The following is a 90573-nucleotide window of genomic DNA, read 5'->3' on the forward strand; positions in this document are numbered from 1 at the left end:
TCGCTCAGCGCCAGCACGCCGCCGATGCCGGCGGAGCCCAGGGACGTTCGCCCGCTACCCGTGAGAACTCCGTCCAGCCAGGTCTGCCACATCAGGAAGATGTTGGCATAGCCGGAATCGACGGCGAACTCGATGCCGTTCAGGGCGGCCCCCGCGCTGCGAATGGACAGGTAAGCATTCATGCCCGTGGCGGCGAAGTAGTTGCCGCTGAAGGACTGGCTGTAGCTCTCGCCTGCGCCCAGGTCCACGCAGAACTCGCCGGCATAGCCGCAGCCGCCGTTGTCATTGGACAGGCCCGTGTGACTGAACAGCAGGCCGCCTTCGGACCAGGGGCTGACGAGGTCGATGTTGGCCTCGAAGTCGGCGGCGTAGCTCAGGTGGTTGCCGGTGGGTGTGGCGCTGCCAGTGCCGGTGGTCTGCACGACAGCGGCTGCAGCGGGCAGAGTGAACAAGGTCGCGAGAAGGGGAGCGATGATTTTCATGATGATGGTCTCGGTTGTGTTTTGGGCCGAGCGCCGGGGCGCTCCCACGCCGGCCCGCGCTGGCGATGCTTGTGGCTGCAGTGCCTGAGGCGTCGACGTCCCCATCGGGGACCGATCCGTCCGGCCAGCGTCCAGCGTGGCCGGCTGGGGCGTCGGGCGTCAGTTCGCGGCCACCAGGTCGATGGCGTCGAAGGACAAGGCCGGGCTCAGGAAGCTGGCACCTGCGGTGCCGCTGACGGTGTTGATGGTCAGCACGTTGGTGCCGACGACCAACTGGGCGGCCGGGATGTCGAAGGTGTAGGTGCGGTTGAAGCCGCGATAGGTGCCTACCGTGAGGTTGCGCGAGACCTTGGGCGGCGCGGCGGGGATGCCCGACGTCCAGCTGTTGATCGTGACCTGCGGGCGGGCGCTGTTGTAGTCGGCCGTGGTGCCGATGCGCAGCCGCAGCGGCGCCGCGTTCTGGCCCCGCTTGAGCGTGAAGCGTATCTGCAGGCCGTTGTTGACGTCCTTCCACTGATAGGCCGGCCACTGCGTGGCGGCGTCGGATTGGCCGACGACGAAGGGGCTGACCAGCCACGAGGCCATGCGCACGTCGGATGGATGCATGAAGGTCAGCTTGTCGCCGTTGATGAACTCCTGCGGCGTGCCGTCCCAGTGACCGATGCGCCAGAGCGCCGGCGTGGTCTCCGGGTCGCCGGTGATGGCCACCGGGTTCAGCGCGTAACTGGCGTTGGCGGTGACCGTCACTGTGCCTGTCTGCACGGCGAGCTCACCCTTGTAGACGGTCATCGTGTAGACGCCGGGCAGCATGCCGGTGGCTGTGAAATGGCCGTCGGCAGGGTCAGCGTCAGCCCAGTACTGCGCCTGCGCATTGGCGAAACCCACGGTGTAGGGCAGGCCGGCGATGCGACCCGTCAGGCCGGCGCCGCTGACCGAGCCGCGGCCCAACGGCGGCACATAGCCAAGCATGCCGACCTTGCCGTACCAGCTGGTGTCAGGCCGCGCCGAGGGGGGCGTGCCGTCGTTGAAGATCATCGTGTACGTGTTCAGCACGCCCATGCGGAAGGCTTCCGTCTGGGCCTCGCCGTAGTTGACGATGTAGGTCAGCTCGTTGGTCGTGTCGGTGATCTGCTGCAGCAGGCTGCGGTAGAACGGCCCGCCGGAGCCGCCCTCGTTGTTGTCGCGCCAGAACCAGACGCCCACGCCGGGGCCGGTGCCGCCGACGAACTCCCAGTCCTTCAGACGGCGATTGGCATAGTGCTTGGAGCGCGACTGGCCGTAGCGCGGGTCGGTGGCGGCGAAGCCGAACACGTCGCTGGCCTCGATGGCGCCGCTGGTGCCGCGCAGGTCTTCGGCCCAGTAGCTCTGGCCGCCGTAGCTGACGAGGCCGCCAGCCGCGTGGGGCGGGCCGCCATTGGGCAGCCTGGCGATGGGGATGCGTGCGATGAAGCGCACCAGGCCGTGTACGTCGGGTTCCTCGGTGAAGTGCGTGCCCATGTGGATGTTGGACTCGCCCTTCTTGACGACGTAGTAGTGCGTCAGCGTGCCGCCCTTGGTGCTGTTCACGGTCAGCGTCACGCGGATGTATGCGTCACCTACAACCACGCCGTTGTTCGCCGCGGAGGCCGGCACGACGGTGCCGTTGGCGTTGACCAGCTCGGCTGTCACGGCCACCGCGCTGACGCCGGTGTAGAGCCAGTCCGCGCCGGAGTTCAGCTGCGTGCCGCGTGATGCGTCTGCGTACTCGACGCCCTTGTAGACCATGCTGGACAGGTCGCCTGAGGACGTGGTGCTGGAACCGTTGTCCCAGGCGCGTACCTTGAACACCAGACCGGCGTCGGTGTCGATGATGTACTGCGGACGCGCCGCGTTGTTGTTGTCGTGGACAGTGGTGATGCTGAAGGCCGCCATGGCGGCCGGCGCCGCCGCGGCGAGCAACCCTGCGGCCAGCCAGCGGGCCAGGCGCTGGCGGGTGCTTGTCTTGTGCATGAAGTCTCCTGCTTTTGTGTCGTTATTCACGGTTTGCGGCGTTGGCCGCGACCGGGAGCGGACTCTAGGCAGGGGGCTCTATCACGTGTGCTCAAGCGCTTGAGCGTTTGGCAAGCACTCAAGGGCGTGAGCGATCGCAGGCCGTTGCGATAGCGGAAAGGAATCGCTCGGCGGTTTCCTCGCGATGAATCGCGATGGCGATCGTGTGTGGGGGGGCGCGCCTTCCGGCGCGGGGTCTGTAGTGCCTAGTTGATGAGGGCCTGGTAGGTCAGGGTGCGCACGCGCAAGTGCAGCGTAGAGCTGCCCGCGGGCCGGAGCTGCGTCATCAGCAGGATGATGAGGCGCTCCTTGGGGTCCACCGTGTATTGCGGGAAGTAGGCGCTGCCCCAGCCGAATGCACCCTCGCTGCCCAGCTCCTTGAAGCCGCCGCGCCTGACGTTGACCCAGAAACCAAGGCCGAAGCCGTCAGCGTCACCACGGGACTTGTCGGCGAGGTGGTCTGACGTCATCAGCGCCACGGTCATGGGTGCGAGGATGCGTACACCGTCCAGTTCGCCCTTGTTGAGCAGCATCTGCAGAAAGCGCGTGTAGTCGCCGGCGGTGCTCAGCATGCCGGCACCGCCGGACATCAGCTTGTGCGGTCCGTTGACGAAGTCGCTCTTGTCGGACGTCTCCATCAGCTTGAGCTGGCCGCCCTCCAGGCCATAGACGTTGGCCAGTCGTGCCACCTTCTCGGGCGGCACGGCGAAGCCGGTGTCGGGCATGCGCAGCGGGTCAGTGATGCGCGCCTTGATGAACTGGTCCAGCGACTGGCCAGACACCACCTCAACGAGGCGGCCCAGCACGTCGGTTGCGTAGCCGTAGATGAACTGATCGCCCGGTTGGCTTTGCAGTGGCAGAGCGGCAAAACGGTCGGTCCATGCGCTGAGCGTCTCGTCGTTGCCGACGAGGTACCAGTCCTTCATGCCGGCAGCGTCGTAGGCCGCCTTGGCCGGGCCAGGGCCGTAGCTCATGCCCGCGGTGTGGGTCAGCAGATCGTGGATGGTCAGCGCGCGGCGCGGCTTCTCGGTGCCGCCGCCCGGCAGGGCCACTTGCAGGTTGGCGAAGGCTGGCAGGTAGCGCGCCACGGGATCCTTCAGCAGGAAGCGGCCTTCCTCGTAAAGGATCATGGCCGCCACGGTCGTGAGCGCCTTGCTCATGGACGCGATGCGGAAGATGGTGTCCGTGCGCATAGGCCGGGCGTTCTCGACGTCACGCTGGCCGTACGCCTTGAAGACAACCGGCTTGCCGTCGCGCATGACGACCATGACGCCACCGGCCAGTTGCTTGCCCGCGATCTGTTCGTCAATGGCCGCGTCCAGGCGCTTGAGCCGCTCGGGCGAGAAGCCTTGCGCCGTGACAATCTCGGTGGCTTCGGTCGGCGTGGCCGCCGTGACGGGCGCATTGATGAGCGCGGCGCAGGCCAGCGCCACGGCGAGGACGGGGAATTTCATCGGCTCAGTCGCCCAGTGGGCGTTGTTGTGTGAACCCCGGGCTCACCGCGACGTGGAACTGCTCCGGCGCCTGCGGCTTGGCGGGGTCTATGGGGCCAAGATCATCGCGCAGCTCCGCGGCGACGGGCACGCGGGCTTCCCTCAGGCCCAGTGCCACCAAACGCGCCAATTGCATGGCGCCGTAGTTGTTGTGATGGGTGTTGTCCAGCTTGCCGCCGTTGAGCGGATGCGCAGCCTGCGAGCGCTCAGGGCCGAGGGCGGCGTACATCTGCTGGCTCATGCCATTGAGGTCGATGAAGGCGAGCTTCATCTCCATGGCGACCCTGCGGGCCGCGTCAGCGTATTCCAGCAGGCTGGGCCTGATGCGCCCCTGGGCATCGAAGTTGCGGCGCTCCATGGACGACACCACCACCGGAACGCCACCGCGCGCCAGGATGCGCTCGGCATGTGTGCGCAGCTCTGCCTGGTAGGTCTGGGCGTTGCCGCTGCCGTCCTTCTGCTGCTTCTGGTCGTTATGGCCGAATTGAAGCAGTACCGTGTCACCGGGCTGCAGCGTGGACAGGATCTTGTCGATACGCCGCCGCGCGAGCGAGTCGCGGAAGGTTTCGCCGGATTCAGCGTGATTGGAGACGGCGACACTGTTTTTGAAGAGGGCCGGCAGCATCTGGCCCCAACTGGCGTAGGGTTCGCCGGACTGGTCCGCCACCGTCGAGTCGCCCAGCAGGTAGATCGTGGGCAGCTTGACCGGCTCGATCGTCAGGTGTGTCAGCGCCGGCCGGGTTCCGTTGATCTCTAACGTCAGCCGGCGATCCCAGGCCCAGGCCTCGCTGGCGATCTCGCGCTCCTTCAGCTTCACGCGCCCGGCCTCCACGCCCGGTACTGCGGCGATATTGGCGGTGCGCACGTTGACGATGAAGCTGCGCCTCTCGCTGCGGCCAGCGGGCAACTGGACGGCGTCCAGCAGCAGGCGCCGCAGCTCGGCCTTGATCGTCGTGTCGCTGGCATCCTTGCCGCCCAGCGTGGCGGTCACGCGGTAGTTGCCCTCGGGCAGGTCAACCGAGAAGAAGAAGGGGAGCCCGACTGCGTTGCGCGGGGAATCGGCTTCGAAGCCATGGCCGCGTTCGCGGCTGTAGACAGTGTCGGCCGACACCGTCACCTCGCCGTCGGTGGGCTTGCCATCGAAGGCGAAGCGCAGGGTGCCGTCCGCCCAGGCGGGCGCGGCCAGCAGGCCGGCGACAAGCAGCAGATGCTTCATGTCAGTCTTTCAGATGCTCGCCCACCAGGGCGAGGTTCTGGATGGCCGCGAGGCCCCATTGCGCGGTGTCGTTGGTGCTGATCCAGGCAGCCTCGTCCACCGGGTTCAGCACCAGTGGGCCGGCGATGCGCGTGGTCGTCAGTGGTTTGGCTCCGAAGCGCTCGTCGGCCAAGAACTCCTTCCACGCCCGCTGCGCCAGCACCGCGTCCCGGCGTTGCGCCGCGGCATAGGCGGTCAGGCGCGAGTGGCCCACCGTGAGCACCGCGCTGCCACCATGCGGTGCGCCCAGTGACTTGACCTGCTGGTCGCGCGGCGCGTTGTACAGGTCGCAGTACTGCACCCAGGCCTGCTTGAACGCCGGCACGTCGATCAGCTCCACCAGCTCCGTCATCATTTCCATGCCACCGAACACGGCGCTCAGGTGGCTGGCGCTGATCTTGTCGCCGCTGACGTTGTGCAGCGCGCCTTCGTTGGGTCCCGTGGGCTCGTAGCCGCCGCTGCCGGTGAAGAAGCCGTGCGGCATGGCTGCAATGCCCTGCATGCCGCGCAGCAGCTTGTTGCGCCAGCGGACGTCGCCGGTGCGTTCCCACTCGGTCATGAAGTTTGCGACCAGCGAGCCCCAATCGGTGCCGAAGCCGATACGCGCGGGCCAGGGGCCCTTGTCCACGCGGCCCGCGATCTTGCGCACCGGGTCCACCTCGTCCAGCTTCTGGTCGACGTCCAGCACTTCGCGCATGACATCGCCGATGCGCTCATCGGCGGTCAGGTAATAGTAGAAGCGTCGGTTGGCCGACGTGGAGATGCGCGCCTGCTTGGCACTGCAGCCCCAGTGCTGCACGTTGTGTCGTGTGCCCAGGCCCTTGAAGCGGCCGGCGTGGTAGATATCCACCTCGGCGGTATGGCGCACCATGGCCTCGGCGAAGCGGAAGATGTCAGCCCGGCCGCTGCGCAGGTAGGCGTACCAGAGCCACAGGTCGGGCGACAGCTCCGAGTTGTCCCATGCGTAGCCGCCCACGTCGTAGCGCCACTCGTGGCGGTCGGCGTCGTAGGTGTGGCGGATGTCGCCGTAGTCCCAGAAGCCGTACCAGTGGCGCTGCTCGACCTCCCGGGCATAGAAGCCGAACAGGAAATCCAGCCGGTCCTCGATCTTGCGGCGTGCGGGCGTGGAGCGGTCGGGCAGGCTCCACAGCCTGCCGAACACGCCGGCCTGCAGATAGCGGGCCGGTGAAGCAGCCAGCTGCGGCGGCGTCTGCACGGCTGTTGCCATCTGTACCAGACGTTCGCGGGATGGCGTGGCGGCCAGCGCCCACAGCGTGATTTCGCTGCTGCGCGCAATGCCCACCGGCGTGCCGAAGCCCTTCTCGTAGTCCTCGTAGGTGACTTCCAGGCCCTCAAGCTCCTGCTCGTGGGTCTCCATGCCCAAGCCGTCGTGATAGAAGCGCAGGTCCATAGCCGGCGCCTCGGGCGAGTGCATCCACAGCGTTACCTGGGCGGTGTCGGTATGGGCGTCGCGGATGTCCAGCTGCGTCGGGTGGCGCTGCCAGAAGTCCCGCAGGCCGAAGGCCACGCCGCCGGTCGCGCCGCCGATGTAGCCGCTACCCGGGGCGCGTCTGCCGAAGGCAGCCGGGATCCAGCCGTGGCCGGGCTTGGTGCGTTTCCTGATTTGGAAGCCGTCGGCGCTGAGCTGACTGAGCGTGTAGTCACCCCAGGCAGGTATGCGGTGCTGCAGCTGGCGCACCTGAGCGCCCCATTGCGCCAGAGGCGGCGTAGCGCGGCCGGCCAGTTGGGCCTCACGCACGGCCGTACCTGGCTCGCGGCGCAGGCCGGTGAGGTTGCGCACGCCCTCGGCCCACAAACCACCCGCCTCGCCGGCGAAACGCACGTGGCGGTCGTACAGCGCGTCGCGCAACGGCACATCGACGCGCAGTCCGATGCCGCGCAGGTAGTCGCGGTTCTCGTCGCCGTCGAAAACAAAGCTGTGCATCACCCGCAGCGTTTCGGCGCCGGCATAGAAGTAGAAACGCACGGAAAACGGCAGCCACTCGCGGCCGGACGCGCTGCGATGTTGACCGTCGACCTTGATGACGGCGCGCACCGGGCCGCTCTGCTCGACGCTGAGCTTGGAGATACGGCTCTGGAATTCGGTCTGCGTGACTGGGCCTTGCCCGGCATCAGGCTTGTCGTCGGTCTGCGCGATCAGTGTGCAGCCGCCCATGACCACACGCCCGTCGCGCTCGATGCTCTGGATCAACTGGTTGCCCTGGCGTGGCAGCCGACAGCGGATGATGCCGGTGTCCACCTCGACGAAGTCCGGCTGCTCCTTGACGCCGACCGTGGTGCCAGCGGCCGTCACGCCCTTGCCGGGGCGGATGCTCGGCGCAGCACCGGCGGAGATGCCGGCGGGTAGCGCGTGGGCGGTCCACTTCAGCGAGCCATCGGGCCAGTAGGCCAGCGGCCAAGTCTGCAGAGGCAGCGGCTTGCCGGCTGAGTCCATGGCATGGAAGACCTGGCCCTTGGCTTGTTGGCCGCGAGGCCAGGGCAGGCCCAGCGTGCCGCCCAGCATCAGCTCAGGCGCGGCGCCGTCCAGCCAGCGCAGTGTGTGCGAGTCAGTGGCTGCAGGCATGGCCGGTGCGGGGCCTGGCGCGGCGGCTGAGGTCGTGCCGGCCAGCGCCGCGGTTCCCGCGAGGGGCAGCGCGGCGGTCTTGAAGAAGTGGCGGCGGCTGAAGTCGGTCATGTGCGCGCGTGCTGCTGGACAGGGGAAGCTTCGGACGAGGCAGCGCTGCCGTTGCCGCGGCCCCAGAGGCGGTCATAGGACCAGCCGGTCAGGTCCTCGACGACTTGGCGGTTGGCCTCGTTCTGGGCCTCGGTGGCGCCATTGCGCAGGCGTTCCACTTCGTGCACCAGCACTGCATGCGTGCCAGCGTTCAGGCGGAAGCTCCATGAGGCCACCAGGCCCAGCAGCATCATCAGCAACGGCCCGCCGACCATCAGCGCGGTGATGGTCTGGATGGCCTCCGGCGTCTGCACAATCAGTTCGCCCGGGCGGGTCTTGGGCGATACGTAGCCGCCCAGGTCGATGATCCAGCCGCTGGCGATGATGGCGGCGCTCTGCGCCACCTTGCGCACCAGCGTCATCACGCCGGCGAAGATGCCCTCGCGGCGCTGACCGGTGACTGCCTCATCGATGTCGGGCAGGTAGTTGTAGACCGACCAGGGTACGAAGTTCAACGTACCGCGACCCAGGCCGGCGAGCACGATGGGTGCGAAGAGCCAGAACACCAGCGCTGATGAGAACTCGGTGCGCGTGGGATCCAGCGCGCCGAACAGATTGGCGCCCAGGGCCTGGAAGCCGGCCTCGAAGCCCTCGGGCCGAGCCAGGTAGAAGCCCAGGTACAGCAGCAGCGCCGCGCCGAACAGGCCGATAGCGATGCGGTAGGCCAGTACCGGGCCGGTGCGGATGACGATCTGGATGGCCACCATCACGGAGATCAACTGGGCCACGTACATGACTGTCATCAACTGCGAGATGACGAGGGTGGCACCCATCAGCACCGTCGCCACGAAGATGGGGAACGCGGTGTTAAAGATGTCCTGCGACAGGTAGCCGCCCAGGTAGATGGACAGGTGCTGGCGGAAGGCGCGGATCTTCAGCGTGGAGAAGAGGTCTCGGAACATCTTCACCGGCAGGCTCAGCGCAGCCTTGAGGCTGACGCCGCCATAGGTCTGCGACAGCACGGCCTGCTCGCGCGGGCCGTAGGGGCGCTCCCAGCTCGTCAGCACGACGATGAGCACGACCACCGAGAAGATGACGCCGAAGATGGCCGCCATCCAGAAGAACGTGTCGGGCGAGTCCTTGCCGCCGAACTGGCTGATCAGCAGCGTGGGCAGGTAGGAGGCCAGGATGGCCGAACTCTGAGCCACGATCATGCGCGCACCGGCGAACTTGGCCTTGGCCTTGTAGTCCTTGGTCATCTCGGCCGCCAGCGTTTCCCATGGAATGAGAAACATCGTGTACAGCAGCTCGAAGAAGATGAATGCGAACAGGTAGTAGTAGAAGGTGTGGCCGGTGCGGAAGATCAGGGCGAAGCTGGGCAGCAGCGGGATGGTGATCAGCAGGAAGATCTTGCGCCGGCCGATCTTGCGGCCCACCCAGGTGTGGCGCAGGTTGTCGGACACGTAGCCGATCAGCGGGCAGGTGATGGCTTCCAGCAGGCGTGGCAGGCCAAGGATCAGCCCGGCCTCGACGGCGCTGAGGCCGCAGAAGGTCGTGAAGAAATAGAACAGCCAGCCGGTGATGACCGCCTGGGCGCCTGCGCCCAGCATGTCGCCGCTGCCCCAGCCCCAGTAGTTGATCCAGTTCGGCTCTCGGGCCGCGGGGTGCAGGTTCTTTTGCTGCATGTCGGCCTCAGATGAAACGGACGAGCAGTTCGCCCATGGCCAGCAGCGCCATCGCCTGGCCGAACGGCATGGACGTCAGCGGGATGTCCTTGTATTCCTGCAGCGTGTTGAACACCGGCGTGCCGAAGCTGACCTGCGTCAGCTCGCCCGCTTCGTTGATGTGCTTTCGCACGGCCAGCGCAGCCTTCACGCCGAAGGCTTCATAGTCTTTGGAGATGTAGCCCTTGCGGACGGCTTTCAGGATGCCGTAGGCGAAACCGGCCGAGGCTGCAGCTTCGTCGTACGAGGTCGGGTCGTCCAGCAAGGTGGGCCACAGACCTGACGGCGACTGGAACTGGGCCAGCGCCTTGACCTGTGCTTCCAGCGTCGTGACCAAGAACTGGCGGAAGGCATCGCCCTCGGGCAGGTTCAGCAGCTCGATGAACTCCGGGATGACGATGGTGACCCAGGAGTTCCCGCGTGCCCACAAGGCGTTGGCGAAGTTGTGGCGGCCTTCGAAGGTCCAGCCATGGAACCACAGGCCGGTCTTGCGGTCAGCCAGGTACTTGATGTGGACGAGGAACTGGCGCTTGGCCTCTTCGATGTAGTGCGGGCGGTTCAGCAGCAGGCCGAACTTGGCCAGCGGCAGCACCGACATCATCAGCGTGTCGTCCCACAGCTGCTGGTGATTCACGCTGTTGTAGACGATGTGCTGGAAGCCACCTTCCTCGGTGCGTGGCAGCTCGTTGTAGACCCATTCAGCCCAGCGGTCGATGTAGGGCAGGAAGCGGCGGTCGCCGGTCCGGTCGAATAGGTAGGCCAACGTCAGAAAGGGCGCCACCGGGTTGATGTTGCGGCTGGGCATGCCTTCTTTGAAGCGCGCCTCGAACCAACTGATCATGATGTCCCAGGCCTTGGGGTCACCGGTCAGCTCCCAGACCTTGTAGACGCCGTACAGGCCCACGCCGTGCGTCCACTCGAAGCCGTTCCAGCCCTTGGTGTCCAGCACGCGACCGTCGTCCAGGCGCAGCAGGAACTTGCCGTCGGTGTCCTCGATGTTGATCAGGTTGTGGATCAGGCGGTCGATGGCGCCTCGGATGTCATCGCGATCCGCGCCCAGGTGAGCCGTGTGATGGGCCAGCAGCGGGTGGATCTTGGAGGAATCGACGGGCTTGAGGATCTGCTTGGACATGGTCTTGTCTCTCTGTGTACTGCTTAGAGGTCCAGCTCAGCCGGCATGAGGCCGGGGGCGCTGACGCGCAGGCGCGCGGGTTGGGTCTTGTCGGTGCGGCGCAGGATGGCGAGGCCGCGGCCTTCGTAGGCCGCATGCTCGGCATCACGCGGATCATCCACGTCCGCAAGGTTGCCATTGCCGATGCCGAGGATTTCCAGCGGGCCGGCGGGATCGAAGCGCAGGCGCTGGGCGGCGTCGGGTACGCGCCGGCCCTGGGCGTCGACGACGAAGAAGGCAATCTGCTCGATGCCGTCCTTGGTCGGGGCGACCCGCTGCAGCTCGATGCGCGCGGCCGCGCCGGCGGTCTGCAGCTTGACCTCAGCGGCGGCCTTGCCGTCCTTGAGCCCCACGGCCTTCAGCTCGCCGGCTTCGAAGGGCATCGTCCAGCTCAGGATGCCTTCGACGGCATCCATGGCCTTTTGCGTGCCCACCAGCTTGCCGTTCAGCCACAACTGCACCTCGGGCGTGTTGGCATAGGCGGACACAACCATGGACTCTCCCGCCGGCCAGTTCCAGTGCTCCGCCACCTTGGCGCGCTTTTGCTGGTCCAGCAACGGCGTTCCCTGGCCGGATTGCGATGCGACCAGCGTGGCCGAGGCGGTGGCGGCCGCCAGATAGACGACGGGTTGCTCGCTCCACAGGCTGGCACGGAAGGCGCCGCGCGGCTTCATGAAGCCGGCCAGGTCGAAGAGGCCGAAATCCGCTGCGCGTAGCGGCCAACGGCCGGCTTCGCCGAGGTAGTCGAAGCCGGTCCACAGGAACTGAGCGCTGATGTAAGGCGTGTCGCGCACGATGGCCCAGGCCCGGTAGTCGTGGCGGTTCTCGCTACCGTAGATGACGCGTTTCGGGAACTTCGCGTGGTCGGCCGAGTAGCGGGCCTCCTGGTAGTTGTAGCCGGCCACGTCGAAAAGACCGCCAAAGCCGACGGCATCGCTCATTTCCACCGAAGCCATGGCGACAGTGACGGGGCGCGTCGGGTCCATGCGGCGCACGGCGTCCACCAGCGGTCGGCCCCAAAGCACCAGGTCGCTGGCCGGCGGCGCTGCGGGGCGGTACTTGGCGCCTAGCACCGGATGGGAGAACGGATCGTTGGGGTAGTCGACCTCGTTGCCGACGCTCCACATGACGATGCTGGGATGATTGCGGTCGCGCCTCACCATGTCCTCGATGTCGCGCACGCCCCAGGCCGCGAACTCCTCGCCATAGCCCTGGCGGCCGGGAACGCCGACGTTCCAGCCCTCGATCCACTTGTTCTTGGTAGGCGTGAACTCGTCGAAGGCCTCAGCCTGCACCAGGAAGCCCATGCGATCCGCCAGATCCAGCAGTTCGGGCGCTGCTGGGTTGTGGCTCGTGCGGATGGCGTTGACGCCGATGTCCTTGAGCTGCTGCAGCCGGCGCTCCAGTACCGCCACCGGCACGGCAGCACCCAGGCTGCCGGCATCGTGGTGCAGACAGACGCCCTTGATCTTGAGTGGCTGGCCGTTCAGGAAGAACCCCTGGGCGGCGTCGAAGCGGAAGTTGCGGATGCCGAAGGGCGTCGTGGTCTGGTCGACGGGCCTGCCGTCCACCAGCACTGTCTGGCGCAGCGTGTAGAGCCGCGGCGCCTCCGGCGACCAGCGCTGCGGTTCGTTGACGACGAGTTTCTGGCTCAGTGTGCGGCGCTTGCCAGCCGCGAGGCTGGCCCGGGCCTCGCGCGTGGTGACGACGCGGCCGTCCGGCGCGATCAGCTCGGCGCGCAGCGTGAACTGGCGCTCGCTCGCCGCAGCGTTGATCAGCTCGGCCTCGGCCTTCACGTCTGCCCGGGCCGCGCTGACCTGGGGCGTCGTCACGTAGCTGCCCCAGGGCGCGATATGAAGTGCGTCCGTGAAGCTCAGTCGTGCGTCGCGGTAAATGCCGGAGCCGGTGAAGTAGCGCGAATCCGTCTGCCGCGAGTGGTCCACGCGGACAGCCAGCACGTTCGGGCTGCCGTCGAACTTCAAGTACGGCGTCAGCTCGAACTGGAAGCTGCTGTAGCCATTGGGGCGGCCGCCCACGTACTGGCCGTTGATCCAGACCTGGGCATGGTCGTAGACACCGTCGAAGGTGATGCGCGCGACTCGGCCCTTCTGCTCGGTCCCCAAGGCGAAGCTGCGGCGGTACCAGCCAATGCCGCCGGCCGCGTAGCCGTTGCCGCTGCCGTATTCGGCACGGAAGGGCTCGTGCTGGCTCCAGTCGTGCGGCACGCGCACGGCCTGCCAGCCGCTGTCGTCGAAGGCCGGCTGCATGGCAGCGCCGGGGTCGCTCTTCTGGAAGCGCCAGCCGCTGACCAGCGTCTGCTCCTGGCGCTGGGCGATGGCGGCGCCGGCAAGCGCCAGCAGAGCGATGGCGAGGCGGGTGCGGCGCATGTTTAACGCTGCAGGCTGCGTGGCTGCGCCACGGCTTCCAGCGGCACGCCGCCGCGGGACACGGCCAGCGGCACCAGGCGCACGGCCTCCAGCGCATTGGCCGCGTCACCGTCGGTGGTGACGGCCAGCGTCAGCGTGTTGTCGCCGTTGGAGTTCAGGATGCCTGGCGGCATCACGAAGACGCGCTGCGGGCCGATGTGGGCAATGAACTGACCCAGGTTCCAGCCGTTTACGAAGATCAGTGCGCGGTTTTCGCGCTCCGAGCGCGGCTTGCTGGTGTCGCCGAAGGCCAGTCCCAGTTGCACGTCATGGCCTTGTGGCAAGTCCAACTTGAAGTTGGTGCGCAGCCAGTACGTGCCGGCGGCGGGCGGGGCGGCGCCTGGCGTCGTCGCGTCCCAGCCGGCCTGCGACTTGGCGGGGTCGACCGGGAGGTGCCAGCCCATGCGTTCCCCCTGAAGGCCACCATTGTTGAGTGGGCCGCGGACGAGGTCGGCAATGTCCTCGCCGCCTTTGTTGCCCTGGATCTTCCAGGCGATGGTGGTGCCAAAGCGCTGGCCGCCCTTGGGCGCCAGCGACGCGGAGATCAGGCCGCGGGCCTCCTTGTGCACGTCGTCAGCGAACAGGTCCCAGTTGTGCGAGTTGTTGCGTACGACGACGGCGATGACGTGCTCGCCAGCCGGCAGGTCCTTCAGCAGATGTCTGAAGGTGTCGGTTGTCTCGGGGAAGGGGCGGCCGGTGTCGTGGTCCTGTTGGCCGACGAACTTGCCATCCACCCAGACTTGGATCATGCCGGCGCCGCCGCCGCCGAAGAACAGCTCCAGCTGCAGCGGTTTGGTGTCGCTTGTCGTGAAGCGGCCGCGGTACCAGACGTCGCCGTGGTGGAAGCCGTAGTCGCTCATCGCCAGCACCGGTTGGCCCCGGTCGGGCGCGGTGTAGACGTTGGCGGCAGACACGGCAGCGTCGGCCTTGCGCCAGCCGCTGTCGTCAAACTTGGGGTCTGCTTCCAGCGAGTCGAAGCGGCGTGTCCACGCGGTCTGAGTGAGGTCGGGCAGTTGGATGGCGGCCGGACCTGCCAACGTGACGCGGGCAACCAGGCTGTGGTCTTGCGCAGCCGCGGCGACAGTCTGGCCGTTGAAACTCAGTGCATTGATGCCTTCGGGCACCCAGGCGCGCAGCGTGCTTGCCTGCGTCGTGTCGCCGGTCAGTTGCAGGGTCCTGCCGCTGAAGGCGGCCGTGCGCACCAGTGCCGGGCTACGCACCAGCACAGCCTGGTCACCCGCCTTCAGGCGCCAGAACTCCCAGCCGGTCTTCTCGTCGGCCAGCAGCAGCAGCAGCGGTGCGCGGCCGCCGCCGCTGATCAGTAGCTCGGTCAGTTCGCTGTGGCGGTAGTTCAGCCGCAGGTCTCCGCGCTGGGCATCCCAAAGCGTCTGGGCCTGGCCGCGCAGCACCTGCACCTTGGGTTGGCTGGTGTAGCGAAGGACGGTCTCGCCGTCGTCGCCATTGCGGCCGTAGAGCAGTGCCACGTCGCGGGCACCCTGCTGCAGCTGCGCCTGCAGCTCGCTAGTGCTGTAGACCAGGTGCTGGCGCTCAAGCGCGTAGCTGGCCAGCAGCATCTTGGCGTCTTGGCCGGTCAGCGTCAGCTTGCCGGCCTGCGGCACCTGGTAGTTGCCGTCACGTGTCTGCAACTTGAAGCCGAAGGCCTCGCTGCCGGTCAGGTGGTTGTGCTGGGCCAGCAGCACGTGGCTGCCGAGCGCCTTGTTGACGTTGTGATAGAGCCTGATCTTGGCGTTGCCGGGGTCCAGCACCTCACCCTTGTCCATCGCCGCAAGCACGGGCGTGGCAGCCTGCACGAAGCCGCCCATCTGCTTGAGTACCAGCGCCTTGTCGCGCATCACGCGCGACTCGTTGATGGGCGAGCCGTAGTCGTAGCTGGTGTAGACCACCGGTCCGCCCAGCCAGCCCCAGCTGGTTCCGCCGTAGGCCATGTAGATGGAGTGGATGGTCAGCGAGTTGATCAGGCTGCCGCCGTAGACCACGCGCTGGTAGCCCGGCCCCTGGCGCTTGGCCGTGCACTCGTACGTGCCGTTGCTGCCCCAGTAGTCGAACCAGCCCGCGCCGATCTCGGCGACGAAGCCCGGCGTGTTGGGCGAGGCGAGCGAGCCGACCTTGGGGAAGTTTCGACCGTAGATGCCCCAGTCCTGCACCGGCGCTGGTGCGCCGGGCGTGCCGTGCACGTCGCAGATGCCGCCGGGGTAGCCGTCGAAGGCGTAGAGGTCCGTCGGGCCGGGGTTGGCGAACGGGGCGGTGGAGTTCTTGGGCGTCCAGTCCGGCAGCCGCGATGCGGCGTTGTGGAACAGCGGCACGGTGATGCCGTCGGCGCGCGCCTTATCCGCCAGGTGTTGCATGTGCCGGATGTTCTTGGGGTTCACCGCGAACAGCTCGTTCTCCAGCTGGTAGGCGATGACGTTGCCCGTGCCATTGGTGATCTGGTGGCGGGCCAGAATGGCGTTGATCTGCGTCATCCACTCGTCGGTGGCGGCCTGGTACTCGGCTGCGTCGGTGCGTGCCTCGACACGCTGGCGCAGCAGCCAGCCGGGGAAGCCGCCGGCCGTCAGCTCCGCATTCACATACGGCCCCATGCGGGCGATGACGTAGAGGCCCTCTTCCTCGGCCATCTGGATGGCGCGCTCAATGTTGCGGATGCCTGTGAAGTCGTAGTGGCCCGGCTTGGCCGAGTGGTAGCCCCAGCTGAAGTAGAAGGCCACGGCATTCAGGCCGGACGCCTTCATCTTCTGCAGCACGTCGCGCCACAGGCTGGGCGAGGGCAGACGGAAGGGATGGAACTCGCCGCCGAAGATCATCTCGCGCTTTCCGTCGATGATCAGCGAGTGGCGGTCCCAAGTGATGGTCTTGGGCTTGGCCTTGGGTGCCGTCGCGCGGTCCAGCTGCGCGGTGTCCTCGGAGATGACGGTGAAGTGGCGCACGCTGCCTGACACTCCGCCCAGCTCTTTCTTGGGCGTCCAGGTCTGGAGACCGTCGAAGCTGTCGGAATACCAGTAGCGCTTCGTCATGTAGTCATCGAAGTAGATGCGCCAGCCCGGCTTGCCATCCGCGCCCTTGATGGGCACCAGTGCCTGGCCTTCCGACGGGCCACCCCAGCCGGCCCAGTCGCCGGTCTTTTGCATGGTCCAGGGGCCGTCCAGGGACGGGGCGGTCGCAAGCTCGATGAACTTGGTCGTTTCGTTCTTCGCGAACGCGACGTAGCGCCCTTCGTGCGGGATGACGAAGGTGTCGATGTAGTTGTTCTCCAGCCCCCGCATGGGCACCGGGTCGCCGAACTTCGTGAAGCTGGCATCCAGCGCCTTCACGGAGTAGGCCGCGAACGGGCCCTGCGTGCCGGCCTTGGACAGGCTCACGATCAGCTTCAGGCTGCCGTCGGATTCGCGGAACCACTCGGGTGCCCAGACGTTGCTTACGCCCGGCAGCCTGACTGGCACGTCGGCCACGTGTGTCCAGCTCTTCAGGTCCACCGATTTGGCGATGCCGAAGGTGGAGCCCGACCAGTTGGTCGTGTAGGCGATGTAGTAGAGGCCGTCGGCCGCGCGGATGATCGACGGATCGCGCAGCAGGTCCTTGGGCGGTTGATAGACCTCCGAACCCAGCGAAGTGAAGGTGACGCCGTCCGCTGACGAGAACAGGCTCAGCTTGTTCTGCGAGGTGGCCATGAAGGCCGACATCAGGAAGGTCTTCTCGCCCTTGGTGGCTGCCAGCGGTGCCTTGGCCTGCGTTGCGCCGAGGGTGGTGGGCGCCTGGCCCGGCAGATCCTGCGCGCCGGCCGCGGCACACATCAACAGCGAGGCGAACCAGATAGCGGTGCGGTTCGGCAGGGCGGGCGGCAGGACAGCAGGCATGGGCAGACCGGGAGTGCGTGGATCCGAGGCCAGTGTCCCCGCGTTTGTCCGTGCGAATCGATCAAACGCTTGCGAGAAAGGCCGCTTCCGAGGTCGCTGCGGGGCTTTGCCCAGACCCGGCGAAAATGCTGCCCATGTTCAGTTTCTTTAAGAAGTCGGCTCCGGCCCCTGCGCCCGCCCAAGGGCCCGAGCTGTTGCCCGAGGGGTGGGCCGTCAAACCGGCCCGCACGCCCGCCTCCGCGCCCGTGGCGCCCTCCCTCGCACCCGTTGCCGCGCCGGCGATGCCGATCGCGCCGCCCGCAGAAATGGCGCCGATTGCTGCGCCCGTGGCGGCTCCGGTGGTTGACGTACCTCCGCCGCCCGCGGTGGTGCAGGCGCCCGCCGCGCCGCCGCGCCAGAGCTGGATGGAGCGTCTGCGCGCCGGTCTGCGCAAGACCGGAGGCAGCATCGCCGGCGTGTTCAGCGGTGCCAAGATCGATGAGCAGCTCTATGAGGAGCTGGAGGAGGCGCTGCTGCTGGCCGACACCGGCGTGAAGGCCACGCAATTTCTGCTGGACGACCTGAAGCGCCGCGTGAAGGAGGCCCGGGTCACTGAACCACAAGCCGTGCGTGGCCTGCTGGTGGATGCTCTGGCGGAACTGCTGGCGCCGCTGGAGAAGGGGCTGGAAGTTGGCCGCCACACGCCCACCGTGATGATGGTGGTGGGCGTCAACGGCGCCGGCAAAACCACGAGCATCGGCAAGCTGACTCGCCACCTTGCCGAGGCCGACCAGCGTGTGCTGCTGGCCGCCGCCGACACCTTCCGCGCCGCCGCGCGCGAGCAGTTGGGCGTGTGGGCCGACCGTGCCAAGGTCGAGATCATCAGTCAGGAGGGCGGCGACCCGGCGGCCGTGTCCTTCGACGCGGTGAACGCCGGCCGCGCGCGCGGCGCCGATGTGGTCATCGCCGACACGGCGGGCCGCCTGCCGACGCAGCTGCACCTGATGGAGGAGCTGAAGAAGATCCGCCGCGTCATCGCCAAGGCTCAGGAGGGTGCACCGCACGAGGTGCTGTTGGTGGTGGATGGCAACACCGGCCAAAACGCGCTGAACCAGGTCAAGGCCTTCGACGAGGCTCTGGGCCTGACCGGGCTGATCGTCACCAAGCTGGATGGCACGGCCAAGGGCGGTGTGCTGGCAGCCATCGCGCGCGAGCGGCCGGTGCCGGTCTATTTCATCGGCGTCGGCGAGAAACTGGAAGACCTCGAGACCTTCAGCGCCCGCGAGTTTGCGCGGGCCTTGCTGGAGTGAGGCGCGGTCCCGGGGTCTTGATCCGCGGCATCTTGTTGGTCGCCGCCGTGTTGGCCGGCGCTTTCAGCGGGCCGATGGCGCTGGCCTCGGCGGCTGCCAGCCAGCCGCCCATGACCTGGAGCGAGCTCGCGTTCATGGCCATCGGTGCCCTGGTGGGCCTGCCCCTGGTGTTGGGGCTGCAAGCCATGCAGGGCAACTTCAACGCATTGCGGCTCGGCTGGGCGCTGTTCCTTTACGTGGCCGTCTATTGCGCGGCCGCCGGACTGGCTGCGCTGGTCGTCGCGCTACGCGGCCCGGGCGTGGAGCCGCATGCGTTCATGTTCCTGGTGTTGGGCACCGCGATGCTGGGCGGCCTGGCCCTGGTGCGCCTTGTCTTCAGGCACCGCTTCGCGGTTCGCTAGCCGCCACCGCGGGGTCACATCCCCGGCAGGCCCTTCATGCCGCCCATGCGCTTCATCATCTTCATCAGGCCGCCACCCTTCATCTTCTTCATCATCCCCTGCATCTGGTCGAACTGATTCAGCAGGCGGTTAACGTCCTGGATCTGCACGCCGGCACCGGCAGCGATGCGACGCTTGCGGCTGGCCTTGCTCTTGCCGTCCATCAGCAGTGCCGGATGGGCACGCTCCTTGGCGGTCATCGCGCGCAGGATGCCTTCCATGCGCTTCATGTCGCGCTCGGCGCGATCCATATCGGCCTGGCCGGGCTGCTTGTTGCCCATCATGTTTTGCGGCAGCTTGTCCATCAGGCCACCGAGGCCGCCCATCTTCTTCATCTGAGCGATCTGCTGCAGGAAGTCGTTCAGGTCGAAGCCGCTGCCGCTCTTGAGTTTCTCGGCCATGGCCTGGGCCGAGGCCATGTCCACGCTCTGCGTGACCTGCTCGACCAGGGCCACGATGTCGCCCATGCCCAGTACGCGGCCGGCGTGGCGCTCGGCGTCGAACACCTCTAGGCCGTCGATCTTCTCGGACACGCCGGCAAACTTGATGGGCGCGCCGGTGACCTGGCGCACTGAAAGCGCCGCGCCGCCGCGCGAGTCGCCGTCCAGCTTGGTAAGGACCACGCCCGTCAGCGGCAGCGCTTCCTTGAAAGCCTTGGCGGTGTTGACCGCATCCTGGCCCTGCATGGCGTCGACGACGAACAGCGTCTCGACCGGATTCAGCGTCGCGTGCAGCTCCTTGATCTCGGCCATCAGCGCTTCGTCGATGGCCAGTCGGCCAGCCGTGTCGACCAGCAGTACGTCGACGTAGTGGCGCTTGGCGTAGTCGAGAGCTGCCAGCGCGATGTCACGCGGCTTCTGGTCGGGTGTGGACTCGAACCACTCGGCACCGGCCTGGCGCGTGACCGTCTTCAACTGCTCGATGGCCGCCGGTCGGTAGACGTCGGCGGAGACCGTCAGCACCTTCTTCTTGCGCTTCTCGATCAAGTGCTTGGCGAGCTTGGCCGTCGTGGTCGTCTTGCCGGCGCCCTGCAGGCCGGCCATCAGGATGACGGCGGGCGGCTGCGCAGCGAGGTTGATATCGGCCACACCCTCACCCATGGTCGCGGCGAGTTCCTTGTGCACGACCGAGACCAGCACCTGGCCCGGGTTCAGTGAGCCCACCACCTCCTGCCCCAGCGCCTTTTCCTTGACTCGCGCGATGAAGTCGCGAACGACGGGCAGGGCCACGTCGGCCTCTAGCAGGGCCATGCGCACTTCGCGCAACATGTCCTGCACGTTGCTCTCGGTGATGCGGGCCTGGCCGCGCATCGTCTTCACGAGGCGACTCAGGCGGTCGGTGAGGTTGGAAGCCATGGGATGGAGAAGGGCCGGTCCCGCAGAATGGCGGAGGCCAAAAGTACACTGCAGCCATGAGTTTATCGCCCGCCCTTCTCGCTGATGCTGGAGGCGCCGCCTCCGGTGCCCATGCCGTCGGACCGGGTGTGGCGCTTGCGGTGGCCAGCGCACTGGCATTGCTGGGCTACGTCTGGGTGGGGTTGCTGCGTGCCCGCGCCTCCGAGGGCGAGGCCGTCGTGCGGCGCCCGCTGCGCTCGGTGCCGCCCATGGCCCTGGCCTGGACGGCGCAGTTCGTCGCCCTTTTCATCGACATCAGCGGCTACGGCTTGGAGACGCGCGGCGCGCGCTTCGGCTTCGCGCCGGCGCTGTCGATGACGATCTGGCTGGTGCTGACGGTCTACCTGATCGAGAGCCGCTTCCTGCCCCTACACAGCGTGCGCCGCGTGCTCGCCTGGATTGCCGCGGCTGCAGTGCTGCTGGCCTGGAGTTTCCCCGGTGAGAGTCGGCCGCTGGCGGCGTCGCCCTGGGCTCCGCTGCACTGGGTTCTGGGCTTGGCGTCCTACGGGCTCTTCGGCGTGGCCGTGCTGCATGCGGCGCTGATGAACCGGGCCGAGGCGCAGTTACGCCAGAAGCATGCTTCGTCCGGCGGTCTGCCGTTACTGCAGTTGGAGCGGCTGACCTTCCAGTTCGTGGCCGCTGGAGTCGGCGTGCTGTCGCTGGCCATCTTTCTGGGCTGGTGGTTCACACCGGCCTGGCATTGGGACCACAAGAACCTGCTCGCGGTGTTGGGCTGGTCGGTGCTGACCGGTCTGCTCGCCGGGCGGCGAATCTACGGGTGGCGTGGCCGGCGCGCCACGCGCTGGCTCTACGCCGGCGCGGCGTTGCTGTTGCTGTCCTATGCCGGCTCGCGATTCGTGCTGGAGGTCATCCTGCAGCGCGGCATCAACGGGGGGGGCGCATGAAGTACCTGCTGCTACTTCTGCTGCTGGGTGTCCTGTTCTTCGTGCTGGGAGCCCGGCGTCCTCGTCCGCGCGAGCCCGAATCGCGCACGCCATCATCGCCGCCGCCCGCCACGCCGAAGGCCATGCTGCGTTGCGCCGAATGCGGCATGCATCTGCCCGCCGACGAAGCGCTGCCGGGCAAGGGCGGCGTGTTTTGCAGTGCCGCGCACCGGGCCAGTTTCGAAGCCCGGGACCAGGCTTGAGCGTGGGCGCCCTGGACGGCGAGGGCGGCTGGTTCGTCGAGTCCGCGCCGGCCGAGCCTGCCGAGAGCAGCGCCAGTTTCAGGCGCCTGTACCGCGCCTTCGTCGCCGCGCGCGCCGCGCTGGGCCTGGCACTGATCGCGGCCCAGCTGATTGCAGCGGCCCTGGGCACGTCGCCGGCCGCCTCGACGCTGGCGCTCAGCGCTTCCTACGCCGCGGCTGCGGTCGCGCTGTGGCTGCTGCCGCAATTGCGTCGCGGCGCGACGGCGCGCAGCCTATCCCGGATCAGCAGCCCGCACTGGTGGAGCGCCATCGGCATCGATCTGATCCTGTTCGGCGCGTTGCATGCGCTGGACTCCAGCGGCGTGAACTACGGTGTCCTCTTTGTCATGCCGGTGCTGATGGCGGCCGTGCTGAGCCCGCGTCTGCTGGCTCTAGCGACAGCCGCGATGGCGACGCTGGGGCTGCTGGGGGCGGCGGCATGGTCGGTGCTGTCGGGCGTTGACGTTGGCCTGAAGACGACGCAGGCGGGGCTGGTGGGTAGTGGCCTGTTCGCCGTCAGTCTGTTGGCCGGCGAGCTCAGTGCGCGCCTGGCTCGTGAGGAGAAGGCGGCGCGCGGTAGCCTGGCTCTGGCGCGTCAGCAGGAGTTGCTGAACCGCTTGGTCATCGACGAGATGCAGGAGGGTGTGCTGGTTGTCGACCGTCGCGGCCGCGTGCGGGCGATGAACCCGGCTTCGCGTGCGCTCCTGGGTGCGGCCAGCGGCGAGCTGAGCTGGCAATTGCGCGGTCGTGCCGACTGGCAGCCGCTGGTGCAGGCACTGGAGCACGCCTACGCAGGCGGCACGGGCGGAGCAGGGACGGAGCTCGACGTGGCACTGCCGCTGGATGGCGGCGCCAGCCGCAGCTTGCGCCTGCGCCTGCGCTTCACGCGCCAGCGCGAGGGCAGCGAGGAACTGTGCGTGCTGTTCGTGGAGGACAACCGCGAGCTGCTGGCTCGCACCCGTCAGGAGAAGCTGGCCGCCATGGGCCGCGTGTCGGCCGGCATCGCGCACGAGATCCGCAACCCGCTGGCGGCCATCGCGCAGGCCAATGCGCTGCTGGCCGAGGATGCGAGTGGCGCGCGTGCCGAGCAGCTGACGCGTATGGTGGCCTCCAACGTGCAGCGTCTCAAGCGTCTCGTCGACGACGTTGGCGAGCTCGCACCCAGTATGCAACCGGCCACGACGAGCCTGGACGTCAGTGCGCTGGTGCAGGAAACCTGCGAGGACTGGGCCCAGGTCAACGGCGTGGCGTCTGGCGGGCAGGCCCGCTTCGTGTTGCAGATCGGGGCGCCTGGGTTGAAGGGATTGTTCGACGCTGAACACCTGCGCCGCGTCCTCGTGAACTTGCTGGACAACGCGCACCGCCATGCCGACTCGGTCCCGAGGGCGATCGGCGTCACACTGGCGCGTCGGGGCGAAGGGCTGGAGCTCGTGGTGCGCAGCGCTGGCGCGCCGGTGCCGATGGAAATTGAGCGCCACCTCTTCGAGCCCTTCTTCTCGACGCGCAGCCGCGGTTCGGGTCTGGGCCTCTATATTTGCCGTGAGCTTTGCGAGCGCCACGGTGCCCGCATCGAGTACCGCCGAGCTGTTGAGGCGGCCGCCAACGAGTTCAGCGTCCTAATGCGCACATGACTACTGCCACGCTCCCGCGCCTGCTGGTCGTCGACGACGAGCCCGACTTGCGCACGCTCTACGAGCTGACGCTGCTGCGCGAAGGCTATGAGATCGATAGCGCCGGCACGGTCGCCGAGGCGCTGGCGCACTTGCAGGGCGCCACCTACAGCGCCGTGATCACCGACATGAAGCTGCCCGACGGGTCGGGCCTGGAGCTGCTGCGTTGGCTGGACCAAGCGGGCCGGCCTGAGAAGGCCATCGTCATCACCGCCTTCGGTTCGGCTGAGAACGCGGTGGAGGCACTCAAGGCTGGCGCCTATGACTACCTGACCAAACCCGTCGATCTGCGTCAGTTCCGCCTGGTCGTCGGCTCGGCACTGGGACGGGTGGCGCCCGCCCCGGCACCGGCGGCGGAGGAAAAGCCGGCATTGGCGACGGCCTCGGCGCAGCGCTTGGTGGGCGAGTCGCCGGCCATGCGTGCGGTGCGGTCGCTGATAGACAAGGTCGGGCGCAGCATGGCGCCGGTACTGGTGCAGGGCGAATCGGGCACGGGCAAGGAGCTGGTTGCGCGCGCCATCCACGACCACGGTGCGCGCGCCGGCCAGCGCTTCGTCGCGGTCAACTGCGGTGCCATCCCCGAGAACCTGCTCGAGGCTGAGTTCTTTGGCTACCGTAAGGGCGCCTTCACCGGCGCCAACGAGGACCGAGAGGGGTTCTTCCAGGCCGCCGACGGCGGCACGCTGTTCCTGGATGAGATCGGCGACCTGCCGCTGGCCATGCAAAGCAAGCTGCTGCGCGTTATCCAGGAGCGCTCCGTGCGGCCTGTGGGTGCGACAGCGGAGAGTCCGGTGAACGTGCGCATTCTGAGCGCGACGCACAAGGATCTGGCGGCCGAGGTGGCGGCCGGCCGCTTCCGTCAGGACTTGTTCTACCGCCTCAACGTCATCCAGATTCGCGTGCCACCGCTGCGCGAGCGGCTGGAGGATCTTGGCCTGATCGGGGCGCGTGTGCTCGCGCGCATCGCGCAGGATGCAGGCGTGTCGCCCACGCCGCGCCTGACGGTCGCAGCGCTGCAGACGCTCTCACGCTACGCATTCCCAGGCAACGTCCGCGAGCTGGAGAACTTGCTGCATCGCGCGCTGGCTCTGGCTGGCGGCGAGTGGATCGACACCGACGACCTCGGCCTGCCCGAGACGTTGCTGGACGAGGACCGCAGTGAGTCGCAGTTCGCCGCGCTGGAGGTTCCGCTTGCCGTCGAGCCGGGGAGCGAAGGGCTGGCATTGCAGGAAGAGCTGCCGAGTGATCTGGCGCGTTATCTCGACGAGGTCGAACGCAGCATCCTGCTGCGCGCGCTGGAGCTGCACCGCTTCAACCGGACCGCGGCGGCGGCCAGCCTCGGACTGTCGTTGCGCCAGATCCGCTATCGCATGGCGCGGCTGGCGATTTCGGCGGGCGACAGCTGAGACGCTTCGCCAAAGCGGTTTGTTGGCCGCCGTTGCCCATCAAGGCCTGAAAGACCGAAGGGGCGCTCACGATTCGACACACAACAAGCCTCGGGATTTGCCCTGCTTGATTCCATCGCATGCGGCGTCGCGATGGCTGGCGACATCTCGCAAACCCAGCACTGGCGCGGGCTCGCGACCCGCGGCGGCCCGCCAGCCCAGCGCTGATGCGGGTTGCGCACTTTGACCCCCGATCTCATCGGGCCAAGGCGGGCGCCTTGCGATTTTTCCCGACGGATTGTGGCCAGGGTTTGACACTAGGGGTAGTGCTTGAGAGGGGTGGAAGCCATAGATATAGTGTCCCCTCGTGATATCCTGCTGACCCAGTCGATCCCATGACCATCCCCTTGGATTCGCTGTCCGCCGTGGCCTGGCCGCGGCGGCATTGCGCCCAAGGCACCAGCCGGAATGCCGGCCTGGCAATGGAGCGGCAGGGACGAAACACCCCACTGAAGCAACGCACGATGCGCCGGCCCACCCCCGGGTTGTTGCCGCGCATTTGCCCGTCATTTCTCGATAAAGGATCTCCTTATGCTGCATGAAGCCGCCACGAGTCAGGCCGCCCCCGCCGCCTCGCTCTCTCCGGTGTCCCCCGTCGCGTTTGGATCCGACGCGCAAACTCCTGGCGCTCCCGCGCTGACGACCTACCACGCCTACCAGATCATTCGCCGCAACGGCGCCGTGGTCTCGTTCGAGCCGAGCAAGATCGCCGTCGCCCTGATGAAGGCGTTCCTGGCTGTCCACGGCACCAGCGGCGCAGCCTCGGCCAGCGTGCGCGAGACGGTGGAGCAACTGACGCAGAACGTCGTGCGCGCGTTGCTGCGCTCGCGCCCGAGCGGTGGCACCTTCCATATTGAAGATGTGCAGGACCAAGTCGAGCTGGGCCTGATGCGCAGCGGCCACCATGAGGTGGCCCGTGCCTACGTGCTGTACCGCGAGCGCCGCGCACAGGAACGTGCCGCCCAGGGGGAAGCCGCCCGCGCCGCCGAGCCGTCTCTGATGGTGGTGGACGGCGGCGAGCGCCGTCCGCTGGACCTGGGCGCGTTGAAGTCGCTGATCGCCTCCGCCTGTGAGAACCTCGGCGCCGACGTGCGCCCCGAACCGGTGCTGGCCGAGACTCAGCGCAACCTGTACGACGGCGTTGCCATCGACGAGGTCTACAAGGCCGCCATCCTGGCCGCCCGCACTCTGATCGAGAAAGACCCCGGTTACAGCCGTGCCACCGCCCGCCTCCTGTTGCACACCATTCGCCGCGAGATCATTGGTGGCGAGGTGACGCAGGCCGAGATGCAGGCCCGCTATGCCGACTACTTCCCCGGCTATATCAAGAAGGGAATCCAGGCCGAGCTGCTTGACGAGAAGTTGGCCCAGTACGACCTGGCCAAGCTGGGCGCGGCGCTGAAGGCCGATCGCGACCTGCAGTTCGACTACCTGGGCCTGCAGACCCTGTACGACCGCTACTTCCTGCACGTGGAGGAAGTGCGCATCGAAATGCCCCAGGCCTTCTTCATGCGCGTGGCCATGGGCCTGGCGCTGAACGAGATCGACCGCGAGGCCCGCGCCATCGAGTTCTATGAAGTGCTGTCGAGCTTCGACTTCATGTCGAGCACGCCGACGCTGTTCAACAGCGGCACTCGCCGCTCGCAGCTGTCCAGCTGCTACTTGACCACCGTCAGCGACGACCTCGACGGCATCTACGAGGCCCTGAAGGAGAACGCGCTGCTGAGCAAGTTCGCCGGAGGTCTGGGCAATGACTGGACACCGGTGCGCGCGCTGGGCTCGCACATCAAGGGTACCAACGGCAAGAGCCAGGGCGTCGTGCCCTTCCTGAAGGTCGTGAATGACACGGCTGTGGCCGTGAATCAGGGCGGCAAGCGCAAGGGGGCCGTCTGCGCGTACCTGGAGACCTGGCACCTGGACATCGAGGAGTTCCTGGACCTGCGCAAGAACACCGGCGACGACCGCCGCCGCACCCATGACATGAACACGGCGAACTGGATTCCCGACCTGTTCATGCGTCGCGTCATCGAGGGCGGCGACTGGACGCTGTTCAGCCCTTCCACCTGCCCGGACCTGCACGACAAATTCGGCAAGGCGTTCGAGGAGGCCTACGTCGGCTACGAGAACAAGGTCGACCGCGGCGAGCTGAAGCTCTTCAAGCGCATGCCGGCCAAGGACCTGTGGCGCAAGATGCTGTCCATGCTGTTCGAGACGGGCCACCCCTGGATCACGTTCAAGGACGCCTGCAACGTGCGCAGCCCGCAGCAGCACGTCGGCGTCGTGCACTCGTCCAACCTGTGCACTGAGATCACGCTGAACACCAACGACAGCGAGATCGCCGTCTGCAACCTTGGTTCCGTCAACCTGGCCCAGCATCTGAAGGACGGTGCCATCGACCAGGCCAAGCTGAAGAAGACCGTGCGCACGGCCATGCGCATGCTCGACAACGTCATCGACATCAACTACTACGCGGTCAAGAAGGCCCGCGACTCCAACCTGCGCCACCGTCCGGTGGGCCTGGGCATCATGGGCTTCCAGGACGCGCTGTACGCGCTGCGCACGCCCTACGCGTCGCAGGCTGCCGTGGAGTTCGCCGACCGTTCGATGGAGGCCGTCTGCTATCACGCCTACTGGGCGTCGACCGAGCTGGCCGAGGAGCGTGGCCGCTACAGCAGCTACAAGGGCTCGCTGTGGGATCGCGGCATCCTGCCGATCGACTCGCTGGACCTGCTGGCTGACGCCCGCGGCGGCTATGTCGACGTGGACCGCTCGACCTCGATGGACTGGGACGCGCTGCGCGGCCGCATCGCCACCTTCGGCATGCGCAACAGCAACTGCGTGGCCATCGCGCCGACGGCCACCATCTCCAACATCATCGGCGTGGACGCGTCCATTGAGCCCTGCTTCGGCAACTTGTCGGTGAAGTCCAACCTGTCCGGCGAGTTCACCGTCATCAATGAATCGCTGGTGCGTGACTTGAAGGCGTTGGGCCTGTGGGACGACGTGATGGTCATGGACCTCAAGCACTTTGACGGTTCGCTGCGCCGCATCGACCGCGTGCCCGAAGACATCAAGGCGCTGTACGCCACGGCGTTCGAAGTCGACACGGTGTGGCTGATCGAGGCCGGTGCACGTCGCCAGAAATGGATTGACCAGGCGCAGAGCCTGAACATCTACATGGCCGGCGCGTCGGGCAAGAAGCTGGACGAAACCTACAAGCTGGCGTGGCAACGCGGCCTGAAGACGACCTACTACCTGCGCACCATCAGCGCGACGCAGGCCGAGAAGAGCACGGTCACACGCTCGGGTCAGCTCAATGCGGTGTCCTCGGGTGCCGCGCCGGTGATCGCTGCGCCGGCCTCGCCGGTCGCCGTCGTTGAGTCCGAACTGCCGGCGACCGACATGAAGTTCTGCGCCATCGACGACCCCGGTTGCGAGGCCTGCCAGTAATCGAAGCAGCGGCACGAACTTGTATAGACAAGTTCGTGCTGCATGTTTTCGATGTCCTCGCGCAACAAAGATTGCGCGAATGATGCAAATAGCAGTTGCTGGTTCTTGTTGATTTGCTCCAGCACTGCCGATAATTCGAAGCGATAGGAAGCACACCATGCTGGATTGGGACGAAGACCTGAAGTCCACCGACACCTCTACCGCGAAGCCTCTCGCGGCCATGCCTTCGGCGACGCACGCATCGGCGTCTCCGCGCGAAGCTGCCAGCGTCTCGATCCCTGCTCCCCAACTGTCTGGCGAAGCCACCACCGCGCGTCGCGTGAAGGCCGCCGACAAGCGCATCATCAACGGCCAGACCGACGTCAACCAGTTGGTGCCGTTCAAGTACAAGTGGGCCTGGGAGAAGTACCTCGCCACCTGCGCCAATCACTGGATGCCGCAGGAAGTGAACATGAGCCGCGACATCGCGCTCTGGAAGGACCCCAACGGCTTGACCGAAGACGAGCGCCGCATCATCAAGCGCAACCTCGGCTTCTTCGTCACGGCCGACTCGCTGGCTGCCAACAACATCGTGCTGGGCACCTATCGCCACATCACGGCGCCCGAGTGCCGCCAGTTCCTGTTGCGTCAGGCATTTGAAGAAGCCATTCACACGCACGCGTACCAGTACATCGTGGAGTCGCTGGGTCTCGATGAGAGCGAGATCTTCAATGCGTACAACGAAGTCCAATCCATCCGCGACAAGGACGAGTTCCTGATCCCGTTCATCGACGCGATCATGAATCCGACCTTCAATACCGGCACGCCTGAGAACGACCAGACGCTGCTGAAGTCGCTGATCGTGTTCGCCTGCCTGATGGAAGGCCTGTTCTTCTACGTCGGCTTCACGCAGATCCTCGCGATGGGTCGCCAGAACAAGATGACCGGCGCCGCCGAGCAGTATCAGTACATCCTTCGCGACGAGTCGATGCACTGCAACTTCGGTATCGACCTCATCAACCAGATCAAGCTTGAGAACCCGCACCTGTGGACGGCTGAGTTCAAGGCCGAGATCAAGGCGTTGTTCCTGAAGGCCGTCGAGCTGGAGTACCGCTACGCCGAGGACACCATGCCGCGTGGCGTGCTGGGTCTCAACGCCTCGATGTTCAAGGGCTACCTGCGCTTCATTGCGAATCGTCGCGCGGTGCAGATCGGCCTCGAAGCGCTGTTCCCCAACGAAGAAAACCCCTTCCCGTGGATGAGCGAGATGATCGACTTGAAGAAGGAACGCAACTTCTTCGAGACCCGCGTCATCGAGTATCAATCGGGCGGGGCCCTGAGCTGGGATTGATCTCCCAGCCTTAACAAGATCAAGACCTGGCCAATGCAGTCACCGAGCGAAACCCGCATCAACACGCAAGACGTGGCGGGGCTGCATGGCGATCCCATTCACCGTACCGAGGCGTTCCTCCTGAGCGACTCTCGGACGGTGAATAGCCGTATCCACGCGGACCGGTCCGTGTGGGACGGTGACTTTTCCACTTGATCAAGGAGAAAACCATGGCAACTGCAAAGACCCCGGCTAAGGCCGCACCGAAGAAGGCCGCCGCCAAGAAGGCCACGCCGGCCAAGAAGGCTGCACCCGCGAAGAAGGCCGCTCCGGCCAAGAAGGCGGCTCCGGCAAAGAAGGCCACTCCGGCGAAGAAGGCCGCTCCGGCGAAGAAGGCTGCGCCCGCCAAGAAGGCCACTCCGGCCAAGAAGGCTGCGCCCGCCAAGAAGGCCACCCCGGCCAAGAAGGCTGCACCCGCCAAGAAGGCCGCTCCGGCCAAGAAGGCTGCTGCGCCCAAGAAGGCTGCTGCCAAGCCTGCCGCTAAGAAGGCCGCTGCACCCAAGAAGGCCGCTGCCAAGCCTGCTGCGAAAAAGCCTGCTGCCAAGAAGGCTGCTGCGCCCAAGAAGGCTGCTGCTAAGCCCGCCGCTGCCGCCAAGCCTGCCGCTGCTGCCAAGCCCGCTGCTGCTGCTCCGGCTGCCAAGACGGCGCTGAGCCCGCAAGCTGCTTGGCCCTTCCCGACCGGCAACAAGCCCTAATCAGGCGATCAGCTGACACACTGACCGGGCGGTTGACCGCCCGGCCCGTCAAATCAGCCAACCCGGCCCGAGTCTCTCGGTGCCGGGTTTTTTTCGTGGCGCGTCCGACATCTGCCTACTCTGGTAGGTGCAAGTCCTCCTCAGCGCGTCACGACGAACGAAGCGCAGCGCCATCGCATGCGCGTATGACCGGGCACGCAGAGCGAGCGTGAAAGAGGCAACGAGGCGATGAGCAAGCACCGGATGGAAGCGATGCCGACCAGGGCGGTCATGAACCGCGAAGCTCTCGTGATCCAAGCGCTCAGGGCAACGAGCCACGCACACGTCGCAGCTCGGGTCGGCTCTGGGCAGCGTTCGCCAAGCCTGGAAGACGTGAGCCGACCGCGCGAGCTCGCGGCGCCTCAGGGGTAGAAGATGTTGACGCTGTAGCCGCTGACACGTTGGCCGCCGGTGCTGAAGACGAGGCTTAGAGCCTGCTCTGACTCGGCGTTGATCTGCGTGAGCGCCGGGCTCATGGCTTCAGGGCCCATGACGCGGCGTGCGAGCGGGGCACCGTTGGCGTCGGTCAGGCTCAGCTCGATGGAAGGGGCCGCGACATCCACGCCGGTCTTGTTGCGCAGCGCCAGATTGAGCTTGTAGCCGCCGCTGCCGATGGGATTCAGCGAGGTGGCGTCGATGCTCAGGGCTTCGATGCGTTTCCAGGGCTTGATCTCACAACCCGCAATCCCGCACAGGGCATTGAGCGGCTCGCGCAACGGTGGATGCAGCGCGGCGAGGGCGTGGCGGAAGTGCAGCGCGACCTGCAGGGCCAGCAGAACGACCAGCAGCAGCGACAGGCCTGCCAAGGCCAGGCGGACACCGGGCCGGTTCCAGCGTGCGCTGCTCTCGGCCCGGCGCATGAACTCCGGCATGACAGGCGCCGCAGTCGCCGCGAGTGCGGGTTCGGCCGCCATGCTGGGCGTGGGTTCGGGCGTGTGGACGGGCGGCATCTGCGCCGCGGCATGATCCTCGTCGACCCAGCGTGGTTCGTGCCGGGCGATATCCGGCGAAGGCCAGCCCGTGGGCAAGGCCTCCGGGTGCGGCTCGGGCTCGGGTGGCGGCATCCAGGGCTGCTGCGGCTCGAAGGCCGGGGCCGGGGCCGGAGGAGGTGGCGGCGAAGGCTCAGGTTCCGCGGCCTGCGTGAACTGGGTGGGCCAGGGCGGGGGCGCGTCGCGCTCGATGTCGAACAAGAGCTCTCGGGCGTCAAAGATCTCGGCGCATCGACCGCAGCGCACCCAGCCGTCGGAGACGCGCAGCTGGTCCTCGACGATCCTGAAGATCGTTCCGCAGGCGGTGCAGCGCGTCGCGAGGCTCATGTGTGACGTCGGGCTGTCATCAGGATCCAGCCATCTTCTTCGTCGCTGACGTCGAGCTTCAGCCACGGCGCATAGGCGGCCTTCAGTTCGTCGGCCTGGCGGCTGAGAATGCCGGCGAGGATCAGGTCACCACCCGGCGCGACGTGGGCGCAGAGCAGCGGTGCGAGCAGCTTCAGCGGAGTGGCCAGGATGTTGGCGATGACCAGCGGGTACTCGCCCCGGGCCAGCTCGGGCAGGCCCGGATTCAGCGTGACGCCGTTGGCCGTCGCGTTGTCGCGTGAGGAATTGATGGCCGCCGGGTCGATGTCCACCGCGTCGATGTCGTGCGCGCCGTGCAATGCCGCGCCGATGGCGAGGATGCCGGAACCGCAGCCGTAGTCGAGCACGCGAGGCCATCGCTGCGCATGCGTCGCAATCCAGCGCAGGCACATCCGAGTTGTTGGATGCGTGCCCGTGCCGAACGCCAAGCCCGGGTCCAGCCGCATGACGCGCTGAGCCTGTGGCGGTGCTTGATGCCAACTCGGCACGATCCAGAATTCCGGCGTGATCTCGACCGGCGCGAACTGGCTTTGCGTCAGGCGCACCCAGTCCTGCTCAGGCACAGCCTGGATGGCCTGGACATGCACGTCGGCCGCCCAGTCCTGGGCGAGGATCAGCGTCGCGGCTTCGGTTGCCTCGGGTTCGGTGGGGAAGAGCGCCTTGACGACCGAGCGCTCCCATCCAGCCTTGGGCGCCGGCATGCCGGGCTCGCCGAACAAGGCCTGCTCGGCGTCGGTGTCTGCGTCGGCATCCTCCACCGACACCGCCAGGGCGTCGATCTCCATCAGCGCATCGCTGACGATCTCGACGTCCGCCTCGCGGCAGACGAGGGCAAGCTCAAACAGGTTGCTCATCAGCGTTTGTGGGCGGCCATCCAGCCTTCGAGGTAGTGGATGGAGGTGCCACCTTCGATGAACTTGGCGTCGGCCATCAGCTCGCGATGCAGCGGGATGTTGGTCTGAATGCCCTCCACCACTGTCTCGCTCAGCGCGATGCGCATGCGGGCCAGAGCCTGCTCACGCGTGTCGCCGTGGACGATGATCTTGCCGATCATGGAGTCGTAGTTGGGCGGCACGAAGTAGTTTGTGTAGGCGTGCGAGTCCACGCGCACGCCGGGACCACCGGGGGCGTGCCACATCGTGATGCGGCCGGGCGAGGGTGTGAACTTGACCGGGTCCTCCGCGTTGATGCGGCACTCGATGGAGTGGCCCTTGAGCTCGATCTGGCGCTGCGTGAACGGCAGCTTCTCGCCGGCGGCGATCTTGATCTGCTGCTGCACGATGTCGATGCCGGTAACCAGCTCCGTGACCGGATGCTCCACCTGCACGCGGGTGTTCATCTCGATGAAGTAGAACTCACCGTTCTCGTACAGGAACTCGAAGGTGCCAGCGCCGCGATAGCCCATCTTCTTGCAGGCAGCGGCGCAGCGGTCGCCCACCTTCTCGATGGTGCGGCGGGGGATGCCGGGAGCCGGCGCTTCCTCGATGATCTTCTGGTGGCGGCGCTGCATGGAGCAGTCTCGCTCACCCAGCCACACGGCGTTCTTGAAGGTGTCGGCGAGGACCTGGATCTCCACGTGGCGTGGGTTCTCCAGGAACTTCTCCATGTAGACCTCGGGGTTGCCGAAGGCCGCACCTGCTTCGGCGCGCGTCGTTTGCACGGCATGCACCAGGGCCGCCTCGGTGTGCACCACCCGCATGCCGCGGCCACCGCCACCGCCGGCGGCCTTGATGATGACCGGGTAACCCACCGAGCGGGCGATCTTGATGATTTCCTTCGGGTCCTCGGGCAGGGCGCCCTCGGATCCGGGCACGCAGGGCACGCCGGCCCGGATCATGGCCTGCTTGGCCGAGACCTTGTCGCCCATCATGCGAATGGACTCGGGCGTCGGGCCGATGAAGGTGAAGCCGCTGCGCTCTACGCGCTCGGCGAAGTCGGCGTTCTCGCTGAGGAAGCCGTACCCGGGGTGGATGGCCTCGGCGTCGGTCACCTCCGCCGTGGCGATGATGGCCGGCATGCTGAGGTAGCTCTGGGCCGAAGGCGCGGGGCCGATGCAGACCGCCTCGTCGGCGAGGCGCACGTACTTGGCGTCGCGGTCAGCCTCGGAATAGACGACGACAGACTTGATGCCGAGCTCGCGACAGGCGCGCTGGATACGCAACGCGATCTCGCCGCGGTTGGCGATAAGAACCTTCTTGAACATCAGAAGTCCTTACTCAATCACGAACAGCGGCTGACCGAACTCGACCGCCTGGCCGTTCTCGCACAGGATCTTGGTGATCGTGCCGCTCTTGTCGGCCTCGATCTCGTTCATGATCTTCATCGCCTCGATGATGCAGATGGCTTCGCCTTCCTTGACCTGCTGCCCAATGTCGGCGAAGGGCTTGGCGTTGGGGCTGGAGGCGCGATAGAAGGTGCCGACCATGGGCGACTTGACGATGTGGCCGGTCTCGACCGGTGCGGCGGCTGAAGGCGCAGCGGCGGCCATCGGTGCGGCGACGGGCGCGGCAGCGGTGACGACCGGCGTGGCCGGTGCCGTGGCATAGACCGGCTGCACGGCGATGGCGGCCGGGTCGGACTTGACGATGCGGACCTTGCCGTCGGCCTCGGTGATTTCCAGTTCAGAGATATTGGATTCCGAGACGAGGTCGATGAGGGTTTTGAGCTTGCGCAGGTCCATCGTGGCTCCAGGCTGTGTTGTTGTTGTGGGGGGAAAGAAAAAAGCGGCGCGAACGCAGTGTCAGGCGCCGGCTTCCAACGATTCGAGGGCGTGGCGCAGCGCGAGGCGGTAGCCGTTCGCGCCGAGGCCGCAGATCACACCTACCGCCAGCTCGCTCACGTAGCTGTGATGGCGGAAAGCCTCGCGGCGGTGGATGTTGGACAAATGAACTTCGATGAAGGGCAGCGCCACCGCCGCCAGCGCGTCGCGGATGGCGACGCTGGTATGCGTGTAGGCAGCCGGGTTGATGATGATGAAACGCGTGCCGTCGGTGCGCGCAGCCTGGATGCGGTCGACCAGAGCCCCTTCGTGGTTGCTTTGGAAGCTGCTCAGCTTGGCGCCGGCATTCGTTGCGATCGCGCCGAGTTCGGCGTCGATCTGCGTGAGTGTCTGCGCGCCGTAGACCTCGGGCTCGCGGGTGCCGAGCAGGTTGAGGTTGGGGCCATGCAGGACGAGAACTTGCATCAAACACGTAGCGGCTCGTCTGCCCTGAGGTCTAGAGAGCCGCCACTAAATTGAGGAAGGGCGAACTTTACGCGTTTTGGCGCCGATTTCCCGCCGGATAGGGAAATTCTCAGTTTTCAGTCAGTAGCCTCAGATCTGCGAGGTGACTGACCCCCAAACGGCGCCAACGGATCTCACCCGTCTCGTCGAAGGCGACTGAAAAGGGCAGGCCGCCGGCCGGATTGCCCAGTTCGCGCACCAGCCCCAGACCTTCCGGGCCGGCCAAGGCGATCGCGAAATCCAGTGGCGACTTCTGCAGAAAGGCCTTGACCGGCTCGGCTTGGTCCACCGCCAGGCCCAGCACCTGCCAGCCCTTGCTTTTGGCCTCGTTGTAGAACTGATTGATCTCCGGCAGCTCCTTCACGCAGGGCGGACACCAAGTCGCCCAGAAGTTGACGAGCAGCGGCCGGCCGCGCCAGCGGGTGACGTCTACGTCGGTGCCGTCCAGGCTGGGAAAGCGTCGCGCCCAGAAGGCCTGCGCGGCGGCGGACGCCTCCGGCGGGTGGAATCGGTGCCAGGCGAAGCCCGCGCCGAGGGCGGCGGCGCCGAGACCGGCGCCGGTCAGGAGGAGACGGCGGTTGATGAGGCTCATTCGGAGGTGTCCAGCAAAGTCTGCAGGGCGGCCAGGTCGCCGCGCTCGGTCTGGCCGCGTGAATCGGGTTTGAGGGCTCCGCGCAGGTCGTCGAAGTCCAGGATGGTCAGGCACAGCGTCACCCGCTCGCCTAGGGCGGGGCAGGGCGCATCCAGGATGAGCATATCCACCGGCCGGCCTCGGCTGGCCGTGGCCTCGGCGACGTCGAAGCTCAGTCCGCGATTGAGCAGCTCGATCTCGGCGGCCTTGCTGTCATCGCAGTAGAGCTGCAGATGGACATTGGACAGGCGCGTGGCAGTGCCGCGCCAGACGGCGCCAGCAAGGTGGGGGCGGAACTCGGCCAGGCGCGCCATCCACTGCGCGGCCAGCTCGCGCAGCGCGCGCAGCTCCGCCGGCTGGGTGTCGCCGTGGAAGATGGCAATGTGCTCGCGCACGGCGCCCTCCACCTCATCGTTGCCGGGCAGGGCGGCGCGCGGCGCCCCCAGATCGCGGGCGGCGCGCTGTTTGGCGGGGCCCCAGTCCATGCCCTCGTCGACGATGAGGCGGGCCGCCATTGCGGCGATCTCGGCAGTGATATCGGTGCCGTCGCTCATGGCAACTGGGCGCTATTCATGCGGCCGGTGATGATGCTGGCGCGGCCCATCACGTAGGGCGATGTCGGTTGGCGCTCGAAGCGCTTGGGCGCGGGCAGCATCACGGCCAGACGCGCGGCCTCGAAGGCGCCGAGGCGGGCCGCGTCGACGTGGAAATAGTGGCGCGCCGCGGCCTGGGCGCCGAACAGGCCTTCGCCCCATTCGACGTTGTTCAGGTAGATCTCGAGGATGCGGCGCTTGTCGAGCAGGCCTTCGAGCATCAGCGTCAAGACCAGCTCCTGGCTCTTGCGCAGCAGGGTGCGCTCACCGGAGAGGAACAGGTTCTTGGCGAGTTGCTGCGTGATTGTCGAGCCACCGATGACCTTGGCAGAGGTCCTGCCCCGCGCCTCGGCGCGGGCCTGCGCCTTTTCGTTCTTCTTCCATGCGCCCTTCAGGGCGTCCCAGTCGACACCGCCATGCTCGGCGAAGGAGTCGTCCTCGCTGGCGATGACTGCGCGCTTGAGCGTCGCCGGCAACTGGGCGTCATCCACCCATTGCTGGGCCCAGGCGACCTGGTGCTTCTCACCGAGCAGGCGAAGGGCCTCGCTGCGCTGGAAGCTGGTTGACTGCGGCGCAACGAAACGCATCAGTGCAATGCGGCCAGCAAACCAGACCTGCAGGCACAGCACGGCCAGCAGCATCACGGCCAGCAGTCGGCCGAGGTGGCGAATCATGGCGTGGCCCCGAGTTCGGACCGGATGGCAGCCAGCACCGGCGCCGTGTCTGGGCGCACGCCGCGCCAGAAATAGAAGGCCTCGGCCGCCTGCTCGACCAGCATTCCCAGGCCGTCGCGCGGCTCGGCGCCGTGGGCGGCCGCCCAGTTCAGGAAGCCCTGCGCCTTGGGGCCGTACATCATGTCCAGCGCGAGGGCGCCCGGTTTGAGCACGCGGGAATCCACGGGCGAGTCGGCTCCCGCCAGGCTGGTGCTGGTCGCGTTGACGACGACGTCCTGCGCGGCGGGTGCGTCGGCCAGCGTCGTTGCAGTCAGCGGCACGCCCAGGTGGGCATGGCTGGCGACCAGCGCCTGGGCTTTGTCCGGCGTGCGGTTGACGATGCAGATGTTCGCCGGGCCCGCGGCGATCAGGCTGCCCAGCACGCCGGCCGCAGCGCCACCGGCACCGACGAGCAGCAACTGCAGGCCCGCCAGCGGGCGGCCCGCGTTGCGCTGGAGATCGTTGACGAGCCCGGCGCCGTCGGTGTTGTCACCCACCCAGCCATCGGCGTCGAAGCGCAGTGTGTTGACGGCGCCGCCAAGCTGTGCGCGCTCGGTGCGCCTGGCGGCCATCGCGAAGGCGTCGAACTTGAAGGGCACGGTGATGTTGCAACCCTTGGCGCCGGAGGCCGCGAAGGCGCGCAGCGTGGGGACGAAGCCGTCCAGCGGCGCCAGCAGGCGTTCGTACGTCAGCCACTGCCCGGTCTGCGCGGCAAACATCGCGTGGATGGCCGGGGAGCGGCTGTGCGCGACGGGGTTGCCGACCACCGCATATCTATCGGTCATGGGTTCTGTCCGGTCAAGGTTGCTTCCAGCCCTTCGTCGCGGGTGAACTTGAAGCGCGAGGTGATGACCAGCACCTCGGCGCCGCGCAGCATCTCGGCGCTGAAATTGCCGAAGGGCGAGGCGGCCTGCACGATGGCGATGGCGCGGCGGTCCAGCGTCGCATTGCCGCTGGAGGCCACGATCTCGGTCTCGATGACTCGGCCCTTGTGGTCGATGTGGATGTTCATCGTCAGCTCGCCGTAGAGCTTCTTGCCGCGTGACTCGGGAAAGTCGCGCGTGCCGCGCTCCTCGATGCGGCGCCGCAGGCCATCGTAGTACTGGGCGTAGACGACCTCGCGCGTGGCCGGGCTGACGTAGCGCTTCTTCGGCCGGGCGTTCTCCGCGTTGACGCGCTTCTCGATCTCGGCGAGCAGATCAACCAGCTGGCGGCGCTTCTCGGCCAGGGCGCGCTCGGCGGCGTCGCTCTTCTCGCGTCTGGGGTCAGGAGGGGGCAGCAAGGCCAGTTCGCGCCTCACCTGCGTCAGCAGCAGCTGCTGCTGGCGCTGCAGCTGGGCGATCTGCGAACTCTGCGCCTCTGCCGAGTCACCCATCTCGTTGTGGCGTGCAGGCGGCAGTGGCGACGTGGCGCGGCCGGTCTCGACGCTGCCGCCGCCGGCGAGGCTGGCCTGGGCCAGGGCGGCCGCCTTGGTCGGTGCCTCGTTGGAGCGCGTGTTGACGAGGATGACCTCCAGCGGCGTGTCCTGGAAGATGCGGTTGAAGGCCTCGGGAGCGGCGATGCGCAGGCTCAGCAGCGCCCCGTGGACGCCGAGCGAAAACGCGAGCGCGATCTGCAGCGTGCTCGGCCGGCGCATCTCAGCCCTGGGCGGCAGCCGGCTCGGACTCACCGGCGCCGTCGTTCAGGTCGATGGCCAGCGCGATCGGGGCCGCAGCAGCTTCGAGTTCATCCTCATCGCCCTCGGGCTCATCGGTGGCTGCGGCCTCGTCCAAGCGCTCGATCAGCGTCGCATGCACGTCCAGCGTCATCTCGTCCAGGCCGGTGATGCGCACCTTCACATGGCTGCCGCGCGGCAGGCTCTCGCAGCCCAACGCCTTGAAGACCAGCGGCAGGTCATCGGCGCGCACCAGGCCTTCCTTCATGACGGCGGCGGTCAGTTCGTTCGTGCCATTCTGCTGTAGCCAGCGCAGCGTCCAGAAGCGCTCGATGCTGTTCTGGAATCCGTTGTACGCCATGTAGGCGGACTCGAAGCCCGAGATGATGGAGAACAGCTGCGCGTCCTTGGGCTTGAAGGGCGCGACGAGCGCTGCCGTCTTGCCGTGACGGGCGCAGGCAATGATCTGCCATTGATTCACCAGGTCGACGTAGCGGCGCAGCGGCGACGTGGCCCACGTGTACTGCGCCACGCCCATGCCGGCATGCGGCAGGGGCTTGACGCCCATGCGCACCTTGATGCCAGGCGCCAGGCTGGCCTGGCTGCGGTAGATGCCCGGCAGGCCCAGCTCGGCCAGCCAGCCGCCCCAGGCGGAGTTGGCCATGATCATGGCCTCGGCCACGATCAGGTCCAGCGAACTGCCGCGCGCTCGCACGCCGATCTCGATGGACTCGGTACCGTTGGGCGCTTCCATGCGCTCGCCGGCGAGGCGGAAGTTGTAGTCCGGCCGGTTGAAGGTCTCGGGCTTGCCGCGGACGATCTCACGCTGGGCCTTGAGATGCTTGGCCAGGCGCCAGGCAAAGGCCAGCTCGGGCGCGAAGGCGTAGTCGGCCGGCGCCTCGCCGGCGAGCGTGGCGTCCGTGACGATGCCGTCCAGCTTGTCGTGGCGCAGGTTGGCGGCGATGGGCACGCGCTCCAGCTTGGTTTCGCGCGACCTGACCTCGAACGACGCCTCGTCCAAGGTGAAATAAATGGACACGGCCGGGCAGTCACGGCCTTCGATCAGCGTGTAGGCCTGTACGACGTCGTCAGGCAGCATGGTGATCTTCCAGCCCGGCATGTAGACGGTGGACAGGCGCTCGCGGGCCACCTTGTCGACGGCCGAGTCCGGCGTGATGGCCAGGCCCGGCGCCGCGATGTGCACCCCGAAGACCACGGTGCCGGTGCCCAGACCCTGCACCGAGAGCGCATCGTCAATCTCGGTGGTCTGCGAATCATCGACGGAGAAGGCGCGCACTGGCGCGAGGGGAAGTTCTTCCTTGATCTCGGGCGCGGCCAGGGCCGGGAAGCCCGTGCCTTTGGGAAAGTTCTCAAACAGGAAGCGCTTCCAGTGGAACTGGTAGGCGCTAGTGATGGCGCCCGCGGCCTGCAGCAGGTCCAGCGGCGCCTTGTGCGAGCGCTTGCTGGCCTCGACGACGGCCTTGTACTCCGGTCCGTTCTTGTCGGGTTTGAAGAGGATCTTGTAGATCTGGTCCTGGATGGGTTGGGGGCACGCGGCCTTAATCAATTCCTCGGCCCAGGCCTCGATCTGCAGTTGCTGCTGACGCTTGCGCTCGATGCCCAGCAGCGCAGCCTTGACTGTTTCCTCGGGCGCTTTCTTGAACTGGCCCTTGCCAGCTCGGCGGAAATAGTGCGGCGCGTCATATAGGCGAAAGAGAGCGGCGGCCTGCGGCACGACGCCAGCCTTGGCATCGAAGTAGTCGCGGGCGAGGTCGGCGAAGCCAAACTCGCCCTCGGGCGCGAACTCCCAGGCGAGATCGAGGTCGATCTCGTCAGCCAGCTTGCGGGCCTCGGCTAACAACATGGCGGGCGCCGGTTGCTCGAACTTCAGCAGCGCGTTGGCGGACTTCACCTTCACCCGCTTGCCGGAGTCCAGTTCCACCTGCAGCGAGGCGTCGGCCTCAGACATCACCCGGCCGGCGAGGAATTTGCCGGCATCATCAAACAGCACAAACATAGGCGGGCGATTGTCCCTTACGCCAGCAGGTGCCTGACGACGCCGGGCAGGTGGACGTCGAAGTCCGTCAGACCATGGTCGCCGCCTTCCAGCACCTCGCCGTCACAGCCGGCGTAGCGGGCCAGCATCTCATGCCAGTCCAGCAGCTCGTCACCCTTGGCGATCAGGGCGTAATACCGTGCCGGGGCCGTCAGCCGCGCGGGCGGCGTCAGCGCAGCGAGCTCGGCCACATGCTGTGCAGTGAAGTTGAACTGCAGCTCGGGATCGTGCCAGGCGGTCAGCGTGCCGATGTGGCGGGACAGGTCGCGTGCAGGAGCCACGGCCGGATTCAGCACCGCCACGCGCCAAGCGCGGTGGGCAGGCTGTTCGGCCAGTGCGGTCGCGTAGAAGCCACCCAGCGAACTCCCGACGACAGCGGCGCCTTGCGTCGGCCAGTCGGCCACGAGGCGGGACACAAGGTCCATGGCGGCCAGGGGGGAGGGCGGTAGTTGCGGGCAGACGAAGACCAGACCCGGTCGCCCGGCGGCCCACGCCGCCATGCGGCGCGCCTTGGCCGATGCCGGCGAAGAGCGGAAACCGTGCAAATAGAGCAGATGTGTGAGATCCATGACGGAAGTTTTGAGCGGAGCTTTGTGCAGCCTGCGACGCAAGCGGAATTCATTTGACTCGAGTGTCGCTGCCCGCCACAGTCCCTGCCTTTTCCCATCCTCGGACCCGTTACCCATGATTCCGACGCCTCGAACCGCCCTGGCCACCGCCATCCTGTTCGCGCTTGCCGCGGTTGCACAAGCCCAGACCCCGCCCAACGGTGCCGCCTCGGTGCCACCGGCAGCGGCAGCCGCTGCCGCCGCCGCCGCTGCTGCAGCACCCAAGCCCTTTGCTGACGTGATCAAGGGTGCAAAGGAGCAGCCCGGCCTGTTCCCGATCTGGCGCAAGGACGAGAAGGTCTGGATCGAGATCCCCAAGGAAGCCTTCAACAAGCCTTTCCTGTTCAGCGTCAACGTGGCCAACTCGATCGGCGAGCGCGGCTTCTACGCCAGCCAGATGCTGGGCGATGAATTGGCCGAATGGCGCCGCATCGGCAATCAGGTCCAGCTGATCGCGCTGAACACCAAGTTCCGCTCCGACAGCGCCTCCAGCAAGCAGGCCCTCGAGCAGGCTTTCTCGCCCAGCCTGATTGCCGGCACGCCGGTGGCCAGCGCCGAGCACCCGGACCGCAAGTCGGTACTGGTGGACGCCAGCGGCCTGCTGCTGGGCGACATCCCCGGCTACTCCACGCGCCTGGAGATGGCCTACCGCCTGCCGTTCGCACCCGATCGTGCCAATTCCTACATCGAGGCCACGCGTGCCGACGCCCAGATCTCGACCCTGACCTCGCGCGTGCACTTCGCCACGCCGCGCATCCCGGCACCGTCGTTGGTGCCCGCGCCCGTGCCCGTGCCGACGCCGCCCCAGGCCACGCCGGACCCGCGTTCGATGTTCTTCAGCTTCGTCTACAGCTTCCGCGCGCTGCCCGAAAAGCCGGCCGCCGTGCGCCATGCCGACCCCCGTCTGGGTCATTTCATGGAGAGCTACAGCAACCTCGGTGACGATCTCAAGGCCAACCCGCGCGTGCACATGGTGGCTCGCTGGCGCCTCGAGAAGAAAGACCCGAGCGCGGCCCTGTCCGAGCCGGTGCAGCCCATCGTCTACTGGATGGACAAGAACATCCCCGCGAAGTACCGCGCCTCGGTCAAGGCCGGCATCGAAGAGTGGAACAAGGCCTTCGAGAAGATCGGCTTCAAGGACGCCGTGCAGGCCAGGCAGCAGCCCGATGATGCCGACTGGGACAACATGGACTCGACGCATGCGTCCGTGCGTTGGTTCACCGGCGCCGATGTCGGTTTCGCCATCGGCCCGAGCAACAAGGACCCGCGCACCGGCGAAATCCTGGATGCTGACATCGGCATGAGCGACGTCTTCGGCCGCGGCTCACGCCGTCTGGCCGCCGACGACGTGCTGCCTGGAGGCCAGCCGGCGCTGACAAGCTGGATGGGTGAGCGCAGCCTGCATCTGGCCGAGCAGCAGTGCAGCTACATGGCCGATCAGGCCCACGAGTTCGGCTTTGCGCTGGACCTGTTGGCACTGCGCGACGGCCTGGAGATGGACGGCCCCGAGGCCGAGGCGTTGGCTCAGGCCGTCGTCAAGGACGTGGTCATGCACGAAGTCGGCCACACGCTGGGCCTCAAGCACAACTTCAAGTCGTCCACGACCGTCACCCAGGCCCAGCTGAAAGACAAGGCCTTCACCGATGCACATGGCATCTCCAACTCGGTGATGGACTACAACGCCTACAACCTGCCGCTCAAGGGTGAGGCCAAGACCACTGTCACCAACACGACGCTGGGCGCCTACGACTACTGGGCCATTGAGTACGCCTACAAGCAGATCCCGGCCGAACAGGAAGCCGCCGAACTGGCCAAGATCGCGGCCCGCTCGACGGAGCCTCTGCTTGCCTACGGCGACGACTTTGACCAAGGCGTCGGCGGTCCCTATGACGGCTTCGACCCGCGCAGCAACCAGCGCGATCTTGGCGACGACCCGCTGGCCTACGCCAAGAAGCGCCTCAAGCTCAGCCAGGAACTGTGGGATCGCGTGCAGTCGCGTCAGGCCACCGTGGGTGACGACCCGCTGCGCAACCGCCGCTCGATCGCAGAGTCCTTCCGCCAGATGGGCATGACGGCCAACAACGTCAGCAAGTACGTGGGCGGCATGTATGCCGAGCGCGTGGTGCCGGGCGTTACGAGCGGCCCGGCCTTCAAGCCGGTGGAGAACGCGCAGCAGCGCGAGGCGCTGCGCTTCATTGCCAGCGGCCTGCTGTCCAGCGACTCGTTCAAGTTCAAACCCGAGTTCCTCGCCACGCAGACGCTGGACTACAACGAGTGGGACCGCGGCCTGCCGCTGTCCATCCCGGACGCCGTCGCTGCACTGCAGGGCCGCGTGCTGGACCGCCTGATGTCGCCCAACACGGCGCGCCGCCTCATCGAGCAGGGTGCCTATCTGCCCGAAGCCCAACGCAAGGGTGCTGTGTCGCTCAGCGAGGTCTACGGCGCACTGCAAGGCGCGATCTTCAGCGAGCTCAAGACCGGCGCCGAGATCGATCGCATGCGTCGCAGCCTCCAGCGCGAGTACCTGCGTCGCCTGCAGGCGCAATTGAACCGCTCGACCAACGGCGCGACGGTCTATGCCGATGCCTTCTCGATGGCGCGCTGGCATGCCAACCTGCTGGCCAACGACCTGCGTGCGGCGGCGGCCAAGCCGGGGCTGTCGGTCGAGACCCGCGCCCACGTGGTTGAGATGCAGGACATGCTGAGCTCGATGCTGAAGGCCTCGCTGACGCGCAGCTGATCGTCATCGCTTCGCTCACAAGGCCGGCCGCTGCGCCGGCCTTTTTTGCTCGCTAGCATGTGCTTCTCTGCCTCAGGAAACCCCATGACCAGCACGTCCACGCCCTACCTTCCCGACCATCTTGGCATCGTCGTGACCCGCAATGCGGGCGGCGAGGTGCAGGGCGAGATGCCGGTGCGGCAGCAACTGATGGCGCCCAACGGCTTTCTGCATGCAGGCAGCGTCGTCACGCTGGCCGACAGCTGCGCCGGCTATGGCTGCATGGCCCACCTGCCGAGTGGTGCTGTCGGCTTCACGACCGTGGAGCTGAAGTCCAACTTCCTGGGCACCGCGCGTGACGGCACGGTGGAATGCGCGGCGCGGCTGGTGCACGGCGGGCGCACGACGCAGGTCTGGGACGCGGTGGTGACGCACCGGGAGACTGGCAAGACCATGGCCCTGTTCCGATGCACGCAGATGGTGCTGTACGGGAAAGGCTGATCTCCCGCGGGCCGGCGTGGTCGGGCGGCGCCTGCTCGGGTCCTCAGGCGTGGGCTGCCAAGCCTTCCAGCAGCTTGTCGTGAATGCCGCCAAAGCCGCCGTTGCTCATGCATAGAAGATGGTCGCCCGGCTTCGCGGCCTTGATGACAGCGGCCACGAGCGCATCGACGTCCGCGCCGACGAATGCCTGGGTGCCCATGGGCGCCAGCGCTTCCTTGGCGTCCCAGCTCAAGCCCTGCTGGTTGCAGAAAGCCAGGTCGGCCTCCTCCAGCGCCCAGGGCAGTTGGGCCTTCATGGTGCCCAGCTTCATCGTGTTGGAGCGGGGCTCGAAGATGGCCAGGATGCGCTCGGCCGGTGCGATGCGACGGCGCAGACCGTTGATGGTGGTGCGGATGGCCGTCGGATGGTGGGCGAAGTCGTCGTAGACCTTGATACTGCCGCCTTCGCGTCGGGCCTCGCCACGTAGCTCCATGCGGCGGCGCACGTTCTGGAACTCGGCCAGCGCAGCGGCCGACTGTTCGGGCGTCACGCCCACATGCTCGGCAGCGGCGATGGCTGCCAGCGCATTGAGCTGGTTGTGCTCGCCAATCAATCCCCATTCGACGCGCGCGACCTTCAGACCGCCGCGCAGCACATCGAAGGACTGCGGCTCGCCGCGGGCGCGCAGCATGCCGGCCTCTTCCTTCTTGGCGCCGAAACGCTGCACCTCGCTCCAGCAGCCGCGCGCTATGACGCGCTGCAATGCCTCCTCGCGGGCGTTGACGACCAGGCGGCCGCTGGCCGGCACGGTGCGCACGAGATGGTGGAACTGGGTCTCGATGGCGGCCAGGTCCGGAAAGATGTCGGCGTGATCGTGCTCGAGGTTGTTCAGGATGGCCGTGCGCGGGCGGTAGTGCACGAACTTGCTGCGCTTGTCGAAGAAGGCCGTGTCGTACTCGTCGGCCTCGATGACGAAGCTCTTGCCTTCTCCAAGTCGAGCCGACACGCCGAAGTTCTGTGGCACGCCGCCCACCAGAAAGCCCGGCTTCAGCCCTGCATGCTCCAGGATCCACGCCAACATGGACGTCGTCGTCGTCTTGCCATGCGTGCCGGCCACGGCCAGGACGTGGCGCCCCTGCAGAACATGCTCGGCCAGCCATTGCGGGCCGGAAACATAGGGCAGGCCGGCGTCGAGGATGGCCTCCATCAGCGGGAATCGTTCGCCGCGCGTGACCACGTTGCCGATGACGAAGACATCCGGCTGGAGCTCCAGTTGCTCGGCGCCGAAGCCGGTGATCAGTTCGATGCCCAGGGCCTCGAGCTGGGTGCTCATGGGCGGGTAGACGTTCGCGTCGCAGCCCGTCACGCGGTGGCCGGCCTCGCGCGCAAGCGCCGCCAGCCCCCCCATGAAGGTGCCGCAGATACCGAGGATGTGCAAGTGCATGGCGATCAGCCCCGTAGGGCGTGGGAACTCAGCGCAAGGCGGTGCGTGCGGCCGCGAGGGTGGCATCGATGTCGGCCTGGGTGTGGGCGGCCGATACGAAACCTGCCTCGTACAAGGCCGGAGCAAGATAGATGCCGGCATCCAGCATCGCGTGGAAGAAGCGGTTGAAGCGCTCCTTGTCCGTGGTCATCACGGTCGTGTAGTTCTGCGGCAGCTCCGGCAGCAGGAAGAAGCCAAACATGCCGCCTTCGCAGTCGGCGCTGAAGGGCACGCCGTTTTCAAGAGCGACCGTCTTCAGGCCATCGACCAGCAGGCGCGTCTTGGCGGACAGCGACTCGAAGAAGCCGGGTTTCTGGATCTCCCGCAGCGTTGCCAGACCGCAGGCTGTGGCCACCGGATTGCCTGACAGCGTGCCGGCCTGGTAGACGCCGCCCAGCGGCGCCAAGTGCTGCATGACCTCGCGCCTGGCGCCGAAGGCCGCCAGCGGCATGCCGCCGCCAATGACCTTGCCGAAGGTGGAGATGTCGGGTGCGAAGCCGGGGATCAGCTTGGCGTAATGGGCCTGTGCGGAGCCCAGGCCGACGCGAAAGCCCGTCATGACCTCGTCCAGCACAAGCAGCGCGCCATGCTGCGTGCACAGGCGCCGCAGTGCCGTCATGAAGGGCACGGAGGCACGCACGAAGTTCATGTTGCCCGCGATGGGTTCGATGATGACGCAGGCCAGTTCGTGGCCGGCTTCGTCGAACGCGGCTTCCAGCTGCTCCACGTTGTTGTATTCGAGGACCAGGGTGTCCGCCGCCGATCCGGGCGTGACGCCTGCACTGGTGGGGTGGCCGAAGGTGGCCAGGCCCGAACCGGCCTTCACGAGCAGCGCGTCGGTGTGGCCGTGGTAGCAGCCCTCGAACTTGATGAACTTGTGCCGGCCTGTGGCGCCGCGCGCCAGGCGGATGGCGCTCATCGTCGCTTCGGTGCCGGAGCTCACCAGGCGCACCTGATCCATGCTGGGCACCAACTTGAGGATCTCCTCGGCCAGCTCAATCTCGCGCTCCGTCGGTGCGCCGAAGGAGAAGCCCTCAGTGGCGGCCTTCTGCACCGCCTCCAGGACGGCCGGGTGGCCGTGGCCCAGGATCATGGGACCCCAGGAGCCGATGTAGTCGATGTAGCGCTTGCCTTCGGCGTCGACGATATAGGCCCCTTCGCCGCGGGCGATGAAGCGCGGCGTACCGCCGACGGCGCGGAAGGCGCGCACGGGAGAGTTCACGCCGCCGGGGATGACGCGCGCGGCGCGCTCGAAGAGCTCGGAATTGCTAGCCATGGGAAAAGGGAATCAGGGAGTCAATGCATGCGCCGCGGCGTTTTCGGCGGCTGCTCGGGTTCGGGGTCGGGCTCGAAGTCCGGTGGCTCGCCACCTTCCTCGTCCGCCGTGGGCAGGGCCCAGAAGAAGCGGTCGGGGATGACGTTGCCCATGCCCGGGCGGAAGCCCGCGTCCAGCGACTGGTCGAGGAAGGACAGGGCCTCGCTGACCGCCGAGTGCAATTCGGCACCCACCGATAGCAGCGCCGCCAGCGCTGCCGACAGCGTGTCGCCGGCGCCGACGAAGGCGGTCTCGAAGCGCTCGAACTTTTCGCCAGTGATGGGGCCTTGCGCATTGGCAAGCACGTTGTCCACGTACTGGTTGGGCAACTGCACGCCGGTGACCAGTACATGCTGGGCACCAGCCTGCGCGGCGGCGACGGCCAACTCGCGTGCCGAGGGACTGCGCTCGCTGTCCCAGTCGGGCAACAGGAAGTCAGTCATGGTCTTGTGGTTGCCCACCAGCACGGCGGTCTGCGGCAGCACCAGCTCGCGCAGCGCATCCAGGTAGCTCTGCTGTTCGTCCTCGTCGATCCATGCGATCGCAGGCAGGTAGGTGACCAGCGGAACATCCGGGTAGTCGCTCAGAACCTCGGCCACTGCGCTGACCGCCTCGGCGTTGCCGAGGAAGCCGACCTTCCAGGCCGTGATGGGCACGTCTTCCAGGATGTGGCGGGCCTGCTCGGCGACCGTGTCGGCGTCGAGGTTCTCGTGCTCGAAGACCTCGGCGGTGTCGCGCAGCACGACGGCAGTGACGACGGGCAGGCAGTGCGCACCCATGGCGGCGATCGTTGCAACGTCGCCGGCAAGGCCGCCTGCACCGGACGCGTCGCTGGCGTTGAAGCTCAGTACGCAGGCCGGCGGCGGGCTTTCCTGTTCGTCTTGGGGGGCATCGACCTCGGGGTCGGCGGTGTTGGGTGTTGGGCTCATGGGGAAGTCATGGCGGGCGCGGCCGAGAAGCTGCCGCAAAGCGTGGAGTCTGCCGCTAAAAGGGCGTTTCCGAGGCCCTGGGCACAGGCGTTTGCCCTCAGCATTGCGCTCTCGGGCCCTGGCTAGAATGATTTGATTGTAGTGAGCAAACTCTGAGCACCGTGAGCGAACCGAGTACCTGGATGTGCCTGATCTGTGGATGGATCTATGACGAAGCCACGGGCGATCCCGAGCATGGCATTGCGCCCGGCACTGCCTGGGCCGATGTCGACATGAACTGGACCTGTCCCGACTGCGGCGCGCGCAAGGAAGATTTCGAGATGGTGCGCATCTGACCCTGCCTCACGGGCGGCCGAATGGGGCTGGCCTCGAGCTGAAGTTCCCAGGAGACGACGTTTGAACGAGCAAGTTTCCGGTGCGGGACCCACCCGCATCCTGGTCATCGACGACAGCAACACCATCCGTCGCAGTGCGGAGATCTTCCTGAAGCAGGGGGGTCACGAGGTGGCTCTGGCCGAGGATGGCTTCGATGCGTTGGCCAAGCTGGGCGATTTCCATCCCGATCTTGTGTTCTGCGACATCCTGATGCCGCGTCTGGATGGGTATCAGACCTGCGCCATCATCAAGCGCAACCCGCAGTTCTCGGGAGTGCCGGTGATCATGCTGTCATCGAAAGACGGCCTCTTCGACAAGGCCCGCGGACGTATGGTGGGCTCGCAGGACTACCTGACCAAGCCCTTCACCAAGGACCAGTTGCTTCAGGCGGTGCTGCAGCACCGGCCCTGAGAAGCGCCCATCGAGAGAGAACTGCCATGAGCATTCATAACATCCTGCTGGTTGACGACTCCAAGACAGAGCTGCACGCGCTGTCGGAGATGCTGGGCAAGCGCGGCTTCAACGTGCGCACCGCGGAGAACGGCGAGGAGGCCATGAAGCGCCTGGCCGAGGCCAGGCCCGACCTGATCCTGATGGACGTCGTCATGCCGGGCCAGAATGGCTTCCAGCTGACGCGTGCCATCACACGCGACGAGCGTTATGCCGGCGTTCCCGTGATCATGTGCACCAGCAAGGGCCAGGAGACCGACAAGGTCTGGGGTATGCGCCAGGGTGCCAGCGACTACGTCGTCAAGCCCGTCAAGGCCGAAGAGCTGCTGGCCAAGATCAAAGCCCTCGGCTGAACATGGCGAACAAGACGGCACTCCGCGAGCTGCAGCAGCGTCTGGCCGAGCGCATGCAAGCTGCGCGGGAGCAGACGCTGATCGCGAACTGGCTGGCCGTGGAATGTGCCGGCGTCGGTTTGCTGTTTTCACTGAAGCAGGCCAGCGAGATCTTCGCGCCCGTGCCGATCAAGCCCGTGCCCTATGCCAAGCCCTGGCTGGCTGGCGTGGCGAATCTGCGCGGCGGTCTGTTCACGGTGGTCGACTTGGCCGTGTATCTCGGCCTGCGCGACCCTGCCCCCGGCCGTGCCGTGCCGACACAGAGCCGCCTGGTGTCGTTGGGCAGCGACCTGAACCTGAACTGCGCGCTGCTCGTGGACCGGCTGGCCGGCCTGCGCAGCGACGAGCAATTGCCGCGGGCCGCACAGCAGCCGGCCGGGCCGTTGCCGCGTTTCGCCGGCGCACTGCACTGCGACGAAGCCGGCCGCCACTGGCAAGAGATCGATCTCGAGGCGTTGTCGCGGCAGGAGAACTTCCTGCACATCGTCGCCTGATGGGCGCTCCGTTTCCAAGCTTCAAGCCGCGCGTTGACGCGGACATCGCAAACACTGAAGGACGAGGGTGAGATGAGCCTGCTGGACAAACTCAGGGGAAAGCCCGAAGCCGATGACCTGCCGCTGCCGCCGCCGGAAGGTGGCGACACGACCATCGATTCACGCACCAACGGCGGCTTCGATGCCAGCCGCAATCCCGACTCCACCCTGGTCGGCGGCGAGATTCCCACGCGTGCGGAGATGCCGTCCATCATTTCGCAGGCCTTGCCGTCCGAGCCCGGCCCGATCAGCGAGTTTCCGCCTAGCAATACGATGGGCTTCGCGCCCACCACGCAGGCGGCCGATCCCACCCAACTGCCGCCCCCGGCCGCTCCCGCCGCCGGAAAGCTTGGCGAGTTCTTCGGCCGTCATCGTCAGCGCGTGTTGACCGCGCTCGTCGCCCTGGGCTTCATCGGCACGGCCATCTCCGTCAGCCTGGTGCTGGTGTCGTCGAACCGCAGCGCGGCTCAGGTGCGCGCCTCAGGTCAGGCGCTGATGCATTCGCAGCGCATGGCCAAGTCCGTGTCCGCGGCCCTGGTCGGCAATCCGACGGCCTTCGCGGAACTGCGCGAATCGGTCAGCACGCTCAGCGGTGTCGTTAACAACCTGCGCACGGGTGAGGGGGACCTGGCCATTGCGCCCGCCGCCGTGCAGCCGACGCTGGAATCCCTGACGCCGCTGGTCGAGCGTGCCGAGAAGAACGGCAAGATCGTTCAAGCCCAGGAGAAAATCCTGACCCAGGTGGGTCAGGCATTGCGCGCCATCAATCGTCAGTCCAGTGACCTGCTGGAAAGCGCCGAGGCCGTGTCGTCCCAGGCCTTGCAGATCGGTTCGTCCGCGGGCGAGGTCTCCGCGGTCGGCCAGCTCGTCATGCTGACCCAACGCATCGGCAAGAGCGCCAACGAGTTCCTGACGCAGGAAGGTGTCAGCCCCGAAGCTGTGTTCCTGCTCGGCAAGGACTTGAACTCCTTCAAGCTCATCACCGAGGCCCTGATCAGCGGCAGCCCCGAGCTGCGCCTGAACGCCGCACGCGACCCGCAGCTCAAGGAACGCCTGCAAACCCTGCTCAAGCAGTACGAGCAGACCCGCACCCAGGCCTCCGCAATTCTGGGCAACCTTCAGGGTCTGGTGTCCGCCCGCGAGGCGCAGACGGCCATCCTGAACGACTCTGAACCGCTGCGCAAAGGCCTGGAGCAGGTCGCCGGCGAGCTGGAAAAGTCGGGTGGTGCCAGTTGGGGCCTGACCCTGCTGCTGTTCCTGTCGCTTGTGGCGCTTGTCGTCGGTGCCGGTGGGTTCCTGCGCCTCTTCGTGGCTGACCAGTCCGAACGCGCCGCGCTCGCCGAGGCCCAGCGCCGCGAGGCCGAGGCCCAGGAGCAGGAGGCCAAGCGCGTCAATGACGCCAACCAGGCGGCCATTCTGCGGCTGATGAACGAACTGGCCAGCGTCGCCGAGGGCGATCTGACGCAGCAGGCGACGGTGACGGAAGACATCACCGGCGCGATTGCCGACTCCGTGAATTACACGGTGGAGGAACTGCGCAACCTGGTCGGCCAGGTGCAGGCCACCGCGGCTCGCGTGACGGACACGACCGGCGCCGTGGACCAGACTTCCACCGACCTGCTTGCCGCTTCCAAGGAGCAACTGCACGAGATCCGTGCGACCGGCGAGGCCGTGCTGGGCATGGCGAACCGGATCACGGAGGTGTCCGCCCAGGCGCAGACGACGGCCGAGGTGGCGCGTCAGAGCCGTCAGGCCGCCGAGCAAGGTCTTTCTGCGATGCAGAACAACATCGCCGGTATGAACACCATCCGCGACTCCATCCAGGAGACCTCCAAGCGCATCAAGCGCCTGGGCGAGTCGTCCCAGGAAATCGGTGAGATCACGGAGCTGATCTCGGACATTACCGAGCAGACCAATGTGCTGGCTCTGAACGCAGCCATTCAGGCCGCGTCCGCCGGCGAGGCGGGCCGCGGCTTCTCGGTGGTGGCGGAAGAAGTGCAGCGCCTCGCGGAACGCTCCGGCGACGCGACGCGCCGGATTGCCGCACTGGTCAAGACCATTCAGACCGACACCCACGACGCCGTGGCCGCCATGGAGCGCTCAACGCGCGGCGTGGTGGAAGGTACGCAACTGTCCGACGCGGCCGGCAAGGCGCTGGAGGACATCGACAGCGTGTCGCGCCAGTTGGACCAGCTGATCGTGCGCATCTCCTCGCAGGCTCAGCAGGAGGCCGCGCATGCCAACGACGTCGCCTCCAACATCCAGCACATTTTTGCGGTGACCGAGCAGACCTCCGAAGGCACGCGTTCCACTGCCCAGATGGTGCATGAGCTGTCGCGCTCGGCCGAGGCGCTGCGCACGTCCGTGTCCCGATTCAAGGTCGCCTGATCGGCGCCCCCGCACACCGCACCGAGCAGAAAGCCCACCGCATGGACAGCTCCCTGCGCGACTCCGAACTCCCGGCCGACCTCAGCCCGTTGGCCTGGGTGCAGGAGGAACTGCGCCGCTCCCTGGAGTCGGTACACAAGACCCTGCGCCGCCTCGTTCGCGATGGCAGCGACAGCCGGCACGCCGCGTTCGGCGCCGATGCCCAGCCCAGCCCTCCGCTGCAGCAGGCGGCGGCGCAACTGCACCAGGTCAGCGGTGTGCTGTCGCTGGTCGGCCTGCCGGCTGGCGCCAGCGTGCTGCGTGCCGCCGAGATCGCCGTGGCCCGCTTGGCAGAGCGGCCCCTGGAGGTCGAGGCGAGCACCGTCGATGCCATCGAACGCGCGGACTTCGCATTGCTGGCCTATGTCGCCCGCCTGCTGGCCGGCAACAAGACCTCGTCGCTGGCCCTTTACCCGGGCTATCGCGCCCTGCAGCAGATCAACGGCGCTGAGCGCATCCATCCCGCCGACCTGTGGCAGTTCGACTGGGCTTGGCGCAGCATCCCGCAGGAAGCCGGCGTGTCGCCGCGCGCGCCCGATACCGTGCGCGCGCCCTTCGAGGCTGCGCTGCTGCGCCACATGCGGGAACCCAGCTCCACGCACGCGGCCAACCTGTCAGGCCTTTGCGCTGGCCTTGCTGCCGCGCTGCCGGCCGGCACGTCGCGTACGCTGTGGCAATTGGCTGCGGCCGTCTTCGAGGGCCAGGCGCTGAAGCTGCTGGGCAGCGATGCCTACACGAAGCGCCTGGGCTCCAAGTTGCTGCACGAACTGCGGGTGATTGGCCAGGGCGACCAAGCCGACCCGGCGCGTGACCGGCTGGCTCAAGACCTGCTGTTTTTCTGCGCCCAGTGCCGCGTCACCCAGGGGGCTGGCCCGCGCCTGATGGCCGTTCACGAAGCCTACCGTCTGACGGATGAGCAGGCCGGTGACTACGAAGATGCCAGCCTGGGCCGCATCGACCCGGCCTGGGTCGCGCAGGCCAAGCGCCGCGTGCTGGCCGCCAAGGAAAGCTGGTCCAGCGCCGCTGAGGGCGACCAGCACCGGCTGAGCGGCCTGGACGAGCAGTTCGCCGCGCTGTCCGATTCCCTGACTCGCCTGTTCCCGAGTGGCGAGGTGCTGGCCCAGACGCTGCAGCGCGCCGTCGTCGCGACGTTGCGCTCGCGCGCCGCACCGTCGCCCGCGCTCGCGATGGAAGTCGCTACCAGCCTGCTCTATGTTGAAGCCGCGCTGGAAGACGCCGCCTTCGATCAGCCCGAGCAGGCCGACCGCGTGCGCCGCCTGGCGCGCCGCGTTGAGGCCGTTGCTCACGGCGAGGCGGCCGAGCCGCTGGAAGACTGGATGGAGGACCTGTACCGCCGGGTCTCTGACCGCCAGACTCTGGGCAGCGTCGTCCACGAACTGCGCGCCAGCCTGTCGGAAATCGAGCGCCAGTGCGACGAGTACTTCCGCAGTCCTACCCAGCGCGAGCTGCTGATTCCCGTGCCCGGCCAACTGCAGGCCATGCGCGGCGTGCTCAGCGTGCTGGGCCTGGACCAAGCCGCCCACGCCACCGTCCGCATGCGCGACGAGATCGACGGCCTGGCCAACACCGAGATCGACTTCAATCGCCCCGGCGCGCGTGACGTCTTCGAGCGCCTGGCCAACAACCTCGGCGCCCTCGGCTTTCTCATCGACATGCTCAGCGTCCAGCCGCAACTGGCCAAGCGCATGTTCCAGTTCGACGAGATCAGCGGCCGCCTGGACGCCGTCATGGGCCGCCGCGAAGGGGCCGTGGAGCTTCCCGATTTCGAGGCTAGCGGCTTCCACGTCGACCTTGAGGCCGAGTCGCCTGCCGCCCCCGCCCCCGGTGCGGCCATGGATGCGACGCAGCCCCTGCACGTCGACTTCGGCAGCCTGGATCTGCCCGATCTCAGCCTGCCTGATGTCGACCTTTCGCAGCCCGCGCTGGCCGTCTCGCCGGTGGTCGCGCCGCCTCCGCTCGCGCCCAGCGTTGCCGACGACCCGGAGATGCGCGAGATCTTCCTGGAGGAGGCCGACGAAGTTATCGCCAACGCGCGTGCAGCGTTGGCCGAGCTGCACCAGCAGCCCAGCGACCACGGCCAGCTCACCGTCGTGCGCCGCGCCTTCCACACGCTCAAGGGCAGTGCCCGCATGGTGGGCCTGAACGACTTCGGCGAAGGCGCCTGGGCCTGCGAGCAGCTCTACAACGCCCGCCTCGCCGAGGCCAGCCCGCAGGCCGATGCTGCTCTGATCGGCTTCACGACCGAGGCGCTGGACTATTTCGCTCATTGGCGCCAGCAGATCGCCGGCACCGAGCCGGGCCACAGCCTGCCCGACCCGCTGCGCCGCAGCGCCGATTCACTGCGTTTGCAGGGGCAGTCCCTGCCGCTGGACTGGTCCGCGGAAGCTCCGGTGACGGAAGTCGTCGAACCCGCGCCCGAGCCCGTTGTCGCCGAGCCGATCGAGACGGTAGCGGTGCCGGTGCCTGAGCCCGACTACGTGCTCGAGCTGGACATGCCGGATGCCGAAGCCGGTCTGCCGGTGCCCGAGGTCACAGTCGATCTCGATGCGGCGCAATGGCTGGCCGACGAACCCACGCTTGACCTCTCTGTCCCGACCCACGCGCCGACCGAACCCCTGCCACTGCCCACGCCACAGCGCGAGGAGCAGACGCTGGCCAACTTTGGTGTCATCCTGGACCTGGACGATCCCGAACCTGTCGTCGTCCCCGAGCAGCCCCTGGCCGAGATTCCGCCCAGGCCCGAGGAGGTCACGCTCGCCCTGCCCAGGCTGGTGGTCGACAACGAGGCTGCCGCGATCGAGGCAGAGCCGGAGCCAGTGGACCCGGACGAGGGCTTCAAGGTCATCGGTCCGCTGCGCATCAGCATCACCCTGTTCAACATCTTCCTGAACGAGGCCGACGAGCTGTCGCGCAAACTCTCCATCAGTCTGGCGGAATGGGCGGCCGAGCTGGCCCAGCCCGTGCCGGCCAGCTGCGAGGCCCAGGCCCATGCCCTGGCTGGCAACGCAGCGACAGTTGGTTATGAGGAGCTGTCCGCGCTGGCCCGCGAGTTGGAGCACACCCTGGGCCGCGCCCAGCGCGCCACGCGTTACGAGGAGGCCGACGCCGAGCTCTTCGTGCGCGCTGCCGACGACATCCGCCGCCTGCTGCACCAGTTTGCGGCTGGTTTCCTGAAGCCCAACGACCCCGAGGTCATCAGCCGCCTGCATGCCTACGAGCCGCAGGAGGAGTCGCTCACCGCCGCCGCCGAGCTGGACGGGCTGGACGGGCTGCCTGTCGAGGATGGCATCGAGATGCCGGTGGCCGAGGCCATCGAGGTCGTTGAACCTGCATCCGAGACCGTGCTGGCGTTGGAGTCCGAGCCTGAGACGACACCGTCCGCCGAGCCCGAACCAACATCGTCGATGGAGCCGGAACCCGAGCCCGGCCTGCCCGACAACATCGAGCCGGACCTCTACCCGATCTTCGAGGAAGAGGGCCGTGACCTGCTGCAGCAGTTGCATGGCGCCCTGCGAGACTGGCTGGCCCATCCGGGCGAGCTGGGCCGCTCGGACGCCTGCATGCGTGCCCTGCACACCTTCAAGGGGGGCGCTCGCCTCGCCGGCGCCATGCGCTTGGGCGAGCAGGCCCACCATCTGGAGTCGGCCATCGAGGCCGTGCTGCGTGACGGTCATGCCGATCACGCTCGGGTTCAAGCGCTGCAGCACGAGGGCGATGCGCTTGAGCATGCCTTCGAGGAACTGGGCCGCAGCCTGACAACTGCTGCTGCGGCACCGCTCGTGCCCGCTGTCGTCACGCCGCCAGCGCCGGTTGCGCGGCCAGTGGTCGCCGTCGAGGCGCCGCAGGCCCAGCCCGCTGCCACGGCCGACAGGGCCGGCGAGCAGATCCGCGAGATCGACTGGAGCCGCTTCACCGACAGCGCCGAGATCGCTGCCGGCAGCGACAACCTGGCCATCGGCCTGGCCCAGGTGCGCGTGCGCGGCAGCCTGCTGGAGCGCATGGCCACTCAGGCCGGCGAGGTCAGCATCCGCCGTGCGCGGATGGAGTCCGAGCTGGCCCAGATGAAGGGTGCCCTGCTGGACCTGGACGACAACCTCGAGCGACTGCGCGCGCAGTTGCGCGAGCTGGAGTTGCAGGCTGAGGCCCAGATGCACATCCAGCAGGAGATGGCGCAACAAGGCGGCCGCGAGTTCGACCCGCTGGAGTTCGACCGCTACACCCGGTTCCAGGAACTGACACGCATGCTGGCCGAGTCGGTCGGTGACGTGGCCACGTTGCAACGCGCGCTGGGTCGCAACGTCCAGACTGGCGAAGACGAGCTGGCTGCCCAGTCGCGGCTGACGCGAGAACTGCAGGACGACCTGCTGCGCACCCGCCTGGTCGAGTTCGACTCCATCGGCGAGCGGATGCATCGCGTCGTGCGCCAGGCCGCCCGGGACAGTGCCAAGCAGGTCAGGCTGGAGATCGCCGGCGGCCAGACCGAGCTGGACCGCTCGGTGCTGGAACGTACCGCGGGCGCTTTCGAACACCTGCTGCGCAACAGCGTCGCTCATGGCATCGAGACGCCAGATGTGCGCACTGCCGCTGGCAAGGACCCGGTCGGCACGCTGCGCATCGACGTCAGCCAGCACGGCAATGAAGTGTTGCTGAAGTTCTCCGATGACGGTGCCGGCCTCAATCTCGCCCGCATCCGCGAGCGCGGCCTGCAATTGGGCCTGATCACGCCCGACGCCGAGCCCGACGATGCCCAGCTCCAGCGCATGATCTTCGCGCCGGGCTTTTCGACCGCCAGTCAGGTCACCGAGCTGAGCGGCCGCGGCATCGGCATGGACGTTGTGCGTGCCGAGGTTGGCACGCTGGGCGGCAGCATCGAAACCACGTCGGCGGCCGGGCAGGGCACCAGCTTCCTGCTGCGCCTGCCGCTGACGACGGCGCTGACGCAGATCGTGCTGCTCAAGAGCGCGGATCAGGTTGTCGCCGTGCCGGCGGCGCTGATGGCGTCCGTGCAGCGCGTGCCGGTCGAGGCGGTAGAGCAGGCTTACGCCACCGGCAGGCTGTTGCATGCGGGGCTGGAAATGCCGTTCTACTGGCTGGGCGGCCTGCTGGGCCACGCAGGCCGCGGCCATGTCCATGGCCGCCATGCGCACGTCGTGCTCGTGCACAGTGCCCAGGCTTCCCTCGCCCTGCACGTGGACGAGGTGGTTGGCAACCAGGAAGTCGTTGTCAAGAACCTCGGCGCCCAGCTCAACCGCGTGCCGGGCCTGGCGGGCATCAGCCTGCTGGCCTCGGGCGAGGTGGCGCTGATCTACAACGTCGTGGCGCTGGCCGACTGGTATGGCGTTGAGGCCCGGGCTCGCCTGGCCGCGGCCCATGCCCTGGCCCAGTCGTCGGCCCCGCTGCAGGCGGAGCCGGTGGCCGAGGCAGAGCAGGCGCCGCTGGTGCTGGTCGTCGACGATTCGCTGACGGTGCGCCGCGTGACGCAGCGCTTCCTGGAGCGCGTGGGCCTGCGCGTTATGTTGGCCAAGGACGGCCTGGACGCGATGGAGAAGCTGGCCGGCGACGAGCTGCCCGCGGTGGTGCTGTCTGACATCGAGATGCCTCGCATGGACGGCTTCGACCTGGTGCGCAACATGCGCGCCGACTCGCGGCTGGCCGGCCTGCCGGTGATCATGATCACCTCGCGCATCGCGCAGAAGCATCGGGACTACGCCGCCCAGCTCGGTGTGGACCACTATCTCGGCAAGCCCTATGACGAGGACTACTTGCTCGGCCTGATCCAGCAGTACACCCACCGGACCCAGGCGGCCTGAGCACCCGATGTCCCAGGTTGTCGATCACCTCGCCGAACTGACCGGATTCCGTGACCGCGACGTCATGGACGTCACGCTGGTCATGGCCCTGCGTGATCTGCTCGAGCCGGAGTCTGTGGCCATTTACCGCTGCGTCGGCGAGCCGGGCGAGGAGCGTTGGCTGACTCGCGCCCACCTGCGCGCGGGCGATGCCGTGGCGTCGGCTGACCCGCTTTGGGCCAAGCCCACGGCGCTGCCGCTGGCGACCACCCATCCGCTGCGCCTGGAGGCTATGCGCAGCCGCGCGGTGACCCAGGTGGTCCAGGGGGGACAGTGGTTGTACCTTTTCCCCATCGCGACCGAGCGCGACGTCATCGGCGTCATCGAGATCTTGTCCACGCGCCGCCTTGGCACAGGCGCGCAGCGAATGGTCAGCAGCGTGCTGCGGATCTATCACAACTTCCAGGGCCTGCTTGACTACTCCGAGCGCGACACGCTCACCGGCCTGCTGAATCGCAAGACCTTCGACGAGAGCTTCCTGAAGGTGCTGTCCGACATCCCGGCCAAGCACGAGGTCAAGTACGAGGCCGAGGACCGTCGCCACGAGACGGCCACCCCGCACTATGTGCTGGGCGTCATCGACATCGACCACTTCAAGTCCGTCAACGACCGCTTTGGCCACCTCATCGGCGACGAGGTGCTGCTGCTGCTTTCCCGCCTGATGCGCGGCTCTTTCCGCTTTCACGACCTGCTCTACCGCTTTGGCGGCGAGGAATTCGTCGTGCTGATGCGTTGCGACGAAGAGATCCACGCCGGCGATGCCTTTGAGCGCCTGCGCGTGAACACCGAGCGTTACGTCTTCCCGCAGGTCGGTCGCATCACGGTCAGCATCGGCTTCACCGAGGTACGCGCCGGGGATTCGCCGGCAGCGGCCTTCGAGCGAGCTGACAAGGCCGTCTATCACGCCAAGGCCCACGGCCGGAACCAGGTGCACAACTACGCAGCCCTGGTCGCCGGGGGCATCATCCAGGAAGCCACGCAGCTCAGCGACGTCGAGCTGTTCTGATCCGGCCCAGTTGGGCGGGTCTGCGCCAACGGTCGCTTCTCTCCTCGGGCGCCGCGGCCTGGTGTGGTTGGTTGCCCGCGATGACTGCTTGAGAAGCCCGCTGTGGCCATGCGACGTTGGGCGTGCACTGCGTACGTGATGAACACGAAGCGCCGGCTCGGGCGCTCTTGGCATGCCGACGGGTCACGGTCAGCTACGAGGAAGCCATGTGTTCTTGCGGCCTCCGTCCAGACTGGGGGGCGCGGCTATTGGGGCGTTCGTAGGCACTGCCGAGGAAGCACGGCGTCAACTTGCTGGCCTGCCAGCTCCGGTCCAATGCTTACAGTGCCACGCCTGAGGCGAAGGCAGCGGGCGCCAAAGCTCAGCACGGGACCTGGCGTCTATGCCAGCATCCTCAGCGTCACGCTGACCTGCGGCTGGCCGGCCGGCGCGGTGTCTAGACTTTGCGGCTCTTGACGACTGCGTAGCGCGCCAGCGTCTGCTCCCGGGCCGCCGCGTGGTCGACGATGGGGCGCGGATAGTCCACCCCCTGCATCGCGAGCGGCACCCGCTCCCAGGGGGCGTGGATGGCTTTGCCATCCAGGGCCGCCAACTCGGGGCAGTAGCGGCGGATGAAGAGCCCCTTGGCGTCGAATTTCTCGCTCTGCGCAGTGGGGTTGAAGACGCGGAAGTAAGGTTGGGCGTCGCAGCCGCTGCTGCTGGCCCATTGCCAGCCGCCGTTGTTGGCTGCCAGATCGAAGTCCAGCAACTGCCGCGCGAACCAGGCCTCGCCGCGGCGCCAGTCCAGCCCCAGGTCCTTGCTCAGGAAGCTGGCCGTCACCATGCGCAGGCGGTTGTGCATGTAGCCTGTCTGGCTGAGCTGGCGCATGGCCGCGTCCACCAGCGGGTAGCCGGTGCGTCCCTCGCACCAGGCCTGGAAGAGGGTGTCGGCCTGCGGGCCGGTGTCCCAGCGAATCGAGTCGTACTCGGGCCGGAACGAGGCCGTCATCGCGTGCGGGTGGTGGTGCATGACCTGGTGATAGAAATCGCGCCAGATCAGCTCAGACAGCCACACCTCGGCGCCATGGTCGCCGCCCTGCATGCGCTGGTGGGCGATCCGCGCCAGGCGGCGGATGGACACGGTGCCGAAGCGCAGGTGCACGCTCAGGTAGCTGGGGCCCTTGAGGGCCGGGAAGTCTCGTCTGGCGTCGTAGGCGTCGATGCGGGCCAGGAAGTCGTCCAGCAGCGTTTCGGCGCCTCGGCTCCCCTGGCCGACATGCCTCGTCAGGCCTGCTGGCTCGAAGCCGATGTCCCGCAAGGCCGGAACGCCGAGGGCCAGGTTGCTCTGCGCCAGCGCGCCCGCATGCCGCTCGACCGGGTAGCTGCTCAGATAGAACCCATCCACCTTGCGCAGCCAGGCGTTCTTGTAGGGCGTGAACACGCTGTAAGGCCCGCCGGTGGCCGTCATGACCTCGCGGCGTTCGAAGATGACATGGTCCTTGAAGCTGCGCAACTCGACGCTGAAGCTGCGCAGCCGCTCGGCCACGCGGGCGTCGCGTGCCAAGGCCTGCGGCTCGTCGTCGTGGTTGGTGAACACGGCCTGCACGCCCAGCTCTGCCGCCAGCCGGGGAATTTCGTCGGTGGCGCAGCCATGACGGACGATCAGCGCGCCGCCCAGTTGCCTCAGGTCCTCGTCCAGCACCCGCAGCGCGTCGAGGATGAACTCCACACGCCGGTCGGCCCGCGGCAGGGCGTCCAGGATGTCGCGGTCCAGCACGAAGGCGCAGAACACCTGCCTGGCACCCCGCAGAGCCCGATAGAGCGCGGCCTGGTCGTCCGCGCGCAGGTCGCGGCGGAACCAGACGAGGGCACGGTCGACGAGCTCGGCGGAGGGTTTCATACCCACAGAATAAAATGTCTTCATGCCCGCCGATCGGATCGTCCTGACCAACCAGTTCCTCATCGCCATGCCCGGCATGGCCGACGAGGCTTTTGCCGGGACGGTGGTCTACCTCTGCGAGCACAACGACAACGGAGCACTGGGCCTCGTCATCAACAAGCCCATCTCGTTGACGCTCGGCCATCTGTTCGAGAAGGTCGAGCTGAGCCCGCCGGCCGAGCCGCTGGCCGACAGCCCGGTCTTCTACGGCGGCCCCGTGCAGACCGACCGCGGCTTCGTACTGCACGAGCCGCTTGACGAGGAAGGCGGACACTACAACGCGACGCTGGCTGTGCCGGGCGGCCTGGAGATGACCACCAGCCGCGACGTGCTGGAGGCTCTGTCCAATGGCGCCGGCCCCAAGAAACTGCTCGTCACGCTGGGCTACAGCGGTTGGGCGGCTGGCCAGCTGGAAGAGGAAATCGGCCGCAACGGCTGGCTGACGGTGGACGCCTCGCCCGCCATCATCTTCGACACGCCGGTGGAGCAGCGCTACGAGAAGGCCCTGGGCTTGCTGGGCATCGATCCGCGCATGCTGAGCTCGGATGCCGGTCACGCATGAGGCCTGACGTGGCCTCCGCCGATCCCGCCCGACTCCAGTCCTTTCTTGCTTTTGACTTTGGCCTGCGCCGAATCGGCGTGGCCAGTGGCACGCGCCTGCTCGGCTCGGCGGAGCCGCGCGGCACCATCCAAGGTGGCGATTTCGACGCCATCGCTGCCCTCATCAAGACGTGGCAGCCTGACGCCCTCGTCATCGGCGTGCCCAGACACCCCGATGGAGCGCCGCATGAGATGACGGCCAAGGCGCGCAATTTCGGTCGCAGGCTGTCCGGCCGCTACCACCTTCCGGTCTTCGAGGTGGACGAGCGCTACACCAGCGTCGAAGCCGAGGCGGAAGGCGCCCATGATGTGGATGCCGCGGCCGCCGCACTGATCCTGGAACAGTTTTTTCGAGAACACCCATGAGTGAACTGCTGCTCGATGCCGAGGCCCTGTACCTCGAGCTGAAGAAAGGGGTGCAGCGCCTGCTGACATCCGACACCGCCCTTGTTGGCATCTGGAGCGGCGGTGCCTGGCTGGCCGAGCGCCTGGCAGCCGATCTTGGCGTCGCGGCGGGCACCATCTCAAGCGCGCTGCACCGCGACGACTTCGGCTCGCGCGGCCTGGCCAAGGCCGACCACACGACGCTGCCCTTCGACGTCAACGGCCGCGACATCCTGCTCATCGACGATGTGCTCTACACCGGCCGTACGACGCGCGCCGTCATCAACGAGTTGTTCGACTTCGGACGCCCGGCGCGCGTGCAGCTCGCCGTGCTGGTGGACCGCGGTGGCCGGGAGCTGCCCATCGAGCCGGCGTTCTCGGCGGCGCGCGTCACGCTGAAGGCTGACCAGAGCCTGCGCCTCGCCCGCGGCGAAGACCGACGATTCACGTTCGAGGTGAAGTGATGCTCAGCAAACGCAACCCTCAACTGAACAAGCACGGCGAGCTCATCCACTTGCTGTCCGTCGAAGGCCTGCCGCGCGCGGTCATCGAGCAGATCCTGGACACGGCGGGCAGCTTCCTCTCTGTCAACGACCGTGAAGTCAAGAAGGTGCCGCTGCTGCGCGGCAAATCGGTGTTCAACCTGTTCTTCGAGAACAGCACTCGCACGCGCACCACCTTCGAGATCGCTGCCAAGCGGCTGTCCGCGGACGTCATCAATCTCGACATCGCACGCTCCTCCACCGCCAAGGGCGAGACGCTGCTGGATACGGTGGCCAACCTCAGTGCCATGCATGCCGACATGTTCGTGGTACGCCACAGCGAGAGCGGCGCACCCCACCTGATCGCCCAGCACTGCGCGCCGCATGTGCATGTGGTGAACGCCGGTGACGGCCGCCATGCACACCCGACTCAGGGCCTGCTGGACATGTACACGATCCGGCACTTCAAGAAGGACTTTCGCAACTTGACGGTCGCCATCGTCGGCGACATCGTCCACTCGCGCGTCGCACGCTCGGACATCCACGCACTGAACATCCTCGGCGTGCCCGAGATCCGCGCCGTCGGTCCGAAGACTCTCGTGCCTGGCGACCTGCGTGACATGGGCGTGCGTGTCTGCCACGACATGGCCGAGGGGGTGAAGGATGCCGATGTCGTCATCATGCTGCGTCTGCAGAACGAGCGCATGAACGGCGGCATGCTCCCCAGCAGCGGCGAGTTCTTCAAGCACTTCGGCCTGACGCCGGACAAGCTGGCGTTGGCCAAGCCCGATGCCATCGTCATGCATCCCGGGCCCATCAATCGCGGCGTGGAAATCGCGTCCCAAGTGGCGGACGGCAAGAGCAGCGTCATCCTTCCTCAAGTGACATTCGGCATCGCTGTCCGAATGGCTGTCATGGCCATCCTCGCAGGGAACGAAGCATGAAGATCCTCATCAAGGGCGGCCGGCTGATCGATCCGGCATCCAACCTCGACCGCGTCGGCGACGTCGCCATCGCCAACGGTCGCATCGTTCATCTCGGCGACGTCAGCGACTTTGGCGCCGAACGCACGGTGGACGCCACCGGCCTCATCGTCGCCCCTGGCCTGGTGGACCTTTGCGCCCGGCTGCGCGAGCCTGGTCACGAGCACGAGGGGCTGCTGGAAAGCGAACTCGCCGCAGCGGCTGCAGGCGGCGTGACCAGCCTCGTCTGTCCGCCCGACACCGACCCGGTACTGGACGAGCCTGGTCTGGTTGAGATGCTGAAGTTCCGCGCTCGCAAGCTCAGCCGCTGTCGCCTGTTCCCGCTGGGTGCGCTGACGCGTCAGCTGCAGGGTGCTGCGTTGACCGAGATGGCCGAGCTGACGGAGGCCGGTTGCATCGGTTTCTCACAGGCCGAGGTGCCCATCAAGGACACGCTGGTGCTCAGTCGCGCGCTGCAGTACGCGGCGACTTACGGCTATGCCGTCTGGCTTCGCCCGCAGGACTTCTACCTCGGCGGTGGCGTGGCCGCCAGCGGCGCGGTGGCCACGCGGCTGGGCTTGTCGGGCGTGCCGGTCAGTGCCGAGACGGTGGCGCTGCACACCATCTTCGAGCTGGTCCGCGCGACTGGCGCGCGCGTGCACCTGTGCCGCATCAGCAGCGCCGCGGGCGTCGAACTGGTGCGCGCGGCCAAGAAGGAAGGACTGCCCGTCACGGCGGACGTGTCCATCAACTCCCTGCACCTCAGCGATGTCGACATCGGCTACTTCGACTCGGCCATGCGCCTGACGCCACCGCTGCGCCAGGGCCGTGACCGCGACGCGCTGCGCGCCGGCCTCGCTGACGGCACCTTGGATGCCCTGGTGTCCGACCACATGCCCGTGACCAGTGACGAGAAGGCGGTACCCTTCGCCGAAGCCACGCCGGGCGCCACGGGCCTGGAGCTGCTGCTGAGCCTGGCCCTGCGCTGGGCAGGGGATGGCGGGCTGCCGCTGCAGCGCGCGCTGGCCGTCGTCACGGCCGAGCCCGTGCGCGTGCTTGGCAGCGCGTTGGGTTCGCTGTCGGCCAGCGCCGGCCGCCTGGTCGAGGGCGGCGTGGCCGATGTCTGCGTCTTCGACGCCAGCGCGAGCTGGGCCGTCGCACCCGAGGCACTGGCCAGCCAGGGCAAACACACCCCGTTCGCCTTCGCGTCCAGCGGCTTCGAGCTGCCAGCACGTGTACGCTGCACCCTGGTTGCGGGCCACATCGCTTTCGAAACCGAATGAGGGCCGTATGGCGCCTCGCGCGCCTCGCGCCCCATGTGCTGCACGGTCTGTGGATCGTGAGCCGGCACTTTGGCCGCATGACGCCTGCGCGGCGCCATGAGCGCATCCGGTGGTGGTCGATCAAGACGCTGCGACTCCTGGGCATCGAGCTCAAGGCTTCGGGGCAGGCGCTTCCGGCCGGACACTTGCTGGTGGCAAACCATGTGTCCTGGCTCGACATCGCCGGCATCCATGCGGTGCTGCCGCAAGCCCGTTTCGTGTCCAAGTCGGACGTGAAGCACTGGCCGCTGATTGGCACCCTGGTGGACGGCGCGGGCACGCTCTTCATCGAACGGGCCAGCAAACGAGATGCGCTGCGTGTCGTCCATCAGACGGCCGAAGCGCTGAAGAATGGTGATTGCGTGGCCGTCTTCCCCGAAGGCACGACCGGCGCCGGCCCGGAGCTGCTGCCCTTCCACGCCAACCTGCTGCAGGCCGCCATCACGACCGGCGCGCCCGTGCTGCCCGTCGTGCTGCGCTGGTACGAGCCCGGCGAGCGCTTCAGCGCTTCGGCGCGCTTCATCGGCGACATGACGCTGGCCGAGAGCCTGTGGCGCATCGCGTCCGCGCGGGGCCTAGGCATCGAGATCCAGGTGCTGCCCAGCGTGGCAACCGAGAACCTGGATCGGCGCGGGTTGGCCGCGGCGCTGAGAACGCTGATCGCGGCCAAGCTGGGCTGAGCCGCTGCGCCCGCCCTCAGCCCGCTGAGGGCGGAAGTGACGGCGTGGCACAGAGCGTTGATCGCGGACTGCTCTGCCCCTGCGTCAGCATCTGGCGGGCCGCCTCGCCGAGCAGCTTCAGCCCGGCCAAGCGCGTGGCGTCCAGGGGGTGCGCCGCCGTCAGGCGAAGGCATTGGTCGAAGCGCCCAGTCGGACTGAAGACGGCACCCGGCACGAAGGTGTAGCCGTGGGCCTGGGCCTGCGCGAGCAGATCCGAGGTTGCCAGGTTGCCTGGCAGCGTTACCCACAGCGTGTAGCCCGCCTCACCCGCCGAGACGCTGGTGCCCGGCGGGAAGTGCTGCTTCACCGCCCGGGTCCAGGCGGCCACCTGCTGGCGCAGGCGCAAGCGCAGCCGTCGCAGGTGGGTGTCGAATCCATTGCCCGACAGGAACTCGGCGAGCACGTCATCGGTCATGCGGGGAATCAGTTCGCCATGCACCGTTCGCGCCGCGCGCAGCCGCAGGCGGTGGCGTGCGCTGACAACGTAGCCCAGGCTGAAGCCAGGGCCGGTGATGCAGGCCAGGCTTGAGCAGTAGATCACCACGTCGTCGGCATCGAAGGACTTCAGCGGGCGCGCCCTCTCCGTGCCCCGATGCAGCGCCCCCATCAGGTCGAACTCGATGGCGGTGACGCGATGTGCCCTCAGCAGCTCGACCAGAGCCTGCTTCTGGGCGTCGCTCATTGGGCCGGCAGCCGTGGCGAGGAGGCCGAGGTCGATCACGCAGACGGTGGGCCGCGCCTGCACCAGGAACGCAGCCATCGCGGCGACCATGTCGCCCCCCGTCGAGGGAGCAGGCAGCTCCAGGGGGTGCAACCCCAAGGCAGTCACGACCTCCAACACCCTCAGCGAGCCCGGGGACGCCACGGCGACGCAGTCGCCGTCCTGGGTCAGCAGGCTCAGGCACAGCTGCAGGGACTCCCCGTCGCCGTGGGTCAGGACCACGTCTTCGGGATCGGCTCGCACACCCGTGCGACCCAGTCGCCCGGCAAGCTGCTCGCGCAGGGCCTGGCTGCCGAAGACGGAGCCTGCGGCCAGCGTGGCGACCTGGGTTCGCAGGCAGGCTGCCACCAGCTGTCGCAAGGCGGCCAGCGGCAGCAGCGCCGGTGGCAGGGCGAGATGGCCGAGCGACACCAGGCCGTCGCGTGTGGCTGCCTGCGCCATCAGGCGTTGGCGCCTTTCCTCCAGCTGTAGTGCAGGCGCCGAGCCCGGCGGCGCCTGCCTTGGCGGACTGTCTCCCGAGGTGAGCACGAAGAAGCCACGCCGGGGGCGGGACTCGATCCAGCCCGCGTCTTCCAGTCGGTGCAAAGCGTGGGTCACGGTGGCCAGGCTCATCCCGTGTGCGTCGCACAGGTCCCGGACCGAAGGCAGCCGGTCGCCGGGACGGTAGCGGCCTTCGCGCAGGGCCTGTGTCAGCAAATCGGCAAGCGCCAGGTAGAGATGCGGGCGGGACGTCACGGTCTTGGCGACGAGCGGAAGAGGGAGCGAACGATATCGGCAGTTGGCCCCGTTGGATGGATGCACGGACCCCCGACCGCCATCGATACAGCCGCCTGTATCGATGGCCAGGAGGTCGTGCTGGGTCTGCCGCAGTCGGAGTCCGATACCTAGAGTCCCGACGCCCGACACTCCCAGGACATCCTGAATGACTTCATTGGTGGACTCCCTGCGCCACTGCCCGCCCGCCGCGCGCCGGCTCCTGGCCGGCGAGATGGCCGGATTGCTGGCGACAGCCAGCACCCAGACCACCCTGGCTTGGTGGATCGCGCATTCGGGCGGGTCCGGGGATCTTGCGCGCCATGGCTTGGTGATCGCGGTTTGTGCGATGGCGGCGATGCCCCTCCTGTCGCCGATGGGGGATCGCTGGTCCAAGCGCCGGGTGGTTCAGGCGGCGCGCGGCCTGTTGTTGCTCGAGGCACTCGCGCTGGCCATGCTGGCGGGCATGGATGTCTACAGTTTGTCGACGCTTTGCTTCTGCGGCGCCTTGTCGGCAGTCGTGACCGCGGCGCTTGCGCCGACCCAGGCCAGCATGCTGCCTGAGTTGGTTGGCGTGGATCGTCTGCCTGACGCGATCCGGTTGCGCCGCGGGTGCCAGGCCATGGGTGGACTGGCAGGCCCGGCCGTGAGTGGCGCCTTGCTGGCGACGGACGGCATTGCGGCGGCCATGGTCGGGGCGTTGTTGTTGACGCTCGTCGCGGCAGCCGCAGCGATGTGGCTTGGCCCGCCCGGAGTTGCGCCAACCGCTGCCGCGGCGGGCGGATGGCTGGGCGACATGGGTGCTGGTTTGCGCGCCAAGTGGCGCGTTCCCGTCGACCGGTGGTGGACGCTGACGGGCGCCTTGATGATGGTGTTCTTCCTGCCGGCCACCGGCATGCTGCTGCCGCTGCGGCTGCAGGCCCTGGGCCTGTCCGGCGGCTGGCTCGGCGCGTGCAGTGCCTCGCTGTCGCTGGGCGTGATGGCCGGCATCGCGGGCCTCGCCGATGCGCTCATTCGCCGGCTGGGCCGTGTGCGCAGCATTGCGGTGGCGATCGGCGTCTGCGCAGGCGCCATGGCCGCAGCAGGAGCATGCGCCCAGCCTCTGGCGCTGCTTGGCTGCTATGTGCTGATGGGCATGTGCATGTCGGTCACCCAGCTCGTGGGCCAGACCCATCGCGCACTTGCGGTTCCGGAACACTTCCGGTCGCGCATGGCGGCTGCGCAACTGGCCCTGGCTCAGCTGGCGGCCAGCGTGGCGCCGGCGGTCGCGGGCGTCCTGCTGACGCTCTGGCGCGTCGAGGCGGTGTATCTCTGCATGGCGATGGGCTTCCTGGCCAGCGGCGCGTTGCTGCTTGCCGTGCCGGAGCTTCGGCCCTTCCTTCGGCTCGATCACGAGCAGGTGAGGAACTGGTACGGGCGGCAGTACCCGGAGGCCTTCGGGCCAAGGCAATGAGCCGCGGGCGTGCCATCGGGATGCCCCGATGGCCCGAGCAGATTTCGGGTGATGCTTGCCTATAATTTGCTAATTGGCAAAATAGCGAATCATGGACAAGGTGTTCAAGGCTTTGAGCGATCCGACGCGGCGGCGCGTCCTGCAGCTGCTGCGTGAGCGGGAGATGACGGCTGGCGAGCTGGCCGATTGCTTCGACCTGTCCAAGCCGACGCTGTCGGGCCACTTCGCCGTGCTGCGCGAGGCCGACCTCGTGAGTTCCGACCGTACCGGAACCACCATTACCTATCGGCTCAACGTGTCGACGCTGGAGGAAGCCCTGCTGGGCTTCGCAGAGGCTTTCGGCATCGGCGAGGCCAAGGCGAAATCGTCATCCCCACGCAAGGCAGGAGGCTCCCATGTTTGAACGTTATGGAACTCGCATCCAGGTCGCCCTGATCGCCGTCATGGCGCTGGCAGGCGCCTGGGCCTTCATGCAGCTGCCGGCGGGGACTCAGGTGCCGGTGCACTTCAACGCGCTGGGAGAGGCCGATGGCTGGGCCGCCGCAGGGCTGGGCCTCTTCATGCTGCCACTGCTGGCCTTGGGCCTGCTCGGCCTGCAATGGGTGCTGCCGCGGCTGGATCCGCGCGGCGAGAACCTTCGCAAGTCCGGCAAGGCGCTGGCGACGATCTGGCTTGCGGTCACGCTGCTGCTGGCGCTGGTGCAGGCCCAGGTCGTGGCGATGTCGCTCGGTCAGGCCGGCCCGGCGCCTCGTCTACCCATGCTGTTGATGGGAGGCCTGTTCGTCCTCATGGGCAATGTGCTGGGCAAGCTGCGCTCCAACTACACGGTGGGCATCCGCACGCCATGGACGCTGGCCAACGAGCGCGTCTGGGACCAGACCCACCGCTTCGCCGGCAAGGTGTTCGTCGTGGCCGGCCTGCTGCTGGTGGCGCTGTCGATGTCGCCGCTGCCGCCGCAGTGGCAGGCTGCGGCCATCTGCGGCACGGCACTGGCTGCCGCGGCGGTGTCGGTGCTCAAGTCCTACTGGCTGTGGCGCCGGCAGCAGGGTGGGGCCTGAGCGAGATCAGTTCATCCAGCGCAGCCCGGCCCGGGTGTCGCCGCGCGGACGGTATTCCAGGCCGACTGCGCCGTTCCAACCGCGTGCATCGAGCAGGGCCAGTTCGGCCGCGTACTCGCCCGCCTCGGGCTCATGACGGCCATCGACGCCGGCCACCTGCACATGCCCCAAAAGGTCCAGATCCAGCGCCCGGGCAAGGTGGCTGAGCGATTCGCCGCCTTCGGTGATGCGGCAGTGGTAGAGGTCCAGTTGCAGCTTCACGCGCGGCGAGTCCAGCGCGGCCAGCAGTGCCAGAGCATGGGACTGTCGATGCAGGAAGTAACCCGGCATGTCGCGGCGGTTGATGGGCTCGACGGTCAGCGTCAGCCCGGCTGGCGCCCGCGCCGCGGCCCAGGTGAGGTTGGCCAGCCACGTGGCGCGCGTGTCGGCATCGACTTCAGCAAGCCCTGACATGATGTGCATGACGGGCGCGCCGGCCTGCTGCGCCAGCTCGAAGCCGCGCAAGCAGTTCTCGCGGAACTCCGCCTCGCGCCCGGGCAGGGCGGCGAGGCCACGATCGCCCTGCGCCCAGTTGCCCGCGGGGGCATTGACGAGCGCGACGGGTAGGCCGCCCAGGCGAGCGAGCAGCGCCTCGCGGTTCTCCAGGTGGGCGAGCAGCAGTTCGACGCGGTAGAAGCCGTCGGTGCGCGCGGCGTCGATGCGATCAAGGTAGGCCAGCTCAGGGTAGAGCCAGTCCAGGTTGGCGGCGAAGCGGGGCGGGATCATTTGGATTCCGCCACCAGGGCCGGGTTCAGGCGCGGATCGTTGTACATCTTGAATTGCCGGTAGATCTTGAAATAGGCCCGGCCGGCGCGGGCGTCGGCCAGCAGTTCGTCAAAGCAGTTGCCCAGGTCTGCGCGCTGCTGCGTCAGCTGCTGCAGCCGCTCGCCGCAGAGCTGCCGATGCGCATCGTCGACGTCGGTGCGCAGCGTCTGCTCGCGCATCGCGGCGATCTTGAGGCCGAGGATGGAAATGCGGTCCAGCATGGCGCCGGCGGTCTCGCTGTTCAGCCGCACGCCGCCCCGTACGGTCGAGCGGGGCAGAGGGCTGGCAAGCGTCTGCGGGTCGACGAGGTGCAGCGCGCTGAGCAGGAACTCGTCGATCCGTTCGATGGCGTCGTTGCGAGCCTGGTTGTGGCGGTCGATGGCGCGCTTGTTGGCAACGATCTCGGCGTCTGCGGCCAGCGTGCGGCGCGCCAGATCCTCCTGGGCCCACAGGCAGCGGTTGTGGAAGTGGTTGGCGGCGATGCAGCCGGCAAGGTCCGTGGTCTCGGCGGCCACCGGGGGCTCGGCGAGTGCCTGATCGTGCGCGGCGGTGATGTCGGCGGAGGAAGGCAGGGAGATCATGGGGCGCGAGAATCTCACACCACTCTGAATGTTTGCTGATGATAGAAGCCCGGCCCTTGATTGTTCGCCTGCGCAATTTCGTCGGAGACACGGTGTTGAGCCTGCCGGCGCTGCGGCTGCTGCAAGGGCGGGGCTATCGCCTGGAGCTGGTGGGCAAGGGCTGGGCGCGAAGCTTGCTGGAGGCCGAGGGGTGGACAGTGCACGTCCGGCCCGATGGCCTGCGCGAACGTGTCGCGCAGTTGCGCGAGCTGCGGCGGCACCTTTTGGCCGAGGACCCGGGTTTCGATGCGCGCTCGAACACGCTGCTCCTGCCCTACGCCTTTTCGGCCGCGCTGGATGCGCGCCTGGCCGGGTTGCGGGCTGAAGGGCATGCAGGGGAAGGCCGCAGCTGGCTGCTGCGGCGCGCCCACCCGCGCCGCGAGGGCCAGCACACGCTGGAGGAATACTGGGAGCTGGCCTGCGACTTCCTCGGGATCTCGGCCGAGCCGCCGGAGAGCATCGGCAAGCAGGTCAGCGAGGCGCAGCGAGTGCAGGCACGGGCGCTGTTGGCCGCGCAGGGCATCGAGCCGGGCCGCTTCGTGCTGATCTGCCCGTTTGCCAACGGTCGCGTGGAGTTCCTGGAGCGCAGCTGGCCGGCTTTCCCGGATTTCGTGCGGCGCCTGCATGCTGCGGGGCGTCGGGTCGTCATCGTTCCGGGGCCGGCCGAGGTTCAGGGGGCCAGGGACCTGTACCCCGACGCCACCCGCCTTGATGGCGTGACGCTGGCGGTTTACAGCGCGCTGCTGCAGCTGGCCGGTGTCGTTGTCGCCAACGATACCGGGCCGGCCCACATGGCCGCGAGCGTGGGCGCGCGGCTGCTGAGCATCTGGGGGCCGGTCGACCCCGACCGCTGGGCGCCGTGGGGGTCCACGGTCACACTGCTGCGGCGCCAGCCCGGTTGGGTCGGTGTCGACGAGGTCCAGTCAGCCGTGGATCAGGCCTTGCCCTGGGCCGCGATGGCGGCGGCGGCCTTGGCGGCCGCTTCGGCGTCGCCCAGGTAGTAGCTCTTGATGGGCTTGAGGTTGGCGTCCAGCTCGTAGACCAGCGGGATGCCGTTGGGGATGTTGACACCGACGATGGCGTCGTCGGCGATGCCGTCCAGGTACTTCACCAGCGCGCGGATGCTGTTGCCGTGCGCGGCGATCACGACGCGCTGGCCGCTCTTGATCGTCGGTGCAACGGTGTCGTTCCAGAACGGCAACACGCGAGCCACGGTGTCCTTCAGGCATTCGGTCAGCGGCACGTCGCCGTCGGCCAGGCCGGCGTAGCGGCGGTCGCCGCGCTCGCTGCGCGGGTCCGTCGCTTCCAGCGCCGGCGGCGGCGTGTCGTAGCTGCGACGCCAGATCAGCACCTGTTCTTCGCCGTACTGCTTGGCCATGTCGGCCTTGTTCAGGCCCTGCAGCGCGCCGTAGTGACGCTCATTCAGGCGCCACGAATGGCGCACCGGCAACCAGGTGCGGTCCATCTGGTCCAGGCAGTGCCACAGCGTCCAGACGGCGCGCTTGAGCACCGACGTGTAGGCGATGTCGAAGTCGTAGCCTGCTTCCTTCAGCAGCCGGCCGGCCGTCTTGGCCTGCTCCACGCCGGTGGGCGTCAGGTCCACATCGGTCCAGCCGGTGAAGCGGTTTTCCAGGTTCCAGGTCGATTCGCCGTGGCGAATGAGGACGAGCTTGTACATGGGCGAGAGTCGCGCAGGTGGTGGGAAGCGGCGGATTATCCGACCCGGCGATAATCATCGGCTTCGTTGAATTACACGGGATGCTTGCTTGAACTTCCTGATCGAGAACTGGTTTTTGCTCGTCGCTGCCGTCGTGTCCGGCGGCATGCTGCTCTGGCCCATGCTGGTGTCGGGCTCGCGGGGCGCCGCCGTCGGCCCTGCCGAGGCGGTGCAGCTGATCAACCGTGAGAAGGGCGTGCTCATCGACGTCAGCGAGCCCGAGGAATTCGCCAAGGGCCATGCGGTCGGCGCGCGCAACATTCCCTTTGGCCAGATCGAGGGCCACAAGTCCCTGCCCAGCAACAAGGCCCTGCCGCTGGTGTTGGTGTGCCCGACCGGCGCACGCGCTGGGCGTGCTGCTGGCATGCTTCGCAAGCTGGGCTACGAAAAGGCCCGCGTGCTGGCAGGCGGCCTCAAGGCTTGGCGCGACGCCAATCTGCCGGTCGAAAAGTCCGCCTGAGCGGGCTTTCGCAAGGCTTCCGAGAGGATTGGTGAATGGCTTCCGTCAAGATGTACACAACCCTGGTCTGCCCCTTCTGCGTCCGCGCCAAGATGCTGCTGAAGCAGCGCGGCGTGAGCCAGATCGACGAGATCCGCGTCGACCTGAACCCGACCGAGCGCCAGGCCATGATGGACAAGACAGGCCGCCGCACGGTGCCGCAGATCTTCATCGGCGACACCCATGTCGGGGGGTGCGACGACCTGATCGCGCTGGATCAGCGGGGCGGGTTGGTGCCCTTGCTCCAGTCGGCTTGATTTCAAGCCCGGGCAAGCCCCGGGCGGCCTGTCACGGGCCGTCGCCCATAATCCGCATACCGCCCGCAGCATGCCGTCTGCGGGCTTTTGTTTGACGCTCCGCTAGAAAGAGTCCCATGGCCGACGAGATCCAAGCCGCCCCCGAGGGCACCCCGGTGTTCCAGATCCAACGCATGTACCTGAAGGATCTGTCGCTGGAGCAGCCCAACGCGCCCCACATCCTGCTGGAGCAGCAGCAGCCGCAGGTCGACATCAACCTGGCGTTGTCGGCCGAGAACGTCACCGATGGCATCTTCGAGGTCTGTGTGACGGCCACCGTCAACACCAAGGTCGGCGACAAGACGCTGTTCCTGGTTGAGGCCAAGCAGGCCGGCATCTTCGAGATCCGCAACGTGCCGCAGGATCAGGTTGAAGGCATCCTCGGCATCGTCTGCCCGCAAATGGTCTACCCCTATCTGCGCGCCATCGTCTCCGACGTCTGCACTCGCGCCGGCTTCCCGCCCGTGCTGTTGACCGAAGTCAATTTCCAGGCGATGTACGAAGCCCAGCAAGCCCAACGCGCTGCGCAGGGCGGCCAGGCGGTCAACTGACGCTCACGCGCCTCGTGACGACGCCCCGCCCCATGCGGGGCGTTTCACTTGGTGGACACTTCCACGCATGACGACGATGAAGATCAGCGTGCTCGGTGCCGGCGCCTGGGGCACGGCTCTGGCCATCCAGGCGGCCAACGCCGGCCACGAGGTGCGCCTGTGGGGGCGCGATGCTGCAGCCATCGATCGCATGCGCGGGAGCCGCCGCAATGCGACCTACCTGCCCGACAGCGAACTGCCTGCCGCGCTCGGCCTGACGGCCGACCGGGACGCTGCCATCGTCCACGCGAGCGAGGGGCTGACCATCGTCGCCACGCCGATGTCCGGCTTGCGCGAGACGCTGGCCGCGTTGCCGTCCTCGCATCGCGTGCTGTGGTTGTGCAAGGGCTTTGAGGCGGGCACGGGGCGGCTGGGGCACGAGATCGCACGCGAGTTGCAGCCGGCGATGCGCGTGGGTGTGTTGTCCGGTCCCAGCTTCGCGCAAGAGGTGGCCGCCGGCAGGCCCACGGCCCTTGTCGCGGCGAGCGAGGATGCCGGCCTGGGCCAGGCCGCCGTCGACGCCTTCCATGGCGACAGGCTACGCGTCTACACCTCCAGCGACCCCATTGGCGTCGAGGTCGGCGGCGCGGTCAAGAACGTCATGGCCATCGCGGTAGGTGTCTGCGACGGACTCTCCAGTGTGGCGCCGGATGCGCCTGGGCTGAACGCGCGCGCCGCGCTCATCACCCGCGGCCTGGCCGAGATGCTGCGCCTGGGGCAGGCGCTCGGTGCCCGGGCCGAGACCTTCATGGGCTTGTCGGGCTTGGGCGATCTGGTGCTGACGGCGACAGGTGATCTGTCGCGCAACCGCCGCGTCGGCCTGATGCTGGCGCAAGGCCTGGCCCTGCCGGAGATTCTGGCCAAGCTGGGTCACGTGGCCGAGGGGGTCTACAGTGCGCCGACCGTGCTCGCGCGGGCCCGTGAGGCTGGCATCGAGATGCCGATCACGGAGGCCATGGTGGCCTTGCTGGACGGTCACCTGCGCGTGACCGAAGCGGTCACCCGCCTGATGGGCCGGGACGCGCGGGCGGAGTAGGGCGGGCCGAGCGCCCCTTCAGGGCGCCTCCGAGGGGCTCCCTGGATGATGGGCTCGGGCCTCAGGCCCCGCCGGCATATCCGTTTTGTCGCCAGGCCTCGAAGACGGCGACGGCGACGCTGTTGCTCAAGTTGAGGCTGCGCTGGCCTTCGCGCATGGGCAGGCGCACGCGCTGCGCGACGGGGAAGCTCTCGCGCAGTGCCGGCGCCAGCCCGGCCGTCTCGCTGCCGAAGACCAGCCAGTCACCCGGCAGCCAGGCGATCTCGCCCAACGGCCGGCTGCCGCGCGTCGTGAAGGCGAACATGCGCTTCGCGTCGGGGGACTCGGCCGCAAGGAAAGCCGCCCAGTCGGCGTGGCGCCGCACGCGGGCGTACTCGTGATAGTCCAGGCCGGCGCGCTGAAGCAATCGATCCTCCATCGAGAATCCCAGGGGTTCTATCAGGTGCAGGCTGCAGCCGGTATTGGCCGAGAGCCGGATCACGTTGCCGGTGTTGGGGGGGATCTCCGGCTGGACGAGGACGATGTTGAACATGGGGTCGGGAGTATCCGCCGCCCTCATGCGTCCCCGGGCTCTGGCGTGCGCGCGACGACCCAAGCCTGAACGCTCATGACGCCGCCCTGCAACAGCACGCCGGCCAGCTCGAACAGCGTGGCGCCGCTGCTCATGACGTCGTCCAGCAGCGCGACGCGGGTGCCGCGCAGTCGGGTCGCATAGCGGGGCTCGATGGCGAAGACGCCGCGTACATTGGTTGCGCGCGCCTGCGGCTTGAGGCCGACCGGGGCGGGGGGGAGCCTCACACGCCGCAGCATCTCGGGCTTGCAGTTCAGGCCGCGCCGGCGTGCCAACGCGCGGGCCAGCTCGATCGACGGGTTGTAGCCTCGCTCGAGCAGGCGCTCGACTGACATTGGCACTGGCAACAGCCAGTCCGGCGCATCGACCTCGGCCGCAGTCAACGCCGTGTTCAGCCGCTCCAGCAGGCTCTCGCGCAGGCCCGGCGTCTGGCGGTACTTGAAGTGCTGCAGCAGGCCGTCCCAGGGGAATCGGTAATCGAGTGCGGCGATGGTGCGGTCCAGCGGCGGCGCCTCGCGCAGGCAGCGCCCGCATTGCGGCTGCGGTCGGCCCAGGAGCTCCGGCGGCAGACGGGCCGCGCAGGTCCAGCAGCGCGGGTGGGGGCGGGCATATAGTGCCAGGCAGCCTTCGCAGACAGTCTGATGGCTCCAGGCGCGGCAGACGGCGCACTGGCCGGCACAGCGCAGCAACACCTTCCCCATCTGTGCGGGCTTCGCGGCTGGCAACCTGCGCTCTGGCATCGCCTCAATATACTGAGCGGCCCATGAACGAGCCGGCGCCGACCCCTACTTCAAACAAGGGGCCGCGGCCCCAAGACCTCGACGCGGCCGCACTGCGCCGGCAAACCCGGCGCCTGGCCAAGGCCGACCAGCCGCCCTGGCTGCATGCCGAGGTGGCGGGGCGCATGGCCGAGCGTCTGGGCTACATCAAGCTCCGACCGGCCCGGGTGCTCGACGCGTCACCCGCACTGGGGGCCAGCGCTGAGCTGCTGCGGCTGGCCTATCCCGACGCCCAGATGCTGTGGCACGAGGCCGATGCCCTGCTGGCTGCGCGTGCCGCCCAGGCCCGCTCGCTGAACTGGTGGCGCAAGCTGCGTGGAGCGTCGATGGGTCAGCTCGAGGCGCTGCCCGCCCGGCCCGAGGTGGACCTACTCTGGTCCAACATGGCCTTGCATGGCTGCGTGGACCTGCCCGCGCTGCTGGATGCCTGGCAGGCCAGCATCTCGGTGGGCGGCTTCGTGATGTTCTCCTGCCTGGGGCCCGACAGCTTCGTCGAGCTGCGTGCGCTGTACGCACGCAACGGCTGGGGCCGGCCGGCGCCGGACTGGTGGGACATGCATGACATCGGCGACCTGGTGCTGAAGGCCGGCTTTGCCGACCCCGTCATGGACCAGCAGCGCCTGCGCCTGACTTGGGCCAGCCCCGAGAGCCTGCTGGGCGATCTGCGTGCGCTGGGGGGCAATCTTGCGCCGACGCGCTTTGCCGGCCTGCGCGGGCGCGGCTGGCGGCAACGGCTGCTGGCGGAGCTGGACACGCTGCGCGACGCCGAGGGGCGCTTGGTGCTGACGCTGGAACTGGTCTTCGGCCATGCCTTCAAGGCCGCGCCGCGGCTCTCGGTCGCGGCCGAGACCCATGTGTCGGTCGATGCGATGCGCGCCTCGCTGCGCAAGGGGCGCGGATCGGGCTGATTCGGGGCCTGGGGTGGGTGATTCCCCGGGGCTGGTGTGCCTCTGAGGCGGGATAGGCGTGGGCTAAACTCTTGCGCCGCATCAAGGACTGGGCACAAATCCAGTCCACCTCACGGAACTTGCGTCGCAAATCAGGCTATATGGCCGGATTGCAAGCCCCGCACCTCTAAGAACCAAGTGACAACCATGACGATGATGAACGCACGAGTGCAGAGCGCCTCACGCGCTTGGGGCCGTTGGGCCGCGGCGGCGATGGCCCTGGCAGCGGGCCCGGCCCTGGCGGTGAACGATCTCAAGGGTGGGCCCGGCGTCAATCAGCTCAATCTGCACGAGCCGGTGACCAACATCGCCCGTGACCAGATGTGGTTGCACAACTTCATGCTGATCATCTGCCTGGCGATTTTCATCGCGGTGTTCGGCGTGATGTTCTATTCCATCTTCAAGCACCGCAAGTCCAAGGGCGCGGTGTCCGCCAACTTCCACGAGAGCGTGGCCGTCGAGATTGCCTGGACGGTGGTGCCCTTCCTCATCGTCATCGGCATGGCTCTGCCGGCCACCAAGGTCGTCGTCGCGATGAAGGACACGACCAACGCCGACGTGACCATCAAGGCCACCGGCTACCAGTGGAAGTGGGGCTACGACTACCTGAAGGGCGAAGGCGAGGGCATTGGCTTCCTGGCCACCCTGGACACCGCACAGCGCGTGTCGTCCGATTCGGGCAAGCCCGAGGCTGTCGACAACTACCTGCTGAAGGTCGACAACCCGCTGGTCGTGCCGGTGGACAAGAAGGTCCGCATCATCACGACGGCCAACGACGTCATCCACGCCTGGATGGTGCCGGCCTTCGGCGTCAAGCAGGATGCCATCCCTGGCTTCGTGCGCGACACCTGGTTCAAGGCCGACAAGGTTGGCGACTACTACGGCCAGTGCGCAGAGCTGTGCGGCAAGGAACACGCCTACATGCCCATCCACGTCAAGGTCGTGTCTGCCGAGGACTACACCAAGTGGGTCGAGGGCAAGCAAAAGGAGATGGCCGCCAAGGCTGACGATCCGAGCAAGGTCTGGGAGCAGGCTGCCTTGATCGCCCGCGGCGAGAAGGTCTACGCCGCCAACTGCGCGGTCTGCCACAAGGCTGACGGCACCGGCGCCGGCCCCATCAAGCCGCTGGACAAGTCGCCTGTCGTGCTGGCTGAGAACCATCTGGAGCAGATCCAGGTCGTTCTGAACGGCCGCATGGACAAGGGCATGCCCGCCTGGAAGCAGCTGAGCGACACTGACATCGCCGCGCTGGTCACGTACACGAAGAACAGCTGGTCCAACAAGACGGGCCAGACGGTGCAGCCGGCCGAAGTGGTCGCCGCCCGCAAGTAAGTCCGAACGCCGAATCAGAGGAAATCACATGAGTGCAGTGCTCCCCCCCCACGGCGTTCACGGTGGCCATGCTGGCGACCACGCCCACGACGACCATCACGACCATCACGCCCCGACCGGCTGGCGTCGCTGGGTCTTCGCGACCAACCACAAGGACATCGGCACGCTGTATCTGCTGTTCAGCTTCACGATGCTGATGATCGGCGGCATCCTGGCGCTGTGCATCCGCGCCGAACTGTTCAAGCCGGGCCTTCAGTTCTTCAATCCGGAGCTGTTCAACCAGTTCACGACCATGCACGGTCTGATCATGGTGTTCGGCGCCATCATGCCGGCCTTCGTCGGTTTCGCGAACTGGATGATCCCGCTGCAGATCGGCGCCAGCGACATGGCCTTCGCGCGCATGAACAACTTCAGCTTCTGGCTGATGATCCCGGCCGCCATCATGCTGGTCGCGAGCTTCTTCATGCCCGGCGGCGCGCCCGCCGCCGGCTGGACACTCTACGCGCCGCTGACGCTGCAGATGGGGCCGTCCATGGACGCCGGCATCTTCGCGATGCACATCATGGGCGCCTCGTCCATCATGGGCTCCATCAACATCATCGTGACCATCCTCAACATGCGCGCCCCCGGCATGACGCTGATGAAGATGCCGATGTTCGCGTGGACCTGGCTGATCACGGCCTATCTGCTGATCGCCGTCATGCCCGTGCTGGCCGGTGCCATCACGATGACGCTGACCGACCGCCACTTCGGCACCGCCTTCTTCAACCCCGCAGGCGGCGGCGACCCGGTCATGTACCAGCACATCTTCTGGTTCTTCGGTCACCCCGAGGTCTACATCATGATCTTGCCGGCCTTCGGCATCGTCAGCCAGATCGTGCCGGCCTTCGCGCGCAAGCGCCTGTTCGGTTACGCCTCCATGGTGTACGCGACGGCCTCCATCGCCATCCTGTCGTTCATCGTCTGGGCCCACCACATGTTCGCCACCGGCATGCCGGTGACGGGCCAGCTGTTCTTCATGTACGCGACCATGCTGATCGCGGTGCCCACGGGCGTGAAGATCTTCAACTGGCTGGCCACGATGTGGCGCGGCTCCATGACCTTCGAGACGCCCATGCTGTGGGCAGTGGGCTTCATCTTCGTGTTCACGATGGGCGGCTTCACCGGCCTCATCTGTGCGATGGCCCCCATCGACATCCAGATCCAGGACACCTACTACGTCGTCGCCCACTTCCACTACGTGCTGGTGGCCGGCTCGCTGTACGCCCTGTTCGCGGGCGTCTACTACTGGGGTCCGAAGTGGACCGGCGTGATGTATTCGGAGACCCGCGGCAAGATCCACTTCTGGGGCTCGTTGATCTTCTTCAACGTCACCTTCTTCCCGATGCACTTCCTCGGCCTGGCCGGCATGCCGCGCCGCTATGCCGACTACCCGATGCAGTTCACCGATTTCAACCAGATCGCGTCCATCGGCGCCTTCGGTTTCGGTCTGATGCAGGTCTACTTCTTCCTCTTCGTCGTCGTCCCCATGATGCGCGGCAAGGGTGAGAAGGCTCCGCAGAAGCCGTGGGAAGCCGCCGAGGGCCTGGAGTGGGAAGTGCCGTCGCCGGCACCCTTCCATACCTTCGAAGAGCCGCCCAAGCTGGACGCTTCGGCCTCCAGGATCGTCGGTTGAGGAGCACAGCCGTGACGCCTGAGCAGCGCAAGAGCAACCGTCGGCTGGGCCTGATCTTGCTGACGGTGGCCCTGGCCTTCGGCTTCGGCTTCATTGCCAAGATGGTGCTGTTCGCCCACTGACATGCGCTTCCTCGCTGCGCTTCATCGAGACAATCGCCAGCTCCTCATGAAGCTGGCGCTCATCGTCGCGTTGATGTTCGGCTTCGGCTATGCGCTGGTGCCGCTCTACAAGGCGATCTGCGAGGCGCTGGGCATCAACGTGCTGTCGTTGTCCGAGCGCCAGACACTCCTTGCGACCAAGGGCATTGCCGACGGCAACGGTCAGGTCGACTACAACCGCGAGATCACGGTGGAGTTCGACACCAACGCGCGCGGCCCCTGGGACTTCAAGCCGGCGGTGCGCCACATGACGGTGCACCCGGGTGAACTGAGTCAGGTCATGTACGAGTTCCGCAACAAGCAGGACCGCACCATGGCTGCTCAGGCCATCCCGAGCTATGCGCCCATGCAGGCCAGCGCGCACTTCAACAAGCTGGAGTGCTTCTGCTTCAACGAGTACACGCTGAAGCCGGGCGAGACCAAGCAGTGGCCGGTCGTGTTCGTCATCGACCCCAAGCTGCCCAAGGACGTGAAGACCATCACTCTCTCCTACACCTTCTTCGAGGTGGCGGGCAAGGGCGGGGTCAAGCTTGGCGAAGCGCCCAAGGGTGCGGGAGCAGCGCTGTGAGCGAGGCCGGCAAGGATCTGAAAGAGGCAGTGGGCCGCAAGGGCTCGCCGCTGCAGACGATCTCGGCCGTGGCCTGGGGATTTTTCGGCGTGCGCCGGGGCAGGGACCGTGAGAACGACATGGCCAAGCTCAATCCGGTGCACGTCATCATCGCGGGCCTGATTGGCGCCGCCCTGTTTGTATTGATGCTGGTGCTGCTGATCCGCTGGGTCGTCGGCAGTGGCGTGGCGGCCTGAAGCGTGGCCGCAACAACGTTTAGAACGAGCGAGAACTAGGAGAACGATATGTCGGCAGCGACAACCCCGGGCAAGACCCCGTACTACTTCGTCCCCGCACCTTCGCGGCATCCGGTGATGGCCGCCATCGGCCTGTTCTTCGTCATCCTCGGCGCCGGCCAGTGGGTCAATGGCCACGGCTGGGGCATGTATTCACTGTTCGGCGGTCTGGTCCTGTGGGCCTTCGTGCTGCAGCAGTGGTTCCGGGAGGCCATCGGCGAGAGCGAGGGTGGTCTCTACAGCCAGCGCATCGACGTCTCGTTCCGCTGGAGCATGGGCTGGTTCATCTTTTCGGAGGTGATGTTCTTCGCCGCCTTCTTCGGCGCGCTGTTCTGGGCCCGCGTCTACTCGGTGCCCTCGCTGGGGAGCCTGGAGAACTCGCTGCTGTGGCCGGACTTCAAGGCCATCTGGCCTAGCACTGCCCCCGGCTTCACCGCCGCACCGGGTGGCACCGTCGAGGCTTTCAGCACCATCGGCCCCTGGCCGCTGCCGACGCTCAATACTGCGCTGCTGCTGACCTCGGGCGTGACGCTGACCATCGCCCATCACGCACTGATTGCCGGCAACCGCGCCCGCACCATCGGCTTCATGTGGCTGACCGTGCTGCTGGGCCTGGTGTTCCTGTTCGTGCAGGGCTTTGAGTACGCCCATGCCTACAAGGACCTGAACCTCAAGCTCAGCTCCGGCATCTTCGGCTCGACCTTCTTCATGCTGACCGGCTTCCACGGTTTCCACGTGTTCGTGGGCATGCTGATGCTGCTGTTCATCACCATCCGCCTGATGAAGGGCCACTTCACCGCGGACCGCCACTTCGGCTTCGAAGGCGCGGCCTGGTACTGGCACTTCGTCGACGTCGTCTGGCTGGGCCTGTACGTCGTCGTCTACTGGATGTGACGCGGTCGCATCCGCAAGACAAAAGCGCCGCAGTCGCGGCGCTTTTTTTTAGTCCACTCAGGACCGTACCGGCAGCCCCGTCGGCTGTATCCAGCCCAGCTTCCAGCCCAGCAGGATGATGAGGAACAGCGCCACCGAAAGTGCCACCCGCAGGGCCAGCGCGCGAGCCATGTTTGGACTGCGCCTGTTGTCGCCGCGGCCCTTGCGCAGCATGAAGAAGCCGGCTGCTGCCAGCGCGCCGAGGATGCCGATGAACGCGATCAGGAACACGAATTTCATGACGGCGAATTATCCGCCCGGGGTGTCGGCATGAACATCAGGCGCTGGCTGCTGCTGGCAGCCGTGGTGCTGGGCTCCGCGCTGACCGCACGCCTGGGGGTGTGGCAGCTTGACCGCGCGCAGCAGAAGCTGGCCCTGCAGGCCGCCGTCGAGGCCGAAGCGGCCCGCCCCGCCCTGGCCAACGCCGACCTGGGCGGTGTCGAACAACTGCACCGCAGCGTTGCGCTGCACGGCCAGTGGGTCGCCGAGCGCAGCGTCTGGCTGGACAACCGGCCCATGGACGGCCGCGCCGGCTTCTACGTCGTCACGCCGCTGCGCCTCACGGGGCGCGATGAAGCCGTTCTCGTGCAGCGAGGCTGGGTGCCACGCGATCCGTCCAACCGCAGCCACCTGCCACCGCTGGCCACGCCGGCCGGGGAGGTCGAGGTCGTCGGTCGGCTGGCCGCATCGCCATCGCGGCTTTACGAGCTGGGTGAGGGGGCGTCGGGTGCGATCCGGCAAAATCTCGATGCTGCGGCCCTGGCCGCCGAGTCCGGGCTCCGGCTGCTGCCGCTGACCGTCGTGCAAACCGCTGGCGCCGCGGACGATGGCCTGCTGCGCCATTGGCCAGCGCCGGATCTGGGCCTGCACAAACACTATGGCTATGCCTTCCAATGGTTCGCGCTCTGCGCGCTGATCCTGATCCTCTATGTCTGGTTCCAACTCATCCGCCCCCGGCTCCGCCGCCAGCAGCCCTGAACCGCTGAGCTTCGCGGTGCACAGCCTGCCCGACCCGCGCGCCATCGCCGGCAGCCCGAATCAGCGTGCCGGCCGCTGGAAGATGCTGATGGTGCTGGCCATCTGCGCGGCGCCGGTCATTGCGTCCTATTTCACCTTCTATGTCGTCAAGCCCAGCGGCTCCGCCTATGGCGAGCTGATGGCGCCCACGGTCGACATGCCGGCCGACCTGCCGCTGACCGACCTGCAGGGGCGCGCGGTGCCGGCCGACTCGCTGCGCGGCCAGTGGCTGCTGGCCGTCGTGCAGCCGGCCGACTGCGGACCCGCCTGCGAGCGCCAGCTCTACGTGCAGCGCCAGCTGCGCGAGATGCTCGGCAAGGAGCGCGCGCGCGTCGACAAGCTCTGGCTCATTCCGGACGATGGCACGCCACGCGAGAAGGTGCTGGAGGCCGTCGGCCAGAAGGGCGTCGAGGTCAACGTGCTGCACGTGCCCGCAGACCGACTCGCGGCCTGGCTGCGTCCGGCGCCCGGCAAGGCGCTCAGCGACCATTTCTACGTGGTCGACCCCATGGGTCGCTGGATGCTGCGCGCGCCCGCCGATCCCGATCCCAAGAAGTTCAAGGCCGATCTCGACAAGCTGCTGAAGGCCAGCGCCGGCTGGGACAAGCCGGGCCGCTGAGTTGGCGATGAACGAGCTGTTGCTTCCCCTCGGGCAGGTCGCCGCCATTGGCGGTGCCGTCGCGCTGGGCCCGCTGCTGTGGTGGCGCCAGCGCTCGCGTGCCGGTACGCCGGCCGCGCGGGTGCGCGCGCTGACGTTGCTGACCCTGTTCCTGACCTTCGACCTCATCGTCTTCGGCGCCTTCACGCGCCTGACCGATTCCGGCCTGGGCTGTCCCGACTGGCCCGGCTGCTACAGCGCGGCCAGCCCGGTCGGTGCCCGTCACCATATCGAGGCGGCGCAGACCGCGATGCCCACCGGCCCGGTCACCCACGGCAAGGCCTGGATCGAGATGGTCCATCGCTACCTGGCCAGCGGCGTGGGCCTGCTCATCCTGGTCATGACGGTGTTGGGATGGCGGCTCAAGCGCTCGGCCGGCGAGGCCGCACCGTCGGCCTGGCTGCCGACGCTGACCTTCGTCTGGGTCTGTGTCCAGGGTGCCTTCGGCGCGCTGACCGTCACGATGAAGTTGTTCCCGGCCATCGTCACGCTGCACCTGCTGTTCGGTCTTGGCCTGCTGATGCTGCTGGCCTGGCAGCATGAGGCCTACCGGCCGCGCCACATCGTCGTCCGGCCCGGGCTGCAGCTCGCGGTCGCCGCCGTCCTGGTGCTGACGCTGCTCCAGGTTGCCCTGGGCGGCTGGGTCAGCACCAACTACGCCGTGCTGGCGTGCGACGAGTTCCCGACCTGCCACGGCGGCCAGTGGTGGCCTCACCTCGACTTCGCCCAGGGCTTCCAGCTCTGGCGGGAGCTGGGGCAGCGCGCCGACGGCAGCTACCTCGGCTTCGAGGCGCTGGCGGCCATCCACATGGCCCACCGCCTCGGCGCGCTCTGCGTTTTCGTCGCCGTCATCGCGCTGGCGTGGGCGCTTCGCACGCCGGCGCCAGGCTGGGCCAAGGCCTTGCTCGCCGCTGCCGGCTGGCAACTGGCGTCCGGCCTGTCCAACGTCGTTCTCGACTGGCCCATCATCGCGGCCCTGGCCCACACCGCCGGCGCCGCCGTGCTGCTGGGCTTGCTCACCACCCTGCTCGCGCGCCTGCGGCGCGCCCACCCCTGACCATGGCCTCCACGTCCACCGCCAGTGCCATCGTGCACAGTCCGCGCTGGCAGCAGTTCTATCAGCTGACCAAGCCGCGCGTCGTCCAGCTCATCGTTTTTTGCGCTGCCATCGGCATGGCCCTGGCCGTGCCTGGCCTGCCCGACCTGGGCCAGGCCCTGACCATGCTCGCGGCCATCGCCGGCATCTGGCTGGTGGCCGGCGCGGCCGCGGCCTTCAACTGCCTCATCGAGGACGGCATCGATGCGCGCATGAAGCGCACCGCCTGGCGTGCCACTGCCAAGGGCGAACTGAGCCGTCCGCAGACGCTGGCCTTCTCGGCCCTGCTGTGCGGCATCGGCATGGCCATCCTCGGCCTCTACGTCAACCTGTTGACGATGTGGCTGACCTTCGCCACCTTCGTGGGCTATGCCGTCATCTACACCGTCGTGCTGAAGCCGATGACGCCGCAGAACATCGTCATCGGCGGCGCCTCCGGCGCCATGCCGCCCGTGTTGGGCTGGGCGGCGCTGCGCGGCGAGCTGGGCCCCGAGCCCTGGCTGCTGTGCCTCATCATCTTTCTGTGGACGCCGCCGCACTTCTGGGCGCTGGCGCTGTACCGGGCGGAGGACTATGCCCGCGCCGGCCTGCCCATGCTGCCCGTGACCCATGGCAACGACTACACGCGGCTGCAGATCCTGCTCTACACCTGGGTGTTGTTCGCGGCCACGCTGCTGCCCTTCCTGACGGGCATGAGCGGCTGGTTCTACCTGGCCAGCGCGCTGGTGCTGGGCCTGGGCTTCTGCGGCTATGCCTTCCGGCTGTGGCGCGCCTACTCGGAGATGCTGGCGCGGCGGACCTTCTGGTTCTCCATCTGGCACCTGTCGCTGCTGTTTGCGGCCCTCCTGATCGACCACTACATCGCATGAGCACTCGACGTTTCGCCTTGGCGGCCTTGGCCGCGCTGACCCTTGCCGCCTGCCAGAAGTCCGGCCCCGACAAGCCGGCCTTCAAGGGCATCGAGCTGACGGGCGCCGAGTACGCCCGGCAGCTCAACCTCACTGACCAGGATGGTCGCGCCCGGTCGCTGGCCGACTTCAAGGGCAAGGTGCTGGTGGTCTTCTTCGGGTACACGCAGTGCCCGGACGTCTGCCCGACCACCATGGCCGAGGTGGCGGAGGTCAAGCGTTCGTTGGGAGCCGACGGCGACAAGGTACAGGGCATCTTCGTGACCATCGACCCCGAGCGCGATACCGGTCAACTGCTGAAGGCCTACATGGCCAGCTTCGACCCCAGCTTCGTCGCGCTGCGCGGCAGCGCCGAGCAGACCCAGGCCGCCGCCAAGGAGTTCAAGGTCTTCTACGCCAAGGTGCCGGGCAAGACGCCCGAAACCTACACGATGGACCACACCGCCGCCAGCTTCATCTTCGACACCGAGGGCCGGGTGCGCGTCTACGCCCGTTATGGCTCGGGCGCGCAGGCACTGGCGGACGACATCAAGCTGCTGCTGGCCGAGAAGAAGAGCTGAGCGCCCGCATGGCACATCGCGACTCTTGCCGTGCAAGGCCGTGCGCCGCCTCGGCCGTGACCCTCGCCGGCCTGCTGGCTGCCGCCGTCCTCGGGCTGGCGGGCTGCGCCACCTCCGTGCCGGGCGATGCCCCGCCACAGCCGCAGGTGTCGCGCAGCGCGACCGGGCGTTCGCCGGTCACCATCCTGGTCTCCATCGACGGCTTTCGCGAGGACTATCTCCGACGCGGCGCCACGCCCACGCTTTCCCGACTTGCGGCGGGCGGCGTCACGGCGGTCATGCACCCGTCCTTTCCTTCCAAGACGTTTCCCAACCACTGGACGCTGGTGACCGGGCTGCGCCCGGACCGCCACGGCATCGTCGGCAACCGGATGGAGTCGCCCGAGCGCCGGGCCGTCTTCACGATGGCCACGGACGATCCCTGGTGGTGGAACGCTGCGCGCCCGGTGTGGGTGGATGCAGAGAAGGCCGGCATCCGCACCGCCGCGATGTTCTGGCCGGGCGCGAACGTGGCGATCAGCGGGACGTCTGCCGACACGGGGCGCCCGGGGCCTGCCGGCATGCGTCCCTCGGACTGGGTGCCCTACAACAAGGCCGTGAACGACACGCAGCGCGTGAACATGGTGCTGGACTGGCTGCGCAGGCCTGATGAGATCCGCCCCCATTTCGTGACCCTGTACTTCGACAAAGTCGACACGGCCGGGCACGACCATGGCCCCGACAGCGCGCAAAACCTCCAGGCGGTGGCCGAGGTCGACGCGGCGATTGGCGCGCTTGTGGCCGGATTGAAAGTGCTGGACCAGCCGGCGAATCTCGTCATCGTGGCGGACCACGGCATGGCGGCGACCAGCAGCAATCGCGTGATTGCGCTGGACGCGCTGGCTGATCCCGAGCGCTACCACCTCATCGAGACGGGACCCTTCGCCAGCGTCGCACCGCAGCCCGGGGCTGCCGACGAGGTGGAGCGGGCCCTTCTTGCCCCGCATGAGCACATGCAGTGCTGGCGCAAGGCCGACATCCCGGCACGGTTCCACTACGGTTCGAATCCGCGCGTTCCGCCCATTCTTTGCCTGGCCCAACCCGGCTGGCTGATCCAGGCCAGCGCGCCGCGCCAGCCCTTCGTGGGCGGCAACCACGGCTACGACAACATGGCGCCGGAGATGAACGCCCTGTTCATCGCCCACGGTCCCGTCTTCGCGGCGGGCCGGGTGCTGCCGGACTTCGACAATGTGGACATCTACCCGCTCCTGCGCCAGCTGATCGGGCTGCCGGCCGCTGCGGGCGTCGACGGCAATGGCGCCGCGCTCCAGGGGGCCTTCAGGCGGGGTGGCGCTTCTGGCGTGAACTGACCCGCCGCGGCGGTCTGGCACCGACCACGAACGAAAAAAGGGCCTGCAAGCAGGCCCTGTGGTCGGTGGCGGAGAAGCTCAGGCCGCTTCCGTCAGCGCCTTCTTCATCTTCTTCATCGCCGCGACTTCGATCTGGCGGATGCGTTCGGCCGACACGCCGTACTCGGCCGCCAGCTCGTGCAGCGTCATGCCGCCCGAGGCGTCGTCGTTCACCTTCAGCCAGCGCTCCTCGACGATGCGGCGGCTGCGCGGATCCAGCACCTCCAGCGCACGCTGGATGCCGTCGCCGGCCATGCTGTCACGGGAGCGGGCCTCGATGACGCGGGTCGGTTCATGGCTCTCGTCGGCCAGGTAGGCGATGGGGGCGAAGCTCTCGCCGTCGTCGTCGGTCTGCGGCTCCAGCGCCACGTCGCCGCCTGACAGGCGGGTTTCCATCTCCAGCACTTCCTCGCGCTTGACGTTGAGCTCTCGAGCCACATGGGCCACTTCGGCCTCGCTCAGCGTGTTGCGATGCGTCTGGCCGTCGGCCTGCTCGGCCTTGAGCTGGTGCTTCATCGAGCGCAGGTTGAAGAACAGCTTGCGTTGGGCCTTGGTCGTCGCGACCTTGACCATGCGCCAGTTCTTCAGGATGTACTCGTGGATCTCGGCCTTGATCCAGTGCATGGCATAGCTGACCAGGCGCACGCCCTGGTCCGGGTCGAAGCGCTTGACGGCCTTCATCAGGCCCACGTTGCCTTCCTGGATCAGGTCGCCCTGTGGCAGGCCGTAGCCGACGTACTGGCGGGAGATGGAAACGACCAGACGCAGGTGCGACAGCACCATGCGGCCGGCGGCCTCCAGATCGCCCTTGTCGCGCAGGCTGCGCGCGGCAGAGCTTTCCTCCTCCGCGGTCAGAAGCGGCAGGCGGTTGACGGCGGAGATGTAGGCGTCCAGATTGCCCAGCGAGGGCACCAGGGCCCAGGGGTCGCGGACGGCAATGGCAGAAGAGGCGGACATCGTCTTGATTCCTTCGGAGCCGCGGCTGGAAGTGCCGCGTCGAGGAAGATATTAGCACTCCAATTCATCGAGTGCTAAGCGCGACGGTGTCAGGGTTGAAAAGCAGTGTTGCCGCGGCTGAAACAGTTGGTACGCACTAACTTGTGCTGCGCCAGACGGTCTTTGAGGGGGCTGCTCCGGCGACGCCGGGGCGGTTGCCGCGGCCCGTACTCAGTCGACCAGCCCGAATTCCGGGCTGGTGATCATCGCCTCGATGTCGAGAAGGATCAGCATGCGTTCGCCGATCTTGCCCAGGCCGGTGATGAAGCGGGCGTCCATCGCGGCGGGCACCTCGGGGCGGGGCTTGATCTCCTCGGCGCCGAGCTCCAGCACGTCCGACACCGAGTCCACGACGATGCCCACCACCCGGCCGGCCACGTTCAGCACGACGACGACGGTGAAGGCGTTGTACTCACCGGCCTGACCGAGGCGCAGGCGCAGGTCCAGTATCGGGACGATCACGCCGCGCAGGTTGACGACGCCCTTGACGAAGGCGGGCGCATTGGCCACCCGCGTGGGTGGTTCGTAGGACCGGATCTCCTGCACGCGCAGGATGTCCATGCCGTACTCCTCTTCGCCGATGCGGAAGGTCAGGAACTGGCGGCCATCGGTGTGTGCCAAGGCCTGCACGGCCTGGGCACCGGTGCTGGGAACGAGGTCAGTGGAACTCATCGGGAGCGCGAGGTGTTGGAAAGCTGGGCTTCATTCTGCCCGCTCCGCATCGGCACCTGCTGCCAACAATTCATCGACCAGAGCCAGCACTTCGCGCACATCCAGCGGCTTGGTCAGATAGCGGCGGGCACCGGCCACGTGGGCTTCGGCAATCTGCTCCGGCTGGGCGTTGGCCGACACGACGACGATCGGCGGCAGCGGCCCGCCACGCTCGCGCAGCTGGCCGAGCAGCGTCAGGCCATCCCCGTCGGGCAGTTGCCAGTCCAGCAGCAGCAGGGCCGGCGGGTGCTCGCGCAGGGCCCGCAGGCCGGCTTCGACCGTGCCGGCCACTTCCAGCTCGATGCCGGGACGCTGCGCCAGAATGCCGCGCATGACTTCGGCGTTCAGCGGGTTGTCCTCGACGTAGAGCACGTGCCGCCTCGGCACGGCGCGGGGGTGGGCGGGTCCGTCGGGGGCCTCGTCCCTGGCCTGTGCCACCGTGGTACCTGCCGCGGCCAGCCTCAGCACGAAGCAGGCACCGGGACCTCCCTCGGGGGCGGCGGCCTCGACCCTCAGGCTGCCGCCCATCATCTCGGCCAGGCGCTGGCTGATGACGAGGCCGATGCCGGTGCCCGGCAGGCCGCTGTGTTCGCGGCCGAGGCGGTTGAAGGGCTGGAAAAGGGCGGCGCGCTGCTGGTCCGTCAGGCCCATGCCGGTGTCGCGCACGGCAATTTCGACCCAGCCCGGCTCCGGGGTCCCCGCCTCGATGTCGATGCGACCGCCAAGGCGGTTGTACTTGACCGCGTTGCTGAGCAGGTTGGTCAGGATCTGCGTGACCCGCGTCGGGTCGCCGAACAGGCTCACGGCGCCTGCGGTGATGCGCTGGTTGATGACCAGCCCGCGCTCCGTCGCCTGGCCCTGCACCAGGGCCAGCGCGCGGGCCAGCAGGGGGGGCAGATCCAGCGCCGCCATCTCCAGCCGCAGCGAGCCGGCCTCGATGCGTGACAGGTCCAACGTGTCGTTGATCATCTCCAGCAGGTGCCAGCCCGCCTGGGCGATCTGCTGGGCGCGCCCGCGCTGGCCCGGTGAGAGCGGTTCGCTGGCGTCCATCTGCATCAGTTGGGTGAAGCCGAGGATGGCGTTCATCGGCGTACGCAGCTCGTGGCTCATGCGCGACAGGAATTCATTCTTGGCCTGATTGGCGGCCTCA

The 90573-nt window shown here is 67.4% G+C and carries 81 protein-coding genes; 45 read left to right on the forward strand and 36 right to left on the reverse strand.

What is annotated here, in order from left to right:
• The 9 genes from VGF12_RS03160 to VGF12_RS03200 all read right to left on the reverse strand — a co-directional run.
• Window positions 1–482: hypothetical protein (locus VGF12_RS03160; protein WP_331174595.1), on the reverse strand; the 482-nt coding region annotated here is incomplete at its 3' end.
• A 159-nt stretch (window positions 483–641) separates the two neighbouring features.
• A complete protein-coding gene (locus VGF12_RS03165) occupies window positions 642–2471 on the reverse strand; it encodes a rhamnogalacturonan lyase B N-terminal domain-containing protein (protein ID WP_331174596.1) in 1830 nt (609 codons plus the stop codon).
• Window positions 2472–2716: 245 nt separating this feature from the next.
• Window positions 2717–3964 carry a serine hydrolase domain-containing protein gene (locus VGF12_RS03170; protein ID WP_331174597.1) on the reverse strand — a complete coding sequence of 416 codons (1248 nt, stop codon included), beginning with the start codon at window positions 3962–3964 and terminating at the stop codon, window positions 2717–2719.
• Window positions 3965–3968: 4 nt separating this feature from the next.
• Window positions 3969–5219, reverse strand: a complete 1251-nt coding sequence (locus tag VGF12_RS03175) for a rhamnogalacturonan acetylesterase (RefSeq protein ID WP_331174598.1) — start codon at window positions 5217–5219, stop codon at window positions 3969–3971.
• Between the two features lies 1 nt (window position 5220).
• Window positions 5221–7953 (reverse strand): Tat pathway signal sequence domain protein, encoded by a 2733-nt coding sequence (locus tag VGF12_RS03180; RefSeq protein WP_331174599.1) that lies wholly within the window; start codon window positions 7951–7953, stop codon window positions 5221–5223.
• Window positions 7950–9617 carry an MFS transporter gene (locus VGF12_RS03185; RefSeq protein WP_331174600.1) on the reverse strand — a complete coding sequence of 556 codons (1668 nt, stop codon included), beginning with the start codon at window positions 9615–9617 and terminating at the stop codon, window positions 7950–7952. Before VGF12_RS03185 ends, VGF12_RS03180 begins: the two co-directional genes overlap by 4 nt.
• Before the next feature lie 7 nt (window positions 9618–9624).
• Complete coding sequence (locus VGF12_RS03190; RefSeq protein WP_331174601.1) at window positions 9625–10788, reverse strand: glycoside hydrolase family 88/105 protein; 1164 nt, start codon at window positions 10786–10788, stop codon at window positions 9625–9627.
• A 23-nt stretch (window positions 10789–10811) separates the two neighbouring features.
• Window positions 10812–13214: a glycoside hydrolase family 2 TIM barrel-domain containing protein gene (locus VGF12_RS03195; RefSeq protein ID WP_331174602.1), complete on the reverse strand. Its 2403-nt coding sequence runs from the start codon at window positions 13212–13214 to the stop codon at window positions 10812–10814.
• A 2-nt stretch (window positions 13215–13216) separates the two neighbouring features.
• Window positions 13217–17125: a beta-galactosidase gene (locus VGF12_RS03200; protein ID WP_331174603.1), complete on the reverse strand. Its 3909-nt coding sequence runs from the start codon at window positions 17123–17125 to the stop codon at window positions 13217–13219.
• A gap of 134 nt (window positions 17126–17259) precedes the next feature.
• Here VGF12_RS03200 and ftsY point away from each other — a divergent pair, with 134 nt between their 5' ends.
• Together ftsY and VGF12_RS03210 are read left to right on the forward strand one after the other, a co-directional pair.
• The gene (ftsY, locus tag VGF12_RS03205; protein WP_331174604.1) at window positions 17260–18414 is read left to right on the forward strand and encodes a signal recognition particle-docking protein FtsY; all 1155 of its coding nucleotides are present in this window, start codon (window positions 17260–17262) and stop codon (window positions 18412–18414) included.
• A 32-nt stretch (window positions 18415–18446) separates the two neighbouring features.
• Window positions 18447–18815 carry a hypothetical protein gene (locus VGF12_RS03210; RefSeq protein WP_331174605.1) on the forward strand — a complete coding sequence of 123 codons (369 nt, stop codon included), beginning with the start codon at window positions 18447–18449 and terminating at the stop codon, window positions 18813–18815.
• 14 nt (window positions 18816–18829) lie between these two features.
• On the opposite strand, the gene ffh is transcribed toward VGF12_RS03210, so the two are convergent.
• The gene (gene ffh, locus VGF12_RS03215; RefSeq protein WP_331174606.1) at window positions 18830–20209 is read right to left on the reverse strand and encodes a signal recognition particle protein; all 1380 of its coding nucleotides are present in this window, start codon (window positions 20207–20209) and stop codon (window positions 18830–18832) included.
• 56 nt (window positions 20210–20265) lie between these two features.
• Between ffh and VGF12_RS03220 the strand changes: the two genes are divergently transcribed.
• The 7 genes from VGF12_RS03220 to VGF12_RS03250 all read left to right on the forward strand — a co-directional run bounded on the left by VGF12_RS03220 (window position 20266) and on the right by VGF12_RS03250 (window position 30063).
• Complete coding sequence (locus VGF12_RS03220; RefSeq protein WP_331174607.1) at window positions 20266–21153, forward strand: cytochrome C assembly family protein; 888 nt, start codon at window positions 20266–20268, stop codon at window positions 21151–21153.
• Window positions 21150–21395, forward strand: a complete 246-nt coding sequence (locus VGF12_RS03225; protein WP_331174608.1) for a PP0621 family protein — start codon at window positions 21150–21152, stop codon at window positions 21393–21395. The genes VGF12_RS03220 and VGF12_RS03225 overlap by 4 nt, the downstream gene beginning before the upstream one ends.
• A 2-nt stretch (window positions 21396–21397) precedes the next feature.
• Window positions 21398–23065 carry a sensor histidine kinase gene (locus VGF12_RS03230; protein ID WP_331174670.1) on the forward strand — a complete coding sequence of 556 codons (1668 nt, stop codon included), beginning with the start codon at window positions 21398–21400 and terminating at the stop codon, window positions 23063–23065.
• Complete coding sequence (locus tag VGF12_RS03235) at window positions 23062–24510, forward strand: sigma-54 dependent transcriptional regulator (RefSeq protein ID WP_331174609.1); 1449 nt, start codon at window positions 23062–23064, stop codon at window positions 24508–24510. Before VGF12_RS03230 ends, VGF12_RS03235 begins: the two co-directional genes overlap by 4 nt.
• A 570-nt stretch (window positions 24511–25080) precedes the next feature.
• Window positions 25081–27999, forward strand: coding sequence for a ribonucleoside-diphosphate reductase subunit alpha (locus VGF12_RS03240; RefSeq protein ID WP_331174610.1), 2919 nt, complete (start codon window positions 25081–25083; stop codon window positions 27997–27999).
• A 157-nt stretch (window positions 28000–28156) separates the two neighbouring features.
• Entirely contained in the window at window positions 28157–29329 is a 1173-nt protein-coding gene (locus VGF12_RS03245) for a ribonucleotide-diphosphate reductase subunit beta (RefSeq protein ID WP_331174611.1), read from the forward strand.
• A gap of 209 nt (window positions 29330–29538) precedes the next feature.
• A complete protein-coding gene (locus tag VGF12_RS03250; RefSeq protein WP_331174612.1) occupies window positions 29539–30063 on the forward strand; it encodes a histone in 525 nt (174 codons plus the stop codon).
• A 401-nt stretch (window positions 30064–30464) separates the two neighbouring features.
• Here the strand turns inward: VGF12_RS03250 and VGF12_RS03255 are convergent, their stop codons facing one another.
• From VGF12_RS03255 to VGF12_RS03310, 12 genes are all read right to left on the reverse strand, one after another.
• Complete coding sequence (locus VGF12_RS03255; protein ID WP_331174613.1) at window positions 30465–31418, reverse strand: zinc-ribbon and DUF3426 domain-containing protein; 954 nt, start codon at window positions 31416–31418, stop codon at window positions 30465–30467.
• Entirely contained in the window at window positions 31415–32302 is an 888-nt protein-coding gene (gene prmA, locus VGF12_RS03260; protein ID WP_331174671.1) for a 50S ribosomal protein L11 methyltransferase, read from the reverse strand. The genes VGF12_RS03255 and prmA overlap by 4 nt, the downstream gene beginning before the upstream one ends.
• A gap of 8 nt (window positions 32303–32310) precedes the next feature.
• A complete protein-coding gene (accC, locus tag VGF12_RS03265) occupies window positions 32311–33660 on the reverse strand; it encodes an acetyl-CoA carboxylase biotin carboxylase subunit (RefSeq protein ID WP_331174614.1) in 1350 nt (449 codons plus the stop codon).
• A gap of 9 nt (window positions 33661–33669) precedes the next feature.
• Window positions 33670–34137, reverse strand: a complete 468-nt coding sequence (gene accB / locus VGF12_RS03270) for an acetyl-CoA carboxylase biotin carboxyl carrier protein (RefSeq protein WP_331174615.1) — start codon at window positions 34135–34137, stop codon at window positions 33670–33672.
• A 60-nt stretch (window positions 34138–34197) separates the two neighbouring features.
• Entirely contained in the window at window positions 34198–34644 is a 447-nt protein-coding gene (gene aroQ / locus VGF12_RS03275) for a type II 3-dehydroquinate dehydratase (protein WP_331174616.1), read from the reverse strand.
• Between the two features lie 106 nt (window positions 34645–34750).
• The gene (locus tag VGF12_RS03280; RefSeq protein ID WP_331174617.1) at window positions 34751–35272 is read right to left on the reverse strand and encodes a TlpA disulfide reductase family protein; all 522 of its coding nucleotides are present in this window, start codon (window positions 35270–35272) and stop codon (window positions 34751–34753) included.
• Complete coding sequence (locus VGF12_RS03285) at window positions 35269–35865, reverse strand: hypothetical protein (protein ID WP_331174618.1); 597 nt, start codon at window positions 35863–35865, stop codon at window positions 35269–35271. Before VGF12_RS03285 ends, VGF12_RS03280 begins: the two co-directional genes overlap by 4 nt.
• The gene (gene mtgA / locus VGF12_RS03290; protein WP_331174619.1) at window positions 35862–36578 is read right to left on the reverse strand and encodes a monofunctional biosynthetic peptidoglycan transglycosylase; all 717 of its coding nucleotides are present in this window, start codon (window positions 36576–36578) and stop codon (window positions 35862–35864) included. The genes VGF12_RS03285 and mtgA overlap by 4 nt, the downstream gene beginning before the upstream one ends.
• Window positions 36575–37402, reverse strand: coding sequence for a shikimate dehydrogenase (gene aroE, locus VGF12_RS03295; RefSeq protein WP_331174620.1), 828 nt, complete (start codon window positions 37400–37402; stop codon window positions 36575–36577). Before aroE ends, mtgA begins: the two co-directional genes overlap by 4 nt.
• A complete protein-coding gene (locus VGF12_RS03300; protein WP_331174621.1) occupies window positions 37399–38253 on the reverse strand; it encodes a TonB family protein in 855 nt (284 codons plus the stop codon). The genes aroE and VGF12_RS03300 overlap by 4 nt, the downstream gene beginning before the upstream one ends.
• A gap of 1 nt (window position 38254) precedes the next feature.
• Window positions 38255–40288: a ribonuclease catalytic domain-containing protein gene (locus VGF12_RS03305; RefSeq protein WP_331174622.1), complete on the reverse strand. Its 2034-nt coding sequence runs from the start codon at window positions 40286–40288 to the stop codon at window positions 38255–38257.
• 17 nt (window positions 40289–40305) lie between these two features.
• Entirely contained in the window at window positions 40306–40896 is a 591-nt protein-coding gene (locus VGF12_RS03310; RefSeq protein ID WP_331174623.1) for a YqiA/YcfP family alpha/beta fold hydrolase, read from the reverse strand.
• Window positions 40897–41011: 115 nt separating this feature from the next.
• Here VGF12_RS03310 and VGF12_RS03315 point away from each other — a divergent pair, with 115 nt between their 5' ends.
• Both VGF12_RS03315 and VGF12_RS03320 read left to right on the forward strand, forming a co-directional pair.
• Window positions 41012–43675 (forward strand): zinc-dependent metalloprotease, encoded by a 2664-nt coding sequence (locus VGF12_RS03315; protein ID WP_331174624.1) that lies wholly within the window; start codon window positions 41012–41014, stop codon window positions 43673–43675.
• An 84-nt stretch (window positions 43676–43759) separates the two neighbouring features.
• Window positions 43760–44155: a PaaI family thioesterase gene (locus tag VGF12_RS03320; RefSeq protein WP_331174625.1), complete on the forward strand. Its 396-nt coding sequence runs from the start codon at window positions 43760–43762 to the stop codon at window positions 44153–44155.
• 43 nt (window positions 44156–44198) lie between these two features.
• On the opposite strand, the gene mpl is transcribed toward VGF12_RS03320, so the two are convergent.
• The 3 genes from mpl to thiD are packed head-to-tail and all read right to left on the reverse strand — an operon-like array spanning window position 44199 to window position 47861.
• Window positions 44199–45578 carry a UDP-N-acetylmuramate:L-alanyl-gamma-D-glutamyl-meso-diaminopimelate ligase gene (mpl, locus tag VGF12_RS03325; protein WP_331174626.1) on the reverse strand — a complete coding sequence of 460 codons (1380 nt, stop codon included), beginning with the start codon at window positions 45576–45578 and terminating at the stop codon, window positions 44199–44201.
• A gap of 28 nt (window positions 45579–45606) precedes the next feature.
• Complete coding sequence (gene hemL / locus VGF12_RS03330) at window positions 45607–46893, reverse strand: glutamate-1-semialdehyde 2,1-aminomutase (protein WP_331174627.1); 1287 nt, start codon at window positions 46891–46893, stop codon at window positions 45607–45609.
• A 20-nt stretch (window positions 46894–46913) separates the two neighbouring features.
• Window positions 46914–47861: a bifunctional hydroxymethylpyrimidine kinase/phosphomethylpyrimidine kinase gene (gene thiD / locus VGF12_RS03335; protein WP_331174628.1), complete on the reverse strand. Its 948-nt coding sequence runs from the start codon at window positions 47859–47861 to the stop codon at window positions 46914–46916.
• Between the two features lie 182 nt (window positions 47862–48043).
• Here thiD and VGF12_RS03340 point away from each other — a divergent pair, with 182 nt between their 5' ends.
• From VGF12_RS03340 to VGF12_RS03370, 7 genes are all read left to right on the forward strand, one after another.
• Window positions 48044–48196 carry a rubredoxin gene (locus VGF12_RS03340; protein WP_119043521.1) on the forward strand — a complete coding sequence of 51 codons (153 nt, stop codon included), beginning with the start codon at window positions 48044–48046 and terminating at the stop codon, window positions 48194–48196.
• 61 nt (window positions 48197–48257) lie between these two features.
• A complete protein-coding gene (locus VGF12_RS03345; protein WP_293501545.1) occupies window positions 48258–48647 on the forward strand; it encodes a response regulator in 390 nt (129 codons plus the stop codon).
• A gap of 26 nt (window positions 48648–48673) precedes the next feature.
• Window positions 48674–49039: a response regulator gene (locus VGF12_RS03350; RefSeq protein ID WP_331174629.1), complete on the forward strand. Its 366-nt coding sequence runs from the start codon at window positions 48674–48676 to the stop codon at window positions 49037–49039.
• Between the two features lie 2 nt (window positions 49040–49041).
• Complete coding sequence (locus tag VGF12_RS03355; protein WP_331174630.1) at window positions 49042–49572, forward strand: chemotaxis protein CheW; 531 nt, start codon at window positions 49042–49044, stop codon at window positions 49570–49572.
• Between the two features lie 72 nt (window positions 49573–49644).
• On the forward strand, window positions 49645–51999 hold the full coding sequence (locus tag VGF12_RS03360; RefSeq protein WP_331174631.1) for a methyl-accepting chemotaxis protein: 2355 nt from the start codon (window positions 49645–49647) through the stop codon (window positions 51997–51999).
• 41 nt (window positions 52000–52040) lie between these two features.
• Window positions 52041–57869 (forward strand): Hpt domain-containing protein, encoded by a 5829-nt coding sequence (locus tag VGF12_RS03365; RefSeq protein ID WP_331174632.1) that lies wholly within the window; start codon window positions 52041–52043, stop codon window positions 57867–57869.
• 7 nt (window positions 57870–57876) lie between these two features.
• Complete coding sequence (locus VGF12_RS03370; protein ID WP_331174633.1) at window positions 57877–58914, forward strand: GGDEF domain-containing protein; 1038 nt, start codon at window positions 57877–57879, stop codon at window positions 58912–58914.
• Between the two features lie 436 nt (window positions 58915–59350).
• Here the strand turns inward: VGF12_RS03370 and VGF12_RS03375 are convergent, their stop codons facing one another.
• Window positions 59351–60793 (reverse strand): deoxyribodipyrimidine photo-lyase, encoded by a 1443-nt coding sequence (locus tag VGF12_RS03375; protein WP_331174634.1) that lies wholly within the window; start codon window positions 60791–60793, stop codon window positions 59351–59353.
• Between the two features lie 22 nt (window positions 60794–60815).
• Between VGF12_RS03375 and VGF12_RS03380 the strand changes: the two genes are divergently transcribed.
• From VGF12_RS03380 to VGF12_RS03405, 6 genes are read left to right on the forward strand one after another with little or no spacing between them, the layout of a single operon-like run.
• Entirely contained in the window at window positions 60816–61394 is a 579-nt protein-coding gene (locus VGF12_RS03380) for a YqgE/AlgH family protein (RefSeq protein ID WP_331174635.1), read from the forward strand.
• On the forward strand, window positions 61391–61798 hold the full coding sequence (ruvX, locus tag VGF12_RS03385; protein WP_414709988.1) for a Holliday junction resolvase RuvX: 408 nt from the start codon (window positions 61391–61393) through the stop codon (window positions 61796–61798). Before VGF12_RS03380 ends, ruvX begins: the two co-directional genes overlap by 4 nt.
• A complete protein-coding gene (gene pyrR, locus VGF12_RS03390) occupies window positions 61795–62280 on the forward strand; it encodes a bifunctional pyr operon transcriptional regulator/uracil phosphoribosyltransferase PyrR (RefSeq protein ID WP_331174637.1) in 486 nt (161 codons plus the stop codon). The genes ruvX and pyrR overlap by 4 nt, the downstream gene beginning before the upstream one ends.
• Complete coding sequence (locus VGF12_RS03395) at window positions 62280–63242, forward strand: aspartate carbamoyltransferase catalytic subunit (RefSeq protein WP_331174638.1); 963 nt, start codon at window positions 62280–62282, stop codon at window positions 63240–63242. Before pyrR ends, VGF12_RS03395 begins: the two co-directional genes overlap by 1 nt.
• Window positions 63239–64543 (forward strand): dihydroorotase, encoded by a 1305-nt coding sequence (locus VGF12_RS03400; RefSeq protein WP_331174639.1) that lies wholly within the window; start codon window positions 63239–63241, stop codon window positions 64541–64543. The genes VGF12_RS03395 and VGF12_RS03400 overlap by 4 nt, the downstream gene beginning before the upstream one ends.
• The gene (locus VGF12_RS03405; RefSeq protein WP_331174640.1) at window positions 64540–65262 is read left to right on the forward strand and encodes a lysophospholipid acyltransferase family protein; all 723 of its coding nucleotides are present in this window, start codon (window positions 64540–64542) and stop codon (window positions 65260–65262) included. The genes VGF12_RS03400 and VGF12_RS03405 overlap by 4 nt, the downstream gene beginning before the upstream one ends.
• Before the next feature lie 16 nt (window positions 65263–65278).
• Here VGF12_RS03405 and VGF12_RS03410 read toward each other — a convergent pair whose 3' ends face one another.
• Window positions 65279–66757, reverse strand: a complete 1479-nt coding sequence (locus VGF12_RS03410; RefSeq protein WP_331174641.1) for a PLP-dependent aminotransferase family protein — start codon at window positions 66755–66757, stop codon at window positions 65279–65281.
• A gap of 187 nt (window positions 66758–66944) precedes the next feature.
• On the opposite strand from VGF12_RS03410, the gene VGF12_RS03415 reads away from it, so the two are divergent.
• The 3 genes from VGF12_RS03415 (at window position 66945) to VGF12_RS03425 (ending at window position 69286) form a co-directional block, all read left to right on the forward strand.
• The gene (locus tag VGF12_RS03415) at window positions 66945–68228 is read left to right on the forward strand and encodes an MFS transporter (protein WP_331174642.1); all 1284 of its coding nucleotides are present in this window, start codon (window positions 66945–66947) and stop codon (window positions 68226–68228) included.
• Window positions 68229–68319: 91 nt separating this feature from the next.
• Complete coding sequence (locus tag VGF12_RS03420) at window positions 68320–68631, forward strand: autorepressor SdpR family transcription factor (RefSeq protein WP_331174643.1); 312 nt, start codon at window positions 68320–68322, stop codon at window positions 68629–68631.
• Window positions 68624–69286: an SdpI family protein gene (locus VGF12_RS03425; RefSeq protein ID WP_331174644.1), complete on the forward strand. Its 663-nt coding sequence runs from the start codon at window positions 68624–68626 to the stop codon at window positions 69284–69286. The genes VGF12_RS03420 and VGF12_RS03425 overlap by 8 nt, the downstream gene beginning before the upstream one ends.
• Before the next feature lie 6 nt (window positions 69287–69292).
• Here VGF12_RS03425 and VGF12_RS03430 read toward each other — a convergent pair whose 3' ends face one another.
• Window positions 69293–70051, reverse strand: a complete 759-nt coding sequence (locus tag VGF12_RS03430) for a hydroxypyruvate isomerase family protein (protein ID WP_331174645.1) — start codon at window positions 70049–70051, stop codon at window positions 69293–69295.
• Complete coding sequence (locus tag VGF12_RS03435; protein WP_331174646.1) at window positions 70048–70671, reverse strand: DUF4254 domain-containing protein; 624 nt, start codon at window positions 70669–70671, stop codon at window positions 70048–70050. Before VGF12_RS03435 ends, VGF12_RS03430 begins: the two co-directional genes overlap by 4 nt.
• A gap of 56 nt (window positions 70672–70727) precedes the next feature.
• Here VGF12_RS03435 and VGF12_RS03440 point away from each other — a divergent pair, with 56 nt between their 5' ends.
• A complete protein-coding gene (locus VGF12_RS03440; RefSeq protein WP_331174647.1) occupies window positions 70728–71711 on the forward strand; it encodes a glycosyltransferase family 9 protein in 984 nt (327 codons plus the stop codon).
• Here VGF12_RS03440 and gpmA read toward each other — a convergent pair.
• A complete protein-coding gene (gpmA, locus tag VGF12_RS03445; protein WP_331174648.1) occupies window positions 71645–72388 on the reverse strand; it encodes a 2,3-diphosphoglycerate-dependent phosphoglycerate mutase in 744 nt (247 codons plus the stop codon). The genes VGF12_RS03440 and gpmA overlap by 67 nt on opposite strands.
• Before the next feature lie 88 nt (window positions 72389–72476).
• Here gpmA and VGF12_RS03450 point away from each other — a divergent pair, with 88 nt between their 5' ends.
• The 4 genes from VGF12_RS03450 (at window position 72477) to VGF12_RS03465 (ending at window position 74848) form a co-directional block, all read left to right on the forward strand.
• Window positions 72477–72887, forward strand: a complete 411-nt coding sequence (locus tag VGF12_RS03450; protein ID WP_331174649.1) for a rhodanese-like domain-containing protein — start codon at window positions 72477–72479, stop codon at window positions 72885–72887.
• Window positions 72888–72922: 35 nt separating this feature from the next.
• Window positions 72923–73183: a glutaredoxin 3 gene (gene grxC / locus VGF12_RS03455; RefSeq protein ID WP_331174650.1), complete on the forward strand. Its 261-nt coding sequence runs from the start codon at window positions 72923–72925 to the stop codon at window positions 73181–73183.
• Window positions 73184–73299: 116 nt separating this feature from the next.
• Entirely contained in the window at window positions 73300–73773 is a 474-nt protein-coding gene (gene secB, locus VGF12_RS03460; protein ID WP_331174651.1) for a protein-export chaperone SecB, read from the forward strand.
• A gap of 76 nt (window positions 73774–73849) precedes the next feature.
• The gene (locus tag VGF12_RS03465; RefSeq protein ID WP_331174672.1) at window positions 73850–74848 is read left to right on the forward strand and encodes an NAD(P)H-dependent glycerol-3-phosphate dehydrogenase; all 999 of its coding nucleotides are present in this window, start codon (window positions 73850–73852) and stop codon (window positions 74846–74848) included.
• Window positions 74849–74909: 61 nt separating this feature from the next.
• Here the strand turns inward: VGF12_RS03465 and VGF12_RS03470 are convergent, their stop codons facing one another.
• The gene (locus tag VGF12_RS03470) at window positions 74910–75380 is read right to left on the reverse strand and encodes a tRNA (cytidine(34)-2'-O)-methyltransferase (protein ID WP_331174652.1); all 471 of its coding nucleotides are present in this window, start codon (window positions 75378–75380) and stop codon (window positions 74910–74912) included.
• A 23-nt stretch (window positions 75381–75403) separates the two neighbouring features.
• A complete protein-coding gene (locus VGF12_RS03475; protein ID WP_331174653.1) occupies window positions 75404–76120 on the reverse strand; it encodes a ComF family protein in 717 nt (238 codons plus the stop codon).
• A 62-nt stretch (window positions 76121–76182) separates the two neighbouring features.
• On the opposite strand from VGF12_RS03475, the gene VGF12_RS03480 reads away from it, so the two are divergent.
• From VGF12_RS03480 to VGF12_RS03510, 7 genes are all read left to right on the forward strand, one after another.
• Entirely contained in the window at window positions 76183–77106 is a 924-nt protein-coding gene (locus VGF12_RS03480; protein ID WP_331174654.1) for a biotin synthase, read from the forward strand.
• A gap of 252 nt (window positions 77107–77358) precedes the next feature.
• Window positions 77359–78477, forward strand: a complete 1119-nt coding sequence (coxB, locus tag VGF12_RS03485; RefSeq protein ID WP_331174673.1) for a cytochrome c oxidase subunit II — start codon at window positions 77359–77361, stop codon at window positions 78475–78477.
• Between the two features lie 28 nt (window positions 78478–78505).
• A complete protein-coding gene (gene ctaD, locus VGF12_RS03490; RefSeq protein WP_331174655.1) occupies window positions 78506–80152 on the forward strand; it encodes a cytochrome c oxidase subunit I in 1647 nt (548 codons plus the stop codon).
• Window positions 80153–80163: 11 nt separating this feature from the next.
• Window positions 80164–80274, forward strand: coding sequence for a cytochrome oxidase small assembly protein (locus VGF12_RS03495; protein ID WP_331174656.1), 111 nt, complete (start codon window positions 80164–80166; stop codon window positions 80272–80274).
• A 1-nt stretch (window position 80275) separates the two neighbouring features.
• Window positions 80276–80881 (forward strand): cytochrome c oxidase assembly protein, encoded by a 606-nt coding sequence (locus VGF12_RS03500; RefSeq protein ID WP_331174657.1) that lies wholly within the window; start codon window positions 80276–80278, stop codon window positions 80879–80881.
• Window positions 80878–81117, forward strand: coding sequence for a DUF2970 domain-containing protein (locus tag VGF12_RS03505; protein ID WP_331174658.1), 240 nt, complete (start codon window positions 80878–80880; stop codon window positions 81115–81117). Before VGF12_RS03500 ends, VGF12_RS03505 begins: the two co-directional genes overlap by 4 nt.
• A 48-nt stretch (window positions 81118–81165) precedes the next feature.
• Complete coding sequence (locus VGF12_RS03510) at window positions 81166–82050, forward strand: cytochrome c oxidase subunit 3 (RefSeq protein ID WP_331174659.1); 885 nt, start codon at window positions 81166–81168, stop codon at window positions 82048–82050.
• 57 nt (window positions 82051–82107) lie between these two features.
• Here VGF12_RS03510 and VGF12_RS03515 read toward each other — a convergent pair whose 3' ends face one another.
• The gene (locus VGF12_RS03515) at window positions 82108–82329 is read right to left on the reverse strand and encodes a DUF2909 domain-containing protein (RefSeq protein WP_331174660.1); all 222 of its coding nucleotides are present in this window, start codon (window positions 82327–82329) and stop codon (window positions 82108–82110) included.
• A gap of 30 nt (window positions 82330–82359) precedes the next feature.
• On the opposite strand from VGF12_RS03515, the gene VGF12_RS03520 reads away from it, so the two are divergent.
• The 6 genes from VGF12_RS03520 to VGF12_RS03545 are packed head-to-tail and all read left to right on the forward strand — an operon-like array spanning window position 82360 to window position 87677.
• On the forward strand, window positions 82360–83067 hold the full coding sequence (locus VGF12_RS03520) for an SURF1 family protein (protein WP_331174661.1): 708 nt from the start codon (window positions 82360–82362) through the stop codon (window positions 83065–83067).
• Window positions 83018–83725, forward strand: coding sequence for a hypothetical protein (locus VGF12_RS03525; RefSeq protein ID WP_331174662.1), 708 nt, complete (start codon window positions 83018–83020; stop codon window positions 83723–83725). The genes VGF12_RS03520 and VGF12_RS03525 overlap by 50 nt, the downstream gene beginning before the upstream one ends.
• Before the next feature lie 7 nt (window positions 83726–83732).
• The gene (locus VGF12_RS03530) at window positions 83733–84821 is read left to right on the forward strand and encodes a COX15/CtaA family protein (protein WP_331174663.1); all 1089 of its coding nucleotides are present in this window, start codon (window positions 83733–83735) and stop codon (window positions 84819–84821) included.
• 2 nt (window positions 84822–84823) lie between these two features.
• Window positions 84824–85729, forward strand: a complete 906-nt coding sequence (cyoE, locus tag VGF12_RS03535; RefSeq protein WP_331174664.1) for a heme o synthase — start codon at window positions 84824–84826, stop codon at window positions 85727–85729.
• On the forward strand, window positions 85726–86328 hold the full coding sequence (locus tag VGF12_RS03540; RefSeq protein WP_331174665.1) for an SCO family protein: 603 nt from the start codon (window positions 85726–85728) through the stop codon (window positions 86326–86328). Before cyoE ends, VGF12_RS03540 begins: the two co-directional genes overlap by 4 nt.
• A gap of 56 nt (window positions 86329–86384) precedes the next feature.
• Window positions 86385–87677 (forward strand): ectonucleotide pyrophosphatase/phosphodiesterase, encoded by a 1293-nt coding sequence (locus VGF12_RS03545; RefSeq protein ID WP_331174666.1) that lies wholly within the window; start codon window positions 86385–86387, stop codon window positions 87675–87677.
• Between the two features lie 78 nt (window positions 87678–87755).
• Here the strand turns inward: VGF12_RS03545 and rpoH are convergent, their stop codons facing one another.
• The 3 genes from rpoH to VGF12_RS03560 all read right to left on the reverse strand — a co-directional run.
• The gene (rpoH, locus tag VGF12_RS03550) at window positions 87756–88673 is read right to left on the reverse strand and encodes an RNA polymerase sigma factor RpoH (protein ID WP_331174667.1); all 918 of its coding nucleotides are present in this window, start codon (window positions 88671–88673) and stop codon (window positions 87756–87758) included.
• 210 nt (window positions 88674–88883) lie between these two features.
• Window positions 88884–89384 carry a chemotaxis protein CheW gene (locus VGF12_RS03555; protein WP_331174668.1) on the reverse strand — a complete coding sequence of 167 codons (501 nt, stop codon included), beginning with the start codon at window positions 89382–89384 and terminating at the stop codon, window positions 88884–88886.
• Window positions 89385–89414: 30 nt separating this feature from the next.
• Window positions 89415–90573, reverse strand: a 1159-nt coding sequence (locus VGF12_RS03560; protein WP_331174669.1) for an ATP-binding protein, incomplete at its 5' end; no start/stop codon positions are given.

Source organism: Roseateles sp. (genome assembly GCF_036404855.1).
Lineage (GTDB): Bacteria > Pseudomonadota > Gammaproteobacteria > Burkholderiales > Burkholderiaceae_C > Pelomonas.

What these genes read in the sequence shown, in the direction of transcription:
- VGF12_RS03255 (WP_331174613.1), bottom strand. Translation starts at nt 31,418, where the DNA reads ATGAGCCTCGCGACGCGCTGCACCGCCTGCGGAACGATCTTCAGGATC.
- VGF12_RS03530 (WP_331174663.1), top strand. Translation starts at nt 83,733, where the DNA reads ATGAACGAGCTGTTGCTTCCCCTCGGGCAGGTCGCCGCCATTGGCGGT.
- VGF12_RS03185 (WP_331174600.1), bottom strand. Translation starts at nt 9,617, where the DNA reads ATGCAGCAAAAGAACCTGCACCCCGCGGCCCGAGAGCCGAACTGGATC.
- VGF12_RS03305 (WP_331174622.1), bottom strand. Translation starts at nt 40,288, where the DNA reads ATGTTTGTGCTGTTTGATGATGCCGGCAAATTCCTCGCCGGCCGGGTG.
- VGF12_RS03190 (WP_331174601.1), bottom strand. Translation starts at nt 10,788, where the DNA reads ATGTCCAAGCAGATCCTCAAGCCCGTCGATTCCTCCAAGATCCACCCG.
- thiD (WP_331174628.1), bottom strand. Translation starts at nt 47,861, where the DNA reads ATGAGCCCAACACCCAACACCGCCGACCCCGAGGTCGATGCCCCCCAA.
- rpoH (WP_331174667.1), bottom strand. Translation starts at nt 88,673, where the DNA reads ATGTCCGCCTCTTCTGCCATTGCCGTCCGCGACCCCTGGGCCCTGGTG.
- VGF12_RS03360 (WP_331174631.1), top strand. Translation starts at nt 49,645, where the DNA reads ATGAGCCTGCTGGACAAACTCAGGGGAAAGCCCGAAGCCGATGACCTG.
- VGF12_RS03170 (WP_331174597.1), bottom strand. Translation starts at nt 3,964, where the DNA reads ATGAAATTCCCCGTCCTCGCCGTGGCGCTGGCCTGCGCCGCGCTCATC.
- VGF12_RS03375 (WP_331174634.1), bottom strand. Translation starts at nt 60,793, where the DNA reads ATGAAACCCTCCGCCGAGCTCGTCGACCGTGCCCTCGTCTGGTTCCGC.
- VGF12_RS03365 (WP_331174632.1), top strand. Translation starts at nt 52,041, where the DNA reads ATGGACAGCTCCCTGCGCGACTCCGAACTCCCGGCCGACCTCAGCCCG.
- VGF12_RS03380 (WP_331174635.1), top strand. Translation starts at nt 60,816, where the DNA reads ATGCCCGCCGATCGGATCGTCCTGACCAACCAGTTCCTCATCGCCATG.
- accC (WP_331174614.1), bottom strand. Translation starts at nt 33,660, where the DNA reads ATGTTCAAGAAGGTTCTTATCGCCAACCGCGGCGAGATCGCGTTGCGT.
- VGF12_RS03240 (WP_331174610.1), top strand. Translation starts at nt 25,081, where the DNA reads ATGCTGCATGAAGCCGCCACGAGTCAGGCCGCCCCCGCCGCCTCGCTC.
- ftsY (WP_331174604.1), top strand. Translation starts at nt 17,260, where the DNA reads ATGTTCAGTTTCTTTAAGAAGTCGGCTCCGGCCCCTGCGCCCGCCCAA.
- VGF12_RS03415 (WP_331174642.1), top strand. Translation starts at nt 66,945, where the DNA reads ATGACTTCATTGGTGGACTCCCTGCGCCACTGCCCGCCCGCCGCGCGC.
- VGF12_RS03510 (WP_331174659.1), top strand. Translation starts at nt 81,166, where the DNA reads ATGTCGGCAGCGACAACCCCGGGCAAGACCCCGTACTACTTCGTCCCC.
- VGF12_RS03175 (WP_331174598.1), bottom strand. Translation starts at nt 5,219, where the DNA reads ATGAAGCATCTGCTGCTTGTCGCCGGCCTGCTGGCCGCGCCCGCCTGG.
- VGF12_RS03435 (WP_331174646.1), bottom strand. Translation starts at nt 70,671, where the DNA reads ATGATCTCCCTGCCTTCCTCCGCCGACATCACCGCCGCGCACGATCAG.
- VGF12_RS03405 (WP_331174640.1), top strand. Translation starts at nt 64,540, where the DNA reads ATGAGGGCCGTATGGCGCCTCGCGCGCCTCGCGCCCCATGTGCTGCAC.
- cyoE (WP_331174664.1), top strand. Translation starts at nt 84,824, where the DNA reads ATGGCCTCCACGTCCACCGCCAGTGCCATCGTGCACAGTCCGCGCTGG.
- grxC (WP_331174650.1), top strand. Translation starts at nt 72,923, where the DNA reads ATGGCTTCCGTCAAGATGTACACAACCCTGGTCTGCCCCTTCTGCGTC.
- coxB (WP_331174673.1), top strand. Translation starts at nt 77,359, where the DNA reads ATGGCCCTGGCAGCGGGCCCGGCCCTGGCGGTGAACGATCTCAAGGGT.
- VGF12_RS03475 (WP_331174653.1), bottom strand. Translation starts at nt 76,120, where the DNA reads ATGGGGAAGGTGTTGCTGCGCTGTGCCGGCCAGTGCGCCGTCTGCCGC.
- VGF12_RS03350 (WP_331174629.1), top strand. Translation starts at nt 48,674, where the DNA reads ATGAGCATTCATAACATCCTGCTGGTTGACGACTCCAAGACAGAGCTG.
- mpl (WP_331174626.1), bottom strand. Translation starts at nt 45,578, where the DNA reads ATGCACTTGCACATCCTCGGTATCTGCGGCACCTTCATGGGGGGGCTG.
- VGF12_RS03480 (WP_331174654.1), top strand. Translation starts at nt 76,183, where the DNA reads ATGAACGAGCCGGCGCCGACCCCTACTTCAAACAAGGGGCCGCGGCCC.
- VGF12_RS03525 (WP_331174662.1), top strand. Translation starts at nt 83,018, where the DNA reads ATGTCTGGTTCCAACTCATCCGCCCCCGGCTCCGCCGCCAGCAGCCCT.
- VGF12_RS03540 (WP_331174665.1), top strand. Translation starts at nt 85,726, where the DNA reads ATGAGCACTCGACGTTTCGCCTTGGCGGCCTTGGCCGCGCTGACCCTT.
- ffh (WP_331174606.1), bottom strand. Translation starts at nt 20,209, where the DNA reads ATGGCTTCCAACCTCACCGACCGCCTGAGTCGCCTCGTGAAGACGATG.
- pyrR (WP_331174637.1), top strand. Translation starts at nt 61,795, where the DNA reads ATGAGTGAACTGCTGCTCGATGCCGAGGCCCTGTACCTCGAGCTGAAG.
- ruvX (WP_414709988.1), top strand. Translation starts at nt 61,391, where the DNA reads ATGAGGCCTGACGTGGCCTCCGCCGATCCCGCCCGACTCCAGTCCTTT.
- mtgA (WP_331174619.1), bottom strand. Translation starts at nt 36,578, where the DNA reads ATGATTCGCCACCTCGGCCGACTGCTGGCCGTGATGCTGCTGGCCGTG.
- VGF12_RS03180 (WP_331174599.1), bottom strand. Translation starts at nt 7,953, where the DNA reads ATGACCGACTTCAGCCGCCGCCACTTCTTCAAGACCGCCGCGCTGCCC.
- VGF12_RS03425 (WP_331174644.1), top strand. Translation starts at nt 68,624, where the DNA reads ATGTTTGAACGTTATGGAACTCGCATCCAGGTCGCCCTGATCGCCGTC.
- VGF12_RS03465 (WP_331174672.1), top strand. Translation starts at nt 73,850, where the DNA reads ATGAAGATCAGCGTGCTCGGTGCCGGCGCCTGGGGCACGGCTCTGGCC.
- VGF12_RS03555 (WP_331174668.1), bottom strand. Translation starts at nt 89,384, where the DNA reads ATGAGTTCCACTGACCTCGTTCCCAGCACCGGTGCCCAGGCCGTGCAG.
- VGF12_RS03235 (WP_331174609.1), top strand. Translation starts at nt 23,062, where the DNA reads ATGACTACTGCCACGCTCCCGCGCCTGCTGGTCGTCGACGACGAGCCC.
- VGF12_RS03225 (WP_331174608.1), top strand. Translation starts at nt 21,150, where the DNA reads ATGAAGTACCTGCTGCTACTTCTGCTGCTGGGTGTCCTGTTCTTCGTG.
- VGF12_RS03165 (WP_331174596.1), bottom strand. Translation starts at nt 2,471, where the DNA reads ATGCACAAGACAAGCACCCGCCAGCGCCTGGCCCGCTGGCTGGCCGCA.
- accB (WP_331174615.1), bottom strand. Translation starts at nt 34,137, where the DNA reads ATGGACCTGCGCAAGCTCAAAACCCTCATCGACCTCGTCTCGGAATCC.
- VGF12_RS03395 (WP_331174638.1), top strand. Translation starts at nt 62,280, where the DNA reads ATGCTCAGCAAACGCAACCCTCAACTGAACAAGCACGGCGAGCTCATC.
- VGF12_RS03220 (WP_331174607.1), top strand. Translation starts at nt 20,266, where the DNA reads ATGAGTTTATCGCCCGCCCTTCTCGCTGATGCTGGAGGCGCCGCCTCC.
- VGF12_RS03420 (WP_331174643.1), top strand. Translation starts at nt 68,320, where the DNA reads ATGGACAAGGTGTTCAAGGCTTTGAGCGATCCGACGCGGCGGCGCGTC.
- VGF12_RS03355 (WP_331174630.1), top strand. Translation starts at nt 49,042, where the DNA reads ATGGCGAACAAGACGGCACTCCGCGAGCTGCAGCAGCGTCTGGCCGAG.
- VGF12_RS03280 (WP_331174617.1), bottom strand. Translation starts at nt 35,272, where the DNA reads ATGAGCCTCATCAACCGCCGTCTCCTCCTGACCGGCGCCGGTCTCGGC.
- ctaD (WP_331174655.1), top strand. Translation starts at nt 78,506, where the DNA reads ATGAGTGCAGTGCTCCCCCCCCACGGCGTTCACGGTGGCCATGCTGGC.
- VGF12_RS03245 (WP_331174611.1), top strand. Translation starts at nt 28,157, where the DNA reads ATGCTGGATTGGGACGAAGACCTGAAGTCCACCGACACCTCTACCGCG.
- VGF12_RS03315 (WP_331174624.1), top strand. Translation starts at nt 41,012, where the DNA reads ATGATTCCGACGCCTCGAACCGCCCTGGCCACCGCCATCCTGTTCGCG.
- VGF12_RS03285 (WP_331174618.1), bottom strand. Translation starts at nt 35,865, where the DNA reads ATGAGCGACGGCACCGATATCACTGCCGAGATCGCCGCAATGGCGGCC.
- VGF12_RS03470 (WP_331174652.1), bottom strand. Translation starts at nt 75,380, where the DNA reads ATGTTCAACATCGTCCTCGTCCAGCCGGAGATCCCCCCCAACACCGGC.
- VGF12_RS03520 (WP_331174661.1), top strand. Translation starts at nt 82,360, where the DNA reads ATGAACATCAGGCGCTGGCTGCTGCTGGCAGCCGTGGTGCTGGGCTCC.
- VGF12_RS03500 (WP_331174657.1), top strand. Translation starts at nt 80,276, where the DNA reads ATGCGCTTCCTCGCTGCGCTTCATCGAGACAATCGCCAGCTCCTCATG.
- VGF12_RS03300 (WP_331174621.1), bottom strand. Translation starts at nt 38,253, where the DNA reads ATGCGCCGGCCGAGCACGCTGCAGATCGCGCTCGCGTTTTCGCTCGGC.
- VGF12_RS03195 (WP_331174602.1), bottom strand. Translation starts at nt 13,214, where the DNA reads ATGCGCCGCACCCGCCTCGCCATCGCTCTGCTGGCGCTTGCCGGCGCC.
- VGF12_RS03310 (WP_331174623.1), bottom strand. Translation starts at nt 40,896, where the DNA reads ATGGATCTCACACATCTGCTCTATTTGCACGGTTTCCGCTCTTCGCCG.
- VGF12_RS03320 (WP_331174625.1), top strand. Translation starts at nt 43,760, where the DNA reads ATGACCAGCACGTCCACGCCCTACCTTCCCGACCATCTTGGCATCGTC.
- VGF12_RS03200 (WP_331174603.1), bottom strand. Translation starts at nt 17,125, where the DNA reads ATGCCTGCTGTCCTGCCGCCCGCCCTGCCGAACCGCACCGCTATCTGG.
- aroE (WP_331174620.1), bottom strand. Translation starts at nt 37,402, where the DNA reads ATGACCGATAGATATGCGGTGGTCGGCAACCCCGTCGCGCACAGCCGC.
- VGF12_RS03340 (WP_119043521.1), top strand. Translation starts at nt 48,044, where the DNA reads ATGTGCCTGATCTGTGGATGGATCTATGACGAAGCCACGGGCGATCCC.
- VGF12_RS03430 (WP_331174645.1), bottom strand. Translation starts at nt 70,051, where the DNA reads ATGATCCCGCCCCGCTTCGCCGCCAACCTGGACTGGCTCTACCCTGAG.
- VGF12_RS03370 (WP_331174633.1), top strand. Translation starts at nt 57,877, where the DNA reads ATGTCCCAGGTTGTCGATCACCTCGCCGAACTGACCGGATTCCGTGAC.
- VGF12_RS03515 (WP_331174660.1), bottom strand. Translation starts at nt 82,329, where the DNA reads ATGAAATTCGTGTTCCTGATCGCGTTCATCGGCATCCTCGGCGCGCTG.
- secB (WP_331174651.1), top strand. Translation starts at nt 73,300, where the DNA reads ATGGCCGACGAGATCCAAGCCGCCCCCGAGGGCACCCCGGTGTTCCAG.
- gpmA (WP_331174648.1), bottom strand. Translation starts at nt 72,388, where the DNA reads ATGTACAAGCTCGTCCTCATTCGCCACGGCGAATCGACCTGGAACCTG.
- VGF12_RS03400 (WP_331174639.1), top strand. Translation starts at nt 63,239, where the DNA reads ATGAAGATCCTCATCAAGGGCGGCCGGCTGATCGATCCGGCATCCAAC.
- hemL (WP_331174627.1), bottom strand. Translation starts at nt 46,893, where the DNA reads ATGGCTAGCAATTCCGAGCTCTTCGAGCGCGCCGCGCGCGTCATCCCC.
- VGF12_RS03250 (WP_331174612.1), top strand. Translation starts at nt 29,539, where the DNA reads ATGGCAACTGCAAAGACCCCGGCTAAGGCCGCACCGAAGAAGGCCGCC.